This is a genomic window from Arthrobacter sp. C152 (genome assembly GCF_054890965.1).
On record NZ_JBTZSU010000011.1, the window covers coordinates 1 to 113587 of the forward strand.

At 68.2% G+C, this 113587-nt stretch carries 100 protein-coding genes, 4 tRNA genes and 1 riboswitch (1 of these 105 cut by a window edge); of the genes, 35 read left to right on the forward strand and 69 right to left on the reverse strand.

What is annotated here, in order from left to right; genetic code table 11:
* From ACYSM9_RS09960 to fabF, 6 genes are all read left to right on the forward strand, one after another.
* On the forward strand, window positions 1-213 hold a 213-nt coding region (locus ACYSM9_RS09960), incomplete at its 5' end, for a hypothetical protein (RefSeq protein ID WP_461856806.1).
* A gap of 171 nt (window positions 214-384) precedes the next feature.
* Window positions 385-1629, forward strand: a complete 1245-nt coding sequence (locus ACYSM9_RS09965; RefSeq protein WP_461856807.1) for a PucR family transcriptional regulator — start codon at window positions 385-387, stop codon at window positions 1627-1629.
* 88 nt (window positions 1630-1717) lie between these two features.
* Window positions 1718-2647, forward strand: a complete 930-nt coding sequence (locus ACYSM9_RS09970; RefSeq protein WP_461856808.1) for an ACP S-malonyltransferase — start codon at window positions 1718-1720, stop codon at window positions 2645-2647.
* The gene (locus tag ACYSM9_RS09975; protein WP_461856809.1) at window positions 2644-3705 is read left to right on the forward strand and encodes a beta-ketoacyl-ACP synthase III; all 1062 of its coding nucleotides are present in this window, start codon (window positions 2644-2646) and stop codon (window positions 3703-3705) included. Before ACYSM9_RS09970 ends, ACYSM9_RS09975 begins: the two co-directional genes overlap by 4 nt.
* A 77-nt stretch (window positions 3706-3782) precedes the next feature.
* On the forward strand, window positions 3783-4028 hold the full coding sequence (locus ACYSM9_RS09980; RefSeq protein ID WP_009359314.1) for an acyl carrier protein: 246 nt from the start codon (window positions 3783-3785) through the stop codon (window positions 4026-4028).
* A 175-nt stretch (window positions 4029-4203) separates the two neighbouring features.
* On the forward strand, window positions 4204-5439 hold the full coding sequence (gene fabF, locus ACYSM9_RS09985) for a beta-ketoacyl-ACP synthase II (protein WP_461856810.1): 1236 nt from the start codon (window positions 4204-4206) through the stop codon (window positions 5437-5439).
* A 119-nt stretch (window positions 5440-5558) separates the two neighbouring features.
* On the opposite strand, the gene ACYSM9_RS09990 is transcribed toward fabF, so the two are convergent.
* From ACYSM9_RS09990 to ACYSM9_RS10070, 17 genes are all read right to left on the reverse strand, one after another.
* Window positions 5559-6062, reverse strand: coding sequence for a DUF3145 domain-containing protein (locus tag ACYSM9_RS09990; protein ID WP_221386888.1), 504 nt, complete (start codon window positions 6060-6062; stop codon window positions 5559-5561).
* Window positions 6063-6312: 250 nt separating this feature from the next.
* The gene (locus ACYSM9_RS09995) at window positions 6313-7239 is read right to left on the reverse strand and encodes a tyrosine recombinase XerC (protein WP_461856811.1); all 927 of its coding nucleotides are present in this window, start codon (window positions 7237-7239) and stop codon (window positions 6313-6315) included.
* Window positions 7240-7285: 46 nt separating this feature from the next.
* Window positions 7286-8488, reverse strand: coding sequence for a DNA-processing protein DprA (gene dprA, locus ACYSM9_RS10000; protein ID WP_461856896.1), 1203 nt, complete (start codon window positions 8486-8488; stop codon window positions 7286-7288).
* Window positions 8489-8520: 32 nt separating this feature from the next.
* Window positions 8521-10065: a YifB family Mg chelatase-like AAA ATPase gene (locus tag ACYSM9_RS10005; protein ID WP_461856812.1), complete on the reverse strand. Its 1545-nt coding sequence runs from the start codon at window positions 10063-10065 to the stop codon at window positions 8521-8523.
* Window positions 10065-10421, reverse strand: a complete 357-nt coding sequence (locus ACYSM9_RS10010; RefSeq protein ID WP_221386885.1) for a YraN family protein — start codon at window positions 10419-10421, stop codon at window positions 10065-10067. The genes ACYSM9_RS10005 and ACYSM9_RS10010 overlap by 1 nt, the downstream gene beginning before the upstream one ends.
* Before the next feature lie 101 nt (window positions 10422-10522).
* Window positions 10523-10849, reverse strand: a complete 327-nt coding sequence (locus ACYSM9_RS10015) for a DUF2469 domain-containing protein (RefSeq protein WP_221386884.1) — start codon at window positions 10847-10849, stop codon at window positions 10523-10525.
* A gap of 49 nt (window positions 10850-10898) precedes the next feature.
* Window positions 10899-11711, reverse strand: a complete 813-nt coding sequence (locus ACYSM9_RS10020; protein WP_461856813.1) for a ribonuclease HII — start codon at window positions 11709-11711, stop codon at window positions 10899-10901.
* Between the two features lie 2 nt (window positions 11712-11713).
* Window positions 11714-12526: a signal peptidase I gene (lepB, locus tag ACYSM9_RS10025; protein ID WP_461856814.1), complete on the reverse strand. Its 813-nt coding sequence runs from the start codon at window positions 12524-12526 to the stop codon at window positions 11714-11716.
* Window positions 12527-13204: a signal peptidase I gene (lepB, locus tag ACYSM9_RS10030; protein WP_461856815.1), complete on the reverse strand. Its 678-nt coding sequence runs from the start codon at window positions 13202-13204 to the stop codon at window positions 12527-12529.
* Between the two features lie 81 nt (window positions 13205-13285).
* Window positions 13286-13645, reverse strand: coding sequence for a 50S ribosomal protein L19 (gene rplS / locus ACYSM9_RS10035; RefSeq protein WP_221386880.1), 360 nt, complete (start codon window positions 13643-13645; stop codon window positions 13286-13288).
* A gap of 263 nt (window positions 13646-13908) precedes the next feature.
* Window positions 13909-14721, reverse strand: coding sequence for a tRNA (guanosine(37)-N1)-methyltransferase TrmD (trmD, locus tag ACYSM9_RS10040; protein WP_461856816.1), 813 nt, complete (start codon window positions 14719-14721; stop codon window positions 13909-13911).
* 1 nt (window position 14722) lies between these two features.
* Window positions 14723-15268: a ribosome maturation factor RimM gene (gene rimM, locus ACYSM9_RS10045; protein ID WP_461856817.1), complete on the reverse strand. Its 546-nt coding sequence runs from the start codon at window positions 15266-15268 to the stop codon at window positions 14723-14725.
* 118 nt (window positions 15269-15386) lie between these two features.
* Window positions 15387-15629: an RNA-binding protein gene (locus ACYSM9_RS10050; RefSeq protein WP_013601399.1), complete on the reverse strand. Its 243-nt coding sequence runs from the start codon at window positions 15627-15629 to the stop codon at window positions 15387-15389.
* Window position 15630: 1 nt separating this feature from the next.
* Window positions 15631-16053, reverse strand: coding sequence for a 30S ribosomal protein S16 (gene rpsP, locus ACYSM9_RS10055; RefSeq protein ID WP_043453174.1), 423 nt, complete (start codon window positions 16051-16053; stop codon window positions 15631-15633).
* 181 nt (window positions 16054-16234) lie between these two features.
* Window positions 16235-16687, reverse strand: coding sequence for a hypothetical protein (locus ACYSM9_RS10060; RefSeq protein WP_461856818.1), 453 nt, complete (start codon window positions 16685-16687; stop codon window positions 16235-16237).
* A gap of 107 nt (window positions 16688-16794) precedes the next feature.
* Window positions 16795-17670, reverse strand: coding sequence for a VOC family protein (locus tag ACYSM9_RS10065; protein WP_461856819.1), 876 nt, complete (start codon window positions 17668-17670; stop codon window positions 16795-16797).
* A gap of 110 nt (window positions 17671-17780) precedes the next feature.
* Complete coding sequence (locus ACYSM9_RS10070; RefSeq protein WP_461856820.1) at window positions 17781-18863, reverse strand: amidohydrolase family protein; 1083 nt, start codon at window positions 18861-18863, stop codon at window positions 17781-17783.
* Window positions 18864-18943: 80 nt separating this feature from the next.
* A riboswitch (TPP riboswitch) is annotated at window positions 18944-19051 on the forward strand.
* On the opposite strand from ACYSM9_RS10070, the gene thiC reads away from it, so the two are divergent.
* Entirely contained in the window at window positions 19046-20863 is a 1818-nt protein-coding gene (gene thiC, locus ACYSM9_RS10075) for a phosphomethylpyrimidine synthase ThiC (protein WP_461856821.1), read from the forward strand. Its footprint overlaps the riboswitch before it by 6 nt.
* On the opposite strand, the gene ACYSM9_RS10080 is transcribed toward thiC, so the two are convergent.
* Complete coding sequence (locus tag ACYSM9_RS10080; protein ID WP_461856822.1) at window positions 20860-21594, reverse strand: alpha/beta hydrolase; 735 nt, start codon at window positions 21592-21594, stop codon at window positions 20860-20862. The genes thiC and ACYSM9_RS10080 overlap by 4 nt on opposite strands.
* A 98-nt stretch (window positions 21595-21692) precedes the next feature.
* Window positions 21693-23276 (reverse strand): signal recognition particle protein, encoded by a 1584-nt coding sequence (ffh, locus tag ACYSM9_RS10085; RefSeq protein ID WP_461856823.1) that lies wholly within the window; start codon window positions 23274-23276, stop codon window positions 21693-21695.
* A gap of 84 nt (window positions 23277-23360) precedes the next feature.
* Here ffh and ACYSM9_RS10090 point away from each other — a divergent pair, with 84 nt between their 5' ends.
* A complete protein-coding gene (locus tag ACYSM9_RS10090) occupies window positions 23361-24764 on the forward strand; it encodes a glucose-6-phosphate dehydrogenase (protein WP_461856824.1) in 1404 nt (467 codons plus the stop codon).
* 105 nt (window positions 24765-24869) lie between these two features.
* On the opposite strand, the gene ACYSM9_RS10095 is transcribed toward ACYSM9_RS10090, so the two are convergent.
* Window positions 24870-25208: a P-II family nitrogen regulator gene (locus tag ACYSM9_RS10095; protein ID WP_043453189.1), complete on the reverse strand. Its 339-nt coding sequence runs from the start codon at window positions 25206-25208 to the stop codon at window positions 24870-24872.
* Window positions 25205-26554, reverse strand: a complete 1350-nt coding sequence (locus ACYSM9_RS10100; RefSeq protein ID WP_461856825.1) for an ammonium transporter — start codon at window positions 26552-26554, stop codon at window positions 25205-25207. Before ACYSM9_RS10100 ends, ACYSM9_RS10095 begins: the two co-directional genes overlap by 4 nt.
* 226 nt (window positions 26555-26780) lie before the next feature.
* Here ACYSM9_RS10100 and ACYSM9_RS10105 point away from each other — a divergent pair, with 226 nt between their 5' ends.
* Window positions 26781-28022 (forward strand): MFS transporter, encoded by a 1242-nt coding sequence (locus ACYSM9_RS10105; RefSeq protein ID WP_461856826.1) that lies wholly within the window; start codon window positions 26781-26783, stop codon window positions 28020-28022.
* 27 nt (window positions 28023-28049) lie between these two features.
* On the opposite strand, the gene ftsY is transcribed toward ACYSM9_RS10105, so the two are convergent.
* The 7 genes from ftsY to coaD form a co-directional block, all read right to left on the reverse strand.
* Complete coding sequence (ftsY, locus tag ACYSM9_RS10110; RefSeq protein ID WP_461856827.1) at window positions 28050-29255, reverse strand: signal recognition particle-docking protein FtsY; 1206 nt, start codon at window positions 29253-29255, stop codon at window positions 28050-28052.
* A gap of 23 nt (window positions 29256-29278) precedes the next feature.
* On the reverse strand, window positions 29279-32866 hold the full coding sequence (gene smc, locus ACYSM9_RS10115) for a chromosome segregation protein SMC (protein WP_461856828.1): 3588 nt from the start codon (window positions 32864-32866) through the stop codon (window positions 29279-29281).
* 107 nt (window positions 32867-32973) lie between these two features.
* A complete protein-coding gene (mutM, locus tag ACYSM9_RS10120; protein WP_461856829.1) occupies window positions 32974-33939 on the reverse strand; it encodes a bifunctional DNA-formamidopyrimidine glycosylase/DNA-(apurinic or apyrimidinic site) lyase in 966 nt (321 codons plus the stop codon).
* Between the two features lie 6 nt (window positions 33940-33945).
* Window positions 33946-34674 carry a ribonuclease III gene (gene rnc, locus ACYSM9_RS10125; protein WP_461856830.1) on the reverse strand — a complete coding sequence of 243 codons (729 nt, stop codon included), beginning with the start codon at window positions 34672-34674 and terminating at the stop codon, window positions 33946-33948.
* Between the two features lie 20 nt (window positions 34675-34694).
* Window positions 34695-34898, reverse strand: coding sequence for a 50S ribosomal protein L32 (gene rpmF / locus ACYSM9_RS10130; RefSeq protein ID WP_009356569.1), 204 nt, complete (start codon window positions 34896-34898; stop codon window positions 34695-34697).
* A 36-nt stretch (window positions 34899-34934) separates the two neighbouring features.
* On the reverse strand, window positions 34935-35459 hold the full coding sequence (locus ACYSM9_RS10135) for a YceD family protein (RefSeq protein WP_461856897.1): 525 nt from the start codon (window positions 35457-35459) through the stop codon (window positions 34935-34937).
* Window positions 35460-35581: 122 nt separating this feature from the next.
* Entirely contained in the window at window positions 35582-36082 is a 501-nt protein-coding gene (gene coaD / locus ACYSM9_RS10140) for a pantetheine-phosphate adenylyltransferase (protein WP_461856831.1), read from the reverse strand.
* A 43-nt stretch (window positions 36083-36125) separates the two neighbouring features.
* Here coaD and ACYSM9_RS10145 point away from each other — a divergent pair, with 43 nt between their 5' ends.
* Together ACYSM9_RS10145 and ACYSM9_RS10150 are read left to right on the forward strand one after the other, a co-directional pair.
* Entirely contained in the window at window positions 36126-37355 is a 1230-nt protein-coding gene (locus tag ACYSM9_RS10145; protein ID WP_461856832.1) for an aminotransferase class I/II-fold pyridoxal phosphate-dependent enzyme, read from the forward strand.
* Window positions 37355-38137, forward strand: coding sequence for a spermidine synthase (locus tag ACYSM9_RS10150; protein WP_461856833.1), 783 nt, complete (start codon window positions 37355-37357; stop codon window positions 38135-38137). Before ACYSM9_RS10145 ends, ACYSM9_RS10150 begins: the two co-directional genes overlap by 1 nt.
* A 6-nt stretch (window positions 38138-38143) precedes the next feature.
* Here ACYSM9_RS10150 and rsmD read toward each other — a convergent pair whose 3' ends face one another.
* Genes rsmD through thiL form a run of 4 tightly spaced genes read right to left on the reverse strand, consistent with a single transcriptional unit; the run spans window position 38144 to window position 43167 of the window.
* Window positions 38144-38806, reverse strand: coding sequence for a 16S rRNA (guanine(966)-N(2))-methyltransferase RsmD (rsmD, locus tag ACYSM9_RS10155; RefSeq protein ID WP_461856834.1), 663 nt, complete (start codon window positions 38804-38806; stop codon window positions 38144-38146).
* A 42-nt stretch (window positions 38807-38848) separates the two neighbouring features.
* On the reverse strand, window positions 38849-41122 hold the full coding sequence (locus ACYSM9_RS10160; RefSeq protein WP_461856835.1) for an ATP-dependent DNA helicase RecG: 2274 nt from the start codon (window positions 41120-41122) through the stop codon (window positions 38849-38851).
* Entirely contained in the window at window positions 41112-42098 is a 987-nt protein-coding gene (locus tag ACYSM9_RS10165) for a DAK2 domain-containing protein (RefSeq protein ID WP_461856898.1), read from the reverse strand. Before ACYSM9_RS10165 ends, ACYSM9_RS10160 begins: the two co-directional genes overlap by 11 nt.
* Window positions 42099-42120: 22 nt before the next feature.
* A complete protein-coding gene (thiL, locus tag ACYSM9_RS10170; protein ID WP_461856836.1) occupies window positions 42121-43167 on the reverse strand; it encodes a thiamine-phosphate kinase in 1047 nt (348 codons plus the stop codon).
* 69 nt (window positions 43168-43236) lie between these two features.
* Between thiL and ACYSM9_RS10175 the strand changes: the two genes are divergently transcribed.
* Window positions 43237-43740 carry a DUF3515 domain-containing protein gene (locus ACYSM9_RS10175; protein ID WP_461856837.1) on the forward strand — a complete coding sequence of 168 codons (504 nt, stop codon included), beginning with the start codon at window positions 43237-43239 and terminating at the stop codon, window positions 43738-43740.
* Window positions 43741-43830: 90 nt separating this feature from the next.
* Here the strand turns inward: ACYSM9_RS10175 and ACYSM9_RS10180 are convergent, their stop codons facing one another.
* From ACYSM9_RS10180 to leuC, 6 genes are all read right to left on the reverse strand, one after another.
* Entirely contained in the window at window positions 43831-44976 is a 1146-nt protein-coding gene (locus tag ACYSM9_RS10180; protein ID WP_461856838.1) for a D-alanine--D-alanine ligase family protein, read from the reverse strand.
* Window positions 44977-44978: 2 nt separating this feature from the next.
* The gene (locus ACYSM9_RS10185; RefSeq protein WP_461856839.1) at window positions 44979-46031 is read right to left on the reverse strand and encodes an NAD(P)H-dependent glycerol-3-phosphate dehydrogenase; all 1053 of its coding nucleotides are present in this window, start codon (window positions 46029-46031) and stop codon (window positions 44979-44981) included.
* The gene (locus tag ACYSM9_RS10190; RefSeq protein WP_461856840.1) at window positions 46028-46798 is read right to left on the reverse strand and encodes a lysophospholipid acyltransferase family protein; all 771 of its coding nucleotides are present in this window, start codon (window positions 46796-46798) and stop codon (window positions 46028-46030) included. Before ACYSM9_RS10190 ends, ACYSM9_RS10185 begins: the two co-directional genes overlap by 4 nt.
* Before the next feature lie 9 nt (window positions 46799-46807).
* The gene (gene murA / locus ACYSM9_RS10195; RefSeq protein WP_461856841.1) at window positions 46808-48133 is read right to left on the reverse strand and encodes a UDP-N-acetylglucosamine 1-carboxyvinyltransferase; all 1326 of its coding nucleotides are present in this window, start codon (window positions 48131-48133) and stop codon (window positions 46808-46810) included.
* A 175-nt stretch (window positions 48134-48308) separates the two neighbouring features.
* Complete coding sequence (gene leuD / locus ACYSM9_RS10200) at window positions 48309-48911, reverse strand: 3-isopropylmalate dehydratase small subunit (protein WP_221386854.1); 603 nt, start codon at window positions 48909-48911, stop codon at window positions 48309-48311.
* Between the two features lie 9 nt (window positions 48912-48920).
* Window positions 48921-50375 carry a 3-isopropylmalate dehydratase large subunit gene (gene leuC / locus ACYSM9_RS10205; RefSeq protein ID WP_461856842.1) on the reverse strand — a complete coding sequence of 485 codons (1455 nt, stop codon included), beginning with the start codon at window positions 50373-50375 and terminating at the stop codon, window positions 48921-48923.
* Window positions 50376-50488: 113 nt separating this feature from the next.
* Between leuC and ACYSM9_RS10210 the strand changes: the two genes are divergently transcribed.
* Window positions 50489-51208, forward strand: a complete 720-nt coding sequence (locus ACYSM9_RS10210; protein ID WP_009356552.1) for an IclR family transcriptional regulator — start codon at window positions 50489-50491, stop codon at window positions 51206-51208.
* A gap of 27 nt (window positions 51209-51235) precedes the next feature.
* A complete protein-coding gene (locus tag ACYSM9_RS10215) occupies window positions 51236-51787 on the forward strand; it encodes a DUF1697 domain-containing protein (RefSeq protein ID WP_461856843.1) in 552 nt (183 codons plus the stop codon).
* Window positions 51788-51798: 11 nt separating this feature from the next.
* Here the strand turns inward: ACYSM9_RS10215 and ACYSM9_RS10220 are convergent, their stop codons facing one another.
* From ACYSM9_RS10220 to ACYSM9_RS10235, 4 genes are all read right to left on the reverse strand, one after another.
* The gene (locus ACYSM9_RS10220) at window positions 51799-53415 is read right to left on the reverse strand and encodes a GTPase (protein WP_461856844.1); all 1617 of its coding nucleotides are present in this window, start codon (window positions 53413-53415) and stop codon (window positions 51799-51801) included.
* Window positions 53412-55181, reverse strand: coding sequence for a dynamin family protein (locus tag ACYSM9_RS10225; protein ID WP_461856845.1), 1770 nt, complete (start codon window positions 55179-55181; stop codon window positions 53412-53414). The genes ACYSM9_RS10220 and ACYSM9_RS10225 overlap by 4 nt, the downstream gene beginning before the upstream one ends.
* Window positions 55182-55305: 124 nt before the next feature.
* A tRNA-Glu gene (locus ACYSM9_RS10230) sits at window positions 55306-55381 on the reverse strand.
* Window positions 55382-55507: 126 nt separating this feature from the next.
* Window positions 55508-55579: transfer RNA gene (locus tag ACYSM9_RS10235), tRNA-Gln, on the reverse strand.
* A 310-nt stretch (window positions 55580-55889) separates the two neighbouring features.
* Here ACYSM9_RS10235 and ACYSM9_RS10240 point away from each other — a divergent pair.
* Complete coding sequence (locus tag ACYSM9_RS10240) at window positions 55890-57380, forward strand: hypothetical protein (protein ID WP_461856846.1); 1491 nt, start codon at window positions 55890-55892, stop codon at window positions 57378-57380.
* Window positions 57381-57392: 12 nt separating this feature from the next.
* Here the strand turns inward: ACYSM9_RS10240 and ACYSM9_RS10245 are convergent, their stop codons facing one another.
* From ACYSM9_RS10245 to ilvD, 14 genes are all read right to left on the reverse strand, one after another.
* Window positions 57393-58130, reverse strand: coding sequence for an HAD family hydrolase (locus ACYSM9_RS10245; protein ID WP_461856847.1), 738 nt, complete (start codon window positions 58128-58130; stop codon window positions 57393-57395).
* The gene (gene gltX, locus ACYSM9_RS10250) at window positions 58130-59644 is read right to left on the reverse strand and encodes a glutamate--tRNA ligase (RefSeq protein WP_461856848.1); all 1515 of its coding nucleotides are present in this window, start codon (window positions 59642-59644) and stop codon (window positions 58130-58132) included. The genes ACYSM9_RS10245 and gltX overlap by 1 nt, the downstream gene beginning before the upstream one ends.
* A 55-nt stretch (window positions 59645-59699) precedes the next feature.
* The gene (locus ACYSM9_RS10255) at window positions 59700-60476 is read right to left on the reverse strand and encodes a fumarylacetoacetate hydrolase family protein (protein WP_461856849.1); all 777 of its coding nucleotides are present in this window, start codon (window positions 60474-60476) and stop codon (window positions 59700-59702) included.
* Window positions 60477-60492: 16 nt separating this feature from the next.
* Entirely contained in the window at window positions 60493-61308 is an 816-nt protein-coding gene (locus ACYSM9_RS10260; RefSeq protein WP_461856850.1) for an MBL fold metallo-hydrolase, read from the reverse strand.
* Between the two features lie 162 nt (window positions 61309-61470).
* A complete protein-coding gene (locus tag ACYSM9_RS10265) occupies window positions 61471-62583 on the reverse strand; it encodes a branched-chain amino acid aminotransferase (RefSeq protein WP_461856851.1) in 1113 nt (370 codons plus the stop codon).
* A gap of 113 nt (window positions 62584-62696) precedes the next feature.
* The gene (locus ACYSM9_RS10270) at window positions 62697-63749 is read right to left on the reverse strand and encodes a 3-isopropylmalate dehydrogenase (RefSeq protein ID WP_461856852.1); all 1053 of its coding nucleotides are present in this window, start codon (window positions 63747-63749) and stop codon (window positions 62697-62699) included.
* 89 nt (window positions 63750-63838) lie between these two features.
* Entirely contained in the window at window positions 63839-65395 is a 1557-nt protein-coding gene (gene metG, locus ACYSM9_RS10275; protein WP_461856853.1) for a methionine--tRNA ligase, read from the reverse strand.
* A gap of 33 nt (window positions 65396-65428) precedes the next feature.
* Window positions 65429-66184 (reverse strand): ABC transporter ATP-binding protein, encoded by a 756-nt coding sequence (locus ACYSM9_RS10280; RefSeq protein ID WP_159631700.1) that lies wholly within the window; start codon window positions 66182-66184, stop codon window positions 65429-65431.
* Window positions 66181-68979, reverse strand: coding sequence for an ABC transporter permease (locus tag ACYSM9_RS10285; RefSeq protein WP_461856854.1), 2799 nt, complete (start codon window positions 68977-68979; stop codon window positions 66181-66183). Before ACYSM9_RS10285 ends, ACYSM9_RS10280 begins: the two co-directional genes overlap by 4 nt.
* A 217-nt stretch (window positions 68980-69196) precedes the next feature.
* Window positions 69197-70786 carry a phosphoglycerate dehydrogenase gene (gene serA / locus ACYSM9_RS10290; RefSeq protein WP_461856855.1) on the reverse strand — a complete coding sequence of 530 codons (1590 nt, stop codon included), beginning with the start codon at window positions 70784-70786 and terminating at the stop codon, window positions 69197-69199.
* A gap of 125 nt (window positions 70787-70911) precedes the next feature.
* Window positions 70912-72054: a ketol-acid reductoisomerase gene (ilvC, locus tag ACYSM9_RS10295; protein WP_461856856.1), complete on the reverse strand. Its 1143-nt coding sequence runs from the start codon at window positions 72052-72054 to the stop codon at window positions 70912-70914.
* On the reverse strand, window positions 72029-72541 hold the full coding sequence (ilvN, locus tag ACYSM9_RS10300) for an acetolactate synthase small subunit (RefSeq protein ID WP_461856857.1): 513 nt from the start codon (window positions 72539-72541) through the stop codon (window positions 72029-72031). The genes ilvC and ilvN overlap by 26 nt, the downstream gene beginning before the upstream one ends.
* 2 nt (window positions 72542-72543) lie before the next feature.
* Window positions 72544-74451 (reverse strand): acetolactate synthase large subunit, encoded by a 1908-nt coding sequence (locus tag ACYSM9_RS10305; protein WP_461856858.1) that lies wholly within the window; start codon window positions 74449-74451, stop codon window positions 72544-72546.
* A 384-nt stretch (window positions 74452-74835) separates the two neighbouring features.
* A complete protein-coding gene (gene ilvD / locus ACYSM9_RS10310) occupies window positions 74836-76554 on the reverse strand; it encodes a dihydroxy-acid dehydratase (RefSeq protein WP_461856859.1) in 1719 nt (572 codons plus the stop codon).
* Window positions 76555-76809: 255 nt separating this feature from the next.
* Here ilvD and ACYSM9_RS10315 point away from each other — a divergent pair, with 255 nt between their 5' ends.
* The 5 genes from ACYSM9_RS10315 to ACYSM9_RS10335 all read left to right on the forward strand — a co-directional run bounded on the left by ACYSM9_RS10315 (window position 76810) and on the right by ACYSM9_RS10335 (window position 80804).
* Window positions 76810-77931 carry a sunset domain-containing protein gene (locus tag ACYSM9_RS10315; protein ID WP_461856860.1) on the forward strand — a complete coding sequence of 374 codons (1122 nt, stop codon included), beginning with the start codon at window positions 76810-76812 and terminating at the stop codon, window positions 77929-77931.
* Between the two features lie 46 nt (window positions 77932-77977).
* Window positions 77978-79024, forward strand: coding sequence for a PQQ-dependent sugar dehydrogenase (locus ACYSM9_RS10320; RefSeq protein ID WP_461856861.1), 1047 nt, complete (start codon window positions 77978-77980; stop codon window positions 79022-79024).
* A 114-nt stretch (window positions 79025-79138) separates the two neighbouring features.
* Window positions 79139-79214: transfer RNA gene (locus ACYSM9_RS10325), tRNA-Lys, on the forward strand.
* Between the two features lie 97 nt (window positions 79215-79311).
* A complete protein-coding gene (locus ACYSM9_RS10330) occupies window positions 79312-80097 on the forward strand; it encodes an SRPBCC family protein (protein WP_461856862.1) in 786 nt (261 codons plus the stop codon).
* A 17-nt stretch (window positions 80098-80114) separates the two neighbouring features.
* Window positions 80115-80804, forward strand: coding sequence for a DUF4166 domain-containing protein (locus tag ACYSM9_RS10335; RefSeq protein WP_461856863.1), 690 nt, complete (start codon window positions 80115-80117; stop codon window positions 80802-80804).
* A 101-nt stretch (window positions 80805-80905) separates the two neighbouring features.
* Here the strand turns inward: ACYSM9_RS10335 and ACYSM9_RS10340 are convergent, their stop codons facing one another.
* Window positions 80906-81364 carry a MarR family winged helix-turn-helix transcriptional regulator gene (locus ACYSM9_RS10340; RefSeq protein ID WP_461856899.1) on the reverse strand — a complete coding sequence of 153 codons (459 nt, stop codon included), beginning with the start codon at window positions 81362-81364 and terminating at the stop codon, window positions 80906-80908.
* Window positions 81365-81460: 96 nt separating this feature from the next.
* Here ACYSM9_RS10340 and bcp point away from each other — a divergent pair, with 96 nt between their 5' ends.
* The 8 genes from bcp (at window position 81461) to ACYSM9_RS10380 (ending at window position 91540) form a co-directional block, all read left to right on the forward strand.
* Window positions 81461-81934 carry a thioredoxin-dependent thiol peroxidase gene (bcp, locus tag ACYSM9_RS10345; RefSeq protein ID WP_461856864.1) on the forward strand — a complete coding sequence of 158 codons (474 nt, stop codon included), beginning with the start codon at window positions 81461-81463 and terminating at the stop codon, window positions 81932-81934.
* Window positions 81935-82030: 96 nt separating this feature from the next.
* Window positions 82031-82115, forward strand: a tRNA-Leu gene (locus ACYSM9_RS10350).
* Window positions 82116-82361: 246 nt separating this feature from the next.
* Window positions 82362-83054, forward strand: a complete 693-nt coding sequence (locus ACYSM9_RS10355; protein ID WP_461856865.1) for a fasciclin domain-containing protein — start codon at window positions 82362-82364, stop codon at window positions 83052-83054.
* Window positions 83055-83275: 221 nt separating this feature from the next.
* Window positions 83276-84895, forward strand: a complete 1620-nt coding sequence (locus ACYSM9_RS10360; RefSeq protein ID WP_461856900.1) for an ABC transporter substrate-binding protein — start codon at window positions 83276-83278, stop codon at window positions 84893-84895.
* A gap of 79 nt (window positions 84896-84974) precedes the next feature.
* On the forward strand, window positions 84975-86477 hold the full coding sequence (locus tag ACYSM9_RS10365) for a malate:quinone oxidoreductase (RefSeq protein ID WP_461856866.1): 1503 nt from the start codon (window positions 84975-84977) through the stop codon (window positions 86475-86477).
* A gap of 64 nt (window positions 86478-86541) precedes the next feature.
* Window positions 86542-89775, forward strand: coding sequence for an efflux RND transporter permease subunit (locus tag ACYSM9_RS10370; RefSeq protein WP_461856867.1), 3234 nt, complete (start codon window positions 86542-86544; stop codon window positions 89773-89775).
* A 194-nt stretch (window positions 89776-89969) separates the two neighbouring features.
* Complete coding sequence (locus ACYSM9_RS10375; protein ID WP_461856868.1) at window positions 89970-91079, forward strand: LLM class flavin-dependent oxidoreductase; 1110 nt, start codon at window positions 89970-89972, stop codon at window positions 91077-91079.
* Window positions 91079-91540 carry a MarR family winged helix-turn-helix transcriptional regulator gene (locus ACYSM9_RS10380; protein ID WP_461856901.1) on the forward strand — a complete coding sequence of 154 codons (462 nt, stop codon included), beginning with the start codon at window positions 91079-91081 and terminating at the stop codon, window positions 91538-91540. Before ACYSM9_RS10375 ends, ACYSM9_RS10380 begins: the two co-directional genes overlap by 1 nt.
* On the opposite strand, the gene ACYSM9_RS10385 is transcribed toward ACYSM9_RS10380, so the two are convergent.
* Together ACYSM9_RS10385 and ACYSM9_RS10390 are read right to left on the reverse strand one after the other, a co-directional pair.
* Complete coding sequence (locus tag ACYSM9_RS10385) at window positions 91537-92343, reverse strand: transglutaminase-like domain-containing protein (RefSeq protein ID WP_461856869.1); 807 nt, start codon at window positions 92341-92343, stop codon at window positions 91537-91539. The genes ACYSM9_RS10380 and ACYSM9_RS10385 overlap by 4 nt on opposite strands.
* 70 nt (window positions 92344-92413) lie before the next feature.
* A complete protein-coding gene (locus tag ACYSM9_RS10390; RefSeq protein ID WP_461856870.1) occupies window positions 92414-93220 on the reverse strand; it encodes a superantigen-like protein SSL4 in 807 nt (268 codons plus the stop codon).
* A gap of 161 nt (window positions 93221-93381) precedes the next feature.
* Here ACYSM9_RS10390 and ACYSM9_RS10395 point away from each other — a divergent pair, with 161 nt between their 5' ends.
* From ACYSM9_RS10395 to ACYSM9_RS10405, 3 genes are read left to right on the forward strand one after another with little or no spacing between them, the layout of a single operon-like run.
* Window positions 93382-94044: a DUF1684 domain-containing protein gene (locus ACYSM9_RS10395; RefSeq protein ID WP_461856871.1), complete on the forward strand. Its 663-nt coding sequence runs from the start codon at window positions 93382-93384 to the stop codon at window positions 94042-94044.
* Window positions 94045-94047: 3 nt separating this feature from the next.
* The gene (locus ACYSM9_RS10400) at window positions 94048-94902 is read left to right on the forward strand and encodes a fumarylacetoacetate hydrolase family protein (protein WP_461856872.1); all 855 of its coding nucleotides are present in this window, start codon (window positions 94048-94050) and stop codon (window positions 94900-94902) included.
* A gap of 35 nt (window positions 94903-94937) precedes the next feature.
* Window positions 94938-95420 carry a GtrA family protein gene (locus ACYSM9_RS10405; protein WP_461856873.1) on the forward strand — a complete coding sequence of 161 codons (483 nt, stop codon included), beginning with the start codon at window positions 94938-94940 and terminating at the stop codon, window positions 95418-95420.
* A 65-nt stretch (window positions 95421-95485) separates the two neighbouring features.
* Here ACYSM9_RS10405 and ACYSM9_RS10410 read toward each other — a convergent pair whose 3' ends face one another.
* From ACYSM9_RS10410 to ACYSM9_RS10430, 5 genes are read right to left on the reverse strand one after another with little or no spacing between them, the layout of a single operon-like run.
* Window positions 95486-96643, reverse strand: coding sequence for a cysteine desulfurase family protein (locus ACYSM9_RS10410; RefSeq protein WP_461856874.1), 1158 nt, complete (start codon window positions 96641-96643; stop codon window positions 95486-95488).
* A gap of 3 nt (window positions 96644-96646) precedes the next feature.
* Window positions 96647-97546 (reverse strand): carboxylating nicotinate-nucleotide diphosphorylase, encoded by a 900-nt coding sequence (gene nadC / locus ACYSM9_RS10415; protein WP_461856875.1) that lies wholly within the window; start codon window positions 97544-97546, stop codon window positions 96647-96649.
* The gene (locus ACYSM9_RS10420; protein ID WP_461856902.1) at window positions 97539-99335 is read right to left on the reverse strand and encodes an L-aspartate oxidase; all 1797 of its coding nucleotides are present in this window, start codon (window positions 99333-99335) and stop codon (window positions 97539-97541) included. The genes nadC and ACYSM9_RS10420 overlap by 8 nt, the downstream gene beginning before the upstream one ends.
* Window positions 99332-100636 carry a quinolinate synthase NadA gene (gene nadA, locus ACYSM9_RS10425; RefSeq protein ID WP_461856876.1) on the reverse strand — a complete coding sequence of 435 codons (1305 nt, stop codon included), beginning with the start codon at window positions 100634-100636 and terminating at the stop codon, window positions 99332-99334. Before nadA ends, ACYSM9_RS10420 begins: the two co-directional genes overlap by 4 nt.
* Window positions 100633-101343, reverse strand: a complete 711-nt coding sequence (locus tag ACYSM9_RS10430; RefSeq protein WP_461856903.1) for an NUDIX hydrolase — start codon at window positions 101341-101343, stop codon at window positions 100633-100635. The genes nadA and ACYSM9_RS10430 overlap by 4 nt, the downstream gene beginning before the upstream one ends.
* A gap of 245 nt (window positions 101344-101588) precedes the next feature.
* Here ACYSM9_RS10430 and ACYSM9_RS10435 point away from each other — a divergent pair, with 245 nt between their 5' ends.
* The 3 genes from ACYSM9_RS10435 (at window position 101589) to ACYSM9_RS10445 (ending at window position 104625) form a co-directional block, all read left to right on the forward strand.
* Window positions 101589-102986 carry an amino acid permease gene (locus ACYSM9_RS10435; protein ID WP_461856877.1) on the forward strand — a complete coding sequence of 466 codons (1398 nt, stop codon included), beginning with the start codon at window positions 101589-101591 and terminating at the stop codon, window positions 102984-102986.
* Window positions 102987-103090: 104 nt separating this feature from the next.
* The gene (locus ACYSM9_RS10440) at window positions 103091-103918 is read left to right on the forward strand and encodes an alpha/beta fold hydrolase (protein ID WP_461856878.1); all 828 of its coding nucleotides are present in this window, start codon (window positions 103091-103093) and stop codon (window positions 103916-103918) included.
* A gap of 59 nt (window positions 103919-103977) precedes the next feature.
* A complete protein-coding gene (locus ACYSM9_RS10445; protein WP_461856879.1) occupies window positions 103978-104625 on the forward strand; it encodes a phosphoribosyltransferase in 648 nt (215 codons plus the stop codon).
* A 94-nt stretch (window positions 104626-104719) separates the two neighbouring features.
* Here ACYSM9_RS10445 and ACYSM9_RS10450 read toward each other — a convergent pair whose 3' ends face one another.
* The gene (locus ACYSM9_RS10450; protein ID WP_461856880.1) at window positions 104720-106054 is read right to left on the reverse strand and encodes an MFS transporter; all 1335 of its coding nucleotides are present in this window, start codon (window positions 106052-106054) and stop codon (window positions 104720-104722) included.
* 254 nt (window positions 106055-106308) lie between these two features.
* On the opposite strand from ACYSM9_RS10450, the gene ACYSM9_RS10455 reads away from it, so the two are divergent.
* On the forward strand, window positions 106309-107049 hold the full coding sequence (locus ACYSM9_RS10455) for an IclR family transcriptional regulator (RefSeq protein WP_461856881.1): 741 nt from the start codon (window positions 106309-106311) through the stop codon (window positions 107047-107049).
* Window positions 107050-107131: 82 nt separating this feature from the next.
* On the opposite strand, the gene ACYSM9_RS10460 is transcribed toward ACYSM9_RS10455, so the two are convergent.
* From ACYSM9_RS10460 to ACYSM9_RS10475, 4 genes are all read right to left on the reverse strand, one after another.
* Window positions 107132-108454: an MFS transporter gene (locus tag ACYSM9_RS10460; protein ID WP_461856882.1), complete on the reverse strand. Its 1323-nt coding sequence runs from the start codon at window positions 108452-108454 to the stop codon at window positions 107132-107134.
* Between the two features lie 100 nt (window positions 108455-108554).
* Window positions 108555-111629 (reverse strand): AAA family ATPase, encoded by a 3075-nt coding sequence (locus ACYSM9_RS10465; protein WP_461856883.1) that lies wholly within the window; start codon window positions 111627-111629, stop codon window positions 108555-108557.
* Window positions 111626-112804: an exonuclease SbcCD subunit D gene (locus ACYSM9_RS10470; RefSeq protein ID WP_461856884.1), complete on the reverse strand. Its 1179-nt coding sequence runs from the start codon at window positions 112802-112804 to the stop codon at window positions 111626-111628. Before ACYSM9_RS10470 ends, ACYSM9_RS10465 begins: the two co-directional genes overlap by 4 nt.
* A 72-nt stretch (window positions 112805-112876) precedes the next feature.
* Window positions 112877-113587: the 3' portion of an MIP/aquaporin family protein gene (locus tag ACYSM9_RS10475; RefSeq protein WP_461856885.1), read on the reverse strand. Its footprint extends 258 nt past the window's final position; the window shows 711 of its 969 coding nt (coding positions 259-969); its start codon lies beyond the right edge, outside the window — the gene reads right to left on this strand; its stop codon occupies window positions 112877-112879.

Genomic DNA, 113587 nt, shown 5'->3' on the forward strand with positions numbered 1-113587 from the left:
ACCCTCGGCGCCGACGGCTTCGGCTTCTCCGACACCCGCGCAGCAGCCCGCCGCTTCTTCAAGAACGACACCCACTCCATCGTGGTCCGTGCCCTGGAAATGCTGGCGCGCCGCGGCGAGGTGGACGTCGACGCGCCCGTCAAGGCCATTGAGAAGTACAAGCTGCTGAACGTCAACGCCGGCACCACCGGCAACGCGGGCGGCGAGGCGTAGCCTCACCCGGTTCGCAGCAACGGCGGCGGCTCCCTCCGAAAGGCGGGGGCCGCCGTCGTCCTGTTTGCAGCGGGTCCGCGTTGACGGCTGCCGGTGCTGTGATCGGCGACAACGCTGATTGTAGCCTTCGCACAAATGGAGCTTGCGGGGCGCTGGCCGTATGCTCAAAGAATGCCAGCACCAGCAAGCCCGTCCGCGAAGCGGAAACCGTCCCCGCCGAAGGTCACGCCGGAGAAGTCCGAAACGCTCAAACAGCTGCGGGCCAACGTGGGACAGCTTTCCACCACCACCATGCGGAAGCTGGAACAGTCGCTGCCCTGGTACAGCCGGCTCAGTGCCGATGAGCGTTCGGCGCTGGGCATGGTGGCGCAGAACGGCATCGCCGCGTTCGTCACCTGGTACGAGCGGCCCAGCTCGCCGTCGTGGATCCTTACCGACGTTTTTGGAACGGCCCCCACCGAGCTGACCCGTTCGATCAGCCTGCAGAAGGCGCTGCAGCTGATCAGGATCGTGGTGGAGGTGGTGGAGGACCAGGTTCCGGTGATTGCACCGGAGGCCGACCAGCCGTCCCTGCGCGAGGCCGTCCTGCGCTACTCGCGGGAGGTGGCGTTTGCCGCGGCCGATGTCTATGCCCGCGCCGCCGAATCCCGCGGGTCCTGGGACACCCGGCTTGAGGCCCTGATCGTGGATGCCATCCTGCGCGGTGAGAACACCGACGCCCTGCGCTCCCGGATCGCGGCCCTGGGCTGGAAGGCGCAGGAGCGCTTCACCGTCATGGTGGGCAATTCCCCGTCCGAGCCCAGCGCCAGCTACGTCAGCGAACTGCGCCGGATGGCCGGACGGTACGCCGAGGACGCACTGGTGGGCATCCAGGGCGACCGCCTCATCCTCATTCTTGGCGGGGTGCACGACCGCGAAACCGCCTACGTGAAACTCAGCGACATGTTCGCGCCCGGGCCGGTGGTCTACGGCGCCGAGGCAGGTTCGCTGCTGGAAGCGAGCGGTTCGGCGCAGTCCGCGTTTGCGGGCCTGACAGCCGCCCGCGCATGGCCCGCCGCTCCCCGGCCTGTCGCGGCGGACGACCTGCTGCCGGAACGGGTGATTTCCGGCGATGACGCGGCGCGGCGCTCCCTGGTGAAGAACATCTACCGGCCCCTTCTGGCGGCGTCGAACGGGCTGGTGGAGACCCTGGGCACGTACCTGGAACTGGGGCATTCACTGGAGGCCACGGCCAGGGAACTCTTCGTCCATGCCAACACCGTGCGGTACCGGCTCAAGCGCGTCTGCGACGTCACGGGCTGGGATCCGCTGCTGCCGCGGGAAGCCTTCGTCCTGCAGGCCGCCCTCGTTGTGGGCCGTCTTTCCGCTCCGCCCAAGGCCGCCACGGAGCGCCAGGCATCCCGGAACCAAGGCTGACACGTTGTAGACTTCCTACAACCTGACCCCGTGAGCTTGGTGCGGAGAAACACCGCTGGATCACACAGTAATTTGGAAAGCTGGTTACGTGCTTGCAATAGTCTGCCCTGGACAGGGCTCGCAGACCCCGGGTTTTCTGGCCCCCTGGCTGGAACTGCCCTCGGTGGCAGGCCAGCTGGCCTCCCTCAGTGACATCGCAGGCATCGACCTGATCGCTCACGGGACCACCTCCGATGAGGAAACCATCAAGGACACTGCCGTCGCGCAGCCCCTGATCGTGGCCGCCGGCCTGGTCACCGCAGCGTCACTCTTCGACGTCGAGCTCAACTCCCTCCCGGTCATCCTGGCCGGGCACTCCGTGGGTGAAATCACCGCGGCCGCCCTCGCCGGTGTGCTGACGGAGCAGGAAGCCATGACGTTCGTCCGGGAGCGAGCCAACAGCATGGCTGCGGCCGCTGCAGTCACCCCCACGGGCATGAGCGCCGTTGTCGGCGGTGACCCGGCCGAGGTGCTGGCAGCCATCGAGGCCGCCGGAGCTTCCCCCGCCAACGTTAACGGCGCCGGCCAGACCGTCGCCGCCGGAACCTTCGAACAGTTGAAGGCACTGGCCGACAACCCGCCGGCCAAGGCCCGCGTGATCCCCCTCAAGGTGGCCGGCGCGTTCCACACCAGCCACATGTCCCCTGCGGTCAGCGCCCTGAAGGCGCTCGAACCGCAGCTGAACCCGGTTGCCCCCAAGGTGCCCCTGCTGTCGAATTACGACGGCGGCGAGGTCACCGACGGCGGTGCCGCCGTCGAAAGCCTCATTGCCCAGGTGTCCCGCCCGGTGCGCTGGGACCTCTGCATGGACGCCATGGTCAAGCGGGGCGTCACCGGCGTCATCGAACTGGCCCCCGCCGGCACCCTGGCCGGCCTGGCCAAGCGCGGGATGCCCGGCGTCAAGACCGTCGCGGTCAAGACCCCCGACGACCTGTCCGCAGCCCTGGCGCTCTTCGCGGAACTGGAAGGCGACGCATGAGCGCCCCCACCCTGAAGCAGGCTCCCCTGCAGGAGCACACCCGGATCCTCGGGCTCGGGGCCTACCGGCCGGACGTCATCGTCACCAACGAGGACGTCTGCCAGTGGATCGACTCCTCCGACGAGTGGATCCGCCAGCGCACCGGAATCGTCACCCGGCACCGCGCGCCCGCCGGCGTCAGCGTGATCGACATGGCCGAAGGCGCCGCCCGCGAGGCCATGGAGAAGGCCGGCATCGAGGCCTCCGAACTCGGCGCCGTCATCGTTTCCACCGTGACCCACCCTTACGCCACGCCCTCCGCGGCAGCCAGCCTGGCTGACCGGCTGGGCGCCACCCCCGCACCGGCCTTCGACATCTCGGCCGCGTGCGCCGGCTACTGCTATGGCATTGCCCAGGCCGATGCCCTGGTCCGCTCCGGCGCCGCAAAGTACGTCCTGGTGGTGGGCGCAGAGAAGCTTTCGGATGTCATCGACAACCGGGAACGGACCATCTCCTTCCTGCTCGGCGACGGCGCGGGCGCAGTTATCGTCGGGCCTTCCGACACGCCGGGCATCGCACCGTCCGTGTGGGGTTCGGATGGCAGTAAGTGGAACGCGATCGGCATGACGCGGTCCCTGCTGGATGTCCGGGACCTCGGCCTGGCGGCGCGGCAGTCCGACTCCACCGGTGACCTTGCCCTCCTCGAGGAGGCACAGGAGCTCTACCCCACGCTTCGCCAGGACGGCCAGACGGTCTTCCGCTGGGCGGTGTGGGAGATGGCCAAGGTGGCCCAGCAGGCACTTGATGCCGCTGGCATCACGGCCGAAGACCTGGTGGCGTTCATTCCCCACCAGGCCAACATGCGCATCATCGACGAGATGGTGAAGAAGCTGAAGCTGCCCGAGACGGTTACAGTGGCACGGGACATTGCCGACGCCGGCAACACGTCCGCTGCCTCGATCCCGCTCGCAACGCACCGGCTCCTGCAGGAGAATCCGGCGCTGAGCGGCGGGCTGGCCCTGCAGATCGGTTTCGGCGCCGGGCTGGTCTTCGGTGCGCAGGTAATAGTCCTTCCCTAAGTACGCCAAGGGTCCGCAACCGCGGCCCGGACCGTTTCCGGCAGCCCCTGCCGGCAATACAAGAAAAGGAGCCATCAATGGCTAGCAACGAAGAGATCCTGGCCGGCCTGGCTGAAATCGTCAACGAGGAAACCGGCCTGGCCCCCGAGGCCGTCGAGCTGGACAAGTCCTTCACCGAGGACCTGGACATCGACTCCATCTCCATGATGACCATCGTGGTCAACGCCGAGGAAAAGTTCGGCGTACGCATCCCGGACGAAGAGGTCAAGAACCTCAAGACCGTCGGCGACGCCGTCAGCTTCATCGCCGGAGCGCAGGCCTAGTCAAGGCTCCCGCCGTCTATGCGGCTTTGGCGGGCTGCCGGTCCGGACTGACCGGACCGGCAGCCCGCCGCATTTATCCGGCACAATCCCCCGACCGGGACTGGGCCGATCATCAACACGTGCGGGACCCTGCGGATGACGCAGGCGGAATCCCCACCGACGAAAGAGTGATCCCATGACACGCAAAGTAGTCATTACCGGTCTGGGCGCCACCACGCCCATCGGCGGCGATGTACCCACCATGTGGAACAACGCCCTCAAGGGGGTCTCCGGTGCCCGCACCCTCGAGGACGACTGGGTAGCCAAGTACGAACTTCCCGTCCACTTCGCCGCCCGTTGCAGCACCCCGGCCCTGGACGTGCTCAGCCGCGTCGAGGCCAAGCGCATGGACCCCTCCACCCAGTTCGGCGTCATCGCCGCACGGGAAGCCTGGGCGGATTCCGGCATCACCGAAATCGACCAGGACCGGCTCGCCGTCGCTTTCGCCACCGGCATCGGCGGCGTCTGGACGCTGCTGGACGCCTGGGACACCCTGAAGGAAAAGGGCCCCCGCCGGGTCCTGCCCATGACCGTCCCCATGCTCATGCCCAACGGCGTCGCCGCAGCCGTGAGCCTGGACCTGGGCGCCCGCGCCGGTGCCCACACGCCCGTATCGGCCTGCGCTTCCGGCACCGAAGCCATGCACCTCGGCCTGGAACTGATCCGTTCCGGCAAAGCCGACGTAGTCATGTGCGGCGGCGCCGAGGCAGCCATCCACCCCATGCCGCTGGCAGCCTTCGCCTCGATGCAGGCCCTGTCCCGCCGCAATGACGAGCCAGAGCGCGCGTCCCGCCCCTACGACACCGCACGTGACGGCTTCGTCATGGGCGAAGGTGCCGGTGCCCTGGTCCTGGAGGCCGAGGAACACGCCCTGGCCCGTGGTGCACGCATCTACGCCGAGCTCGCCGGCACGTCGGTCACCGCGGACGCCTACCACATCACGGCTCCGGATCCCGAAGGCCTCGGTGCAACCCGCGCCCTCAAGGCCGCCATGTTCGATGGCCGGATCCAGGCAGAGGACGTGGTGCACGTCAACGCGCACGCCACCTCCACGCCCGTTGGCGACAAGCCGGAGTACACGGCCCTGCGTGCTGCTTTGGGCACCCACGTGGACAACGTGGCCGTCTCTGCCACGAAGTCCCAGATGGGCCACCTGCTGGGCGCCTCCGGTGCGGTCGAAGCCGTCCTGACCGTGCTCGCCGTCCACGAGCGGAAGGCACCGGTCACTATCAACCTCGAGAACCAGGACCCCGAGATTCCGCTTGACGTGGTGACCACGGCCCGCGACCTGCCCGCCGGAAACATCGTGGCACTGAGCAACTCATTCGGCTTTGGTGGCCACAACGCCGTGGTGGCAATCCGCAGCGTCTAGGTTGTTTTGACCGGGCAAGCCCCCGGATGCAGGAGGAGGCCCCGCCGTCTTGGCGGGGCCTCCTCTTTGCTATGGAAGTGGTGTTGCTGCGTTCCCCGGGAAGGGACGTACGACGGCGGTCAGCCCACCTGGTGGAGCCAGCGGACAGGCGCGCCCTCAGCGGCGTGCCGGAAGGGTTCGAGCTCTTCGTCCCAGGCTTCGCCCAGGGCGAGGGAGAGCTCGTGGTAGACGGCCGCGGGGTCGCCGGCGCCGGACTCATAGGCGTAGCGGATGCGGTCCTCGGACACCATGATGTTGCCGTGGACGTCAGTCACGGCATGGAAAATTCCCAGCTCGGGTGTGTGCGACCACCGGCCGCCGTCCACGCCCTGGCTCGGCTCCTCCGTCACCTCGTAGCGGAGGTGCGCCCAGCCGCGGAGGCAGGACGCCAGCTTCGACCCGGTGCCGGGTGCGCCCGTCCAGGAAAGCTCGGCCCGGAACATTCCGGGCGCGGCAGGCTGCGGGGTCCACTCAAGGTCCGTCCGCTTGTCCACCACGGCGCCGACCGCCCACTCAACGTGGGGGCACAGCGCCGTAGGGGCTGAGTGGACGAACAACAGACCGCGGGTCATTGCAACAGACATTCCATCCTCCATAGCTCTAGGTACGTCTTCCCCAACGACCTGTGCCTGGATGAACTGCCGTGCCCTGTACTGCGGCGGTGGTTCCCTGCGCGGTATTCAGATGTGTCCAGAATGTATCAGATTAAACAGTGTCCGGACTTGCCGCGCCGCATCAAGCTCAGGAGCTTCAAGCGGCACTTGAAAGTTGCCGGACGTGACTCTTATTGTGCCGTACCCCGTGGAATTACGCCAGTGCGATTAGCCACAGTGCTCAGGCCCGCGGATGGGCCTGCTGGTAGCTCCTTCGCAGGCGGTCGACAGAGACATGCGTGTAGATCTGGGTGGTGGCCAGGCTGCTGTGGCCCAGTATTTCCTGCACCGCCCGCAGGTCCGCCCCGCCGTCGAGCAGATGGGTGGCCGCGGAGTGCCGCAGGGCGTGGGGGCCGGACGCCGAGGTGTCCCCGAGCTCCCCGAACAGGCTGTTGACCAGGGCGCGGACCTGCCGCTGGTCCACCCGCCCGCCGCGGGCGCCGAGGAACAGGGCGGAGCCACTGGTTTCCCTGGCCAGCAGCGGGCGGCCGCGCCGAAGCCAGTTGTCAACCGCCAGGGCTGCGGGAACACCGAACGGGACGGTGCGCTCCTTGTTGCCCTTGCCAAGGACGCGGAGGGTGCGGCGGTCCGGGTCGAGGTCGTCGACGTCCATCCCGGCAAGTTCACCGACCCGCACCCCGGTGGCGTACAGGAGCTCCACCATGGCCCGGTTGCGCACCGCAAGGGGTTCGCCCTCCGCAGCTGCCGCTTCGAGTTTGTCCAGCAAGCGGGTCAGCTGGGATGCCTGCAGGACCCCGGGGAGGGAGCCTTCCCGTTTCGGCGCCTTCAACCGCAGTGCCGGGTCCACTTCGATCAGTTCCTCCCGCAGGGCCCACGCGGTGAAGGTGCGGGCCGTCGCGGAGCGGCGTGCCAGGGTTGCCCGTGAGGCGCCGGCCTGGCTCTGGCTGCCCAGCCAGCGCCGCAGGGTGCCCAGGTCCAGGTCCCGGGGCCCGGCCGCACCTTCGGAGGCAGCATGGGCCAGGAAACTGTGCAGGTCACCGAGGTACGCCCGCCGGGTGTGCTTCGATACGGCCCGCTCCCCCGACAGGTATGCCGAAAAGGCATCGAGGGCCGCACTGAGTTCGCGCGGCAGTTCGTCACGTTCCATCCCTCCACTGTCTCAGCTGGCTCCGCTGATCCCGGGGTGGACACGGTCATCCCTTGCCCCGTTTCCAGCCGCCGCGCTCGGACACCGCGAGGCCCAGCAGTCCGAGCCGGCCAAGGCCTGCCCGCACTGATTCCTGGCTCAGGCCAGCCACCGAGGACAGTTTCTCCACGGAGGTGGTGGAACGGAGAGGCAGTGCGTCGAGGAGGATCAGGTCCTCCAGGGTGAGCCCGTCCTGGACGGCCGGTTGTGCTTGCCGGGGTTCGGGCAGCTCCGCGCCGCTGGGGCCGGCCAGCTCCGCGACTTCGGCCGCATCGGTGACGCAGACGGCTCCCCCCTCCCGAAGGAGCCGGTGGCAGCCGGCGGAGTTGGCGCTGTGCACGGACCCGGGGACGGCTCCCACGGCACGGCCCAGGGCCTCGGCGTGATGGGCGGTGTTCAGCGCACCGGACCGCCACCGCGCCTCGACCACAACGGTCACGGCCGACAGCGCCGCGATGAGGCGGTTTCGCTGCAGGAACCGGTACCGTGTGGGAGCCGATCCCGGGGGTACCTCTGCCAGGACCGCGCCCTGGTTGGCGACCGCGCGCAGCAGGTCCTCGTTGCCTGACGGGTAGAACCGGTCCACGCCGCCGGCCATGACGGCAATGGTCGGCATGGCGGAGGCGGCCCCGGCCAGCGCGGCACGGTGCGCGTGGGCGTCGATTCCGTAGGCGCCGCCGGAAACCACCGTGAAGCCCCGCTGCGCCAGGGAGTAGGCGAGGTCGCCTGTCACCGATGCCCCGTAGCTGGTGCTGTCCCGGGATCCGACCAGCGCGATGGACTTCGCGGCCGGAGGCAGAGGCTGCTCATGGCCCCGCCACCAGAGGCAGATGGGCTCCTGGATTCCCAGCTCCCCCAGTTGCGCCGGCCACAGTCCGTCGGAGGGAATGATCAGCCGGCCGCCCAGGCGTGCCATGGTGGCGAGGTCCCGTTCGGGTGCAACGTCCGGCAGCCGCGGCTGCCAGCGCTTGAGCGCCGCTGCCAGGCCGGCCCAGCTGCCGCCGGCGCCACTGTCCGCCAGCAGTGTGGTGATTTCCTGCTCCAGCCCGGGGCCGGCCTTCACCTGCCCGCTGGCGATCCGCAGGGCGTCTGTTGCTCCCGTAAGCTGCACGAGGGCCAGCCCGGCCGCGTCCTGCGGCTCCATCAGGCGGGACAGGGCCGCCCGCGCCAACCGTTCGGCTTCCAGAGGTGCCTGGGTGGACTGCGTCATGATGCCCCGTTCCGTCGTGGCGCCGGGCCGCGTCATGCCGCCACCGCCGCAGCCTGCCGCAGGCCCAGGGCCTGCCCAATATCATTCACATCAGGAGTCTGCCGATGCCCCAGGTCGGCCAGCGTCCATGCCAGGCGAAGGACCCGGTCATAGCCCCTGGCCGTCAGGACGCCCCGTTCGAGGGAAAGGTCGAGGATCCGGGTGGCGGCCGGCGCCAGCCTCAGCTCCCCGCGAAGGATCCGGCCAGGCACCTGGGAATTGGTTTCCAGGCCGAAACAGCGCAGCCGCTCGGACTGGCGTGCGCGTGCCCCCAGGACGCGGGCGGCAACCGCGGCCGTGTCCTCCTCCGCACCCGCCTGCCCAAACCCGGCCAACGAAACCCTCTCCACCTGCAGCTGGATATCCACCCGGTCCAGGAGGGGCCCGGACATCCTGGCAAGGTACCGGCGGCGCATGACAGGGGTACACGTGCAGTCCAACCCTCTGCCCGAGGCCTTGCCGCACGGGCACGGATTCGCTGCCAGGACCAGCTGGAACCGGGCAGGGTAGGCGGCGGTCCCGGCCGAGCGGTGTATCACCAGTTCACCGCTCTCCAGCGGCTGCCGCAGGGCATCCAGGACGCGGCGCTCGTATTCCGGCGCCTCGTCCAGGAACAGCACGCCGCGGTGGGCCCGGGAGGCCGCCCCAGGCCGGGGCAGCCCCGAACCCCCGCCGATGATGGCCGCGGCAGTCGCGGAGTGGTGCGGGCTCTCGAACGGCGGCCGGCGCAGGAGCTGGACCTGGGACGCCGGCAGGCCGCAGAGCGAATGGATGGCCGTGACCTCCATGGACTCGTGGTCCCCGAGGTCCGGCAGGAGTCCGGGCAGCCGTTCCGCCAGCATGGTCTTACCGGCGCCCGGAGGGCCGGTGAGCAGCAGATGGTGGGCACCCGCGGCCGCGACTTCCAACGCCCGCCGGGCATCGCCCTGGCCTGAAACGTCGGCCATATCAGGGCACGGGCCGCTGTCGGCGGGGCCGCCAACAGCCTCCTGGGCGTCGTCCGGTTCAAAATCCAGGTCCAGTTCCTGGGGGTCTGCCCCGAAATCGAGCACGAGCCTGGCCAGCGTGCGGTAGCCGCGGACCTTCGCGCCGGGAACCAGGGACGCCTCGGCAAGGTTGGCCTGCGCCACCACGATCTCCGGGTAGCCGGCCTGCACGGACGCCATCACGGCAGGAAGGATCCCCCGGACCGGGCGCAGCCGGCCGTCAAGGCCCAGTTCGGCGATGAAGACGGCCCGCCCGGTAGGCTTGATGTCCCCGGCGGCCCGGAGTACGGCCATGGTGACCGCGAGGTCGAAGCCCGAGCCCCGTTTCGGCAGCGACGCCGGAATGAGGTTGGCCGTGATCTTCCTGCGGCTCAGCGGAATCCCCGAATTCCTGGCGGCCGACCGGATCCGTTCCTTCGCTTCGTTCAAGGAGGCATCGGGAAGTCCCAGGATCACGAAGGCGGGAAGCGTCTGGCCGATGTCCGCTTCGACTTCCACCATGTAGCCGTTCAGGCCGACAAGAGCGACAGAGTACGTCCTCCCCAACGCCATCACCCCACCCCCTTGAGGTGTTCCAGCGTCGGCTCGCCGCCGCCGTCGTCCACCACCGCGATGACGTCCACGCGGCGCAGGGGCATCCGCAGCTCCCGGTCCCGGCACCATGCCGCACCGAGCCTGTGCAGCCGGGCGAGTTTTTCCGGGCCCACCGCTTCGAACGGATGGCCGTAGTCCAGCGACCGGCGGGTCTTCACCTCGGCAATGACCAGGGCGTCGCCGTCGAGGGCCACGATGTCTATCTCGCCCTCGCTGCAGCGCCAGTTGCGTTCCACGACCAGCATGCCAAGTGCTTCGAGATGGCCGGCTGCGAGGTCTTCGCCACGCCGGCCCAACAGATCCTTCGATTTCATCTCCACCTCCGCGTCCAGCCTGCGCGGGTGCGGCTGCGGAGGACAGGCGGTTTCTGTCCTATGTGGACAGGCCCGGGTGTGGAGGAAAGGTCGGGTTGGCGCTAGTTGCCCAGGTCCACGTCCTTGGGCAGCGCAAGTTCCTCGTTGCGCGGCAGTTCCTCGACGTTGACGTCTTTGTAGGTCAGGACCCGGACGCTTTTGACGAACCGCGCCGAGCGGTAGACATCCCAGACCCAGGCATCCTGGAGCGTCAGGTCAAAGTAGACTTCGCCGTCGGCGCTGCGCGCCTGGAGGTCCACGTGGTTGGCGAGGTAGAAGCGCCGCTCGGTCTCGACAACGTAGCTGAACAGGCCGACGACATCGCGGTATTCACGATAGAGCTGAAGCTCCATGTCGGTTTCATAGTTCTCAAGATCCTCAGCACTCATGCTTCCATCTTGCACCATCTCCGGCACGGCTGGCGCCGCGCAGGGGAAGTCAGGCTTCTCCGGTGCCGTCCGTGTCAGCGTCGTCGGGGCCCTGCAGTTCGCCGCCGAGCAGCCGCCAGCTCACGCGGTGGTAGGGCGTGGCGCCTGCCGCCCGCAGGACATCCCGGTGTGCCGCGGTAGCGTATCCCTTGTTGATGTCCCAGCCGTAGGCCGGGTACTCGTGGTGGAGTTCGCGCATCTGCCGGTCACGCTCCACCTTCGCGATGACACTGGCCGCCGCCACGCTCAGGCACTGCATGTCCGCCTTGATCCTCGTGTGGACCGGCGCATCGCAGTGCGCCTCCGGCACAGGCTGGTCGAACAGCGAGGGCTGTTCTGCCGGGGAAAGCCAGTTGTGGCTGCCGTCCAGCAGCACCATGTCGGGGAGGACGCCGGCGGCCAGCACGCTCTGCCAGGCCCGGGTTCCGGCGAGCCGCAGGGCTGCGATGATCCCGAGGGCGTCGATTTCCCCGGCCGTGGCGTGCCCCACCGCCGACGCCACGCTCCAGCGGCGCACCAGGGGCTCGAGCCGTTCGCGTTCGGCGGGACTGAGCAGCTTGCTGTCGCGGACACCTGCCAGCGGCTTCTGGCGTTCGAGGTCCACGACGGCGATGCCCACACTGACCGGCCCGGCGAGGGCGCCGCGGCCCACCTCGTCCACTCCTGCGAGGAAGCGGATGCCCTGCGCCTTGAAGGAGCGCTCGTGCCTCAGCGTGGGGGCCTTCCCGGCGGCAGCCGGTGTCTTCGGGGATCCGCTACGCGTCCGTGCGGCCGCTTTTTTCGGCGGTGCCTGAAGGGGTGCGGCAGGTACTGCGGATGACATGGTCAGCGGGGCGCCGGCACGTTGCGGAAAACGTCCGGGTAGTTGTCCAGGGTCTTGATCCTGTTCAGCGGCCATGCGATGACGGCGGCCTTGCCTTCGAGGTCCTTGAGGTCGATGAACCCGCCATCGGTCTCCATGTGCGCGCGGGAGTCAGCGGAGTGGTTGCGGTTATCGCCCATGACCCACACCTTGCCTTCGGGGACGGTGACGTCAAAGTTGCGGACCTGCGGGACTTCGGCGGGGTTGATGTAGGCCTCGTCGACGGCAGTGCCGTTGATAGTCAGTTTACCGCCGGCGTCGCAGCACACGACGTGGTCACCCGGCAGGCCGATGACGCGCTTCACCAGATGCTGCTCGGAGTTGTCCGGCAAGAGCCCCACGAACGTCAGCCCGTCCTGGACCCAGGTGAACGGACCCTCCGTCTTCGCGGGGGCGGCCGGCAGCCAGCTTTTGGTGTCGCGGAACACCACGACGTCGCCGCGGCTGAGCGCAAACGGCTCTGGAACCAGGAGGTTGACGAAGATCCGGTCGTCCACGTCGAGGGTGTTCACCATTGACTCGGACGGAATGAAGAAGGCCCGGAACAGGAAGGTCTTGATGAGGAAGGACAGCACCACCGCGATCACCACCACCGTGGCGATCTCCTTCAGCCATCCGAGGAGGGGGTTGCCGGCGGGCTTGCCTTCTGCCCTGGCCGCAGCCCTGCCTTTCGCGTGCGCCGGTGCCGCGCCGGGCGCCTCCGGGGCCGGAACGGCGGGGAGCTCCGATGCGCCGTCATGGCGGGGCTCGGGATTCGGCGCGTGGTTCTCGGGCATTTACCGTCCGTTCTCTGTCGTCGGCCCCGCTGCGGGCGGCCGGGATACTGGAGCAAATCTATCAAGGGGCCACAGGATCTGGACCGGCCGGCCGATCACCCGGCCCAGCGGGACCATGCCGCCGCCCGGGGCGCCGAGCAGGCTGCGGGAATCCGCGGAGACCGACCGGTGGTCCCCCATCAGCCAAAGCCTGCCGTCGGGCACTACGGCGGTGAACTTCTGCGTACTGGGGGCCTCGCCGGGGAAGATGTAGGGCTCATCGAGCGGTACACCGTTGACGGTGATCTTCCCGCCGGCGTCGCAGCAGGCCACGGTGTCGCCGGGAACCCCGATCACGCGTTTGACGTAGGTGGTGTCGCTGCCGGTGAGTCCCAGCCACTGGGTAAACGCGGCGGCGGCATCCACCACGGGGCCCTTGCCGCTGTTCAGCGGGGCGAACGTTCCGCGCCCGTCAAAGACCACGATGTCCCCCCGCCGGACGGGTTCGGCCTGGAAGTCGGTCCGGGAGACCAGGATCCGGTCCCCGTCTTCCAGGAGTGGCTCCATGGAGTCCGAGGGGATGAAGTAGACATCCAGCCACAGCGACCGGACCAGCCCGCTGGCCGCGACCGCAAGGACCAGCGCCAGGAACGCAAAACGCCAGCCCATTGTGCGGGGCTGGCGTTTTGTCTGGTCCATGGTCCGTAATCCTGGCGCTGGTGCGTGGCTCCGGCGCTGCCGGCACGGCCGCGTTCCAGAATGGTGCAGGTCCGAAAGGACTTACTTGGCGGCGGTGAAGTCGCGCTTTTCCTTGATCTTCGCGGCCTTGCCACGCAGTGCACGCATGTAGTACAGCTTGGCGCGGCGGACGTCACCCTTGGTGACAACCTCGATCTTTTCGATGATCGGGGAGTGCACCGGGAAGGTACGCTCCACGCCCACACCGAAGGAGACCTTGCGGACCGTGAAGGTTTCGCGGACGCCGTCGCCCTGGCGGCCCAGGACGAAGCCCTGGAAGACCTGGACACGGGTGTTCTTGCCTTCGATGATGTTCACGTGCACCTTGAGGGTGTCGCCCGCGCGGAACTCGGGAACATCGTTGCGCAGCGACGCTGCATCGACGGAGTCGAGAATATGCATGATTGCACTCCTGGTGAACGCCACAGGTCATTCACTTTGGGTCACGGCTGCAGGCCCGGCTGCTGGAGAGCGCACCGGTAATTGCCGCCGAAAATTAAGTGGTCCGGCCGCTTCAATGGTTGACGGGGCCGGTTGCCTTGCTGTTGGCCGCGCTACCCCCTGTGGCAGGTGCGGACCCAGCAGACACAAGGGTTAATTTTGCCACAGCGGCCGGGCAACAGCCAATCGGCAGGCCCGGCATCGCCCGGCCTGCACCGGGACTGTCAGTCCCGTTCTCCGCCTGCGGCATCCGGGCGGCGGGCCAGCCTGCCGTCCACCACGTCGTACCCCAGGTCCTGCAGGGCGGTGCGGTCGGCACGCGGGAGACTGCCGGCGTCGAACCCTTCCAGCAGGTCGGGGCGGCGCTCCGCCGTCCGGCGGTACTGTTCGTGGCGGCGCCACTGCGCGATCCTGCCGTGGTTGCCGCTGAGCAGCACTGCCGGCACCTCACGGTCCCGCCAGACGGAAGGTTTTGTGTAGACCGGGTATTCGAGGAGGCCGTCCGAGTGGGACTCCTCGACCAGGGACTCCGGGTTGCCCACCACGCCCGGCAGGAGGCGCCCGATGGCCTCCACCATCGCCAGGACCGCCACCTCGCCGCCGTTGAGCACGTAGTCGCCCAGGCTGACGGGACGAACGGTGAAATGCTCCTGCGCCCATTCGATGACGCGCTCGTCGATGCCTTCGTAGCGGCCGCAGGCGAACGCCAGGTGCTGCTCCTCCGCCAGTTCGTACGCGAGGGCCTGGGTGAACCGCTCCCCTGCCGGCGACGGCACAATCAGGACGGGCTTTTGCTGCGGATCCTGCCGGCCCTGCGCCACCGCGGACAGCGCCTGGGCCCAGGGCTCGGGCTTCATGACCATGCCGGCGCCGCCCCCGTAGGGCGTGTCGTCAACGGTGCGGTGCCGGTCGGTGGTGAAGCTGCGCAGGTCATGGACGTGCAGGTCCAGGATTCCGTCGTGGCGGGCCTTGCCAATCAGGGACAGTTCAAGGGGCGCCAGGTACTCGGGAAAGATGCTGACGACGTCGATCCGCACCTTAGTCCCTGCCTTCAGGGCCGTCGGTGCCGGCTTCCTCGGAGTTCAGTTCGAAGAGTCCGTCCGGCGGGGTGAGCAGGACGAAGCCTTCCTCGATGTTCACTTCGGGCACGATCTGCTCCACGAACGGGATGAGGATCTCGTCGCCGGCGGGGGTGGTGACCATGAGCAGGTCCTGGACGGGCATGGTGTTCAGCGCCGTCACCTTGCCGACCACCTGTGAGCCGACCCGGGCCTCCAGGCCTACCAGCTCGTGCTCGTACCAGCCCTCGTCGTCGTCCTCGTCGAGCTCCTCGGTTTCGATGAAGAGCTTGGCGCCGCGCAGTGTCTCGGCCCGGTTCCGGTCCGCCACCTCCTCGAAGCCCAGCAGCAGGATGTCCTTGTTCCAGCGCGCGCTCGAGACGGTCAGCGGCCCGGAGGAGGCCGGCTCAACGACGAACTGCGTGCCGGGCACGAACCGGTCCCCAGGGGCGTCGGTCAGGACCTGGACCGTGACTTCCCCGCGGATTCCGTGCGGCTTGCCGATCCGCGCCACCTGAAGCTGCATGTATTCCCCTGTTCCGGATTGTGGTGTCTTTTGGTGAAGGCACCGTGTTGGTGAAAGCAGTCCGGCCCCTCCACCTGCAGGTGGAGGGGCCGGAGGAAAAGCTGTTGTTGCCAGGCGCTCAGCGGCGGCGGTCGGTGTCGACGACGTCGACCCTGACCGGTTCGCCGCCGGCCAGCGCTGCCACCACGGTGCGCAGTGCGCGCGCCGTGCGGCCCTGGCGGCCGATCACCCGGCCAAGGTCATCCTGATGAACCCGTACCTCGAGGGTGTCCCCGCGGCGGTTGCTCTTCGAGCTGACCTTGACGTCGTCCGGGGAATCGACGATCCCGCGGACCAGGTGTTCCAGCGCTTCTGCCAGCAATTTACTCAGCCTCGGTGGTCTCAGCTTCGGCGTCGGCCGGAGCCTCGGCAGCGTCAGACTTGGAAGCCTTCTTGGTGATGGCTTCCGGGATGATGACGGAGCCCTTCTCGGGGGCAACAAAGGCTTCCTTCTCGACCTTGGTCTTGAGGGTGCCTTCCTGGCCCGGCAGGCCCTTGAACTTCTGCCAGTCACCGGTGATCTTCAGGATCGCGGCAACCTGCTCGGACGGCTGGGCGCCGACGGACAGCCAGTACTGTGCACGCTCGGAGTTGACCTCGATGAACGAGGGCTCCTCGGTGGGGTGGTACTTGCCGATTTCCTCGATGGCGCGGCCGTCACGCTTGGTGCGTGAGTCGGCGACGACGATGCGGTAGTACGGGGCGCGCATCTTGCCGAAGCGCTTAAGGCGAATCTTTACGGCCACTTTTGTGGTCACTCCTGTTTCAGAAAAGGGGTGAACCCGGCTTTCTGCACCCGTGGGGCGGGCCATACTTGGGGGTTCGAAGGACAGGATCCGGACACGGAGAGAGGGGCCGCGCGGATCGAGTACCTGACCATTGTGCCAGATCAGTGGCGTTAATTCGACTTGGCGGCCGTCACACGGTTCAGGCGGACCAGACGTACAGGCCCGTGCGTTCGGAATCGCCGATTCCGGCGGCCAGCTCCGCCAGCTGCTGGACGTAGTCCCGGGCCTGGACGGCGCCGAAGGGCATGTCCTCCTGGGCGGCCCACTGCTCGGCAACGTCGTCAAGGACGTTGCCTTCGCCCTCGGTCTCATACGTGAGCAGGTCGGCCAGGGCGCGGACCATGGCGGCCGGCACGGCAAGGAGCGAGTCGCTGGCCACATCCACCATCGTCAGCTCGTAGTCGGCCCCGCCGGCGTGCACCGCGGTTCCGGCGAGGTCGCCCAGCTGCTCCACTTCAAAATCGCTGATCCCCTGGATCCGCACGGCCTGCCCGGCAGGCGCTGCGGCGGCACCGCCGCGTCCTTCGTCGAGGACGCCGGCGCGTTTCAGTGCTGCGTCATGGGTGGCGACAAAGATCTCAGTGAAGCCCATGGGATGTGCCCTTCTTCCGTCGGCAAAGCTGCATTCCGGGCGCCGCTGGCCGCCCGGGTGTACGGCATCAGCCTAGTAGCTGCGGGCAGGGCCACGCACGCATGGCCCTACCGGATGGCCACGCGGAGCTTGTTGCGCCACGGATCCTCAAAGCGGAGTTCGGCGCCGGTGTGGTGGGCTGGCACTCCGGCGACCTTGAGCCGGTCAGCCAGCGCCCCGACGTCGTCACCGGCGGGAACTTCGATGAGCACCTCGCCCAGGCCAAGCGTGTCCTTGCGGGGACCGGCGCCGCGGCTGTTCCAGACGTTCATGGCCATGTGGTGGTGGTAGCGCCCGGCGGAGACGAACAACGCCTGGCCGTGCCAGCCGGCGGTTTTTTCGAAGCCGAGTGTTCCGACGTAGAAATCGCGCGCGGTCTGCACGTCGCCCACCTGCAGGTGCACGTGCCCGACGCCGGCGGCCGTGGCGCGCTGGCTTTCAAGTGATTCCTCGGTGAGGTGCTGTTCGAGGTACCGCTGCGGCGGCAGGGCCAGGCTGTCCATGACGACGTCGGTCCCGTTCCATGACCAGTTGCTGCGGGGCCGGTCCCAGTAGAGCTCGATGCCGTTGCCTTCGGGGTCGGTGAAGTAGAAGGCCTCGCTGACGAGGTGGTCGGCGCTGCCGGTGAAGGCCCGCGGCTCGTACTGCGCGGCGGTGGCAATGGTGGCCGCCAGGGACGCCTGGTCCTCGAAGAGCAGCGCGGTGTGGAAGAGGCCCGCCTCGCCCCTGCCGGGGAGGTTCAGGCCCGGGGCCGGCGCGAGGTGCACCAGCGGCTTCCGGAGCCGGCCCAGGTACAGTCCCCCGTCCTGTTCCGCCACGACGTCAAGGCCGAGGGCGCGCTGGTAGTAGTCGGTCATGACCTTCATGTCGCCCACCTTGAGCATGACGGTGCCCATGGCGAGGTCGGCGGGTAGGAGGTCCTGGGTGGTGGCTTCTGCAGTCATTGAATGCTCCCTGTGGTGCGGGCCCTCCGGATGAGGTGTCCACCCATTAAAATTACTTGAAGCTTCAATTTATTCCAAGTGCCGGGCAGGGAATCTCCGGCGGCTTCGGCTCACCGGATGAGCCGGCCGCCGAGCACGACGTGCGCAAGCGCCCTGACCGTCTCTGGCACTGCCCGCGGGTCCTCGGCGCACACCACGACGTCGGCCCGGGCACCTTCGGCGAGATTGTCCCCTCCCAGCCACGTACGGGCTGACCAGCAGGCCGCGTCCAGGGCGGCGGCCATGGGGAGGCCGGCGGCGTGCAGGGCCAGGATTTCGTCCGCAATCCGGCCGTGGCGGATGACGCTGCCGGCGTCCGTGCCGGCGAAGATCCGCACGCCGGCTTCATAGGCCTCCGCTACCCGTTCGGCCCGGCGTTCCCAGAGCGCCCGCATGTGGGCGGCGTAGCGGGGAAACTTCGGCTCCGCCTGCGCGGCGATGTGGGGGAATGTTGCAATGTTGACCAGGGTGGGCACGATCGGCACACCCTGCTCCGCGAAGCGCGGCAGGTGCCGGGGCAGGAGCCCGGTGGCATGCTCGATGCAGTCGATGCCGGCGTCGAGCATCTGGTCGAGGGTGTCTTCGGCGAAGCAGTGGGCCGTTACCCGGGCGCCTTCGTCATGGGCGGCCTGGACGGCATCGCGTACGACGGCGGCGGGAAAGGACGGCGCCAGGTCACCGATGCCCCTGTCGATCCAGTCCCCCACCAGTTTGACCCAGCCGTCGCCGTCGCGCGCCTGCTTGCGGACGGCCTCGACGAGGCCGTCCGGCTCGACTTCCTCCGCGAACCCCCGCAGGTAGCGCCGCGTCCGCGCAATATGCCGGCCGGCACGGATGAGGACGGGGAAGTCCCGGCCGCCCTGCATCCAGCGGGTGTCCGCGGGCGAGCCCGCGTCCCGGACCAGGAGTGTTCCGGCGTTGAGGTCTGCCCTGGCCTGCTCTTCAGCGGTGGCGGAGTCGACGGGCCCGCCGGGGCCGAGGCCAATATGGCAGTGGGCATCCGCGAACCCCGGCAGCACCCACCCGTCGAGGATCCGGCCAGGCGGTGATGCAGGGCGGCTGAACGTGAGCCGGCCATCGACCGACCAGAGCCCGTGCTCCACGCTCTCCGGGCCGGTCAGGATGGGGCCGCTGAACTCGATGACTTCTGGCATCGGTACTTCCTTTCGCTGCCCGCACAGGCTAGCACCGGGGAATGTTACGGGGCTCGCTGCGGGGCGTGTGGTAGCTTCGTTCCTGACCACACGGGTGCCCCTGCAGGGGCTGAGATCGGGCTGACGCAGCCTGCGACCGTTGAACCTGTCCGGGTAATGCCGGCGAAGGAAGTGAGTATTCCTTGAGTACACAAAACACCCAGTTGAACCCTGCCCGGATCCCGGCCGGGGAGTCCGCGGAAGCACCGCAGGTGACCCAGTCCCTGAAGTCGCATTCGCTGGCGTACATCGAAGACGCCGGGTCCGGGATCCGGGTCCCGGTGACCGAGATTGCGCTGCAGGATTCGCCGAACGGCCAGCCCAACCCTCCCTTCCGGACGTACCGGACTGCGGGCCCGGGCAGCGACCCGGTACGCGGCCTGCAGCCCTTCCGGGAGCAGTGGATCGCAGAGCGCGGGGACACCGAAGCGTACAGCGGCCGGGAGCGGAACCTGCTCGACGACGGCCGCTCGGCGCTGCGCCGCGGCGCCGCCTCGGCAGAGTGGAAGGGCGCGCAGCCGGTGCCCCGCCGCGCCGTCGAAGGCCGCACGGTGACCCAAATGCACTATGCCCGGCAGGGGATCATCACGCCGGAAATGCGGTTCGTGGCGCTTCGGGAGAACTGCGACGTCGAACTGGTCCGCAGCGAGCTGGCCGCCGGCCGGGCGATCATCCCCAGCAACATCAACCACCCCGAATCCGAGCCGATGATCATCGGCAAGGCCTTCCTGGTGAAGATCAACGCCAACATCGGCAACTCTGCGGTCACCAGCTCCATCGCCGAAGAGGTGGACAAGCTGCAGTGGGCCACCCAGTGGGGCGCCGACACGGTCATGGACCTGTCCACCGGCGACGACATCCACACCACCAGGGAGTGGATCATCCGCAACTCCCCCGTGCCGATCGGCACCGTTCCCATCTACCAGGCCCTGGAAAAAGTCAACGGCGAAGCGAACGCCCTGACCTGGGAGATCTTCCGCGACACCGTGATTGAACAGTGCGAGCAGGGCGTGGACTACATGACCATCCACGCCGGCGTGCTGCTGCGTTATGTGCCGCTGACCGCCAACCGGGTCACGGGCATCGTCTCGCGCGGCGGGTCCATCATGGCCGGCTGGTGCCTTGCACACCACCAGGAGAACTTCCTCTACACCCACTTCGACGAGCTCTGCGAAATCTTCGCCAAGTACGACGTCGCGTTCTCCCTGGGCGACGGCCTGCGCCCCGGTGCCACCGCGGACGCCAACGACGCCGCCCAGTTCGCCGAGCTGGACACCCTGGCAGAGCTCACCCAGCGCGCCTGGGAATACGACGTCCAGGTGATGGTGGAAGGCCCCGGCCACGTGCCGTTCCACCTGGTCCGCGAAAACGTGGAGCGCCAGCAGGAACTCTGCAAGGGCGCCCCGTTCTACACCCTGGGCCCCCTGGTGACCGACGTCGCCCCCGGCTATGACCACATCACCTCGGCCATCGGCGCCACGGAAATCGCCCGGTACGGCACCGCGATGCTCTGCTACGTCACCCCGAAGGAACACCTGGGCCTGCCCAACAAGGACGACGTGAAGACGGGCGTGATCACCTACAAGATCGCGGCCCACGCCGCGGACCTCGCCAAGGGGCACCCGGGCGCGCACGAACGGGACGACGCCCTGTCCAAGGCCCGCTTCGAGTTCCGCTGGCGGGACCAGTTCGCGCTGTCCCTGGACCCCGAGACGGCCGAGGCGTTCCACGACGAAACCCTTCCGGCCGAACCGGCCAAAACGGCCCACTTCTGCTCCATGTGCGGGCCGAAGTTCTGCTCGATGCGGATCAGCCAGGACATCCGGGACGAATACGGGTCGGCCGATTCGCAGGCGGCGCTGGCGGAAATGGCATCCGGAATGCGGGAGAAGAGCGAGGAGTTCCTCGCCGCCGGCGGCAAGGTCTACCTTCCTGAACTGAAGGTGCCCGCGGGCAGCTAGGACGCCCGGGCCGGTTCGCTCCGGCTGACCTCGCCAATGAACTGCCGGATGGCGTGGTCGCCGTCCTGCGAATCATGGGGCCGGTGCCCGCCCGCGGCAACGCGGTGCCGGGCGCCGGTCTCCCGCAGGTAGCCCGCAATCTCCTCGTACAGCGGCTCCCAGCCCCCGGTCAGGACAAGGGTGGGAACGCCCGGAACGATGTGCAGCGGCGCCTCCCATGAGGGTACCTGGAGCCGCAGCCTCCGGGCGGAGCGCTTTTCCTCTGCGGTGGCCGGCTGTTGCAGGTCCGTGGCGTAGACGCGGCGGACGAACTCGCGCTGGAAGTCCTCGTCGCCGAGCTGGTGCCGGACCTCCAGGAGGGGCCGCATCAGGCTGATGTGCGCCGCAGTGGCCGGCAGTTCGGCGGTCAGCGAGAGGCACGCCGGTTCCACCAGGGTCAGGGAATATACAAGGTCGGGGCGTTCGACGGCGGCCATCATGGCGGCGATGGCCCCCTGGGAATGTGCCACCACATGTCCCCCGGCAGCTCCCCGGCCGTCGTCGGCCAGTGACCGCAGCACGATGTCCATGTCCTCCGTGAAAGAGGACTCCGCGGGTTCGGCGACGGGGTCGTACCCGTGCCGGCGCAGGAACAGGGCATCGTAGGACAACGCCATGCCGTGCTGGCGCGGCCACGCTGCGGCACCGAAGCTTCCGGCGCCGTGCACGAACACTACCCTCTGCTTGAACATCTCCCAACCCTATTCCACGGCACCGACATCCCAAGTAGGTAGCGCCAAGTGTCGTTTTGAACGCTCAAAACGACACTTGGCGCTACTGAGTTGGGCCGCTACTTGCCGAGGAACTTGTCGAAGCCCTTGGGCAGGTTCAGCTGGGAGGGATCGAAGTCGCCACCCTGCTGGCCGAACGCTGCACCGGTGGGCAGCGCCTTGGACGCGTTGGCACGGCGCGCCTCGGCCTCCTTGCGCTCCTGCGCCGCCTTGGCCGGGTTGCCGGACTTGGCCTTCTTCTTCGGGGCGTTCTTGGCATTCTTCCGCGCCCCGCCGCCGGCGCCCGGAAGGCCGGGCATCCCGGGCATGCCCGGCATGCCGCCCTGGGCCATCTTCTTCATCATCTTCTGGGCCTGGGCGAAGCGCTCCAGCAGGCCATTGACCTCGGAGACGTGGACGCCGGAACCGCGGGCGATGCGTGCCCGGCGGGAGCCGTTGATGATCTTGGGCGCCACCCGCTCGTGCGGCGTCATCGAGCGGACGATCGCTTCGACACGGTCGATTTCGCGCTCGTCGAACTGCTCAAGCTGCTGGCGGATGTTTTGCGCGCCCGGCATCATCATGAGCATCTTCTTCATGGAGCCCATGTTGCGGATCTGCTGCATCTGGGCCAGGAAGTCCTCGAGGGTGAAGTCTTCCTGGTCGGCGAACTTCTTCGCCATCCTGGCCGCTTCATCCTTGTCCCAGGCTTTCTCGGCCTGTTCGATGAGGGTGAGGATGTCGCCCATGTCCAGGATGCGCGAGGCCATCCGGTCGGGGTGGAAGAGTTCGAAGTCGTCCAGGCCTTCGCCCGTGGAGGCGAACATGACGGGCTTGCCGGTGACCGAGGCGACGGACAGCGCCGCACCGCCGCGGGCGTCGCCGTCGAGCTTGGACAGCACGATGCCCGTGAAGTTGACGCCGTCGTCAAAGGCGAGCGCCGTGTTCACGGCGTCCTGGCCGATCATGGAGTCGATCACGAAGAGGACTTCGTTCGGGACGATGGCGCGGCGGATCTGACGGGCCTGCTCCATCATGTCCGCGTCGATGCCGAGGCGTCCGGCGGTGTCGACGATGACGACGTCGTGCAGCTTCTGGCGGGCTTCCTCGACACCGGCACGGGCGACGGCGACGGGGTCGCCGGCCGGCTGGTCCAGTTCCTGGGAGGTGGCGCCGGGGTGCGGGGCGAAGACCGGCACGTTGGCGCGCTGGCCTACCACCTGGAGCTGCGTGACGGCGTTTGGGCGCTGCAGGTCGCAGGCCACCAGCATGGGGCTGTGGCCCTGGGCCTTCAGCCACTTGGACAGCTTGCCGGCAAGGGTGGTCTTACCGGCACCCTGGAGGCCGGCGAGCATGATGATGGTGGGGCCGTTCTTCGCCAGCCTGATCCTGCGGGTTTCGCCGCCGAGGATCTCCACGAGTTCCTCGTTGACGATCTTGACGATCTGCTGGCTGGGGTTCAGCGCCGCCGCAACTTCGGCACCGAGGGCGCGTTCGCGGACCCGGCCGGTGAATTCACGGACGACCGGGACAGCGACGTCGGCATCCAGCAGGGCGCGGCGGATCTCCCGGACGGTGGCATCGACGTCGGCCTCCGTCAGGCGGCCCTTGCCGCGGAGATTCTTGAAGGTTGCTGTCAACCGGTCAGAGAGTGAATTGAACACGCGCCGTGAACTTCTTTCAGGAGATGATCGGGACTCGACTATCTAGGGTACCAAGTCGGGCCAGGTAGATGGCATGCTGGCCAGATGACGAGCCAGACAACTGTGAAGACGTTGCTCATCCTTGGTGCCTCCGGCGACCTGACCGGCCGGCTGCTGCTGCCCGGGCTGGCCCGCCTGGTGGCCGCGGGCCGGGCGGAGGGCCTGCGGCTGGTGGGGGCGGGCTCGGACCCGTGGACCCCCGAACAGTGGCGGGAGCGGGTGCAGGCTTCCTTTGGCCCCGCCGCCGGCGCTGCCGATGCAGATGGCAAGGAATCGCTCGCGGCGCTGCAGAAGGATACGGTCTACCACCAGCTGGACGTGACGGCCCGGGGCCAGCTGGCACGGCTGCTGGCGGACCTGCCGGGGCCGGTGGCCGTCTACTTTGCACTCCCGCCGCGGATCAGCCAGCAAGCCTGCGAAACGCTCAGCCCGGAGGAGGTGCCGGAGGGCACCCGACTGGTGATGGAGAAGCCGTTCGGTTCCAGCGAGGAGTCAGCCCGCTCCCTGAACCGGACCCTGGCCCGTCTGGTCCCGGAAGAGCACATCCACCGCGTTGACCACTTCCTGGGCAAGGCCACTGTCCTGAACATCCTCGGGCTGCGGTTCGCCAACAACTTCCTGGAGCCGGTGTGGAACCGGCAGCACGTGGAAAAGGTGGAGATCTTCTTCGACGAGAACCTGGCGCTGGAAGGCCGTGCCAGGTACTACGACGGCGCCGGGGCCCTGCGCGACATGATCCAGAGCCACCTCCTGGAGGTCATGGCCCTGATGGCCATCGAGCCTCCCGCCACCATCGGCGAGCGCGACCTGCGCGACGCCGTATCCACGGTCCTGCGCGCCAGCAGCGTCCGCGCGCCCTTCAGCGGTTCAACGCGCAGGGCGCGGTACACGGCCGGCACGGTGGCGGGCAAGGACGTCCCCGACTACGCCAGCGAGGAAGGCGTGGACGCGGGGAGGGAAACGGAGACGCTGGCCGAGATCCGGGTGGACATCGACAACTGGCGCTGGCGCGGCGTGCCGTTCATCCTGCGCTCCGGCAAGGCCCTGGGCGACAAGCGCAAGGAGGCAGTGGTGACGTTCCTGCCGGTACCCCACCTCCCGGACGGCTTCACGGGCGTGGACTCGCCCAACCAGCTGCGGATCGGTTTCGGCCCTGACACGCTGGCGTTCGACGTCGACGTCAACGGACCGGGGAACATCTTCAGCCTGGGCCGGGTCACCCTGGAGGCCGAATTGAGCGCCTCCGACCTCCTCCCCTACGGCGAGGTCCTCGAGGGCGTCCTGACGGGCGATCCGCTCCTGTCCGTGCGCAGCGACACGGCGGAGGACTGCTGGCGGATCGTGGAACCGGTGCTGAAGGCATGGGGGAACGGTGAGGTGCCGCTGGAGGAGTACGACGCCGGCTCGGCTGGCCCGGCGTCCTGGCCCACCAACCGGCGCAAGGACTAAGCAGCCCAGCCGGCGCCGCGAAGGCGGCGTCAGAGGCAGCCTTAACGCCGAAACAGGACGGGGCGGGAACCTTCCGGTTCCCGCCCCGTCCTGTTTTTCCTTGCCCTAGATCGCGGCTACTCCGCGTTCACCGGTGCGGACCCGCACTGCCTCGTGGACGTCGATGGTCCAGACCTTGCCGTCCCCGGCACGGCCGGTGTTGGAGCTGGCGATGATGACGTCCAGGATGTCATCCGCCTGTTCATCGGTGGCCAGGACTTCAACCCGGATCTTCGGCAGCAGGTCCACGTTGTATTCGGCTCCGCGGTAGACCTCGGTGTAGCCTCGCTGCCGTCCGTATCCGCTGGCTGCGCTGACCGTCAGGCCCTGTACGCCGTAGGCTTCCAGTCCTTCCCGGATGGCTTCGAGCTTTTCCGGCCTGACGATTGCGGTGATCAGTTTCATGCCCCCACGCTTTCCTTACCTGTTGCTGACTGGCTCTGCTGCGCACCCTGTGCCTGGGCGGATTCCGCCTGGGCCTTGCCGGTGATCATGTCGTGCAGCGGCTGGAAGCTTCCGCCGTGGCCGCTGAGGCCGAATTCGTAGGCGGTCTCGGCGTGCAGGCTGAGGTCCACACCCACCGTTTCCTGTTCCTGGGAGACCCGGAAGCCCATGGTCTTGTGGATGGCCAGCGCGATGATGGCCGTCAGGACTGCCGAGTAGGCGATCGCGATGCCGGCTGCTGCCAGCTGGGCCCAGAGCTGGGTCAGTCCGCCGCCGTAGAAGAGGCCGCCGCCAACACCGTCGGTGGGCAGGGCGATGAAGCCCAGGGCCACGGTGCCGATGATGCCGGAGACCAGGTGGACGCCGACGACGTCGAGCGAGTCGTCGAAGCCCCAGCGGAACTTCAGGCCGACTGCCAGGGCGGAGGCCACACCGGCAACGACGCCGAGGCCAAGTGCACCGACCGGGCTGACGTTGGCGCAGGCCGGGGTGATGGCAACGAGGCCGGCGACGACGCCGGACGCGGCGCCCAGGGAGGTGGGGTGGCCGTCGCGGATGCGCTCGGTCACCAGCCAGCCGAGCATGGCGGCAGCCGGGGCTGCGAGGGTGTTGATCCAGATGAGGCCGCCCTGTTCCGCCGTGGTGGCGGCGCCGCCGTTGAAGCCGAACCAGCCGAACCACAGGATGGCGGCGCCCAGCATGACGAACGGAATGTTGTGCGGGCGGTGGTTGGGGTCCTTGCCGAAGCCCTTGCGGTTGCCGATGATCAGGACCAGGATCAGCGCGGCCACACCGGCGTTGATGTGGACAACGGTGCCGCCGGCGAAGTCGATCGCGGGGCCGAGAGCCTTTCCGATGGCGCCTTCGGGGCCGAACAGGCCGCCGCCCCAGACCATGTAGGCCAGCGGGCAGTAGACCAGCGTGACCCACACGGGAACGAACACGGACCAGGCACCGAACTTGGCGCGGTCGGCGATGGCGCCGCTGATCAGGGCGACGGTGATGATGGCGAACGTGGCCGCGTAGCCGACCTTGATCAGCCCGTCGGGCGTGGTAATCCCCTCAAGCCCGAAGGTAGCGAACGGGTTGCCCACGATTTCCAGGAACCCTTCGCCCGAGCTCATGGAGGCGCCCCACAGGACCCACACAACGCCGACCATGCCGATGGAGATGAAGCTCATCATCATCATGTTCAGTGCTGCCTTGGCGCGGGTCATGCCGCCGTAGAAAAATGCCAGACCGGGTGTCATGAACAGCACGAGCGCTGCCGCCACCATGACCCAAACGTGACCTGCGGTAAGTTCCATGGTGCACGTCCTCTCTCATCGAATCTTGCGGATCGCTCCGCCTGCCAACGCCTTTTTGCGTCCTGTAATGAGTGTGTCGCCGGCGTGTTTCGCCCGCGGAGGATTTAGATTGCCGGTCTGTTACAACAACCTCTAGGAAGTAAATGGTGCATATCCGCTTTGTTACGGTTATGTTTCGGCGTTCGCGCAGCCACCCCTCTACCGGTTCAGCAAGGACTTGTGCACCATGACGGCATCACCCCGCGGAAGCGGCGCCACTTCAAGGATCCTGGCCCGCCTGCGGCCCCGGCGGGAGAAGCTTCCCCGCGACATCGTGGTGATGCTGGCCGCGGCGTTCCTGATTGCCCTTGGCTTCGGGCTTGTTGCGCCCGTATTGCCGCAATTCGCCACAACCTTCGGCGTGGGAAACACCGAGGCCGCAGTGATCGTGGCCATCTTCGCCTTCATGCGCCTGGTGTTCGCCCCAGCGGGCGGCGCCCTGATTGCGAAGCTCGGCGAACGGCCCGTGTATGTGTCCGGGTTGCTGATCGTGGCGGCGTCAACCGCCGCGTGTGCCTTTGCCGGCAGCTACTGGCAGCTGCTCCTGTTCCGCGGACTCGGCGGCGCGGGTTCGGTGATGTTCACGGTAGCCTCCATGGCCCTCGTGGTACGGCTCGCGCCCCCCGAAAGCCGGGGGCGGATTTCCGGCGCGTACGCCTCCGCGTTCCTGATCGGGAATGTCTGCGGGCCCATCGTGGGCGGGCTGCTGGCCGGCCTTGGCCTGAGGGTACCGTTCCTCGCCTACGCTGCGGCCCTGGTGGTGGCGGCCACGGTGGTGCAGACCCAGCTGAGCCATCAGCGGCGCGGGTCCGCGCCGGCCGAGCACCGGGCTCCCGATATGCCGTTCGGGGAGGCCTTGGCGACCGGGCCGTACCGGGCCGCCCTGGCGTCCAGCTTTGCCAACGGCTGGGCGACGTTCGGCGTCCGGATGGCGACGGTTCCACTGTTCGCGGCTGCCGCGGTCGGCGCCGGTCCGGAGGCTGCCGGGCTGGCCCTTGCCGTGTTCGCGGCCGGCAACGCCGCGGCGCTGACCTTTTCGGGGCGGCTGGCGGACTCGCTGGGACGCAAACCCATGATGCTGTGGGGGCTAGCGGTGGCCGGGCTGGCGACCGCGGGGATCGGCCTGACGTCCGATGTCGTGTGGTTCCTCACCGCGTCCGCGGTGGCTGGCATCGGCGCCGGACTCTTCGGCCCAGCCCAGCAGGCCGCCATCGCCGACGTGATCGGCAACGGCCGGTCAGGAGGCAAGGTGCTCGCCGTCTACCAGATGACGTCCGACGTCGGCGCGATCGTGGGGCCTGTGGTGGCAGGTGTGCTCGCGGACCGGCTTGGTTTCGGCTGGGCTTTCGGGGTCACGGGCGGGGTCATGCTGGTGGCCGCCACTGCCTGGCTGGCCACCCGGGAAACACTGCGGCCCGCCCTGTCCTAAGACAGGGCGGGCCGCAGTGAGGTGTTCCTAGTTCAGCAGGGCGTCAACGAACCCTTCGGTTTCGAAGGGGGCAAGGTCGTCGGCGCCTTCGCCCAGGCCGATGAGCTTCACGGGCACGCCCAGCGTCTTTTGGATGGCGACAACGATGCCGCCCTTCGCGGTGCCGTCCAGTTTGGTCAGGACGATGCCGGTGATGTTGACCACTTCGGAGAACACGCGTGCCTGGTTCAGGCCGTTCTGGCCGGTGGTGGCGTCCAGCACCAGCAGCACTTCGTCCACTTCGGCCAGCTTCTCCACAACGCGCTTGACCTTGCCGAGTTCGTCCATCAGGCCCACCTTGTTCTGGAGGCGGCCGGCGGTGTCAATCATGACGACGTCCACTTCCTGGTCAATGCCTGCCCTGACGGCCTCATAGGCGACGGAGGCGGGGTCGGCGCCGTCGAGGTCCGATTTCACGGTGGGAACGCCCACGCGCTGGCCCCACGTTGCCAGCTGCTCGGCGGCGGCCGCCCGGAACGTGTCGGCGGCGCCCAGGATGACGTCCTTGTCCTCGGCGACCAGCACGCGGGCCAGCTTGCCGACGGTGGTCGTCTTGCCGACGCCGTTGACGCCCACCACCATCATGACGGCGGGCTTGTCGCCGTGGCGCTGGACATTGAGGCTGCGGTCCATGGTGGGGTCCACGATCTTGATCAGTTCCTCGCGGAGCATGGCCTTGACGTGTTCCGGGGTCCTGGTGCCCAGCACCTTCACCCGTTCCCGCAGGGCGTCCACGAGCTGCATGGTGGGCTCGGTGCCCAGGTCCGCGAGGAGGAGGGTTTCCTCCACCTCGTCCCAGACGCTCTCGTCGATCTTGTCGCTGGAGAGCAGGGCCAGCAGTCCCTTGCCCATGATGTTGTTGGAGCGGACCAGCCGCTCGCGCAGCCGGGTGAGCCGCCCGGCGACGGGCAGCGGGGTTTCAACGGGGATGACTTCCAGCCCGGCCGCGTCGTCGGGAACCGTGGTGGTTTCCAGGCCTTCGACGTCGGCGCCCGCCGGGGCATGGCGTTCGATCGTTCCCTCGCGGTCCAGCACCGCCGTGCTGCCGCCGGAGCGGACCTCGGGATCGTTGGCATCGCGGGTGCCGGGGTACCGGGTGATGTTCCTCCGCGTCTTGAGCAGGACCGGAATCAGCCCGCCGATAACCACCAGGGCAGCAAGGATGGACAGGATTATGGGAAGGATGTCATTCACTCCCCTAGCTTCTCACAGGCCCCTTAGACTCCAGCACCGAGGCGCTGGCTGATCACGGTGGAAACGCCGTCGCCGCGCATGGTCACGCCGTAAAGCGCGTCCGCGACTTCCATGGTGCGCTTCTGGTGGGTGATGACGATGAGCTGGCTGGACTCCCGGAGTTCTTCGAAGATGGTGATCAGCCGGCCCAGGTTCGTGTCGTCCAGGGCGGCCTCCACTTCGTCCATCACGTAGAACGGTGACGGCCGCGCCTTGAAGATGGCCACCAGCAGCGCCACAGCGGTGAGCGAGCGTTCACCACCGGAGAGCAGCGACAACCGCTTGATCTTCTTGCCCGCGGGGCGGGCTTCGACTTCGATGCCGGTGGTGAGCATGTCGGCGGGGTCGGTGAGGACCAGCCGCCCTTCGCCGCCGGGGAAGAGGCGCTCGAAGACCCGCACGAACTGCGCCTGGGTGTCCTCGAAGGCTTCGGTGAAGACGCGCTGTACCCGCTCGTCCACCTCTTTGATGATGTCCAGCAGGTCGCGGCGGCTGGCTTTGAGGTCCTCGAGCTGGGTGCTGAGGAACTGGTGGCGTTCTTCAAGAGCGGCGAACTCCTCCAGGGCCAGGGGGTTGACCTTGCCCAGGCTGGCCAGGTCGCGTTCGGCCTTGCGCAGCCGTTTCTCCTGTTCTTCCCGGACGAAGGGTTTGCCGTCCCGGATCTCCTCGCCGGCGGCATCAACCGGGGCGCGCAGGGCCGCCCACTTGTCGCCGGACTCCTCCGCCGGCACGGGTACCGGAACGTGCGGCCCGAATTCGGCGACCAGCGCTTCGGGGGTGATGCCCAGTTCGTCGACGGAGCGGGTTTCCACCGCCTCGATCCTGGCCCGCTGCTGTGCCCTGGCGAGCTCGTCGCGGTGCACGTTGTCGGTGAGGTCAGCCAGTTCCCGGGCCAGGGCATCGTTGGCCTGGCGGATATCCTGCAGGGACCGGTCGCGCAGTTCCCGGTCTTCCTCCGCCTGGTCCCGTTCGTGGCGGGCCAGGTCCACCGAGACATCCACGTAGCGCAGGGCAGCGCCGACGGCGGTGGAAACGGCCGCGGCCCGCCGCGACTGGACACGGCGCCGGCGGGCCCGTTCAGCCGCTTCCTCGCGGGCCCGCCGTTCGGTGGCAGCCGCCCGTTCCAGGGACACCGCCCGGTTCCGGGTGGCCGCGAGCTGCTCTTCGGCGCTGCGCAGGGAGAGGCGCGCTTCCACCTCGGCTGCCCGGGCAGCAGACGCGGCGCGGGCCAGGGCGTCGCGCTGGCCGGTGGAAGGTTCCTGCTCCACTGGCACTTCCTGGGCGGCGGCAAGCCGTGCGGTGATGGCCGCCAGCGCTTCCTCTTCCGCCGCCACGTTCTCTTCCGCCCGGGCCAGGGATGCCGCCAGCCGGTCGCTTTCCCCGACGGCACTGCGCAGGACCGAGTTAAGGTGGCCGAGCCGTTCGGCCACGGCAGCCAGGCGTGCATCTGATTCATGCAGCTTGTCCAGCGCGGCGTCCGCTGCCTCCTGCGCCCCGGCGCGCCGTGCCTCCGCTGCCGCGAGGGCGAACCGGTTCCGTTCCAGGCCGGCGGTGACGGCCGACAGGTCGCGGCCGGCGTCGTCCACTGCTGCCTGGACCTCCAGGAGGGACGGTGCCGAGGCCGAGCCGCCCGTCACGGACACGGCGGTGAAAACGTCGCCTTCCCGGGTGACCGCCGTCAGGCCGGGCCTGGCGGCCACGAGCACGGCCGCGGCATCCATGCCGTCGACGACGGCGGTTCCGGACAGGAGGTGCCTGACCAGCGGCAGGTGGCCGGCGGGGCCGTCCAGCAGGTCCGCTGCCCACGCCGCCCCGTCTGGGAGCGGCCCGGCACCGGTGCCGCCTTGATGGTCCGCGGCGGCGGACGCGAGGAGCAGCGACGCCCGCCCGGCGTCGTCGTCCTTAAGCAGCTGCAGAACGTCAGCCGCCGCTGCCTGGTCCCGCACCAGGACGGCTCCTGACGCCTCACCCAGGGCGGCGGCCACGGCCGTCTCGTAGCCGCTGCGAACGGTCAATTCCGCGGCGAGGCTCCCCTGCACCCCGGCGAGCCCCGAATCCAGCACATGCCGGGCGCCGTCCTTGCGGTCCAGGCCGAGCTTCAGCGCCTCGAGGCGTGCTGCCAGCGCATCGCGTTTGCGGATCCCTTCGTTCACGGCGGCCTTGAGGTCGGCGATTTCCTGCAGCACGGCGTCCAGGACTTCGCTGGCGGCCTCGTAGTCGGCGTCGAGGGACTCCTCGCCCTCTTCCACGCCCGCTACCTGGTTTTCCAGCGCCGTGAACTCCGCCTGGGCGCGGGCGCGGCGCTCCGTCCCGGCGGCAAGGGATTCCCGGAGGCGGCCCAGTTCGGCCTGGGCGGACTCCACCCGCGACCTCGCCGCGGCGACCTGCCCTGCCAGCCGGGCCAGCCCTTCCCTGCGGTCGGCCAGTGCCCGGAGTTCTGCCGTCAGCCGCTGGTCCTCCGCCAGCGCGGCCCGCTCGGCCTCGGCCTTCGCGGCCGTGGCCGACTCCAGTTTGTCCTGCCGGCCCGCGATGTCCTGTTCCAGTTCGGCCAGTTCCTGGCGCACCCGGGCTGCCTGCCGGTCCAGTTGGTCGGGGTCCCTGCCGGACACGGGCGCTTCATCCTCGGATCCGAGCAAGCGGCTGCGTTCGCCGGCGAGCGATCCGAGTGAACGCAGCCTCTCCCGGGCCGTGGACAGCCGGTACCAGGTATCCCTGGCGGCATTGAGCCGCGGGGTGGCCTCCGCGGCCAGTTGTTCCAGGGCGGCCTGCTGCCTGCGTCCGGTTTCGAGTTCCTGTTCGACGGCGGTCCGGCGCGCCTTCAGTGCTTCCTCGTCCGCCACGTCCTTTTCGAGCGCCTGCTGCAGCTGGACAAGGTCGTCGGCGAGCAGGCGGGCGCGGGCGTCGCGGACATCGAACTGGACACGCTGGGCGCGGCGGGCCACCTCTGCCTGCTTGCCCAGCGGCGTGAGCTGACGCCGGATTTCGCCGGTGAGGTCGGTGAGGCGCTGGAGGTTAGCCTGCATGGCCTCGAGTTTGCGGACGGTGCGCTCCTTGCGCCTGCGGTGTTTGAGGATTCCGGCGGCTTCCTCGATGAAGCCGCGCCGGTCCTCGGGGGTGGCGTGCAGGACGCGGTCCAGCTGGCCCTGGCCGACGATGACGTGCATCTCACGGCCCAGCCCGGAGTCTGACAGCAGCTCCTGGATGTCCAGCAACCGGCAGGCGGCCCCATTGATGGCGTACTCCGAGCCTCCGGTGCGGAACAGGGTCCGGGAAATGGTGACTTCGCTGTATTCGATGGGCAGTGCGCCGTCGGTGTTGTCGATGGTCAGTGAAACGTGGGCCCGGCCCAGGGGCGGCCGGCCGGACGTTCCGGCGAAAATGACGTCCTCCATCTTCCCGCCGCGGAGGGTCTTGGCGCCCTGCTCCCCCATGACCCAGGCCAAGGCATCCACGACGTTCGATTTGCCGGACCCGTTCGGGCCCACGACGGCCGTTACGCCCGGTTCGAACTCGAAGGTGGTGGCGGACGCAAAGGACTTGAACCCCCGGACGGTGAGGCTTTTGAGGTGCAAGGCTTTTCGGATCTCCTGAGTGGCTGAAGCGGCTGCTCGGCTTCCCTCAATCTACTGCCTGGCCGCGGAATTTCGCGGGATATCGGGGCGGAAGGCTGCAGCGGGGGCTACCAGCGCCCGTTGCGGGGGCGCGGCTGGCAGACGGGGCAGGTGTGCGAGGAGCGGTTCATGAACTGCTCACGGCGGATGGTCGCGTGGATCCCGGCCGCGGCGCACCGCTTGCACGGTTCTCCTGCGCGCCCGTAGGCGTTGAGGGACCGGTCGAAGTACCCGGAGGCACCGTTGACGTTGACGTACAGGGAGTCGAAACTGGTGCCGCCGGCCGCCAGGGCGTCCAGCATCACCTCGCGGACGCCGTCGATGACGCGCTGGGCCTCTGCGCGGCGGAGCGTATCGGTGGGGCGCGCATAGTGGAGCCTGGACCGCCACAGGGCTTCGTCGGCGTAGATGTTTCCGATGCCGGAGACCAGGCCCTGGTCCAGCAGGGCGCGCTTCAGGCCGGTCTTCCGCTTTCGAAGGCGCCGGTAGAAGAGCTCAAAGGAGAATGCCGGGTCCAGCGGATCCCGCGCGATGTGCGCGGCCTCGCCGGCGATCAGCGGGAGGGGCGATTCGGCGAGGCCGCCGGGGCCGCCGTCGTCAGTGGGAACCAGTGAGGTGATGAACAGGCCGCCGAAGATCCGTTGGTCCACGAACCTCAACTGTTCCGGCATGCCCCCGCGGGCGCTGAGCCGGAACCTGACTTTGAGGTGCTTCTCGTCCGGCACCGCGGGGTCCTGCATCAGCAACTGGCCGCTCATGCCCAGGTGCGCCATCAGGGCCACATGCGGCTGCGGAACCTCCCCGGCCGGCCCGGTTCCCGGCCCGCCGTCCAGCAGCGGCAGCCACAGGAACTTCCCCCGCCGCACGACGTCGGCCACCACGGCACCTTCAAGGTTGCCGATAAAGTCGGCGGTCCCCAGCGCGTGACGGCGGATGGAGCGCGGGTCGAGGACCTCGACAGCCTCGATGGTCCTGCCCCGGACCCAGCTCACCAGGCCGCGGCGCACCACTTCCACTTCGGGCAGTTCGGGCATGGCGGACTACTTCGCGGCGATGGAGCCTGCGGCCGCGCCGGCGGCGTCCTGGCCGCCCGTCCCGGTGAGCGTGCGCCAGGCGTCTGCGGCGGCTTCCTGCTCAGCTTCCTTCTTCGAGTGTCCCGTGCCCTTGCCGTAGGCCGTTCCGCCGATGCTCAGCACGGCGGTGAAGGTGCGGGCGTGATCCGGGCCGGCGCCGTCGACGCCGTAGTGGATGGTGCCCAGCTGGCGGCTCGCCGCAAGCTCCTGGATGCTGGTCTTCCAGTCGGTGCCGGCCCCCAGGACGGCCGCGTCCTTGAGCAGCGGGCCGATCAGGCGCATGACCAGCTGGCGCGCCGTCTCAATGTCGTTGGAGACGTAGGTGGCTCCGATCAGGGCTTCCATGGTGTCGGCGAGGATCGACGCCTTGTTCTTGCCCTGGGTGAGCTTTTCGCCCTGGCCAAGGTAGATGTACTCGCCGATGCCCAGGCTGCGTCCGATGTTGGCCAGCGCCCTGGTGCTGACAACGGCGGAGCGGCGTTTGGCGAGGTCGCCCTCGGGCAGTTCCGGGTTGTCCCGGTACAGCGCGTCGGTGACCGAAAAGCCCAGGATGGAGTCGCCCAGGAACTCCAGGCGTTCGTTGGTGGGAATGCCGCCGTTCTCGTACGCGTACGAACGGTGGGTGAGCGCAAGACGAAGCGTCCCGGCGTCAATAGTGACACCGAGACGCTTCAGAAGCTCTTCAGTTGAAGACATCTTTCCAGCCTGTCGGCCGATTAGACGTCAGCGACCTTGCGGCCCTTGTACTCAAGGAACAGCGCGGTGCCAGCAGAGTCGGTGACGACCTTTGCCTGGTGCGGCAGGCTGTAGGTAACCTGGCCGTTTTCAACGGTCTTCACCAGGTGGGGGGCGGTCGCCTTCCACTGCGAGCGGCGGGCGCGGGTATTCGAGCGAGACATTTTCCGCTTGGGAACAGCCACGGCTAACTCATTTCTCTCTAGACAAACACGTACAAATCAATTTTGCCGGTCAGGCTTAGCCATATCAGCTAGGGCAGCCCAGCGAGGATCCAGGACCTCGTGGTGGTGCCCCGGCTCGTCTTCCAGGCGGACTCCGCATTGGGAGCAAAGACCCTGGCAGTCTTCCCGGCACACCGGCTGGAACGGCAGGTTGGTGACAACCGCGTCCCGCAACACCGGTTCAAGATCGATTACATCGTGCTCGACTCGACGTTGCTCTTCATCATCTTCTCCGTCCGAAAGCTCAGCGCCTTCGTAAAAGAAAAGTTCTTGCACATTGACCTCAAGGTCATACGCAAGGGGATCCAGGCATCGGCCGCACTCGCCGGTTACACCGACGACAACGGTTCCAGATACCAGAATTCCTTCGTGTACGGCCTCAAGCCTCAGGTCGAGCTCAACATCCGAGCCTTCCTGAACACCAATGAGCGCCACACCAAGATCACCCGGTGCGGGTACATGTTCCTTCAGTGTCCGCATGCTTCCCGGGCTGCGCCCGAGGTCCTTGACGTCGAACGCCAGGGGCGAACCAGCATCTCTTTTAATGAGAACTCCTGTTGAACATATGACCGACGTACCATCCTAGCCCGAAGAGCCACAGCGACTCAAACCGGCCGGAGGCTGCGCCGAAGTACCGGACAAGCTTACCGTTTGGGCTGCTGGTCGGCCGGAGGCTCGCCGGACAACATGCGCCGGTGCACGGACCTGGGCACGTAGTCGGTCACGTTCCCGCCCAGGGACGCCACTTCCTTGATCAGCGTGGACGACAGGTGCGTGTAGCTTGCCTCCGCCGGGAGGAAGACGGTCTCGACCCCGCTCAGCTGCCGGTTCATGGTGGCCATGGGGTGCTCATAGTCGAAGTCCGAGGATGACCGCAGCCCCTTGACGATGGCGGACACGCCGCGTTGGCGGCAGTACTCGGCCAGCAGCCCTTCGCCCACCGGTTCCACCACGATGCCCTTGAGCGAGGCGAGGGTTTCCCGCGCCATCTCGAGCCGCTCGTCCAGGGTGAACATGTACTTCTTGGCGTAGTTGGTGGAGATGGCCACGATGACCTCGTCAAAGAGCCCGGCGGCACGGGCAATCACTTCGAGATGGCCGTTGTGGATGGGGTCGAAGGATCCGGGGCAAACAGCGCGTCTCATGCACCGAACCTACCCCATGGCACGGCCGGGATACCATGACTGGATGCATCCTGCACGGGAACTTTCCATGCCCCTGGCACACGCTCCGTGGCAGCGCGCGGCGCTCGGGGCCAACCTCCTTTCACCCGGCGGCGGCCTGGGCGTCACCATCTTCGAAGAGATGACGACGCTGGCTTTGCAGACCGGCGCCATCAACCTTGGCCAGGGTTTCCCGGATGAGGACGGGCCTGCGGAAATCAGGGAGGCTGCCCGGGCAGCCATCGCCGCCGGAGCCAACCAGTATGCGCCCGGCAAGGGGATCCCCGAACTGCGGGAGGCCGTCTCGGCCCACCAGGAGCGGTTTTACGGGCTGGCCCTGGACCCTGCCTCGGAAGTCATCATCACCACCGGCGCCACGGAAGGCATTGCTGCCGCCCTCCTGGCGTACGCCCGGCCCGGCGACGAGGTCCTGACGTTCGAGCCTTTCTACGACTCCTACGGGGCCATCATTGGCTTGACCGGCGCCACGCACACCACCGTTCCACTGGCCGCCCCCGGGTTCATGCCCGACCTGGACGCCCTGGAGGCAGCGTTCACTGCGCAGACCAGGGTGGTGCTGCTGAACAATCCGCACAACCCCACCGGTGCCGTGTTCCCGCCGGCCGTGCTGCAGCGCGTGGTGGAGCTTGCCGCCAGGCACGGCAGCATCATCATCACCGATGAAGTGTACGAGCACCTCACGTTCGGCGTACCCCATACTCCTGTGGCTTCACTGCCCGGGGCAGCGGAACGAACCATCACGATTTCCTCGGCCGGAAAGACCTTCTCCCTGACCGGCTGGAAGGTCGGCTGGCTGAGCGGGCCCGCGGAACTGGTCGCTGCCGTCCGCACCGTGAAGCAGTTCCTCACCTACAGCTCGGGCACCCCGTTCCAGTCGGCCATCGCCAAGGGCCTGGCCCTGCCGGACGGGTTCTACCAGGGCATCGCCACCGCGCTGGAGCAGAAACGCGACATCCTCAGCCAGGGGCTGCGCGCCGCCGGCTTCGATGTCTTCACCCCGCAGGGCACCTACTTCGTCAACGTCGACACCGCACCGCTGGGCATCACCGACGCGCTGGACCTTGCCCGGCGGCTGCCGGCGCTGGTGGGCGTGGCCGCCATCCCGGTCCCTGTGTTCTGCCATGAAGAAGGCGCCCGACGCACCCGCAGCCTGCTCCGGTTCGCCTTCTGCAAGAAAAATGAGGTCCTGGAAGAGGCGGCGGAGCGGCTGGCCAGGCTGCGTGGAAAGCTCTGATGGCCGGCGCCGGAACAACCTCCCGGTTCCTGCGGACCACGGGCCAGCACGCCACCATCGAACCGGACGCGTTCACCGAGGGCGGCTACGTCCTGAGCATCGGCGGCGCTGAACAGTCCCACGTCAACCTTGAACGGCCCGCCGAGATCTTCTACGAGTATCTGCGCAGGATCGGGCACCTGGTGGACCTTGCCGCCCCGGACGGACAGCCGGTCAGGGCGCTGCACCTTGGAGCGGGAGCCCTGACCCTCGCCCGGTATATCCAGGCCACCCGCCCGGGCTCCGTGCAGTACGCGGTGGAACTGGAGCGCGAACTGCTGGACTTCGTCCTCCGGTACCTGCCCCTGCCCGAGGGCACCGACCTGACGACCATCATCGGCGACGCCCGCGAGGCGCTGGGCGCGCTTGACCCCGGACTGACGTTCGACGTCGTGATCCTGGACATCTTTTCCGGACCCGAGGCGCCCGCCCACATCGCCTCCACCGGGTTTTACCGGGAGGCGAAGGCCCGCCTGCGGCCGGACGGGATCCTGATCGTCAACGTGGGCGACGAGCCGGGGCTGACGCTGGTGCGGAGCCAGGTTGCTGCCCTGCGGGCCGTCATGGGCGACGTGGCAGCTTTCGCGGAGGCGGGAATGTTTGAGGGCAGGTACCCGGGCAACATCATCCTCGCCGGAACGCAGGGGAAGTGGCCCGGACAGTGGACGGCGGAGCTGGTTGCCCGCGGCCCGCATCCGGCCAAAGTCCTGGCGGGAGTGGACATGGACCAGCTGGCCGGCTGAGGCCCCTTAGGCCTCCCCGTCCGGCTCCCGGACGGTTTCCTGCGCAGCTTCCTGTTCGGCGTCCGCCAGGAGGGGCAGGTCGTCCTGGTCGATGGCGTCGGGGACGAACGGCTCGGCAAACCACAGCCGGGTTTCCCCGTATTTCTTCTCCGCAAACCGTGTCACGCTCCCGGGCCAGCCCGGCTCCGGCGAACGGGATGACCGCTCCACCACCACGACGGCCCCGGGGGCCAGGTGGCCGCCAAGCTTTTGCAGCACCGATGACAGTGCCGCCTCCTCCAGCGGATAGGGCGGGTCCAGGAACACGAGGTCCCAGGCCGCGGCCGCGGCGGCGCGCTCCAGGAACGGCTCGACCCTGGATCGGTGCACGGTGACCACCTTGCGGCCCAGCACACCGTTAATAAGGTCGGCGTTGCGCTGGCATACGGCGCTGGCCTTGGCATCGGATTCAACGAGGTCCACCGACGCCGCTCCCCTGCTGCCGCTCTCCACCCCCAGGGACCCCGAACCGGCATACAGGTCCAGCACCCGGGCACCGGCAATGGCGTCGAAAGCATCGAGGCGGGAAAACAGCGCTTCCTTGACCCTGTCGGTGGTTGGCCGGGTCAGGGAACCGGGGACGGCCGTCAGCGGCGTGCCGCCGGCGGCTCCCGCAATAATCCGCGTCATGCCGCCTGCCCATTTTTCCAGTCGCGCGAGGCGCGGTCCTTGCTAGCCGCGTTCAAGGAACGCCTCCTTCTCGGGGTTGAGGTATTTGTCGATGGCGTCGGCGAGTTCCGGGGAACCGGACAGGAGGGGGTCGTTCCCGACGATGCCTTGGGCGTCTTGCCTTGCACGGGCAATGACGTCTTCATGCTCCAGGACACGCAGCAGCTTCAACGTTGAGCGGCCGCCGGACTGGGAGGCGCCGAGGATGTCGCCTTCCCGCCGCAGCTTGAGGTCCTCCTGGGACAGGACGAAGCCGTCAGTGGTGGCCGCCACCGCCTCAAGCCGCCGCCGGCTGGGGTGGCCGGGCTCGAGGGAAGTGACCAGGAGGCAGGTCCCCGGCAGGCCGCCGCGGCCCACCCGGCCCCGGAGCTGGTGGAGCTGGGAGATGCCGAACCTGTCGGCATCAAGGATGACCATGAGGGTGGCGTTGTGCACGTCGACGCCCACTTCGATCACGGTGGTGGAGACGAGCAGTTTGATCCGGTTGGCCGTGAACCCGGCCATGGTGTCTGCCTTCACGTCCGGTTCCTGGCGCCCATGGAGCGGTGCCAGGGGGACGCCTGACAGGGACGGCTCAGCCAGCAGATGCTCGACGACGGCCGTCACCGAGGCGAGCTCGCGCGCGTTTTCGTCTGTGTCGAGGCCGGGTGGTCCGGCTTCCCCGGGGCTGAAGTCTCCGTCGTCGTCCGTTCCGATCTTGGGACAGACCACGTAGGCCTGGTGGCCGGCGTCGATCTCTTCCCGGGCGCGCGCCCAGATCCGCGCGGCCCAGGCGGGGTTCTCCGCCAGGCCCACCAGGTGCGTGGTGATCGGCGCCCTGCCCTGGGGCAGTTCATCGAGGGTGGACGTTTCGAGGTCGCCGAACACGGTCATCGCCACGGTCCGGGGAATGGGGGTGGCGGTCATGACCAGCAGGTGCGGGGGCTTGCGCGCCTTGGCCCGCAGGGCATCGCGCTGCTCCACTCCGAAGCGGTGCTGCTCGTCCACCACGATCAGTCCAAGGTCGTAGAAGGACACCGTGTCGCTGAGCAGGGCGTGGGTCCCGATGATGATTCCGGCAGTGCCGGAGGCGGCGTCCAGCATGGCCTGTTTCCGCGCGGCCGTGGGCATGGAACCGGTCAGGAGGGTTACCTGCACTGAGGCGCCTCCGCTGCCGGCGAGTCCGCCCAGCAGCCCGTCCGCGGACAGCGGACCGAGGGTGCGGCGGATGGAGTCGTAGTGCTGGGCGGCGAGCACCTCCGTGGGGGCCAGCAGTGCGGCCTGTCCCCCGGCATCCACCACCTGCAGCATGGCCCGCAGCGCCACGATGGTCTTGCCGGAGCCCACCTCGCCCTGCAGCAGCCGGTTCATGGGCGTGTCACGGGCCAGTTCGGCGGCGAGGGTTTTTCCGATGGCAGCCTGGCCGGCCGTGAGGGTGAACGGCAGGCTGCCGTCGAAGGCGGACAGGAGGCCGCCTTCGACGGGGCGCCTGGCCGTTGCTTCCTCGGCCGCGAGCTGGGCACGGCGCCGGGCCAGGGCTGACTGCAGCACCAAGGCTTCCTGGTACCGGAAGCGGTCCCGGGCCCGCTTCCAGTCGGCGGCTGTTTCCGGGGCGTGGATGAGCCGGTAGGCGTCGGCGAGGTGCAGGAAGCCCTCGCGTGCGGCCACTGCCGGTGGAACCGGGTCCGGCAGTGAGTCCAGGTCCACGGTTTCAAGCAGGGCGGCGATGACCTGCTGGATCTTCCAGCTGGGCAGCTTGGCGGTGGCCGGGTACACGGGAATGGGCATGGCGGCGAGCTTTTCGGGGTCCCCGCCGCCCTGGCTGAAGGGGTCGTCGTCCAGGATGAGGAAGTCGGGGTTCGTCAGGCCCAGCTGCCCTTTGAAGCTGCTGACTTTTCCGGAGAACAGGGCGCGCCGGCCCTGCAGCAGCTCGGATTTGGCCTTGTACCCGTTGAAGAAGCTGATCTTGAGGGTGCCGGGCACCTTGCCCCGGAAGTCACGGCCGCCCACCAGCCGAAGCCCCTGCTGTCCGTCGTCGTCGGACACGATGACGTCGGTGATGGTTCCGCGGCGCGCCTGCATGGTCCGGGTGCTGCTGGAGAGCACGCGGGCGATGAGGGTGACTTCCTCATCGAGCGGCAGGTCGCTGATGGGCGTCAGCTCGCCCCGGGTGAGGTAGCGGCGGGGAAAATAGCCCAGGAGGCCTTCGACGGTGGTGATGCCGAGGTGCTTTTCAATGACCGCCGCGGAGCGCTTCCCGATCCGCCGCTCCAGGGCGAGGTCCAGTTCAGCGTTCATGCCCGCTGGTGTTCACTGCGTCCGCCTCGGGATCCCGCGGCAACGCCAGTTCGCTGATGCTGATCTGCGACGGTTCGCCCAGGGACCTGATGATTTCCACTGCGGGGTCCGGATCGGGGACGTGGACGTGCACGCGCCACCGGTAGTTTCCCTCGGGGTCAGCGCCGCTGCCGACCTGGCTCATGATGACGGACTCGCCGATTTCGTCGAGCCGCTGCCGGAGCGTGGCTGCGTTCAGCGGCGACAGGCTGATGGTGCACATGACTTCAACGCCGTCGTCGTCCGGCATGGAGGCGTGGATGTGCGGGTCCGAGACGTCGTAGCCGTGCAGGCCGTCGAGGAGTTCGTCCTGCAGTTCCTCGCCCATGACCGCGGAGCGGAGGCAGTCAAGGATCAACAGCATCCCCACGCCCCCGGCGTCCACGACGTGGGCGGAGTGCAGGGCGTCGAGCTGGTCCTCTGTATGGATCACCGCCGCAAGGGCCCCCTCGATGGCGGCGTCCAGGGCCAGGCCCAGGGCATGGTTGCTGTCATCACCGTCCTGCCCGGCGTCCACGGCGGCCGCCGCCCGGGCCGCTGCCTCCATGACGGAAAGCATGGTTCCGGGCACGGGGTCGCTGAGGGCCGACCACGCGCGGATCTGCGCGCGGTTCAGGGCTGCTGCCAGCAGGGTGGAGGTCAGACGGGTGTGCCCGGCCAGCGGCTCGGCGGCGGCGCACAGGAAGACGGAAAAGAGCGTTCCGGAGTTGCCCCTGGCCTCTTCCATCGCCGCCTGCCCTGCCGTGGCAAGGATGGCTCCGACGTCGACGGGCGCGGGCTGGTCCTCGCCGAGCACCAGGGAGCGGGCGGCGGCGCGGACCGTGAGGTAGAGGTTGGTGCCGGTATCGCCGTCGGCCACCGGGAAGATGTTGATGGCATTCAGGCGGTCACTATGGTTGCCCAGGGCAGTTTCAGCCTTGCCCAGCCACCTCTTCATTGCCAGCGCGTTGGCAGCAACCTTAGTGTGCAAAGTGATCCCATCCCCCGGTGTCCGCGGCCCGGCCCGCTATCAGGACTCCCGGGCCTTCATTGGTTCCGAGTGCTTGTATCGAGCCTATCGCAGTGAATCCCGGTGGCAGCTGAACGCCGGCAGGGAATGTGGCCAGCAGTCCGTGGTCCTCCCCGCCGCCCAGCACCCACGCCGACGCGTCCGTGGCCAGCAGCGATGCTGCCGGCCGGAGGAGCTCCGCCAGCTGCTGCAGGCAGGCAGCGTCAAGGTGGACGGCGACGTTGCTGGCGGTGGCGAGGCGCTTGCCGTCACGCAGCAGGCCGTCCGACACATCCAGCATCGCCGTGGCACCGGCCGCACGGGCCGCCGGGCCGGCCTCCAGCGGCGGCCGCGGCCGGGACTGCACATCCAGGAACACCCGCTCGGCAGGGCTGAGGCTGTCCACGGGTACGTCGGACTCCAGCAGGGCCAGGCCCGCCGCGGCGTGCCCGACGGTTCCGGCCAAAGCCAGGACGTCGCCTGGTTTCGCCCCGGACCGCAGGACTGGCCGCCCGCCGTTGAGCGTGCCGGTGACGGCGACGGTCACGGAAATTTCCCGGCCACGCCCCAGGTCACCGCCGGCCACGGAGCAGGCAGCGGCGCCCAATCCGGTGATCCCCGCGGCCAGGCCGTCGGCCAACTCCTCCACCCAGGTGACCGGCGTGTCCACCGGAAGGGTGAGGCTCACCACCATGGAGGTGGCCCTGGCGCCCATCGCATTGATGTCGCTGAGGTTCTGCGCTGCCGCCTTCCAGCCGACGTCGAAGCCGGTGGTGCGGTAGCCATTGGGCCACAGGAGCCGGAAGTCCTGGTCCTGGACCTGGGTGTCGATGCTGATGACGGTCCGGCCGTCCGGGGCGGCCACGATGGCGGCGTCGTCCCCCGGCCCGAGCAATGTGGCCGCCGAAGCGGCCTCCCCCGTCCGAAGGCGCGGGAAGATCCGGGCCAGCAGGTCGGCTTCGGACAGGCCGGCGACAGTGGGCGGGCAGGTGATGCGGTCAGGGAGGTCTACAGGCACGCCACTACGCTACCGCGCCCCGCCGACATCGTGTCCCGGCGGGGCGCGGGGCGGCGATAGGCTGGAGGCATGCACCGTCCCCAGCCTTCCCTGTCCGCCCGCGCCGCCAGGATGGTACTGATGGGGGCATTCGTTGCCCTTCCACTGGCCGCGTGTTCCCCCGCCGTGGATGTCACCGCGGCGAAGGACGCGGCCAATCCGGCGTGCGCACCCATGATGGTGGCCCTGCCGGACGCAATCGGCGATTCCAAGCTGCGCAAGACCAACAGCCAGGCCACGGCCGCATGGGGCGACCCCTCGCTGGTGATCCTGCGGTGCGGCGTCAACGTGCCGGGGCCGACGACGGACCGCTGCGTCACCGTCAACGGGGTTGACTGGGTGATCAAGGAGGGCGACCCTGTGTGGACCCTGACCACCTACGGCCGGGAACCGGCCACCGAAATCCTGATGGATCCGGACAAGATCAGTTCCGCGGCGGTCCTGGCGGACCTGTCCGCAGCGGCCGCCAAGGTTCCGGCGGTGCGGAACTGCGTGGGCCAGGAGGAACTGCAGAACCTGCCGAAGAGCCAGTAGGGTTCGACAAGCTCGACCACCGGGCTGGGTGGGCCCACGCCGGCAGGGTTCCCTGACCGAAGCGAAGCGAGGCTAGGGTGCCGGTGGGGACTAGCGCAGTCCGGTTTTACGGTTCAGGGCCAGGTAGATGAGTTCGTCGATCAGGTCCGCATAGTCCAGCCCCGAGGCGGCCCACATCTGCGGGTACATGCTCTTGGGCGTGAAGCCGGGCATGGTGTTGATCTCGTTGATGATCAGCTCGCCCTCGGGGGTGTAGAAGAAATCCACCCGGCTGAGGCCTTCCGCGCCCACGGCGTCGAAGGCCTGGGCAGCGAGTTCGCGGACGCGGGAGATGGCTTCCGCCGGAATGTCCGCGGGGCAGCTGAGCGCGGCGGCGTCGTCCTCGACATACTTGGCGTTGAAGTCGTAAAACTCGTGCGTTCCGCCGGCCACCGAGATTTCGCCGGGCATCGAGGTCCGGGGCGCATCGGTGCCCCTGCCTTCCAGCACCGCGCACTCGATTTCGCGCCCCACGATGCCGGCTTCGATGACGAGCCGAAGGTCGTGGCGGCGGGCTTCCTCGATGGCCGCGTCCAGTTCGTCCAGCGAATCCACCTTGGAGATGCCCATCGACGAACCTGCGCGCGCCGGCTTGACGAAGACCGGGAAACCGAGCCGGTCCACCTGCTTGCGGACAAGTTCCGGATCTTTGAGCCACTGCCTGTCGGTGACCGATACGTAGGGACCGACCCGCAGCCCTGCAGCCTCGAAGACCACCTTCATGAAGTGCTTGTCCATGCCGACGGCGGAGGCCAGCACGCCGGCGCCCACATAGCGGGTGTCGGACAGCTCCAGGAGGCCCTGGATGGTGCCGTCCTCACCGAACGGTCCGTGCAGCAGCGGAAAGACGACGTCGACGGCGCCGAGTTCCTGCGGCACCTCGTTGGGGGCGGCAACAATCAGCTGGTGCTCGCCGCCGATCTCGGCCAGGGTGACGGTCCGGGCGGAAGGCACCACTTCGGGCAGGGATGACGCCGCAAGGGACCACTGGGCCGTATCGGCGGGGGCCAGGACCCACTGCCCGGTCTTGGCAATCCCGATGGGGATGACCTCGTACTTGTCCTTGTTGATGGCGCCCAGCACGCCTGCCGCCGTCACGCAGCTCACGGCGTGTTCGCTGGACCGGCCGCCGAAAAGCACCGCTACCCGCGGCTTTCGCGTGCTTGCCGTTTCCCCGGTGGGTTTGTCTTGGGACATGGTCAGTAATCGCCTTCAGGTTTCAATTCCCGGGACAGCAGAACCGGCCCCAGTTGGTCAACGGACAGCTTGCCCGCAAGCACCGCAACGACGGCGGCGGTGATGGGCATTTCGACGCCGAGCTTGCCGGCAAGTTCGTGCACGGCCTGGCCGGACTTGATGCCTTCGGCGGTCTGGGTCATCTTCTTGCCCACCTCGTCCAGCGTCAGGCCCTGGCCCAGGAGGCGGCCGGCGGTGTGGTTCCGGGACAGCGCGGACGAGCAGGTGGCCACGAGGTCGCCGAGTCCGGCCAGCCCTGCCATGGTCTTCGCGTCGCCGCCGAGCGCCAGGGCGAGGCGGGACGTTTCCGCCAGGCCCCGGGTGATGACGGAGGCCTTGGTGTTGTCCCCCATTTGCCGGCCTTCGCAGATACCGACGGCCAGGGCAATCACGTTCTTCACGATACCGCCGATTTCGACGCCGACGACGTCTGCGGTGGTGTAGGGCCGGAAATACGGCGCTGTGCAGGTCCTGGCGATCCAGCCTGCCGTGGCGGAGTCGGTGCAGGCCACTACCGATGCGGTGGGCTCTTCGCGGGCGATTTCCATGGCCAGGTTTGGCCCGGAAACGACGGCGATGCGCTCGGGCGGCAGGGCAAGCTCCTGGGCGATGACCTCGCTCATCCGGGCGTCCGTTCCGAGTTCCAGGCCCTTCATCAGCGACACGACCACCGCGCCGGGCGCGATCATGTCTTTCCATTCACGCAGTTGCGGCCGCAGGGACTGGGCCGGCACGGCGACCACCACGAGGTCGGCGCCGGCCAGCACGCTGCGCACATCGGTGGAAGCGGTGATGCTCTCCGGCAGGACAATGTCCTTGAGGTATTCGGGGTTGCGGTGGCTGGCGTTGATCCCGTCCACCACTTCGGTTCGCCTGCCCCAGATCCTGATGGAACGGGGGGTCCCGGCGGCGGTGGCGGCGTCCCCAAGGATCTTGGCGAACGTGGTGCCCCAGGAGCCCGCGCCGAGGACTGCAACGCTGCGGGCCGAGCCCGTCAGCTTTCCTTCAGTGGTCACCGGGCATCAGTTCCAGCCTCAGGCTGCTGTCCGCGCTCCACGAAGCGGCCGTGTTTGGCCTGCTGCTGCTTTGCCGGGTCCCAGCGCTCGGCCGGCGGCTGCTCGCCCCGGAGTCCGGCAAGGAGGGCGGTAATGGCGTCCATGATGACGTCGGTGGCTTCGGTCAGCGTGGCTTTGTCGAGGGGACGGCCGGTGAACGCGCTGAGGTCCACGGGGTCTCCCACGACCATCCGGGAACGCTTGCGCGGGAAGATGTGGAAGGTCTTGCCGTACCTGGGGAACACCTCGTGGGCACCCCAGTGGGCGATGGGGACCACGGGGATGCCGCCCTCAAGGGCGAGACGGGCCGCGCCGGTGTGGCCCTTCATGGGCCAGAGGCCGGGATCACGGGTGAGCGTGCCCTCGGGGTAGATAATGATCGCCCCGCCCTCTGCCACGATCTCCTGGGCGACCTGCAGCGAACGGTTCGCACCCGCCGTCGAACGCTCCACCGGCACCTGCTTGGTGGCGCGCAGGAGCCAGCCGAGGCCGGGGACCTTGAACAGGCCGGCCTTCGCCAGGAAGTGCGGGGCGCGCTTCTGGTTGTAGAGCATGTGCCCCACCACCAGCGGGTCAATCTCCGTGCAGTGGTTGGGCGCGGCGATGAAGCCGCCGGCGGGAAGCTTCTCGGTCCCTTCCCAGGTCTTGGCCATCATCAGGTTCAACAATGGGCGGGCGATGCCGGCGATGAATATGAATGTGGCCCTGCTCTTGGCCGATTCCTTCACGGTCCGGCTCTACTTCGCGGTGGTGATGTCGAAGTCGGCACCCAGTCCCGCGAGCTTCTCCGTGAAGCGCTCGTAGCCGCGGTTGATGATGTCGATGCCGGTGACGCGCGAGGTGCCGGTGGCCGCCAGGGCCGCGATCAGGTGGCTGAACCCGCCACGCAGGTCGGGCACGTCGATGTCGGTGCCCTTGAGCTGGGTGGGGCCGGAGATGACCGCGGAGTGCAGGAAGTTGCGCTGGCCGAACCGGCACGGGACGCTGCCCAGGCATTCGCGGTGCACCTGGATGCTCGCGCCCATCCGGATCAGGGCGTCGGTGAAGCCGAAGCGGTTCTCGTACACCGTCTCATGGACGATGGACACGCCCTCGGCCTGGGTCAGCGCCACGACGAGCGGCTGCTGCCAGTCCGTCATGAAGCCGGGGTGGACGTCGGTTTCCAGGACCAGCGGGTTGAGCTTTCCGCCGCGGTGGTAGAAACGGATGCCGTCCTCGCCGATGTCCATCCCGCCGCCCACCTTGCGGTAGGTGTTCAGGAAGGTCATCATGTCCCGCTGGGAGGCGCCCTCAACGAAGATGTCGCCGCGGGTCACCAGGGCAGCCGACGCCCAGGAGGCGGACTCGTTCCGGTCGGAGAGGGCGCGGTGGTTGTAGCCGCCAAGGTCGCGGACGCCTTCGATCCGGATGGTCCGGTCGGTCTGGACGCTGATGATGGCGCCCATCTTCTGCAGCACGGCGATGAGGTCGATCACCTCGGGCTCGGTGGCGGCACCGGACAGCTCGGTGATGCCTTCGGCGCGGGTGGCGCTGAGCAGGACCTGCTCGGTGGCGCCGACGGACGGGTACGGCAGGGAGATCTTGGCCCCGTGCAGGCCCTTCGGCGCCGAGATGTGGATGCCGCCGGGGCGCTTTTCCACCACGGCGCCGAACTGGCGCAGCACGTCAAGGTGGTAGTCGATGGGGCGGTCGCCGATCTTGCAGCCGCCAAGGTCGGGAATGAAGGCCTCGCCGATGGCATGGATCAGCGGTCCGCAGAGCAGGATGGGGATCCGCGAGTCGCCGGCGTGGGCGTCGATGGCGGTGCTGGGCGCGGTCTTGGCGGATTTCGGGTCCAGGGTGAGGTCGCCGTTGACCGGGTCTTTCTCCACGGTCACGCCATGCAGCTGCAGCAGGGAGGTGACGACCTCCACGTCCTTGATCTCCGGAACGTTCCGCAACACCGAGGGTTCGTTGCCCAGCAGTGCCGCCACCATGGCCTTGGGGACGAGGTTCTTGGCCCCCCGGACGCTGACGCGGCCTGTAAGCGGGACTCCGCCGCGGATTGTCAGAACACTACTCATATACCGGTTTCCTCACGATCACTAGCCCACAAATCCTTGCGAAGGCTCCAACCAAGCATAGGAGGTCGTGTTACCGAACCGAAATAAGGGCCCGCCAATGGCGGGGCGTGGCGGCCTTCAAACAGCTCCGGCCCCTTCCCCGCGTTTGCGGACAAGGGGCCGGATGAATGCCGTGCTAGGAAACCCGGGCGGGCAGCGTCTTCGGCTTGAAGCTGGGCCGGGTCGCCTCGTAGGCGGTGATGTCCGCCTCGTGCTGGAGCGTCAGCCCGATGTCGTCCAGGCCTTCCAGGAGCCGCCACCGGGTGTAGTCGTCGATCTCGAACGGTGCCACGATGTTGCCGCACACCACGGTCTTGGACTCGAGGTCCACCGTGACTTCGGTTCCCGGTGCGTTTTCGAGCTCTTTCCAGATGAGTTCGATGTCGTCCTGCGCCACCTGCGCGGCCAGGAGCCCCTGCTTGCCCGAGTTGCCGCGGAAGATGTCGGCGAAGCGGGAGGACAGCACGGCCTTGAACCCGTAGTCCTTCAGGGCCCAGACAGCGTGTTCACGGGAGGAGCCGGTGCCGAAGTCCGGGCCGGCCACCAGGACCGAGCCGGCGCTGTAGGGCTCCTGGTTCAGGATGAAGGAGGGGTCCTTGCGCCAGGCGGAGAACAGTGCGTCCTCGAAGCCGGTGCGGGTGATGCGCTTGAGGTAGACAGCGGGGATGATCTGGTCCGTGTCGACGTTGCTCTGGCGCAGCGGGACGCCGATTCCGGTGTGCTTGGTGAACTTTTCCATGGTCTTGTCCTAGGCTGCGTCGGTGCTGATGGCGGCGGGTTCGGGGGCCGGTGCAAGGTCGGACGGTGAGCTCAGCGTGCCGCGGACGGCGGTAGCGGCGGCCACCACGGGCGAGACGAGGTGCGTCCGGCCGCCCTTGCCCTGGCGTCCTTCGAAGTTGCGGTTGGAGGTGGAGGCGCACCGCTCCCCCGGTTCCAGCTGGTCAGGGTTCATGCCCAGGCACATGGAGCAGCCGGCGAAGCGCCATTCGGCACCGAAGTCCTTGAACACGCGGTCCAGGCCCTCGGCCTCGGCTTCGAGCCGGACCCGGGCGGACCCGGGGACCACCAGCATGCGCACCTGCGGGTCCTTTTCACGGCCGCGGATGATGTCCGCGGCAGCACGCAGGTCCTCGATGCGGGAGTTGGTGCAGGAACCCAGGAAGACGGTGTCCACGCGGATGTCCTTCATGGGGGTGCCGGCCTCTAGTCCCATGTACTGCAGGGCGCGTTCGGCGGCGGCCTTGGCGTTCTCGTCACCGAAGTCCTCCGGCGACGGCACGGAGTCGGAGAGCGAGACGCCCTGGCCGGGGTTGGTGCCCCAGGTGACAAACGGCTCCAGCGTGTCGGCGTCCAGGTCCACCTGAGCGTCGAAGGTGGCGTCGTCGTCGGACTTCAGGGTGTTCCAGTACTCGACGGCGGCATCCCAGTCAGCGCCTTCGGGCGCGTGCGGACGGCCCTTCATGTACTCGTAGGTGGTCTCGTCCGGCGCCACCATGCCGGCGCGGGCACCGGCTTCGATGGACATGTTGCAGATGGTCATGCGCGCGTCCATGGACAGGGCCCGGATCGCGGAGCCGCGGTATTCCAGGACGTAGCCCTGGCCGCCGCCGGTGCCGATCTTGGCGATGACCGCGAGGATGATGTCCTTGGCGGTGACGCCGGCGCGCAGCGTGCCCTCCACGTTGATGGCCATGGTCTTGAAGGGCTTGAGCGACAGCGTCTGGGTGGCCATGACGTGCTCCACCTCGGAGGTGCCGATACCCATCGCCAGCGCGCCGAAGGCGCCGTGCGTGGAAGTGTGAGAGTCGCCGCAGACCACGGTCATTCCGGGCTGGGTCAGGCCCAGCTGGGGGCCAACCACGTGGACGATGCCCTGCTCGGCGTCACCGAGGCTGTGCAGGCGGACGCCGAACTCCGCGCAGTTGTTCCGCAGGGTCTGGATCTGCGTACGGCTGGTCAGGTCGGCGATAGGCTTGTCGATGTCCAGCGTCGGAGTGTTGTGGTCCTCCGTGGCGATCGTCAGGTCCGGGCGGCGGAGCTTCCGGCCGGCCAGGCGCAGGCCCTCAAACGCCTGCGGAGACGTGACTTCGTGGACCAGGTGGAGGTCGATGAAGAGAAGGTCAGGCTGGGCGCTGGCACCATCGCCGTCGCCTTTGCGCACCACGTGCGCGTCCCAGACTTTCTCGGCCAATGTCTTTGCCATGGCCATCTCCCTTCACTGCTGTTTGGCTGATTAGTCCAACTGAATCAGGGCGGCTCCGCACTGCGCCAGCCGAAAGATTTGCATCTCAGATATTGAGACGGCAATATCATTACATGGACAATTCTAGTGGAGTCGGTGTCATTGATAAAGCGGCCCAGGTGCTTGATGCGCTCGAGGCCGGCCCCACCACGCTGGCGCAGCTCGTCGCAGCAACCGGCCTGGCCCGGCCCACGGTCCACCGGCTCGCCCTGGCCCTTGTCCACCACCGGCTGGTCAGCCGCGACATCCAGGGCCGGTTCGTGCTTGGCAGCCGGCTCGTCGAACTCGCCTCGGCCGCCGGCGAGGACCGCCTGATTGCCTCTGCCGGCCCCGTCCTGATGCAGCTGCGCGACGCCACGGGCGAAAGCGCCCAGATCTTCCGCCGCCAGGGTGACTGGCGGGTCTGCGTCGCCTCCGCCGAGCGTCCGATCGGCCTGCGCGACACCATCCCGGTAGGCACCCAGCTGTCTATGAAGGCCGGCTCCGCCGCCCAGGTCCTGCTCGCCTGGGAGGACCACGACCGGCTCCTGGAAGGCCTGCAGTCGGCACGCTTCACGCCCACCGTCCTGGCAGGCGTACGACGGCGGGGCTGGGGCCAGAGCCTTGGCGAACGCGAGCCGGGGGTCGCCTCCGTCTCGGCACCCGTGCGCGGACCGTCCGGCAGGGTGATTGCCGCCGTCTCCATTTCCGGCCCCATCGAACGGCTCACCCGCCAGCCCGGACGACTCCATGCAGAAGTGGTCTGCAACGCCGGGCGCATCCTGACCGAGGCGCTGCGCAAGAACAACGACTGAACTCCGGCCCGCGGCTAGGCTGTGGCCATGAATAGCTATGCAGTGTTCCTCCGCGGCATCAACGTCGGCGGCATCACCATCAGGATGGCGGACCTTCGGGATGCGCTGAAAGACGCTGGCTTCCCTGACGCCAGGACGCTGCTGGCCAGCGGCAATGTGGTCTTCAGCAGCGGCCGGGGTGCCGCCGCCGTCAAAAGGGAGTGCGAAAAGTGCCTGCGGGCGGCCTTTGGCTACGACGCCTTTGTGGTGGTCCTGGAGGCCGGCCGCCTGGCGAAGCTGGTGGCAGCCTGCCCCTATCCGGAGGACGACAAGTCGACGCACACCTACATCACGTTGTCCTCGGACAAGGCGGCGCTGGACGACCTTGAGACGGCGGGGGCTGCCGTGGACGGCACCACGCTCAAGCGGCTGGGCCCGGAGGCGCTCGCCTGGCTCGCGCCGGTTGGCAGAACGCTTGAAAATCCCATGAGCAAGCTGTCGGCAGGCGCAAAGCATAAGGCGGCCGCCACCACTACGCGCAACCTGCGCACCATGATCAAGGTCCGGGACGCCGCGGCTGCCCTGCTGCCCGGGACCTGAGGCGCCGGCCGCTACCCCGTCCGGGCCTTCTTCAGGGCTGCGTTGAACGCGGCCAGCCGGCTGATCTCCACCTCCGCCGGTTCCACCACCAGTTCCTGGGCCACGGCAGCGACGGCAGCGTTGAGCCGGCGGCGCGCCCTGGCCGCCGTCGCCCTGGCGGCGCCGGCGGCGATGGCACGGCCCGTGAAGGCCAGGAAGATCCCCAGCAACGCGCCGACGGCGATCATCAGGGTGGGCACTGGCCATCCCTCCACCCGCGGCACTTCCGGAACTGGCAATTGCAGGTAGCCGAGTCCCGCAAGGACACCGAGCCAGCCGAGGCCGCCCAGGGCAGTCAGCAGCGCCAGCCACTGCACCACGTTGAAGACGCCCCACCACCACGCTTTGCGGTTGGCGCCGAGGTCGGCTCCGGCGATCGCCTGGTCCAGCGCGTCCGGGAGGCGCTCCCGGCCCTCACGGGCAGCCGCCCGGATCGCTGCCCGCCAGGGGCCGGGCGCTCCGGCGCTGGCGGCGTCGGCGAACTCCCTGACGGCCGTGTCCGCCCGCGCCCGTTCCGGGGCTCCGGCCGGGGGCAGCGAGGTGCGGTTCAGCACGGCCGGGGTGTTGCTGCGCAGGTTGAGCCGCCGCAGCGGGTCCGGCCGGAACCTGGAGAGCCAGCGCGTCGCGGGCCAGCCGGTGCGGCGCACAGACTCAAGGCGGTACGACCGGGAGACCGCCTGCACCACGGCGGGGACATTCGCGGCTGCGGCCAGTTCCCCGGCGAGCCGCGCCGTGTCCGCTGGCCGTACGCCCGCGGCCCCGCCGTCCCCCGAAGCCTGGTGCAGCCGTTCTGCGGCCCGGGTGACATCCGCTTCCAGCCGCCGCGACTGGGCCTGGCGCTGCACGGCCACTTTCCGGATGGCGTCCCGGACAGCGTCCACCCCCGCACCCGTGACCGCGGACGAAGCAAGCACCCGCACCTGCCCCAGGCCCTCCCCCGCGAGGATCCCGTGCAGGGAATCGAGCACTGGCTGCACGTCGTGCTCCGGCAGCCGGTCCACCTGGTTCAAAACCACCAGCGTGACGGCACCGTGCGAGGCGTGCGGCGCCAGGAAGCCGTTGTGCACCGCGGCGTCGGCGTACTTCTGGGGGTCAAGGACCCACACCAGCACGTCCACCAGGCCCACCATCCGCTGCACAATCTCCCGGTTGGCCGCCCGGGTGGAGTCGAAGTCGGGCAGGTCCAGCAGGATCAGGCCGCTGGCCTCGTCGGCGAAACCCTTCACCGGTGCCGCGTGATGCCGGTTGGCCACCTCCAGCCAGTCGAGCAGCGGTTCGCTGCCCGGCGCTCCCCAAATCCCTGCCAATGGTTCCGACGTCGTTGGACGCCGGGCAGCCGCCGTCGCGATCTCCGCCCCGCTGACCGCGTTGAACAGCGAGGACTTGCCGCTGCCCGTGGCCCCGAAAAACCCGACGACGGTGTGGTCCGCGGACAGTGAGCGGCGTGAGCTGGCCCGTTCCAGGACCAGCAGCGCCTCCTGCAGGGGCGCGTCGGGCAGGACGCCCTCCCCCAGTTCGCGCGCGTCCTCGAGCGCCTGCAGGCGGCGGTCGAGCCGCGACGACTCCCTGGCTGCACTGTGGCGGCTCATGCCTTCCCCGCCAGCCGGGCCAGTGCCTGGGACTGGGCAGCCAGCGCCTGCGCCGCGGCGCTCTCCTCCGGCAGCCGCTGGAGGAATTTTTGCTGCTCCTCCTGGAGCAACCGCCGGCAGCGTCCGGCGAGATCCGCGCGGGCCTTTTCTGCCATGCGCCGGACGGCGTCTTCGCCGAATACGGCCTCCAGCAGCCGCTGGCCGACCACGGCAGTGCCGCCGGCGACGCCGATCTCCAGCCCGGTCAGCCCGGCCGTCATGGAGAAGACGACAATCATCAATGCGGCGCCAAGGCCATTGATGCCGAAGGAAAGCCAGCGGGCCTGGGTGCGGCGGCCCTGGCCCTCCGTGCGGATCAACTCCATGAGCCCCTCCTGCCAGGCACGGATTTCCGCCGCGGCGCGCTCCGCGAAGCCCGGGGACGTACCGGACAGGTCCTCGGTGCCAAGCAGCTGCCTGCCCGCGGGGTCGGAGCGCCACCGCTGGTCCGTGTCCTCGGCTGCGTTGGCCGCCTCGTCGAGGATCACTGCATGAAGGCCTGTCTCGATGGCGGCTTCGACCTTGACGGCCGGTGCGGGCTCGCCCCGGAAGAAGGCTCCCAGCCGGTCCCGGAAGCGGCCGACGTTCTGCTCCAGCGCGCGGAAGAATTCGCCGGTGCCCACGAAGTCCTGCCAGCGCGCCAGCACCTCGCCGCGCAGCAGGGCGCCGTCACGGGTGGCGTCGAGGATGCGGCCGGCCGCATCCCGGTAGGCTGCCATGGCGTCCGCCTCGAGCCGGGCCGCGGCCTGTTCCTGCTCAGCTGCGGCCCTCCCGAGCGCTTCGATGCGGGCCGACAGCGTCCGGACCGCCCCGTTCAGGGTGCGGCGGGCAACGCCGGCACGTCCGGCGGCATCGGCAGCCAGCTGGCCCAGCCACTCCCGCAGCCCGGCGACTTCCCCCGCAGGCAGTATCCCCTGCGGATCGAGCCGGGTTTCCTGGATGATGAACAGCCGGCTGGCCCCCAGTCCTTCCCGGTCGAGCAGGTCCCGGAGGTCCTGGCTGACCTCTGCCTCCGCGCCGGGCGGCACCCGGTCCAGCACGACCGCCACGGTGATGTCCCGGGACGCCGCGTCCAGGAGCAGTTTCCACGGGACGGCGTCGGCGTAGCGGTTGGCGGTGGTCACGAACACCCACAGGTCGGCAGCGGCCAGCAGCTGGCCCGCGAGCAGCCGGTTGTGGTCGGAAATGGAGTCGACGTCCGGCGCGTCGAGCAGGGCAATACCCGCCGGCACGGCGGGGTCGGCCAGCAGGACGAGGGAGGAGACGGAGTCCGGGTCCGTACCCCCGGCTGGACCGCCTGCCATGTCCGGGTCGGCGGCAAGTGTTCCGCGGATGCGGCTGAGCCCCGGCAGGACACGTTGTGTTTCGAACCAGCCTGCTTCGTCGGGGTGGTGCAGCAGGATGGGTTGCCGGGTGGTGGGCCGGATGGCCCCGGCGCGGGTGACGGGGTGGCCCACCAGGGAGTTCACCAGGGTTGATTTCCCGGCGCCCGTGGAACCTCCGACGACGGCAAGCAGCGGCGCGTCAAGGCTGCGGTAACGCGGCAGGATGTAGTCGTCGAGCTGGGCTGCGGCCGCGGCGGCGTCACGGCGGGCCTGCTCCGCACCCGGCAGGGCCAGCGGCAACGTGACCCCGGCCAGGACCGCGCGGATTTCCTCCAGCAGTGCCACCGCCTCTGCGGTGCGTACTTCCTGCCGGGCGCCAGCGTGCTCGTTCTGGGAGGTCACATCAACATCATGCCAGTCCAGCCCGGTGTGGCGGCTGTGGCGGCGCGTCGCGTGTGATCGCAGCCAGGGAACGAACCGCGCGACATAAAAAATGGTCCCGGGCGTTTGCCCGGGACCATTTCGTTGGTGACCCCAGCGGGATTCGAACCCGCGTTACCGCCGTGAGAGGGCGGCGTACTAGGCCGCTATACGATGGGGCCTTGCACTTTTTCAGCGTTTCCGCTGTTCAAGCTCAGTGAGTATTTCACACACCTTGCTCTGCTTCCAAATCGGCGAACCGGCTGGAAACGTTCCGTTTTGCAGACTTTATAAGCCACAATTCAGAGCTGGGATACCAGGACTCGAACCTAGAATGACGGTACCAGAAACCGTAGTGTTGCCAATTACACCATATCCCAATGGCACTTTCGGGCCGGATTTCAGGGGCTTTTCCCTGCTCCGTGCGCCTCAGCACGAGAAATTACTTTACCCGAGACTTTCGGCTCGCACAAATCGGCATCGCGGGAACATGACCTCCGCCCCGCAGGAGCAAAACGGCCAACCCTTGCCCAGCCCTGAACTATGTGGTTACCCTCGAGTAAGTTACCGCTCGGTAACAACATCCCGTCCGGTTCATCCGGGCACCTCCGGGGAAACGGGAACGCAAAGCCAACCACGGTTCACACCACCGGTCAGCGACGTCCGGCGGAGAGTTAGGAAGTGTCAGCGTTGACAACCCGCACCGCAACCACCGCACCAGCAAAGCGCGGACTTCGGTCCAAGTCCACGGCAATAGCCGTCCTGTCCCTGCTGCTGGTTCTGTTCCTTGCCTTTTACACGTACCTGACAGGCCAGATCGCCAACGGAGCCGCACGGCTGATGGACGGGGCAGAGCAGGCCTCTGCCGGCGCCGCCCAGCTCAGGGACGGTTCAGGCCAGCTTGCCACCGGCGCCGACGCTGCACATAAGGGCGCCGGGCAGGTAAAGGATGGCGCAGCCAAGGTCAAGGACGGCAGTGCCGCACTCAATACGGGCGCCGAGGCCCTGCAGTCGGGTGCCGGTCGAATCTACTCCGGCGTGCGGGACCAGCTGGCTCCCGGGGTGGACAAGCTCCATGCCGGTACCACCAAGCTGCAGAATGATGTGCTGAACAAACTCGTCCCCGGCGTCTACCAGGTGGACGACGGCGCCCGGAAGCTGCAGGCCGGCGCGGCCGCACTATCCGCCGCCCTGACTCCCACCCAGGCCGGAAACGCGCCGGACAACCTTGCCGACGGCGCCGGGCGGCTGGCAGCGGGAACCGGCCAGCTTGCGGCAGGCACCGGACAGCTGGCGGCTGGAGCCGGTCAACTGAAGGGATACCCCGGTGCCGGCGCCGACCCCACCAAGGGAGACGGGCTCGCGGCACTCAGCCAGGGGCTGGACCAGCTCGAAGCGGCCGCGAACGGACCGCAGGGCCTGGTGCCCCTGGCGGTGCTCAAGGACCAGATCGCCAAACTTGCTGACGGCGGCCGGCGCGCCTATGCGGGTGCGGTGCAGCTCGATGCAGGCGCAGCGAAAGTCAACGATGGCGCAGGGCAACTGAACAATGGCGCCGGGCAACTGAAGGCAGGCTTCGCCACGCTGGCGCAGAAGCTCAACGCCACGGATCCGCAGAACCCGGGCCTGGTACTCGGCACAACCCTGTTGGCTGACGGCACGGCCAGCATCAGGGTCGGGATGGACGGTGTCCCCGGCGACCCTGGCAGGCCCGGCCTGATCTACGCCGCCAACAACCTGCAGGACGGTACCACCAAGCTCAGCGCGGGAATCAGCGGCAACGGCGATCCCGCCAGCCCGGGCCTGCTGGCCGGCACCGAGGCGCTCTCGGACGGCACCGTCACGCTCAGCCAGGGAACGGGGCAGCTGCAGTCAGGCTCCGCGCAGCTGGCTGACGGCACCGGGAAGCTCGCTGAAGGCAACGGCAGGCTGGATGACGGTTCAGGCGAACTCGCCGCGGGCGCCGGCAAACTGGCGGACGGCAACTCGCAGATCGCTGCCGGAACGCAGGAGCTGCACGCGAAGGTGGCGGCGGTGTCGCCGTCGTCGTGGCTCGACAACCCTGTTATCGCGCTGGTGCTGGTGGCACTCCTGCTCGCCGCCGCCGTCGCAGCCTTCCTCGTCCTACGCAGGCGCGCCCTTCGGACCAAAGCGGACCTTGGGACCAAAGTACGTCCCTAACGCAATGGCCGCTCAGCCCAGCAGCTGGTCCAGGGACGCCACCATGCCGCCGTCGAATCCCTCAACAAGCTCCCCCACCCGGTTCAGCCACACGCCAAGCAGGCCCGCCGCCGTCGAGCCTTCCGCGTCCAGCAGGCGGTTGTCGCCCACGTAGAGTGTCTCCGCCGGGGTGGTACCCAGGAGGCGCACGCCTTCGAGGTAGATCGCGGGGTCCGGCTTGGCCACGCCCAGCGTATCGGTGCCCACCAGGTGTGTGACCCGTTCCAGGCCCGCGCCGTCGAGCTTGGCGCGCTGGTAGTCATGGACGTTGTTGCTGACGGCCCCGTAGGGGATCCCTGCGTGGTCCAGGACGTCCAGCAGGGGAAGCACATCCGGGAACGGCTTGACGTAGGAGGGCTGCTTTTCAATGTAGGCAGAGAGCCAGCGGTGCGATTCCTCGCCGTCGGCCAGTTCGACGCCGAAATGCCCCAGGGCGGCGCGGCCCCGGAGCAGGCGCTGTTCATTGAACGTCAGCTCACCGGCCAGGTACCGGTCGTAGTAGTGCGTGGTTTCGTGCGTGAAGATGCGCCCGAACCGCTCCCACCCGGCCTGGTCCAGGCCGGGCAGGAGATGCTCGCTGACCTCCCGCAGCGCGGTGGTCATCGAGTACTCGAGATCCACCAGCGTGTCGTCGATGTCGAAGAGGACGCCACGGACCGCCCCGAAAGGTGTTTCGAGGACGCCGGCGGGAGCCTTGCTGGGTGCCGACATCAGCCGCGGAAGGCCTGGAGCCTGCGCAGGGAGGAGTCCTTGCCCAGGATCACCATTGACTCGAACAGCGGCGGCGAGATGCGGCGCCCGGAGACAGCCGTGCGGACGGGACCGAAAGCCAGCCGCGGCTTGATGCCCAGGTCCTCCACGAGGGCCTGCTTCAGGGCGGCCTGGATGTTCTCCGCGGTCCAGTCCTCCACCGCGTCCAGGGCGGTGATGGCGGCGTCCAGCACCTCGGCCAGGTTGGCGGGCAGTCCCTTGCGGGCGTCATCGGCGATGTCGATGGCGTCGTCCGCCTTGAACAGGAAGGCCAGCATGTCCGGAGCCTCGCCCAGCAGGGTGATGCGCTCCTGGATCAGTGGCGCGGCTTCGGTGACGATCTCCTCTTCCCGGTCGGTCAGGATCTCCCCCACCAGGCCAGCCTCGCGCAGGTAGTGCGCCACCCGGTCGCGGAACACCTTGGGCTCAAGCATCCGGACATGGGTGCCGTTGATGGCCTCGGCCTTCTTGAGGTCGAAGCGCGCCGGGTTGGCGAGGACATCATGGATGTCGAAGTGCTCCACGAGCTGCTCCACGGTGAAAATGTCCTCGTCGGCGCTGAGCGACCAGCCCAGCAGGGACAGGTAGTTCAGCAGGCCCTCGGGAATGAAGCCCCGCTCGCGGTGCAGGAAGAGGCTGGACTCGGGGTCCCGCTTGGAGAGCTTCTTGTTGCCCTGTCCCATCACGTAGGGCAGGTGGCCGAACTCCGGCATGTACTCTGCCACGCCGATGGCGTGCAGCGCGCGGTACAGGGCGATCTGCCGCGGGGTGGAGCTGAGCAGGTCCTCGCCGCGGAGTACGTGCGTGATGCCCATGAGCGCGTCATCGACCGGGTTCACCAGGGTGTACAGCGGCGCGCCGTTGGCCCGCACTACCGCGAAGTCAGGCACGGAGCCGGCCTTGAAGGTGATGTCGCCGCGGACCAGGTCGGTGAAGGTGATGTCCTCGTCCGGCATGCGCAGGCGGAGGACTGCCTGGCGGCCCTCGGCCTTGTACTGGGCCAGCTGCTCTTCGGTCAGGTGGCGGTCGAAGCCGTCGTAGCCGAGCTTCGGGTCGCGGCCGGCCGCGCGGTGCCGCGCCTCGATTTCCTCCGGGGTGGAGAAGGACTCGTAGATGAATCCGCCGTCGTGAAGCCGCTTGATGACGTCCTGGTAGATGTCGCTGCGCTGGGACTGCCGGTAGGGCTCATGGGGGCCGCCCACCTCGACGCCCTCGTCCCAGTCGATGCCCAGCCACTTCAGCGCGTCCAGCAGCTGGTGGTAGCTTTCCTCGCTGTCCCGTGCCGAGTCGGTGTCCTCGATCCGGAAGACCAGGGTTCCCTTGGTGTGCCGGGCGTAGGCCCAGTTGAACAGGGCGGTCCGGATCAGGCCGACGTGCGGGGTGCCCGTAGGCGAGGGGCAGAACCGGACCCGGACGGGGGTCTCGGCGGTGACAGGCGGGATGGAGGCTGCAGGCGACGGGGAAGCGATAGTCATAGTGGCTTCAACTTTACCGCCTGGCCGGGCCCGGTTCTTTGCCCTGCGGGTTGGATCAGTGGCGCACGATGGGGTTGGAGAGCCGGCCGATGCCCTCGATTTCCACTTCGAAGCGGTCCCCTTCCTTGACCAGGCCGACGCCGGCCGGGGTGCCGGTCATGATGACGTCGCCGGGCAGCAGGGTGAACGCCTGCGAGACCACCGATACCAGTTCCCTGACGCCGCGGATCATCTGGCTGGTGCTGCCGTCCTGGCGCACTTCCCCGTTGAGCCTGCCGGTGATCTGGAGGTCTTCGGTGTCGAGGTCGGTTTCAATCCAGGGGCCAAGCGGGGCCGAGGTGTCAAAGCCCTTGGCGCGCGTCCACTGCAGGTCCGTCTTCTGGACGTCGCGGGCGGTGAGGTCGTTTCCGCAGGTGTATCCGAAGATGACGTCGTCGGCACGCTCTTCCGGCACGTCCTTGCAGATCCGGCCGATCACGACGCAAAGCTCCGCCTCGAAGGAGACCTCTTCGGAGAAGTCCGGCAGCACCACGGGATCGTTCGGACCTACGACGGCGGTGTTGGGCTTGAGGAACAGCAGCGGCGAGGTGGGCACCTCGTTGCCCAGTTCATGGGCGTGCTCCACGAAGTTCCGGCCAACGCCGATGACCTTGCTGCGCGGGATGATGGGCGCCAGTAACCGCACATCTTCGAGCTTGTGGCGGACGGACGTCCGCTCCACGCCGTTGAAGAACGGGTCACCGTGGATGACAGTGATCTCCTCACTGCCTGGCTCACCGTCCACGACGCCGTAGAGGGGATCGGAATCGACTACAAATCGGGCAATACGCATGGCTCCTACCCTACCGTCACGCGGGGGCCTGCCCGCGGGCAGCGCCGGCGCCGCGCAGGTACGAAAGCTGCGCGGCCACGGACATTTCCGCCGCGCGCCTGACGGAAGGGTCGACGTCGGCATAAACGTGGTCAGCCACCTCGCCGACGGATGCGTCCGGGCCCAACTGCCGGAGCGCCGCGCGGATCTGCGCCAGGCGTTCCTCCCGGTGCCGGCGGTAGTCCCGGACGATGCCCTCCAGGGAGGGAAGCACGGGGCCGTGGGCCGGCAGGACCGTGGCCGGCCCCAGGGCTTCCAACCGGTCAAGGGTTGCAAGGTAGTCGGCCAGGGTGCCGTCCGGGTAGTCCAGCATGGTGGTGCCCCGGCCCAGGATGGTGTCGCCCGTCAGCACCGAGCCGTGCGGCCCGTCGCCGGGCAGGTGGAAGCAGACGGAGTCGGAGGTGTGGCCCGGAGTGGGCAGCACCGCGACGTCCAGGCCGGCTGCGTGGATGGTCTCGCCCGAAAGCAGCGGCGTTCCCCCGCCGTGGCAGTGGGCCGGGTCCGCTGCCCGCACCGGCGCACCGGTGAGTTCGTGCAGGCGGACAGACCCTGCCGTGTGGTCCGCGTGGCGGTGGGTCACCAGGATGAGTTCGACGGCGCCCGCCCGGGCAAGCGCGTTGAGGTGGCTTTCATCGTGCGGGCCGGGATCGACGACCACCACGGCCGGGTGGGCCGGCGCCCGCAAAAGATAGGAGTTGGTGCCGTCCAGGCTCATGGGCCCCGGATTGGGAGCGAGGACGAACTGCGTCAGGGCGGAGCTGCGCTGCAGGACGGGACCGGAGGCTGGAGTCACTCCCCCATCCTTGCATGACTGTCGATCCCGGGCTCGTTCGCGTAGACCCCGCTTTCAAGGTCATGTTTAGCGGACAAGCTTAGGATGGGCGATCCCGGGCAGCAGAAACGGCGGGTGCCCGGCTCCCAGCCGGGCACCCGCCGTCGTACTTCTACAGGTGGCCTATGCCAGGCGGGTCAGCCAGCCGTGGGTGTCCGGTTCGGCACCAGTCTGGATACCGAGGAGCTTTTCGCGGATGGCCATGGTGACCTCGCCCGCCTTGGCGTCCTCGGAGCCGATGAACTCGGTGGCGTCCTTCAGGACACCGATCGGGGTGATCACCGCTGCGGTGCCGCAGGCGAACACCTCGGTGATCTCGCCGGAGGCAACGCCGTCGCGCCACTCGTCGAGGGTGATCTTGCGCTCAACGACCTCGCGGCCCATGTCCTTGGCCACCTGGATCACGGACATCCGGGTGACGCCTTCGAGGATGGTGCCGGTGAGCGCGGGGGTTGCCAGCGAGCCGTCCTTCATGACGAAGAACACGTTCATGCCGCCCAGTTCTTCGACGGCGTCATCGTTGAAGTGGTCCAGGAAGAGGACCTGCTTGCAGCCATTGGCCTCGGCCTCCTGCTGCGCGATCAGCGATGCTGCGTAGTTGCCGCCGCACTTGGCGTCGCCGGTGCCGCCGCGGCCGGCGCGGGCGTACTGCCGCGAGATCCAGATGGAAACCGGCTTCAGTTCGCCGCCGAAGTAGTTGCCGGCCGGCGAGGCGATGACACGGAAGGACACTTCGCGCGCGGCACGGACACCCAGGAAGGCCTCGGTGGCGATCATGAAGGGGCGCAGGTACAGGGCCTCCCCTTCGCCGGAAGGAACCCATTCCTTGTCCGCGGCCACGAGCTCGCGGATGGCGCCGAGGAAGTATTCGGCAGGCAGCTCAGGCAGTGCAAGCCGGCGGGCGGATTTGTTCAGGCGCGCCGCGTTGGCTTCGGGCCGGAACGTCCAGACGGAGCCGTCGGCGTGCCGGTAGGCCTTGAGCCCTTCGAAGATCTCCTGGCCGTAGTGGAAGACCGCGGCGGAGGGGTCCAGGACGATCGGGCCGTAGGCCTCGATCCGGGCATCGTGCCAGCCGCCGTTGCCGTCCGCGTCCACGCTGTAGTCGACGATGGCGGTGTGGTCGGTGAAGTAGTTGCCGAATCCCGGGTTTGCCAGGATGGCTGCACGCTCCTCGGCAGACTTCGGGTTCTCCGAGGGCTGCCGGGTGAATTCGACGCCATGGGCGGTCTGAGTCATGGTTCCTCCACGATCGGCCGCCCGGGGGTTCAGCGCTGAACAACCAGGCGGCATTTGGTGATTCGAGACAAGCTTACGCCCGAAGCCGGCGGCAACCGGCCGGGGCCTTACTGCTAGAGGCCGGCGGCGATGGCGTCGCCGATGGCACTGGTGCTGCGTGCGGTGCCGTCGCGCTTTTCGACGTCGGCAGCCACGGCTGCTTCGATCCTGCGGGCCGCCTGCGCGTAGCCCAGGTGGTCCAGCAGGAGCGCGGCGGAGAGGATGGCCGCCGATGGGTCCGCCTTGCCCTGCCCGGCGATGTCCGGGGCGGAGCCGTGGACGGGTTCGAACATGGACGGGGCCGTGCGGTCCATGTTGATGTTGCCGGACGCGGCCAGGCCGATGCCGCCGGTGACGGCCGCGGCGAGGTCGGTGAGGATGTCGCCGAAGAGGTTGTCCGTAACGATGACATCGAAGCGTGACGGGTCGGTGACCATGAAGATCGTGGCTGCGTCCACGTGCAGGTAGTCGTGGGTGACCTCGGGGAATTCCTGGGCTACGGCCTCGACGGTGCGCTTCCAGAGGTGCCCGGCGAAGACCAGCACGTTGTGCTTGTGGACCAGGGTGACGTGCTTGCGGTCCCGTGCGCTGGCTCGGCGGAAGGCGTCGCGGACCACGCGCTCCACGCCGTGGGCGGTGTTCAGGGAGACCTCGGTGGCAACCTCGTGCGGGGTTCCCGGGCGCAGCGTGCCGCCGTTGCCGACGTACGGTCCCTCAGTACCCTCGCGGACCACGATGAAGTCGATGGTGCCCGGGTTTGCCAGCGGGCTGCCCACGGTCCCGTACAGCCGGGACGGCCGCAGGTTCACGTAGTGGTCGAGGCTGAAGCGCAGCTTCAAAAGCAGTTCGCGCTCGATGATCCCGGACGGGATGCGGGTGTCGCCGGGTGCTGCGCCCACGGCGCCGAAGAGGATGGCGTCGCGCGTCTTCAGGTCTGCCAGGACGTGGTCCGGCAGGGTTTCGCCGGTGGCGAGCCAGTGCTCGGCGCCGAGGTCGTAATGGGTCTGCTTGAGGTCGACACCCTCCGCGGCCACAGCCTTTTCCAGGACTTTGACTGCCTCAGCGATGACTTCGGGGCCGATGCCGTCGCCGGGAATTACTGCAAGATCAATGGAGGATGCGCTCATGTTTTCAGGGTAGCCAAGACATCCATATGGTGGTCAAGCCGTCTCAGCTTTTGGACATGAGCGCATCCGCGGGCGCCCGGCGCGCGGTCCTACCCGGCCGGTTCCTCAAACTTGGGGAAGACCGGCGTGGGAGCGGGAAGCGCGGTACCGGCCGCGATCGGCGTGGCGATGGCGGCAAACTGCCGGGCGCCGCCTTCGGGCTGGCCCAGGGCGTCCAGGAGCTTCGCGGTGGCGTCGGGCATGACCGGCTGTGCCAGGATTGCCACGATGCGCAGCACTTCCAGCGTCACGTACAGCACCGTGTTCATGCGTTCGACGTCGGTTTTCCGCAGCACCCAGGGGGCCTGCTCGGCGAAGTACGCGTTGGTGTCCCCCAGCACGTGCCAGATGGCTTCCAGGGCGCGGCTGAATTCCTGCTTGTCGAAGGCGGCGCGGGCGGCGTCAAGCAGGCCGCCCGCCTGCGCCAGGATGGCCGTGTCAGCTTCGGTGAACGCGCCCGGCTCCGGCACTGCCGCGCCGCAGTTCTTGGCCACCATGGACAGGGACCGCTGGGCAAGGTTGCCAAAGTTGTTGGCCAGGTCGGAGTTCATCCGGCCCACGATCGCCTCGTGGTTGTAGCTGCCGTCCGCGCCAAACGGCACTTCGCGCAGGAAGAAGAACCGGACCTGGTCCAGCCCGTACTGCGCCACGAAGTCGGCCGGAGCCACCACGTTGCCCAGCGATTTGGACATCTTGACCCCGTTGTTGTGCAGGAACCCGTGGATCATGACGCGCTTGGGCAGGTCCAGTCCGGCACTCATCAGGAAGGCCGGCCAGTAGATGGCGTGGAAGCGGGAGATGTCCTTGCCGATGATGTGGACATCGGCGGGCCAGAACTTCCGGAACTTCTCCGACTCGACATCCGGGTAGCCCACGCCGGTGAGGTAGTTCGTCAGGGCGTCCACCCAGACGTACATGACGTGCTTGTCATTGCCCGGGACGGGAACACCCCAGTCGAACGTGGTGCGGCTGATGGACAGATCCTCCAGGCCGCGCTTGACGAAGCTGATGACCTCGTTGAACCGGTACTGCGGCGCGCCGAACTCCGGCTGGGCCTCGTAGAGTGCCAGCAGCTTGTCCTGGTAGGCGGAGAGCCGGAAGAAGTAGCTCTCCTCCGCCGTCCACGTCACCTCGGTGTCCGTCTCTTTCGAGTACCGCACGCCGTCGTCCTTGACCACGGTGTCATCTTCGCCGTAGAACGCTTCGTCCCTGACGGAGTACCAGCCCTCGTACTTGGAAAGGTAGATGTCGCCATTGGCTTCCATCTTCTTCCACAGCGCCTGCGAGGCCGCGTAGTGGTCCTCGTCGGTGGTCCGGATGAACCGGTCATAGCTGATCCCCAGGGCGGCGTGCGCAGCCTTGTAGATGTCAGCGTTCCGGTTCACCAGCTCCTTGGGCGTGATGCCTTCCTTCTCCGCAGTCTGGGCGATCTTCATCCCGTGCTCGTCCGTGCCGGTCAGGAACATCACGTCATAGCCGTCCAGCCGCTTGAAGCGGGCCATGGCGTCGGTGGCTATGTACTCGTAGGCGTGGCCGATGTGCGGCACGCCATTGGGGTAGGTGATGGCCGTGGTGATGTAGAACGGCGTTTTCTCTGGAGCAGTCACGGTCGGACGGTACCTTCGGTGCGGAGGGGCAGGCTAAATCAGTTCTGTCAGCGTATCGCTCAGGCGGACCAGTTCGTGGTCGTGCGAGGCGACCAGGACGGCGATCCCGTCCGACGTGGTGTCCTTCAGGATGCTGATGATGCGGTTGGCCGAGGCACGGTCGAGGCTGGCGGTGGGCTCATCGACCACCAGGACCCGGGTCCCGAGGATCAGCGCGCGGGCGATGGCCACGCGCTGCCGTTCACCGCCGGAGAGCTGTGCGGGACGGTGCCGCATGCGCCGGCCCAGGCCCACGAGGTCCAGCAGGTCCTTGGCCATGTCGCGGCGCTGCTCCACTTCGCCGTCCGGGACGGCGGGCAGCAGGACGTTTTCCAGGGCGCTCATGCCATCGATCAGGGCACCGCCCTGGTCCACGTAGCCGATCAGGGCACGACGGCGGTCGGCGATTTCGTCGTCGCCCATGCTTTCGAGGGAATCGCCTTCCCAGAAGACGCGCCCCGACGTCGGCAGGGTCAGTCCCGCGCCGACGGTCAGGATGCTCGTCTTGCCGGAGCCGCTTCGGCCGGCGACGCAGTGCATCTCGCCGGCGTGCAGGGTCAGGTCGAAGCCTTCCACCACGCTGACGGCCTCGGCACCGCCCTTGCCGCCACCGTACCGGATGGTGATGTCGCGCATTTCCAGCGGGGTGGCGTGGTCCGCTGACTTGACGATGGTATTGGCACGGGTCTGCAGGGGGACCTCGTTGGAGCCGCTCCTGCGGCTGCGCTGGACGTTCGTCGGGTTTGTCATTGGACCACTTTCGTTGCAATCGGTATCCAGCAAAGTACAGCCACGAGCCCGGCCACGGCAGCCCAGATGGCCGCGTAGGGAGCCAGCAGCAGGCCAATGCCCAGGGCGCCCAGCACGCCCAGCGGCAGGGCCACGGTTCCCACCAGCGCGTTCTCGAACAACCGGACCTGCCGCAGCATGTCCGGGTTCCAGCCCATCGCCTGGAGGATGCCCAGGTACTGGCGCTTGGCGTTGAGCTCGAAGCGCCCGGTGACCAGGGTGAGGACCAGTCCCACGGCGACGCCGGCCAGCGCCAGCAGGATGCTTGGCAGCGTGACGCTGGCTGCGGCCAGTCCGCTCAGCGCGCTGGCGCCCGCTGCACGCGGGATGTCGATCAGCAGGGCGATCAGGCCGCCCACGGCTGCGCCGAAAACACCCACCGCGATGGCAAGGGACAGCGAGTTGAACTTGTTGGTGCTCAGCTGCCGGTTGGCGAAGGTCAGCGGTGAATCGACCGGGATGAGCCGTTCGTCGTGCTGCGGCTCCTGGTCGATCTCGTCGCGGTGGCGCAGCTGCTGCGCGGCGAACAGCGCCGCACCGACGTACAGGACCAGGACGGCAACGCACACCAGGGCGGTTGCCAGGCTCCAGCTCACCAGGCTCAGCACGACGCCGACGGCGGCGAGCAGCACGGCCCCGACCCCGAATTCCTCAAGCACCCAGCTGCGGATCCGCCGCTGGGTCCAGCCCATGGCGCGCAGGGTTCCCGCTTCGCTCCTACGTTTGCGGATGTAGCTTACGGTGGACGCACCGGTCAGCAGGGCCGCTCCGCAGAGGGTCAGGAAGAGCAGGGTGATGTTGGTGCCGGACAGCGCTCCAGCCACCGCTTCGGCGGCGTTCTGCCGGACCCAGGACTGCTGGACGGTGCCCAGCGCCGATTCCTTGCCGGCCCCGTCCTTGGAGTACCCGGGCACGAAGATGCTCGTGTCCTCGCGGGCGGAACCTGCCACCACCGTGGCGTCCAGGCCCATGTCCCGGATTTCGGCGGCAAGCTTCTCCACCTCGGGCTGGGCGTCCTTCCAGCTGCCGGGCGCCTTGGCGCGGACGCGCACTGCATCGATCACGGCGGCGTTCTGCTTGTAGCCGCGCGCCGCCGCGAGTCCGTAGTAGTCGGTGATGGCGCCGGCGGACTGGCTGGCCAGCCCGGTGGCACTCAGCGAGGTCTTCAGCTCGGCTTCGGGAACGTCCTTGCCTGAGGCGTCCTTGACCAGGGTGAAGGGAGTGGGGTCGTAGCCGCCCAGGGGAAGCTTGTTGACGTCGCCGGACGCGGCCGCAACCGCGGCCGGGTCGAAGGTGCCGTACACCATGGGCAGCGGCGTCGCGGCCTGCTGCTGGCCCGTGGACAGGTTCTCCCGGTAGGAACGCTCGTCCACCGGCTCGCGCTGGGTCTGGTCAACGGGTGCGCCGTTGGCGGCCTTTTCCGGCAGCCGGTTAACGGTGACCCATTCGCCGGGCACCGCAGTCTTGTCCACGGCGCCGTTGGCCGCGGTGTCGCCGTCGGTGTACTTGGGCGCCCCGGCGAAGTCGGTGCTCCATTTGGCCGGCGTGTAGAGGCCCTGGTTGAAGTTGCCGTTGCTTCCCAACAGCGAGGAGTGGTCCGTGGAACCGGGCCAGGACAGCGCGAAAGGGTCCTTGGACACGAACGGCAGGTAATCCTTGCCCAGCGACTTCGAAACGGTACCGACGTCCTTGACTACCTTGCCGGCGTCGTCAATTTCCTCGATCTTGACGTTGTACGTCAGGTCCAGCGACGTGCCGGAGCGCACCACCAGCGGCACGGCCTGGGAGCCCGTGGTCAGCTGGCCGGTGCGCTTGGCCTGCTGGTACTGGGTCATCAGCGGGGCCCAGTATTTGAGCTTGACGCCCAGGAAGTCCGGGCCCTCCTTGAGCTGGTCCATGCTGATGCCCTTGGTGAAGAGGCCTTCCAGGTACCGGCCCACGGCGCCGGCGTCGCGTGCATCGGCAGGGGGCGCCTTCTCCAGCGGGGCGAGGAAGTCGCCGGCCGAACCCAGCAGGGCGCGCTCGGCCGCAGGGTCCACCGCCACGACGGACTCGGTGACTTCCGGGGCCAGCGGCAGGGCGACGGAGAGGTTGAACAGGCTGTGTTCGGAGCCGCCGGCCGGGGCGGGGAACTTGATGCCTGTTTCCCCTGCCGGGGCGGCGATCCGGATGCTGCTGCCGCCCTGGGTCTTCTCCTCCACGAGGCGGGCCTTGCCCAGGGTGCCCTCGGCGCTGGTCTTGAACAGGGTCTGCTCGGAGTGCCCGTCAGAGCTCACGGCGCTGGCGGTCAGCCGATACTTCTTGGCGGTATCGCTGAGGACGGATTCGGCGGCAGGCCACTTGTCCGGCGCCGTGGCCCCCGCGGCCTGGTCTGCCGTGGCGGTGCCGGCCAGCCCGGCGTTGTAGCCAAGGTAGTCCATGGCGTCCAGGCGCGGCGTCTCGAGGTTCTGCGTGACCCGCGAGACGAGGCTGATGGGGGCGGCGACGGAGGTGCCGGACAACTTTCTGATGGAGTCCAGCTGGTCGAAGCCGATGCCGCCGGCGCCGTTGGCGATCTCCGGCTGCAGGAGGGCCCCCGAGGGGGCCTTGGCCTGGACCAGGATGTCGTAGAGCCCCCTCGAGTTTTCATCAACCGTCCGGTTGAGTGCAGCCTGTGACTGGCTTTGGACGACGACCGACAAGCACATGGCTGCGATCAAGATGGCCGCGGTCAACAGCAGCACCCTGCTTCTGATGAACCTCTGGACGGCGTTCATGGAACTCCCTGAAACCTGGATTGCGTGCGCACACTTCCATCCGCCCGGGCAGACGTGGTCAATGACGGACGGATGTGCAAAAGGTATTGGCCGGTCTGCCGGCTACGGTCCTGAATCAGGACCAAGCCATTGTAAGCAGACCGGCCAATCTTATGTTGCTTCGCCCGGCGTGCCGGGCGGAGGAGCGGGCGCGGCGTCGCCGCCGCGGATGTCGGAACTAGTCCTCGAGGTCCACTTCCCGGACCATCTCAGCGCCGATTCCGGCCTTGATGGCATCCAGCACCTGCTGGGGCACGGAGCTGTCGATCGTCAGCAGAGCCAGGACCTGGCCGCCCTCATCGGACCGGGCAACCTGCATCCCGGCGATGTTGATGTTGTTCATGCCCAGGATGTGGCCGATGGTTCCGATGACGCCGGGGCGGTCGGTGTAGGCAACCACCACCAGGTGCTCGCTGATCGGGATTTCGACCTCGAAGCCGTTGATGCCTACGAGCTTCTCGATCTGCTTGGGGCCGGTCAGGGTTCCGGACACGGAGATCTGGCTGCCGTCGCTGAGGGCACCGCGCAGGGTCAGGACGTTGCGGTAGGACTCGGTTTCCGGGGTGGTGATCAGGCGGACGTTGATGCCGCGCTGTTCGGCGATGACCGGGGCGTTGACGTAGGAGACCTGCTCGGTGACGACGTCGGCGAAGATGCCCTTCAGTGCCGCGAGTTCGAGGACCTTGACGTCAAGGGAGGAGATTTCGCCGGCCACTTCGACGTCGAACTGGGTGAGCGAGGCGTGGGTCAGCGCGGTGAAGATGCGGCCCAGCTTCTCGATCAGCGGGATACCGGGGCGGACGTCGGGGGCGATGACGCCGCCTGCAACGTTCACGGCGTCGGGCACCAGTTCGCCGGCGAGGGCGAGTCGGACGGACTTGGCGACGGACACGCCTGCCTTTTCCTGGGCCTCATCGGTGGACGCGCCCAGGTGCGGGGTGACCACGACGTTGTCGAGCTTGAAGAACGGCAGGTCGGTGCTGGGCTCCTTGCTGAAGACGTCGACGCCGGCACCGGCGATTTCGCCGTCCTGCAGCGCGGTGAAGAGGGCTTCCTCGTCCACCAGGCCGCCGCGGGCGACGTTGACGACGTAGGCGGTGCTCTTCATCTTCTTGAAGGCGTCCGCGCCGAGCATGCCCACGGTTTCGGGCGTCTTCGGCATGTGGATGGTGATGAAGTCGGACTGGGCCAGCAGCTCGTCCAGGGTGACCAGCTGTACGCCGAGCTGGGCGGCGCGGGCCGAGGTGATGTAGGGGTCGTAGGCGAGGATCTTGGTGTCGAATCCCTTGAGGCGGGCTGCCACGAGGGCGCCGATCCGGCCAAGGCCGATGATGCCGATCTTCTTCTCGAACAGTTCGATGCCCGTGTACTTCGAACGCTTCCACTCGCCGTCCTTGAGGGCGGCGCTGGCCTGCGGGATGTGGCGGGCGAGGCTGAGGATGTGGCCGACGGTCAGTTCAGCGGCCGAGACGATGTTGGACGTAGGGGCGTTGACCACCATCACGCCCGCCTGGGTGGCGGCCTTGATGTCGACGTTGTCCAGCCCGACGCCGGCGCGCGCGATGACTTTCAGGTTCTTGGCCGCGGCAATGGCTTCGGCGTCCACCTGGGTGGAGGAGCGGACCAGGATGGCGTCTACGTCGCTGATCGCCGAGAGCAGCTGGGAACGGTCGGCGCCGTCGGTCTGCCGGATTTCAAAGTCCGGGCCGAGGGCCTCGACGGTGGCGGGGGAAAGTTCTTCGGCGAGCAGTACTACGGGTTTTGACACGGCTGATCCTCTGCGTTGCAGTCCTGGGGATGGAACAAGTCTAGGCCGACGGAAAGGCCGGGCTCACATTGTTAAGTGTGAACCCGGCCTCACTGCGGCATTCTCGGCGGTTGCGCCCGGCAGCCTTAGCGGGCTGCGGAGCCTTCGACGTAGTCAACGTCCTGCTGCTGCCAGGAGAACAGCGAACGCAGCTCGCGGCCGACGGCCTCGATCGGGTGCTGCTCGGCCTTGGCGCGCAGCGCCTTGAACTCGACGCCGCCGTTGTCCTGGTCCTCGATGAAGCGCTTGGCGAACGCACCGGACTGGACGTCTGCCAGGACGGCCTTCATGTTTTCCTTCACCTCGGGGGTGATGACGCGCGGGCCGGAGACGTAGTCACCGTACTCGGCGGTGTCCGAGACGCTCCAGCGCTGCTTGGCGATGCCGCCCTCCCACATGAGGTCAACGATGAGCTTGAGCTCGTGCAGCACCTCGAAGTAGGCGATCTGCGGCTGGTAGCCGGCCTCGGTCAGGGTTTCGAAGCCGTACTGGATCAGCTGGGACACACCACCGCAGAGGACAGCCTGCTCGCCGAAGAGGTCGGTTTCGGTCTCTTCGGTGAAGGTGGTCTTGATGACGCCGGCGCGGGTGCCGCCGATGGCCTTGGCGTAGGACTTGGCCAGTTCCCAGGCGGAGCCGGAGGCGTCCTGCTCGACGGCGATGATGTCCGGGATACCGCGGCCGGCTTCGAACTCGCGGCGGACGGTGTGGCCGGGAGCCTTCGGGGCGATCAGGATGACGTCAACGCCTTCCGGCGCCTGGATGTAGCCGAAGCGGATGTTGAAGCCGTGTGCGAAGGCCAGGGCCTTGCCCGGGGTCAGCTTGTCCTTGATGGAGTCGTTGAAGATCGCGCGCTGGTGCTGGTCCGGTGCCAGGATCATGATGACGTCGGCCCATTCGGCGGCATCGGCGACGTTCTTGACGGTGAAGCCGGCGTCCTCGGCCTTGGCCCGCGACTTGGAGCCTTCCTGCAGGGCGATGACGACCTCGACGCCGGAATCGCGCAGGTTGAGCGCGTGGGCGTGGCCCTGGGAACCGTAGCCAACAATGGCTACCTTGCGGCCCTGGATGATCGACAGGTCGGCGTCGTCGTCGTAGAACATTTCGGTCACTTGCGTAACTCCTCTTGAGTGGTTTCTTAGGTAGTGGTCTTGCGGTGCTGCGGTTGCGGGCGCGGAGTCCCGCCTAAGGCACGTGCGTGTCCTAGGCGGAGCGGAGCGCCCGGTCACTCATGGAGCGGGATCCCCGTCCAACGGCCAGGGTGCCGGACTGCACGATTTCGCGGATGCCGAACGGCTCCAGCACTGAGAGCAGGGCTGTGAGCTTTTCGGGGTGGCCGGTGGCCTCAATGACGACCGAATCGGTGGAAACGTCGACTACTGAAGCGCGGAACAGGTCTGCAGCCTGGGTCACCTGCAGACGTGTCGCGGCATCCGCACGTACTTTGACCAGGATGTGGTCGCGCTGTACGGAAGATTCGGAGGTGAGTTCAACAATCTTGATGACGTTGATCAGCTTGTTGAGCTGCTTGGTGACCTGCTCGATGAGGTCGCCGTCGGCGTCGACGACGACCGTCATGCGCGAGACGCCCGGCACCTCGGTGGGGCCGACGGCCAGGGAGTTGATGTTGAAGGCGCGGCGGGCGAAGAGGCTCGCGACGCGGGTCAGGACGCCGGGTTTGTCTTCAACCAGGACGGACAGTGTGTGGCGGCTCATGGTCAGTCCTCTTCTTCCCATTCCGGGGTCATGTTGCGGGCAACCTGGATCTGGTCGTTGCTCACGCCGGCGGGCACCATCGGCCACACCATGGAGTTGGGGCTCACCACGAAGTCAATGACCACGGGGCGGTCGTTGATCTCGAGGGCCTTCTGGATGGTAGCGTCGATGTCCTCTTCGCGCTCAACACGGAAGGACGCGCAGCCGTAGGCCTCCCCCAGCTTGACGAAGTCCGGGATGCGGACGGTGTCGTGGCCGGTGTTGAGGTCGGTGTTGGAGTAGCGGCCTTCGTAGAAGAGCGTCTGCCACTGCCGCACCATGCCCAGCGAGGAGTTGTTGATGACGGCGACCTTGATGGGGATGTTGTTGATGGCGCAGGTGGCCAGTTCCTGGTTGGTCATCTGGAAGCAGCCGTCGCCGTCGATGGCCCAGACCACGCGGTCCGGCTCCCCCACCTTGGCGCCCATGGCGGCCGGAACGGCGTAGCCCATGGTGCCGGCGCCGCCGGAGTTCAGCCAGGCGTGCGGGCGCTCGTACTTGATGAACTGCGCGGCCCACATCTGGTGCTGGCCCACGCCGGCCACGTAGACACCTTCGGGGCCGGTCAGGGCACCGATCCGCTGGATGACCTTCTGCGGGGCGATCAGTCCGTCATCCGGCTCGGTCCAGCCCAGCGGGTAGGTTTCCTTGAGGTTGTTCAGGAACGCCCACCAGGTGGTGAGGTCCGGGGTGCCGGACGCCTCGAACTGGGAACGGACGGCCTCGGTCAGCTCGGGGATAATTTCCTTGACCGAGCCAACGATGGGGACATCGGCGGTGCGGTTCTTGGAGATCTCCGCGGGGTCGATGTCGGCGTGGATGACCTTGGCGTGGGGCGCGAAGGTCTTCAGCACACCGGTCACGCGGTCGTCGAAGCGGGCTCCGAGCGTGATCAGCAGGTCCGACTGCTGCAGGGCGGTGACGGCGGAAACGCTGCCGTGCATGCCGGGCATCCCCACGTGCTGCGGGTGCGAGTCGGGGAAGGCGCCCTTGGCCATCAGGGTGGTGACCACCGGGGCCCCGGTGGCTTCGGCGAGGGTAAGCAACTCGGCCGAGGCGTGGGCCTTGACCACGCCGCCGCCGACGTAGAGGACGGGTTTGGTGGCCGCGGCAATCAGCTTGGCGGCTTCGCGCACCTGCTTGTTGTGGCCGCGGGTGACCGGGCGGTAGCCGGGCAGGTCGATCTTCGGCGGCCAGGAGAAGGTCATCTGGCCCACCTGGGCGTCCTTGGCGACGTCGACGAGCACGGGACCGGGGCGTCCGGTGGAAGCCAGGTGGAACGCTTCGGCCATGACATGCGGAATGTCGTTGGGGTCGGTTACCAGGAAGGAGTGCTTGGTGATGGGCATGGTGATGCCCACGATGTCGGCTTCCTGGAACGCGTCGGTGCCGATCACGCCGCTGGATACCTGGCCGGTGATGGCCACCAGGGGCACGGAGTCCATGTGGGCATCCATGATGGCGGTAACGAGGTTGGTGGCACCGGGGCCGGAGGTGGCGATGCAGACGCCCACCCGCCCGGTGACCATGGCGTAGCCTTGCGCGGCGTGGCCGGCTCCCTGTTCGTGACGGACCAGCACGTGATTCATGGTGGAGGCCATCAAGGGGTCGTAGGTGGGCAGGATCGCGCCACCGGGCAAACCGAAAATGTCGTCGACGCCGAGTTCTTCGAGCGAGCGGACGATCGCTTGCGAGCCGGTCATCACCGTCGGGGGTACGACGTTGTTCGGCCCAAGGACAGGAGAGACAGCAGCAAGGTCGGCGACGACGGCGGCATGGTCAGCCGTCCGGTCGGCACGTTCCGGAGCCTTGGCGGCTCCAGTGGACTTGGTGGCCATCAGCGAGGGGCTGATGGGCGATCCTTTGCTCATCGGACTCTTCCTTGTGGATCTTCTTTGGTTATGGAACTGGTGGAAATAAAAAAACCCCTCGGCCTGGCGGCTCTGTGAGGGGTTCGCGCGTGACGGTTCGTTACCAGGAGGGCTGTTATGCCACGCGCTTGGTAAGGACGACGACGGTGCCGGTAACGAAAGTCATGCGTTCAGTTTTCCCTCTTGGCAAGATGGGTGTCAACGCGAGACAACCCTATCTCACCATCTGGACGTCATTGTCCACCTTTCGATCCTCTGAAGGATCTTCCCCTGTCCGCTCTACTGTAGCCAAGCGCTGAGGGCGGCAGGGGCTTAATAAGGGGGATCCCGAGGGCCCCAAGTGCTGCGGCGGCCGCGCCGCAGCACTTGGGTAGGGATCACCCGTCAGCCGGTGTAGGCGCCGGTGCTGGCGCTGTGCACCAGCTTGGCATACTTGGCGAGGACGCCTTTCGTGTAGCGGGCCGGAAGCGGCTCCCAGCCCACTTTGCGGGCCTCGAGCTCGGCCTCGTCCACCAGCAGGTCGAAGGTGCGCGCGGCGATGTCAACCCGGATCCTGTCGCCGTCCTTGACGAAGGCGATGGGGCCGCCGTCGACCGCTTCCGGCGCGACGTGGCCAATGCACAGGCCGGTGGTTCCGCCGGAGAAGCGCCCGTCAGTGAGGAGCAGGACGTCCTTGCCCAGGCCGGCACCCTTGATGGCGCCGGTGATGGCCAGCATTTCGCGCATACCCGGGCCGCCCTTGGGGCCCTCGTAGCGGATGACGACGACGTCGCCCTTCTGGATGCGGCCGTTGTCCAGTGCATCCAGGGCGCCCTGTTCACGCTCGAACACGCGGGCGGTGCCTTCGAAGACGTCGGCGTCGAAGCCTGCGCTCTTGACGACGGCGCCTTCCGGGGCCAGGGAGCCGTGCAGGATGGTGATGCCGCCCGTCTTGTGGATCGGGTTGTCCAGCGCGCGCAGGATCTTGCCGTCCACGTCCGGGGGGTTGATGGCCGCGAGGTTTTCCGCTACGGTCCTGCCGGTGACGGTGAGGCAGTCGCCGTGCAGCAGGCCGGCGTCGAGCAGTGCCTTCATGATGACCGGGACGCCGCCGATCCTGTCGACGTCGGTCATCACGTAGCGGCCAAAGGGCTTGAGGTCGCCCAGGTGCGGAATCCTGTCGCCGATGCGGTTGAAGTCGTCCAGGGTCAGTTCCACCTCGGCCTCACGGGCGATGGCGAGCAGGTGCAGGACCGCGTTGGTGGAACCGCCGAAGGCCATGGTGACGGCGATGGCGTTCTCGAAGGCCTTCTTGGTCATGATGTCGCGGGCGGTGATGCCTTGGCGGAGCAGGTTGACCACGGCTTCGCCGGACTTGCGGGCGAATTCGTCCCGGCGGCGGTCTGCCGAGGGCGGGGCGGCGGAGCCGGGCAGGGACATGCCGAGGGCTTCGCCGATGCAGGCCATGGTGTTGGCCGTGTACATCCCGCCGCAGGCGCCTTCGCCGGGGCAGATGGCCTTTTCGATCCGGGTCAGGTCCTCCATGCTCATCTTGCCGGCGGCGCAGGCGCCCACGGCCTCGAAGGCGTCGATGAGGGTGACTTCCTTTTCCGAGCCGTCCTCGAGCTTGACCCAGCCGGGCATGATGGATCCGGCGTAAAGGAAGACGCTGGAGAGATCCAGGCGGGCGGCGGCCATGAGCATGCCTGGCAGGGACTTGTCGCAGCCGGCGAGCAGGACGGAGCCGTCGATGCGCTCGGCCTGCATGACGGTTTCCACGGAGTCGGCGATGACTTCGCGGGACACGAGGGAGAAGTGCATGCCTTCGTGGCCCATGGAGATGCCGTCGGAAACGGAGATGGTGCCGAACTGCATGGGGAATCCCCCGCCCGCGTGGACGCCTTCCTTGGCACCCTGGGCCAGCCGGTTCAGCGAAAGGTTGCAGGGGGTGATTTCGTTCCATGAGCTCGCAACGCCGACCTGCGGCTTGGCGAAGTCGTCGTCGCCCATGCCGACGGCGCGGAACATGCCGCGAGCAGGGGCTGCGTGGATGCCGTCGGTCACCGCCCGGCTGCGGGGCTTGATGTCGGGGGCGCTCACCGTTGGGGTCTGGGCATCACTCATAGGGGAAAGTCTAGGACGCGGCACCGCAGCACACGACCTCCCCGCCACGATTGCGGATAAAAGGGGGATACTGCCGCCAGATGACGGACCGCCGTCGCGTATTTTGGGAACGGCCGGTGCCGCGGCCGGCCCGCCCGGAGCCCTCACCTGCAGTTTTTCCCGCAGGCGGGCAGCGCCGGCGTCTCTGGACACCGGTGGTGACCCGACGTAGCGTCGGGAGCAGGACACCCCGCCATCCCGACCGAAGGGCCTGCCATGGACATTGTTTTCTGGATCATCCTCATAGTTGTCATCGCCGTCGTCGTCTGGTGGCTGCTGAACCGCAACAAGTCCGCCGGTGATGCTGGCATGGACGCCGGGCGGACCCGCGCCGACGGGGCGCTGGAAGGCGGAAGCGCAGCGGCATCTGCCGAAGCGGCCGGGACCTCCGGCATTCCCAGTGCTGCCGGATTCGGGAAACCCGCCGAACCGGCCGCTCCTGCCACGGCGGAAGAGCCCGTGGATGCTGTGGCAACGTCCGCTCCCGTCGGGGAAGCGGCGCCCGGACCGGGCGTCGCACAAACCACCGGGGCAGGCGGGACGGGCGATGACCAGCGGCGCGAGGATGAGGCCGAGTGGGAAACGCAGTGGTCCGAAGCTGCCTCTCCGGCGCCCCGTTCCGGTTCCTCCGCAGCCCCTGCCGGCGCCCCCTCGCAGGCTGCGGGGGCGGCCACGCCCGCACCGGCACCGGCACCGGCCGAAGCTGAAGGCCCAAGCGCCCCAGCTGAGGACCTAACAGCCGAAGCGGTGTCCTCCCCTGCCGCGCCGGTGCACCATGACGAGTACACCGGCCCGCACAACCCGACGCTGCCCGGAGCGGAAACGGCCGCCGTCGAGGAGGCGGATGACGCCGGAACCCCGCAACGCGCCGGGCAGGAAGGCGGCCTACCTGTGGAGCGGGACGCAGCAGCAACTGACACGTCTGCCCGGGAAACGCCAGCGGCCGGTACGTCAGCACCTGACACTCCTGCACCGTCCAGCCCTGCAGGGCTGTCCGGGGCTGCCGCGGCCGCCGAGACCCTCGACCGGGCCCAGTCCTCGGCTGTTGTCGAAAACGGAGCCGACCACCTCGCCGCCGCCCCGGGCGGGCAGGCGGCACCCCTGGCCGAACCCGCGGGGCACCTGGCAGCAGACGAGCCGTACGGCGCCGGTTCGGCAGCACCGGGCCCGGACGGGAGTGGGCCGGCGGACTACACCGTGAAGGGCGACGCCGGCGCCATGGTGTACTACGAAGAAGGACACCCGGACTATGAGCAGACCCGCGCTGAAGTGTGGTTTGAGTCGGCCGCACATGCGGAGGCCGCCGGGTTCCGGGCGCCGCGCCGCAAGCGGCTCTAGGCGGGGCACCGGCGCTTCTGCGGTCCGCTGCTGGGCGGCCGCCTGCATGTCGCTGCTGCTGGCGGCGTGCACCGGAAACCCAGCACCGCCGCCCACCGGAAGCGCAGGCACGGGTGCAGCCACCCAGCCCTCCTCCACGGTGCAGGTGGCCGGGCGTTTGGACCTGCAGCTCGATATCCCCTGGGCCGCCGTCTTCCTGCCTGACGGAACGGGCATCATCTCGGAGCGCGGGACCGCCCGGCTGAAGGCGGTCCGCGACGGAAAGGTCGCCGACCTCGGCCAGGTCCCCGGCGTCGTTCCTGGCGGCGAAGGCGGCCTGCTGGGGCTTGCGCTTTCCCCGCACTTTGCCGCCGACCGTTACCTGTACGCGTATCTGACCGCCAAGGACGACAACAGGGTGGTCCGGCTTACTGTCGCGGACAACGGTGATGGGTCCCTCCGCCTGGGCGAACCGCAAGCGCTGTTCGCCGGAATACCTAAAGCCGGCACCCACAACGGCGGCAGGATCCGCTTCGGGCCCGACGGATTCCTTTATGTGGTCACCGGTGACGCCCAGCGCCGGGAACAGGCCCAGGACCCGAACGCGCTGGGCGGCAAGATTCTCCGACTGGCGGCCGATGGCGCCCCCGCGCCCGGCAACCCGTTCGGCAACGCCGTGTACAGCCTGGGTCACCGCAACGTCCAGGGACTGGCATGGGACAGTTCGGGGAGAATGTGGGCGAGCGAGTTCGGGCCGGACGTCGACGACGAACTGAACCTGATCTTGCCGGGAGCCAATTACGGATGGCCGGCGGTGACCGGCGCACCGCACCGTGCGGGGTTCCAGGATGCAAAGGTGGTGTGGCCGGCCACCAGCGAGTCATCACCGAGCGGGCTCGAGATAGTTGGGAACACCGCCTACCTGGGAGCGTTGCGGGGGCAGCGCCTGTGGACGGTCCCCCTGGCCGGCACCGAGGCCGGAAATCCTGTGGCCTATTTCACAGGACAGTATGGGCGGATCCGGGACGTGATCCTGGCTCCGGACGGGGCTCTTTGGCTGCTCACCAACAATGAAAACCCTGATTTCGTGCTGGTTTTGCGGCTGGGGCAGTGACGGGACGGCCACCCTGGGCGCCGATTTCACTTGCGCGAAAAGTTCGTGTAGAGTTTCATGTCGTTGCGGAGATCAACGGGAAAGAAAAAGCCCGGAGATGAACGCAAAGAAGATGCACCTCTAGCTCAATTGGCAGAGCAATTGACTCTTAATCAATGGGTTCCGGGTTCAAGTCCCGGGGGGTGCACCACTGGGAAAACAGCCTCCGGTTTGTGAAAGCAGACCGGGGGCTGTTTTGTTTTATCTCCTGTCGCGCCCCCATCCCCTCTGCCGATTATGATTCCCGTATGGGGGAAGAACTTGCAGGGGCAATGCGCGGACGCCGCCAACCCGTATATGTGGAGATCGCCATCAGGGCCTCGATGGACCGGGTGTGGATGCTTAGCCAGGACCCGGAACTGCATCCACGCTGGGACCTCCGTTTTTCCCGCATTATCCCGCTTGCCGGCGGCGACGCCCAGGATCCTGTCCATTTCCGCTATGAGTTCCGGCTGCCGTTGCACACAATCCGCGGAACCGGGACGTCGTTGGGGCATCGGTACCGCAATGACGGCCAGGCGACGTCGGTCCTCAGGTTCGACACCTCCGACCGCCTGTCTCCCATCGGTGCAGGATCCGGATACTGGCGCTACATCCCCGCCGAAGAAGGCCTCCGGTTCGTCACCGGATACAACTACCGCCCGGGAATGGGACTGGTCGGCCAGGCCCTGGACGCCGCATTGATTCGGCCCGCGCTGGGGTGGGCCACCGCCCTCAGCTTCGACCGCCTGCGTCTCTGGGCGGAATCGGACGTCGACCCCCGGAACTCACGCAACAGGTGGATCCTCGACGCCACCAGCAGGGCCGCCGCTGCGCTGGCGGCCGGTGGCATCCTCGTCCATGCCCTGGCGGGCAACGGGTCGGGCCGTACCTTCTTGCTTGGGGCGGCCTTGCTGGCGTCCTCCTTCCTCCCGCCGCACTGGACGGTGCCCCGGGCGGCGCGCTGCCGCCGGCAGCCATCGAATGACTCTCCGGCACGTGCCCCGTCCGCGTTGGATGCACTCCCAGTCCCCCGTGCCAAACAGCCAGCCTGACAGTAGGAGACCGACATATGCCTTCGATCTTCGAATTGGCGCTGGGCAAGGATTTCCAGGATTTGCACCCGATGCTGCAGAAACGTTTCGGTGTGGACGTCGAAAACAACCTTGCCTGCGTCGGCCGGGGGATCTTCTCAGAGGTACGCCGCGGCGCCTGGTGGACCCTTCCGTTCCTTCATGTCGGGGCGTACCGCAACATCCTCTTTCCGGACCAAGGCCGGGACATTCCGTTCACAATCGAGAACTACCCCTATGTGGACGCGTACGGCAGGCCCACGGTCACCTTCATCAGGACGCTCGAACTGCCCCGCTTACGGAAACACCGGCGCTTCGACGCCACCATGATCTACAGCCCGCAGCGGAACTGCATCGTGGACTACCTTGGAACCCACCAGCACCTGGCGACGGATCTGAAGGTGGAGGCCCTCGCCGACGGTTCCCTGCACCTGCAATCGACAGTCCAGCGCTTCTACGAGGGCTTCGCGGGCTTCAGGGTACCCGCGGCGCTCACGGGCACCGCAGACCTGTACGAGAGCTTCGACGACGAACGCGGGGCTTTCACCATCCAGATGCAGGTACGGAACCCGGTGCTGGGGTTCCTGTTCGGGTACCGGGGCGAATTCACCTGCACCTTTCCTGACTTGGCAGCAGGCGCGCCCTTCCCCGGGAAGCTCAAACCGCTGAGGGAAGAAATCCGGGAATAGGGCCGGGAGGCGAAGCGCGTCATTATGTATTCCACGAGCGGACAAGAAAGCGGCCCGGTCTCTTCCAAGACCGGGCCGCTTGTCGGCTTGCTGCCGCGCGCCTATTTTGCCCCGTTATCCACCAGGGCGCTGGCGTTGCTGGGCGTCGTGGCGAACTGGCTGGCCAGTTCCCGGACCACGGCCTGGAGTTCCTGGCGCAGGACTTCGGGATCTATGGACGCCGAGGCCAGCACCGAGCGCTCCATTTCCACGGCCGCTGCCACGGCTTCCTTGCCCCGCTCCGTCAGCGATACCACGTGGCTCCTGCGGTCCGAGGTGCTCCGGACCCGGGCTATATGGCCGTGGGATTCGAGCCGGCTGAGGGTTTTGCCCATGGTCTGCGCCTGGACGCGGACATACTGGGCCAGCTGGGCCTGGGTCATGGGCCCTTGGGCGTCCAGGACCTCAATGGCGATAACGCCGGCGTGGGTAAGGCCTATGGCGCCAAGTTTTTCATTCCAGGAGTGTTCTACGAGGCGGGCAGCAGTGGACAAGAGCCGCCCCGTGGGCCAGTGATCCATATCAGGCATAGCAGCAAGTATAGCCAAGTGCCGATTAGCACTGTGCGCACGTGCTTACTAGGCTGTTGTGTCCCGCCTGCAACAAGGAGAAAAACAATGGCTGACAGACTCGTTATCGGCGACAAGGCACCGGCTTTCACGCTGCGGGACTCGACCGGCAAGGACGTCAGCCTCGCTCCCCGGCCCGGACACTCCACCATCGTCTACTTCTACCCTGCGGCGTCCACCCCGGGCTGCACCAAGGAAGCCTGCGACTTCCGCGACAGCCTTTCATCCCTGCAGGCAGCCGGATACGACGTCCTGGGGATCTCCCCCGACCCCGTGGAAAAACTCGCCAAGTTCGCCGCCAACGAAGCGCTGACCTTCCCGCTGCTCTCCGACGCAGACCACGCCGTGGCAGAGGCGTACGGCGCATGGGGCGAGAAGAAGAACTATGGCAAGACCTACGAGGGTCTGATCCGCTCGACCATCGTGGTGGACGCCGACGGCAATGTTTCCCTGGCCCAGTACAACGTCAGGGCCACCGGACACGTGGCCAAACTTCGCCGGGACCTGCAGCTGGACGCCTGACCCGCTTCCTGGCTGCCCGGGTCCTGCGGACGCAACGCTACAATGGACACTGGCATCCGCCGTCGAACGCTGTTGCGTTGACGCCAGGAAGCTTTGGCGCGAGTGGTGAAATTGGCAGACACGCAGGATTTAGGTTCCTGTGCCTTCGGGCGTGGGGGTTCAAGTCCCCCCTTGCGCACCAATATCGAGGATCCCCCGGCTCCGGCCGGGGGATCCTTGCGTTAAGCCCAACCCAATTGTGGCCGGCGCCGGGCACGCCTGTTTCGTGCCGCGCCGAAAAACTCCACGGATCCACCCATCCGTCCCCGGCCGCCCGCCGAATTGTTGGTGAGACACCGGCCAAGGGCAGGTGCCCGCACCAGGTAAGGAAGCGCGCCGGCCACATCCCGGGCGGCGGGCTAACGAACGATCCAAGGAGACTCTTCAAATGCAGACCATCAAGCGCACCACTTTCACCGTCGCAGGCGTTGCAGCGGCCGCTCTGCTCAGCCTCACCGCCTGCGGCGGGTCGGGCAGCACCTCAGGTTCCTCGGCTTCCTCGGCGCCGATGTCCTCCGCACCCAGCTCCACGATGGCGTCCCCGTCCGCCAGCGCATCCGCAAGCTCCTCGGCTTCGGCCATGGATCCGGCCGCCAACCTGGTGGGCCCGGGCTGCGCCGCCTACGCCCAGCAGGTTCCCACGGGCGCCGGCTCGGTGGAAGGCATGGCACTGGACCCGGTCGCCGTTGCCGCCTCCAACAACCCGATCCTGACCACGCTCACCGCCGCCGTCTCAGGAAAGCTGAACCCCAAGGTCAACCTGGTGGATACGCTCAACGGCGGCGAGTTCACCGTCTTCGCCCCCGTGGATGACGCCTTCAAGAAGATCGACCCGGCCACCATCGAGACCCTCAAGACGGACGACGCCCTGCTGAGCAAGATCCTGACCTACCACGTGGTGCCCGGCCAGATCACGCCGGACAAGATCGCCGGAACCCACGCCACCGTGCAGGGCGGTTCCGTCACCGTGACCGGCAGCGGAGACTCGCTCAAGGTGGACAACGCCAACGTGGTCTGCGGTGGCGTCAAGACCAAGAACGCAACTGTCTACCTGATCGACTCGGTACTGATGCCCAAGTAAGCCAACCACCGGCTATGCGGACGGGCCGGGGCCACTGGACAGCAGATCCAGCGGCCCCGGCCCGCTGTGTGCCCCGCCCTTCGCCATACGGGGAACGGCCGAACCCGTCCACTAGACTGGTCCCGGCCCGCATCCGGCGGAGCCGCCGGGGATCCAGGGGTGGTAAACGAGTGTCCAGCAGTACATCGCGGCGGACGGCCATCAAGGCCGGCGCCGTCCTCATGGCGCTGGGCGTGACCTCCTGCACAGGTTCGCCGTCACCGTCGCCGACCTCCGGATCACCCAGTTCCACGCCCGCAGCCGAGCCGGACGCCACCTTCAATTTCGGCACCGCCGCCCAGCCCCTGGGCCTGGACCCGGCGCTGTCCAACGACGTCGAATCGCAACGTATCACCCGGCAAATCCTTGAGGGGCTGGTGGGCGTCGACCAGACCACCGGCAAGCCGACTCCCCTGCTGGCCACCGAATGGAACGAATCCAACGAGGGCCGTACCTACACGTTCAAGCTCCGGACCGGCATCTCGTTCCAGGACGGCACCCCGTTCAATGCCGACGCCGTTTGCGCCAACTTCAACCGCTGGTTCGCCTTCCCCGCAGAGCTCCGCCGGCAGGCCCCCGGCAGTTCCTTCAAGAGCGTGTTCAAGGCCCATTCGGATGAGCCTGACCTGTCGATCTTCAAGAGCTGTACCGCGGTCTCCGCCGACACCGTGCAGATTGACCTGGCCCAGCGGTTCACCGCCTTCCTCCAGGCGCTGACCCTGCCGGCGTTCGCCATCGCCTCCCCCGCGGCCCTGGCGGCAGGCAAGGCCGACGTCCTGGACCAGAACCGGGGCGGCCAGCCGTTGTCCGCCTTCGCCACAAACCCCGTGGGGACCGGCCCCTTCACCCTGACCGCCTGGGGCACGGACAGCGTGACCCTGACCACCAACAAGGCGTACTGGGGTGACCGCGGACAGATCGCCACCATCAACTTCCTGGCCTACAACCACCCCCAGGTCCGGCTGCAGGCCCTGCTCGACGGCAAGATCGACGGCTACGACTCCGTGACCGTGGGGAATTTCGACCAGCTGGTCAAGCGCGGGAAGCAGATTGTCCAGCGCGACCCCTTCTCCGTCATGTACGTGGGCATGAACCAGGACGTGCCGGTGCTGCAGAACCAGAAGATCCGGCAGGCGGTGGAACTGGCCATCGACAAGGAAACCCTGATCCGGAAGTTCTTCATCGACAACACCGCCAAGGCCACGCAGTTCGTCCCGCCCAAGATCAGCGGCTTCAACAACGACGCGCCGGAGCTCGGCCACGACCCCGCCAAGGCGAAGGACTACCTCAAGGAGGCCGGATACGCCGGGGAAGAGCTGAAGTTCTACTACCCGCTCAACGTCACCAGGCCCTACCTGCCGACGCCCGAGAAGGTCTACGCCGAGCTCAGCCGGCAGCTCACGGCCGTCGGCTTCAACATCCGGCCTGTCCCGGTGGACTGGTCCGAGGGGTACCTCCAAAAGGTCCAGTCCCCCGGCGACCACGCGCTCCACATCCTGGGCTGGAACGGCTCCTACTCCGACGCCGACAACTTCGTCGGCCCGCTCTTCGGGGAGAAGAACGGCGAGTTCGGATACCAGGACCCGCAGGTCTTCTCCAAGATCAACCGGGCGCGCGGGCTGCCGGAAGGCAAGGAGCGCGATGAGCAATATCACACCATCAACACCCAGATCGCAGCGACGGTGCCGGCCGTGCCGATTGCCTTCCCCATCTCCGCGCTGGCCCTCTCCGACCGGGTCCTGGCCTACCCCGCGTCACCGGTCTTAAATGAAGTTTTTACGAAGGTGCAACTAAAGCCTTGACGGGCCGGTCCAATTTCAGTATGCGGGCAGGGCGGGGATATTCTGTGACAGCCAGAGCCGCTGCAATCGGAGACTGATCGTGACCTTCATTTCCAAGACCCCACATGCCGACGTCGTCCTGATTGGCGGCGGCATCATGAGCGCAACGCTGGGGGCATTCCTCAAGCAGCTGGAGCCGGACTGGAGCATTTCCCTGTTCGAACGGCTGGACCAGCCCGGGCTCGAAAGCTCCGACCCGTGGAACAACGCCGGAACGGGCCACGCCGCGCTCTGCGAACTCAACTACTCCCCTGCAGCCAAAGACGGCTCAGTCAACCCCGCCAAGGCACTGCTCATCAATGAACAGTTCCAGTTGTCCCGCCAGTTCTGGTCCCACCTGGTGGACCGCAACCTCATCGGTTCCCCCAAGGGCTTCATCAATACCGTCCCGCACATGAGCTTCGTGATCGGCGAGGATCACACCCGCTTCCTGAAGACCCGGTACGAGGCACTGAAGCCGCATACCCTTTTCCGGAGCATGGAATACTCCGAGGACCACGGCCAGATCGCCAAGTGGGCGCCGCTGATCGTCAAGGGCCGCGACCCCAAACAGCGCATCGCCGCCACCCGCGCCGCCGAAGGCACGGACGTCGACTTCGGCGCACTGACGCGCGAGCTGACAACGTACCTGGGGAACAACGGCGTCGAGATCAACTACGGCCACGACGTCACCGGCATCTCCAGGGCTTCCGACGGCGGCTGGGACCTTTCGTTGAAGTACCCCAAGTCCGGCGAACACGGCAAAATCCACGCCAAGTTCGTCTTCGTGGGAGCCGGCGGCGGCGCGCTGCACCTGCTCCAGGCCTCCGGCATTCCGGAGAGCAAGGGCTACGGCGGGTTCCCGGTCTCCGGGCAGTTCTTCCGCTGTACCGACGAAACCATCGCCGCCCAGCACAGCGCCAAGGTCTACGGCCAGGCGTCCGTCGGCGCTCCCCCCATGTCCGTCCCGCACCTGGACACCCGGTACGTCAACGGGAAGCGTTCGCTCCTATTCGGCCCGTACGCCGGCTTCTCCACCAACTTCCTGAAGAACGGTTCCTACCTGGACCTGCCGCTGTCCATCCGCCCGGGCAACATCATCCCGATGCTGGCCGTGGCCAAGGACAACATGGACCTGACCGCGTACCTGGTCAAGGAAGTGGTCAAGAAGCACGACCAGAAGGTCGAGGCACTGCGCGAGTACTACCCGGAGGCAAAGGGCGGCGACTGGGAACTGATCACCGCCGGCCAGCGTGTACAGATCATTAAGAAGGATCCGCAAAAGGGCGGCATCCTCCAGTTTGGAACCGAAGTCATCGCCGGCCGCGACGGCTCCATCGGCGCGCTGCTGGGCGCGTCCCCCGGAGCCTCGACTGCCGTCCCCATCATGATCGAACTGCTGCAAAAGACGTTCCCCAAGAACTTCAAGGGCTGGCAGTCCAAGCTCAAGGACATGATGCCCGGTTACGGCGTCAAGCTGGATGAGAACCCCGAGCTTGCCGCCGAGCTGGAACGGGCCACGGCCAAATCCCTCCAGCTGGAGAGCGTTTCCGCCAGCCGCTGACCCTGAGGGGCCAGCGGCTGGCACCCAGGGCCTGTACCAGTCACTTAACCCCAGGAGACCATCAATGTTCCGGCTGGCACACCTGTCACTGGCAAACCGGGCCCTGATCGCGCTGATCACCGTCTTCGCGTCGGTCTTTGGCGTCATCACCATGTCCTCGCTGAAGCAGGAGCTCATCCCTTCGATCGAGTTCCCGCAGGTCACGGTGCTGACCGCCATGCCGGGCGCGTCCCCGGAGGTGGTGGACAAGCAGGTCAGCGGGCCGCTGGAGAAGGCACTCAACGGCGTGGAGGGGCTGGAATCCACCTCCTCCACGTCACGCACCGGCGTTTCGCAGATCACGATGGTCTTTACCTACGGCTCCAACCTGGACCGGGCAAGGAACCAGATCGACCGGGCGATCTCCAATGCCAAAAGGACGCTTCCCAGCGACGTCCAGCCGCAGGCCATCGCCGGAAGCATCAGTGACTTCCCCATCGTGTTCCTCGCCGTGTCATCGGACAAGCCGCTCAGCGACCTCAACGCCGACCTGCAGCGGCTCAGCGTCCCCCGGCTGCAGAAGATCGACGGCGTCCGCAGCGCCGACGTGACCGGCGGCGCCTCCCAGCACATCGAGATCCTCCCCCGCGCCGACGCCCTGGCAGCCTCCGGCGCGGGCGTGTCCGCCATCCGCGACGCCCTGTCCAACAACGGCGCCCTGGTTCCGGCCGGAACACTCCAGGACCAGGGCAAGACCCTCTCGCTGCAGATCGGCAGCCCGGTCGATTCCCTCGACGCCATCAAGGCACTCCCGCTGTCCGGAGCGAAGAATGCCGCGACCATCGGTTCCGTTGCCGACGTCACCCTCAAGGACGACGAACGCACCTCCATTACCCGCACCAACGGCGCGGAAACCCTGGCGGTCTCGGTCACCAAGAAGCCTGAAGGTGACACGGTGGGCATCTCGCACGCTGTTCGGGACAGCCTGGCTGAACTGGAGGCCGAACTGGGCTCCAACGCCAAATTCACGCCGGTGTTCGATCAGGCCCCCTTCATCGAGAAGTCCATCAAGGACCTCACCACAGAGGGCCTGCTCGGCCTGGGCTTCGCCGTCGCGGTCATCCTGCTCTTCCTGATGTCGGCCCGCTCCACCCTGGTCACGGCCGTATCCATCCCGCTGTCCCTGCTGATCACGTTCATCGGCCTGTCCGCCACCCACTACTCGCTGAACATCCTGACCCTCGGCGCGCTCACCATCGCCATCGGCCGCGTAGTGGACGACTCCATCGTCGTGATCGAGAACATCAAACGCCACCTCAGCTACGGCGAGGAGAAGTCCGCCGCGATCCTGACGGCCATCCGTGAGGTGGCGGGCGCCATCACCGCCTCCACCCTGACCACCGTGGCCGTCTTCCTGCCGATCGCGTTCGTGGGCGAACTTGCCGGGGAACTGTTCCGGCCCTTCGCCCTGACCGTCACCATGGCGCTGCTGGCATCCCTGCTGGTGTCCCTGACCATCGTCCCCGTGCTGGCCTACTGGTTCCTCAAGAACCCCGGCGCCGTCCCGGGCGGCCTCCCCGCCGGGTCGCCGGAAGCCCGGCGCATCGCCGCCGAGGCCAAGGCAAAGGCCCACGACGCCGAACAGCGCAGCCGGCTGCAGCGTGGCTACCTCCCCATCCTCCGGACCACGCAAAAACACCCGGTCATTACCCTGCTGGCAGCGGTCCTGGTACTCGGCGCCACCGGCGCCATGACACCGCTGCTGGCCACGAACCTCCTGGGGAACTCCGGCCAGAACAGCATGACAGTCCGCCAGGTACTGCCCGCCGGCACCAGCCTTGCGGACACCAGCGCGGCAGCAATCCGCCTTGAGGAAGTCCTCCGCGGCATCGACGGCATCAAGGACGTCCAGGTGACCTCCGGGAACGCCCAGGCAGGGTTTGCGGCGCTCACGTCCACGGGATCCTCCAACTCCACCTTCACGGTGGTGACGGACGATAAAGCCAACCAGGAACGCCTGCAGGACACCGTACGCTCCGAGCTTGCGAAGGTCCCCGACTCGGGAAAGATCTCCGTGGGCACACAGCAGGGCGGCTTCGGCACGTCCTCCACGGTGGACATCACCCTGAAGGCGGCCACCAGCGCGGACCTGCAGGCGGCAAGCGATGCCATGGTCTCCGCCATGACCGGCGTCCCCGGCACCAGCGAGGTTGCTACGAACCTGGCCGCCACCAACCCCGTGGTGCAGGTCAAGGTGGACAGGGCCAAGGCCGTGGCCGCCGGCCTGAACGAGGAACAGGTGGCGGGGGTCCTCGCCTCCACGATCAGCCCCATCCCCGCCGGCACGGTGCGGATCGATACCAACGACTTCCCGGTCCGGATCGGCCAGGGCACCAGGTTCACCAGCATCGACGCCGTGCGCAACATCCCGCTGCCAGCGGGCGGCCGGGCGGTGACGCTCGGCAGCATCGCCTCCGTGGAGCAGGTGGACGTTCCCGTTTCCATCACCGCCAGCAACGGCCAGCGCACCGCGAAGGTGTCCGTCACGCCGTCGGGCGCCAACCTGGGTGCGGTCAGCAACGAAGTCCAAAAACGCCTGGCCGATGTCCAGCTGCCGCCGGGGGTCACCGCGGAACTGGGCGGCGCCACCACCCAGCAGGCGGAATCCTTCCGGCAGCTTGGCCTGGCCCTGCTTGCGGCCATCGCCATCGTGTACGTGATCATGGTGGCCACCTTCAAATCCCTGGTCCAGCCCCTGATCCTGCTGGTCTCGGTCCCGTTCGCGGCCACCGGCGCCGTGGCCCTGCTGCTGCTCACCGGCGTGCCGCTGGGGCTGCCGTCCCTCATCGGCATGCTGATGCTGGTGGGCATCGTGGTCACCAACGCCATTGTGCTGATCGACCTCATCAACCAGTACCGGAAGCCGCGCGACGGCCGTCCCGGCATGAACGTGGCGGACGCCATCACGCACGGGGCCCGGCAGCGCCTGCGGCCCATCCTCATGACGGCCCTCGCCACGGTCTTCGCACTGACGCCGATGGCGATGGGACTCACGGGCGGCGGCGGGTTCATTTCCCAGCCGCTGGCGGTGGTGGTGATCGGCGGCCTGGTGTCCTCCACCGCGCTCACCCTGGTCCTGGTTCCGGTGCTGTACCGGCTGGTGGAGGGCCGGCGCGAAAAGAAAGCCCTGCTCCGGGACCTGCACACACGGCCGGAGTTCGGCCCGGCCGCGGACGTCGACGCCGAGTTCCGCGACTGGACCACCGGCCAGGTTCCGAAAGTCACCGGCCGCCGCGCCGCCCCCGGCGGAGCCGACTAAGCCAACCTGTCCCGTCATGCCCGTGCCGCTGCTGCTGTGCGGGCATGACTGCGTTAATGGCTGTCCCACCCGTGGACCGGAGGCGGGAATAATCCGTGCGCAGCAGCGTTGCAGACACTGATAGATGCAAATGCATCTAAATTGGTTTACACTTAAACCAAGCCAGCAAGTCCAGGAACGGAAAGAGGCACACCATGCAGATCGGTGTTTTCAGCGTCAGCGACATCACCACGGACCCCACCACGGGCCGCACCCCCACCGAGCACGAACGCATCAAGGCCTCGGTGGCCATCGCCAAAAAGGTCGAGGAAATCGGCATGGACGTCTACGCCCTGGGCGAGCACCACAACCGGCCGTTCTTCTCGTCCTCCCCCACCACCACCCTCGCCTACATCGCCGCCCAGACTGAACGCATCATCCTGTCCACGGCCACCACGCTGATCACCACGAACGACCCCGTCAAGATCGCCGAGGACTTCGCCATGCTCCAGCACCTGGCGGACGGGCGCGTGGACCTGGTCCTGGGCCGCGGCAACACCGCCCCGGTGTACCCGTGGTTCGGCAAGAACATCCAGGACGGCGTGGAACTGGCCATCGAGAACTACAGCCTGCTGCGCAAGCTCTGGGACGAGGACACCGTGAACTGGTCCGGCAAGTTCCGGACGCCGCTGCAGAACTTCACCTCGACGCCGCGCCCGCTCGACGGCGTCGCCCCCTTCGTGTGGCACGGTTCCATCCGCACGCCGCAGATCGCGGAAGTGGCCGCGTACTTCGGTGACGGCTTCTTCGCCAACAACATCTTCTGGCCCAAGGAGCACTACCAACAGCTCATCGGCCTCTACCGTGAGCGCTACGAGCACTACGGCCACGGCGCGGCAGACCAGGCAATCGTCGGGCTGGGCGGCCAGTTCTTCATGCGGAAGAACTCCCAGGATGCCGTGAAGGAGTTCCGCCCCTACTTCGACAACGCCCCCGTCTACGGCCATGGCCCGTCGCTGGAGGACTTCACGTCCCAGACGCCGTTGACCGTGGGCAGCCCGCAGGAGGTCATCGAGAAGACCCTGACCTTCCGTGAGTACTTCGGCGACTACCAGCGGCAGCTGTTCCTGATCGACCACGCCGGACTTCCGCTGAAGACCGTCCTGGAACAGCTTGACCTCTTCGGCGAGGAAGTCCTGCCGGTCCTGCGCAAGGAGTACGCCGCCCTCAAGCCGGCGCACGTCCCGGAGCCTCCCACCCACGCCGGCCGCGTGGCTGCCCTGCTGGCAGCGCAGGGCGCCGAAAACGCCACCTCGGAGGCATGATGGGCGCCGGAGGAAAGGAATCGCCCGTCCGGCTGGCGGCCGAGACGTGGGAGTCGCTGTTCCGGGCGCAGGTTGCGGTGATGCGCAAGCTGCAGTCGGGTCCGGCTTTCCGGAAACTGGCGGTCAACGAGTACGACGTGCTGTTCACGCTCTCCCGCTGCCCGTCCGGGTGGCTCCGGCTCAACGAGCTCAACGACAACGTCCTGTTGAGCCAGTCCAGCCTGAGCCGGCTGGTGGAACGGCTGGAAAAGCGGGGCCTGGTCGCCCGGATGCCGGCGCCGGAGGACGGCCGCGGCGTGCTGCTCAAACTGACGGATGAGGGACGCGAGCTCCAGAAGGAGATCGGCCGGGAGCACGTGCGGGACATTTCCGCCCTGGTGACCCCGGCACTGACCCCGGCCGAGCAAAAGGAACTGGCGCGGCTGACCGACAAGCTGCGGAATTCGCTGGGGAAACGCTAGCCCAGCTGCACCAGCTGCGAAGGATCCTCCACCGGAAGGTCGCCATCCACCACGGCCGTTACGCGCAGCTGGTTCAGGGTGAGGCTGCCTCCCACGGTGGAAAGGAAGGCGGTGTCCGACGAGTCCCGCCCGGCGGTGATCCGCAGCATCGACTCCCGCGGGGCAAGCCCCGTGGGGTCGATGACGTGCCACGCGCCCTCCACGTACGCCTCCGCCACGGCATGGAAGTCCATCGGGCTCAGGCCCGGGGCGTACACGGCCGCGAGGCGTGCGGGGATGTCCTTGGAGCGCAACAGCGCGATGGCCAGGTGGGCAAAGTCGCGGCACACGCCACGCCGGCTCAGGAGGGTTTCCACCGCGCCGTCCGTGCCCCTGGAGGAGCCGCTGAGGTACCGCAGTTCACCGTTCACCCAGTTGCGGACCGCCTGCAGCAGGCCGGCACCCTGCACTCCCTCGAATTCCGCGTAGGCCGTGGGCAGCAGCCGGTCCGATTCCGCGTAGCGGCTGGGCCGGACGTAGCGGATCCGCTCCGCCAGGCCTGCTGCTTCCGGCTCGCCGCGGCCGGTGACGGTGGCGGAATACTCCACGGTGACTTCGGCAGGTTCGGCGAACTCCATGTAGTGGAAACGTCCGCCGTGGTGGTCCGCGATTTCGGTCAGCGGCACCTCACTGCCGCCGGCCACCACGGACAGAGCCTCCTCGAAGGACGAATACCCGCTGTTCCTCGCTGCGGCGATGGCCATGGCCACCTTGGTGTTGGCTGCGGTCCTGAAGACCAGGCGTGCGGAAACAGAACGTTCCATGTCTCTCCGGGGGTGTGGGGGCGGACGGAAAGTCGCGTGCCCCGGCACCTCGTGGGAGCGGGCAGCGGGACTAGTTTTTGACCTTCAGCGACATTAGCATCCGCTGCACGTTGGCGAAGTCGGAGCTTTCGTTGACGTACTGGGCGGCCTGGGCGAGCGTGTCGAACGCCAGCGCCGGGGCCACCTTCTCGTCGGGGGCGAAGGCCTTGAGCGACACAACGTCGCCGAAGGAGTAGTCCCCCTGGCCCGCCGGGCCGCGGACCACGTTGCGCAGCTCGCACGCCTGCCCGTCCGCGCCGCCCACCACGTTGGTGATGCCGTAGGACCCGAAGAAGCGGTAGCCCTGGATCACCCGGTAGACCATCCGCGGCGGTATGGTTCCCTCCCCGCCGGCCGCAGGCAGCTCCATCGGCACGCTGCTGATCACCGTGTACGGACGCCGGGCAGTGTCGGGGCAGTCGGCGGACGACGGCGGCAGTCCCGTCCGCAGCGCTGCCATGAAGGTTCCGTCGGGCTTCTTCACTTCCACCTTCAGTGCACCGGCAAGGGCGCCGTCCTCCGGCGGCACCGACTGTGCGATCCAGTCCTGCGGCAAATCGAAGCTGACGGTCTTGCCCGGGTCCGAGAAGGTCTTCCACGAGGATGCGGTGGCGGCGGGCTGCGGGGCAGTGGGCGACGCGCTGGGCGGGGCGGTGCCGGAAGGGGAGGCGGCGGTTGGACCTGCAGGCGTGGGCGATCCGGTGCCTGGCGATTCCTGCCCCGGCTGCGCCGTCCAGGCCGGTGCCTGCGGCTGGGTGCCGGCGCACCCCGCGAGGAGCAGCCCCGTGAACAGCAGGGACATGCCGGAAAGAGCGGTTGATGCTGCCTTGCCTACCATGCACGCCAGCCTAGCCGTGCCGGCGGCCAACCGGCGGCCACCGCGCTGGCATGTCACGACCCTTCCCCGGCAGCCTCTCCCCCCGGCCCGCAGCCCCGGCACCAGCCGGGCGTGTCGCCGTCGTGCGCTTCCAGCGGCGGCGTGGCACTAGGGTGGAAGGTATGGCGGAAGAGCAGCCCGGCGCAGCAGAAGACAACCCCGCGGACATCTCCGCCCTCGATATCGCTGACTGGCGCCTGCGGACGTTCGCCATGTACGCCAATGTGCGCAAGCTGGCAGCCGACGACCCGGCGGAGGCGCACTCGTACTGGCGGCACCATCGGGACCTCATGTTCGCCACCCACCCCGCATCCGCGCTGACCGCGGCCGGGAGGGCAACCTTCGACGGGCTGAAGACCGCGTTCTACGATCCCATCTACCGGTTCCACGTGCCCCTGACGAAAGAGGGCGCCGGACGCACAATGAGCGTGGAGACGGGAACCGACGGCGTGGTCAACTTCGTCCGGCTGGGCACGTTCGACCTGCCGGAGATGGGGCAGCTGGCCGTGTGGAAAATCCACGGCTACGGCGGCGGCATCTTCGTTCCATTCCGCGACGCCACCGCCGGCCAGCCCGGCGGCAGCTACGGCGCGGGGCGCTACCTGCTGGACACCATCAAGGGCGCCTTCCACGGTGTCAACGGGACCGGCCCAGGCGCCACGTTCGTCCTCGACTTCAACTTCGCCTACAACCCCTCGTGCGCCTATAACGAGGCGTGGGCCTGCCCCCTCGCCGGCCCCGCCAACAGGCTGGCCGTGGACATCCCCGTCGGCGAGCTGTACTGAGCCATGGCTGTTCTTCCGGGGCGCGTTGCCCGCGTCCGTCCGCTGTCCGCTGCCCGGCCCCGCGAACAGTTCTTCGTCGCGGGCGGCGCCGCCGGCGACGCCTGGACCGTCATCGACTCCCCTTTTCCGGGGTCTGCGGCCAACGCTTCCAGTCCGTGGCGTGACGGCTGGCGGCCGGGAACGACGGTGCTGCAGGATGGCTTCGTGTTCCTCGCCCCGAGCGTCCCGGCCAATGTCGTGGGCATGGCGCACAACACCGGCCGCGCGGGCCGTGACCTGCCGCCGCAGGCATTCCACAAGGCGGCGACCAGCGTGATCGGCCCCGGCGAGCAGATCCTGCTGGCCCCCGGCATGGGGCAGGTGGAGCCCGAGGCCGAACTGGCCGTGGTGATCGGCAGGACCGCCAGGGCGCTGACGGCTGCTACCGCACGGGAGGCGGTGCTCGGCTTCACCATCGCGAATGACGTCACCTGCCGGGACCTGCAAAAGACCGACGACCTGTGGTTCAGCGCCAAGAGCCAGGACACGTTCACGCCGGCGGGCCCCTGGATTGCTACCGGGCTGGATGAGTCCGACGTGCAGATCGGCGTGGTGCTCAACGGCACTGCCCTGGAGGCCGCCAGCACCGCAGACCTGGGCTGGAAGGTTGATGAAATCCTGGTCTACGTCACCTCCGTGCTGACGCTGCACCCCGGCGACCTGGTGCTGACCGGCTGCCCTGCCGCAACCGCGCCGCTGTCCCCCGGCGACTCCGTGGTGTGCAGGGTCGAGGGGATCGGTGAGCTGGCCAATCCGGTTGGGGTGTCGCAGTGGCCCGGGGTGCCGGGGAGGATCCGTGCCGGTGGGATGACGGAGTGAGGGACGGGCCTGCCCCAGTTGCCCTGGAGCCTGTTGTGGAGCCTGTTGTGGAGCCTGCCCTGGAGCCGTCCGCGCGCCGGTTCACCGCCACCCGGCGCTACCGCGGGATCCTGCGGTTCCCGGTGGTCCGGCAGCTGATCAGGTTCTCCGGCGTCGGGGTGGTCTGCACGGCGGCGTCCCTGGCCCTGTACGCGGTCCTGCGGCCGTGGTTGGGGGCCCAGCTGGCCAACGCGGCGGCACTGGTGGTGACTTCCCTGCTGAACACGGCGTTGAACCGCCGGCTGACGTTCAAGATTGCGGGCCGGCAGCGCCAGGCCCGGGACCACCTCCACGGCCTGGTGGTGATCGCCGTGGCGCTGGTGATCACGGGCGGAAGCCTGGGCGTGCTGCATTGGGTCAATCCGGAGGCCACGGTGGGTGACGAGCTGACGGCGACCACGCTCTCAGGGTTCGTGGCCACCGCGGTCCGCTTCAGCCTGCTCCGGCACTGGATCTTCCGCCGCGCACGGCACCGCTAGCACTGCCGCCGGAGGCCCGCCCCGGCGAAGGCCCGGCGGGCGGCGAAGGCGCGGGCGGGAAACGCTCAGCGGGCGCCCAACGCCTTCACGCCGGCGACGGCGGCCCGGACGGCCAGGGCCGCTGCGTCCAGGTCGTCGCGGGTCACGGAGGAGTCGAAGCTGAACCGCACCGCGGTCTGGGCAACCCCGGCGGGGATGCCCAGGGCGGTGAGCACGGGCGAGGGCGCGTCCGAGCCGGCGGCGCAGGCCGAGCCGCTGGAGCACACAATCCCCTGCCGTTCCAGTTCCAGCAGGACGGCTTCGCCGCTGGTGCCCGGGAAGCAGAACGAGGCAACGGACGGCAAGCGCTCAGTGGGGTGGCCGGTGAGGATGGCGTCGGGCACGCCGGAGAGCACGGCGGCGATGAACCCGTCCCGCAGGGCGGCCACCCTCTGCCGCTGCTCGGCCTGCCGGCCGTGGGCCAGGGCCAAAGCCGTGGCCACGCCCACCGCCCCGGCCACGTTTTCGGTGCCCGACCGGCGGCCGCGCTCCTGGCCGCCGCCATGGACCAGCGGTTCCAGCCGAGTGCGGCTCCGGACGAACAGGAGCCCGCAGCCCTTGGGGGCGCCCAGTTTGTGGCCCGAGATGCTCAGGGCGTCCACACCCAGCGCGCGCACATCCAGCGGAAGCCAGCCGGCTGCCTGGACGGCATCGGTGTGGAACGGGATGCCGCGCGCGTGCGCCGCTTCCGCCAGCGCGGCGACCGGCTGCACGGTGCCCACCTCGTTGTTGGCGTACATGACGCTGACCAGGGCCGTCTCCGGCCGCAGCACCGCCGCGAGGGCGTCCGGCGTGACCAGCCCGGCGGCGTCCACGGGCACCAGGTCCACCGCGAAACCGTGGAAGCGTTCCAGGTAGCGGGCGGATTCCTCCACCGCGGGGTGTTCGATGGCGCTGATCACCACCCGGTCAAGCTCCGGCCGGGCGGCCTGCCGGGCAAGGGCGATCCCCTTGACGGCGAGGTTGTCCGCCTCCGTCCCGCCGGAGGTGAACACGATTTCCCCGGGCCGGCAGCCGAGGACAGCGGCCGCCGAAGCCCGGGCGGCTGCGAGCGCGGTGGCCGCCGCGTTGCCCAGCCCGTGGTGGCTGGACGGGTTGCCGAATTCGCCCGTGAGGAAGGGCCACATGGCGTCCAGTACCTCGCGGCGGACGGGGGTGGTGGCGGCGGCATCAAGGAAGATCACGGGTCAGCCCGCCGTCAGCTCGACATCCAGGCCGAGGTCCAGCGCGGCGACCGAGTGGGTGAGCGCACCGACGGAAATCACGTCCACGCCCGTGGCGGCGATGTCGCGGACAGTGCCGAGGTTGACGTTCCCGCTGGCCTCCACCCGGGCGCGTCCTGCCACCAGGGCTACTCCGGCCCGCAGTTCCTCCACCGTGAAGTTGTCCAGCATGATCGTGTCCACCCCGGCGGCGAGGACTGGTTCGATCTGGTCCATGCTGTCCACCTCCACTTCGAAGTGCGTGGTGTGGCCCAGCTGTGCCTTGGCGGCCCGCAGGAGCTCCGTCAGCAGGGCGGGGTCGCCGCCGGTCATCACCGCAAGGTGGTTGTCCTTGGCCAGGACGGCATCGGAGAGGCTGTACCGGTGGTTCATGCCCCCGCCGCAGCGGACGGCGAAACGCTCGAGGACCCGCAGGCCGGGGGTGGTCTTGCGGGTGTCGGTGATGCGCGCCGGTGTTCCCTCGGTCAGCCGGACGAACTCCGCGGTCTTCGTCGCGATCGCCGACATCCGCTGGACGAGGTTCAGGGCCACGCGTTCTGCCATCAGCACGGAGCGGGCGGCGCCGCTGACCCGCGCAAGGTGGGTGCCGGCGTCGAACCTTTTACCGTCCGCCACCAGCAGCTCGACGTCCGTGGCCGGGTCCACCAGCTGCATGGCATCACGGAACACGGTGGCCCCGCTGAGCACGCCCGGCACCCGGGCGTTCAGGACGGCGGTGGCCCGGGCCCCGGCCGGGATGAGCAGCTGCGAGGTGATGTCGCCGGAGGGCGCGTCCTCGGCGAACGCCCGTTCCAGGATCTCCCGGACGGGAGCCGCCGGCAGGGTGAGGTCCAGTGCCGGGCGGATAACGGCGGTTTCAGTCATGGAGGAGGCTCGCTTTCGGGCGCAGGGAGTACGTGTCGTCGGGTTCGGCAGGGGCGGCGGTTTCGTCGCTGCGGTAATGCGCGCCCAGGGAGTCCCGGCGTGCCAATGCTGCCGAGACCAGCAGCCGGGCGGCCAGGAGCAGGTTGCTGTCTTCATGGGCGGTCGGATCGGCGGACACGGGCACGTCGACAGGACGGACGACGGCGGCCCACCGGTCAAGCGTCCGGCCGGCCTGAGCCAACAAGTCACCAGAGCGCAGCACCCCGGCATGCGAAGTCATCAAGGAGCGAAGAGCCTGGCGGGAAAAGGGTTCCCCGGCCCCTACTCCCCCGCCGAAGCTGGCCGGAGGGCCCTCATTGCAGGCACCCAAGCCATCCGCCAAGCCCACTGATGCCGCACCCAAGGCGGATCGGCCAACGGCGCCTGCCGGTACCCCGGAAGCGTGCGTCAAGGGGAGGCCGCCCGCGGCCGAGACAGCACGCGGAGGGGTGCCGGCAGGCGCCACCCAGCCAGGACGGTCAGAGAGGAAAGCTTCAACAGCGCGGCGGCCGAAGACGAGGCCCTCAAGGAGGGAGTTGCTGGCCAGCCGGTTAGCCCCTTGGACCCCCGTGCACGCAGCCTCGCCGGCGGCATAGAGTCCGGGAACGGTGGTGCGGCCGGAGTGGTCGGTGGCGACCCCGCCCATCCAGTAGTGGGCGGCGGGTGCCACCGGGACCAGTTCACGGGTCCAGTCGATGCCGGCCTCGAGGGTCTTGCGGGTGAGGGTGGGGAACCGCCGGCGCAGGAAACCGCTGCCCTTGGCCTGTTCGATGACGCGGGCGTCCAGGTAGACGTGGCCGGTGGGGTCGCCCAGCTTGGCCAGGTGCAGGGCGATGCTGCGGGAGACGACGTCGCGGGGCGCGAGTTCGGCGTCGGGGTGGTAGGCCTTCATGAAGCGGCGGCCGCCGGCATCCACCAGGATGGCCCCCTCGCCGCGGACGGCTTCGGAAATCAGCAGCGGTCCGCCGAGGCGCGCCTGCTCCCCGGTCTCTGCAAGGCACGTGGGGTGGAACTGGAAGAACTCCAGGTCCGCGACTGCGGCTCCCGCCCGGACCGCGAGCGCCAGCCCGTCGGCGGTGGCCACGGCAGGGTTGGTGGTCTGGGCGAACAGCTGGCCGGCTCCCCCGGTGGCGAGCAGGACGGCGTCGGCATGGATGCTGCCGGGCCGGCCGGCACGGAGGTAGTCCACTCCGGTGACGGTTCCGGCGCTCATGCGCAGGGCCGTGGCGTGCGCTTCGGAGATGATCCCGAGCCGTCCGGCATCCCGCCGCGCGAGGACCGCCTGGATCAGGGCGGAGGCGACGCGGGCGCCGGTGGCGTCGCCGCCGGCGTGCAGGATCCGGGGGGCACTATGGGCCGCTTCAAGGCCCAGTGCCGGTCCGCCGTCGTGGTTTGTGCTGCCGTGGCCCGCGTCAAAGCTGACCCCGTAGCGCTGCAACCCGGCGATGTCGCCGGCCGCGGCGGTGCACATCAGCTCGACGGCAACCGCGTTGCAGTGCCCTGCGCCGGCCCGGAGCGTGTCCGCGACGTGCACGGCAACGGTATCGCCGGGGGCGGGTGTGCCAAGGACCGCCGAGATGCCGCCCTGCGCGTACCAGGTGTTGCTGTGTTCCAGCGCGCCCTTGGTCAGCAGCACCACGTCGGCACCGGCGTCCGTGGCCTGCAGCGCCGCGTACAGGCCGGCGATGCCGCTTCCGACGACGGCAAGCCGCCGTGGCGGCAGGGCGGCCCAAGCCTGCCGGGTCACTATGGCCTCGCTGCCAGCATGCGCTCAAGCGCCGTCCGGGCGTTAGCCTGCACGTCGTCGTCCACGGTGATGCGGTTGACCACGCGCCCGGCCCCCAGTTCCTCCAGCACCCAGGCAAGGTAGCCGGGGTGGATGCGGTACATCGTGGAGCAGGGGCAGATCACCGGGTCCAGGCAGAAGATGGTGTGCTGCGGGTACTCGGCGGCGAGCCGGTTCACCATGTTGATTTCGGTGCCGATGGCGAACGTCGTGGGCTCGGTGGCGGCGGCGATCGCCTTCTTGATGAAGTCGGTGGATCCGGCGGAATCGGCGGCATCCACCACCTCCATGGGGCACTCGGGGTGGACGATGACCTGCACTCCGGGGAAGTCGGCGCGGGCCTTCTCGATCTGCGCCACGCTGAAGCGCTTGTGCACGGAGCAGAAGCCATGCCAGAGGATGACGCGGGAGTCGAGCAGGACCTGTTCGTCGTTGCCGCCGAGGTCCTTGCGCGGGTTCCACATGGGCATCTGCTCCAGGGGCACCCCGAGCGCCTTGGCGGTGTTCCGGCCCAGGTGCTGGTCGGGGAAGAACAGCACGCGCTGCGCGCGCTGGAAGGCCCATTCCAGGACGGTCCTGGCGTTGGAGGAGGTGCAGACGATGCCGCCGTGTTCGCCGCAGAACGCCTTCAGCGCGGCCGAGGAGTTCATGTAGGTGACGGGGATGACCGGGACCCGGCCGTCGGTGTCGGGTTCGGTGCCGAAAATCTCCTCCAGTTGCTCCCAGCACTCTTCCACGGAATCTGCGTCCGCCATGTCGGCCATGGAGCAGCCGGCCGCAAGGTTGGGCAGGATGACTGCCTGTTCCGGGGTGGAGAGGATGTCGGCCGTCTCCGCCATGAAGTGGACGCCGCAGAACACAATCGCCTCCGCGTCGGGCCTGGTGAGCGCCGCGTTTGCCAGCTGGAACGAGTCGCCCACGAAGTCGGCGTGCTGGATGACCTCGTCCCGCTGGTAGAAGTGGCCCAGGATCACCGCCCGGTCGCCCAGGGTGGCCTTCGCCGCGCGGATACGCTGGGCGAGTTCAGCGTCGCTGGCGGACTTGTATTCCTCCGGCAGCTGGCCCTGGCGGGGGGTGGCTGCCGGGGCGGTGTCGGCGCTGGACGCGCCCGGGCCGTAGGCGGGGATGCCGGCGAGCGCTTCGGCCAGGTCGTAGTCCCACGGGCCCTTGGCGAGCGCGGGGCTGCAGGTGCTGCGGTCTGCGGCAGCGCCCTGTTCGGCCTGTTCGCGCGTGATCAGCTGGATCGCTGTGTTGACGCTGCTCATGGTGTGCTCCTGTTGTCGGGGTCGAGGCCGGGCCGGCCGGTGTAGCGGTAGAGGCGTGGCGGGCGGTGTTTTCCGCCCTGGAGGAATTCGCCGGTTTCTTCGATTTCCGGGGTGGCTTTGAGTTGCCGGCGGAAGTTGGCGGGGTCCAGTTCGCGGTCCAGGACGGCTTCGTAGACTTCGCGGACCTGGGCCAGGGTGAAGTACTCCCCCAGCAGGTGGTAGGCCACCGACCCGTAGGCCAGCTTGTTGCGCAGCCGCCACAGCGCGTAGTCGACGATGGCGTTGTGGTCGAAGGCCAGCTCGCCGAGGCGGTCGGCGCGGAACCACCGGACGTTTTCCGATTCGTCGGCGAGGGCGGCTTCCGTGGGCTGGACCAAGGCCCAGTACACGATCGACACCACCCGCTGTGTCGGTGAGCGGTGCAGGCCGCCGAAGGCGTAGAGCTGCTCGAGGTAGCTGGGGGCCAGTCCGGTGGTCTCGCGAAGGTTGCGGGCGGCAGCATCCTGGAGCGACTCGCTGTGGCTCAGGGGGCCGCCGGGCAGCGCCCACAGGCCCTTGAAAGGCTCCCTGATCCGCCGGACCAGTGGCAGCCACAGCGTGGGCCGCCCTGACGTGGCACTCGGCCGGAGGGCGAAGATCACGGTGGAGATCGCCAGCGACGGCGGCGCGGCCTGCCGCTCGGAAACATTTGCCGAGCTGTAGTACATCCGTTCCACCGCCTTCCGCCATTCCGACCGCCTCTCCAAGGGCAGCTTGCTTAGTTATGGTCATCCTGACCAAAACTAATAATACGTCCAGCCGGGGGCGAAGTGAAAATATTTCCCGGGCGCAAACCGAGGCTTCGCCGCCGGTCCCCCGCCGGCTGGTCCGCGGGGCGCCGCTGGAGGCGGTAAATTCAAGTGGTCCCACAAGGAACGCGCCCCGAACCAAGCCCCAAGAAGGTTGACCGCCCATGACGATGAAGTCTGCCCCTGCCACATCCTCCGGAACCCGCAACGCCAGTCCGGCCATGCACACCATGAAGCCGCGCCAGCTCACCATGATGGGGCTTGGCAGCGCCATCGGGGCGGGTCTTTTCCTGGGCTCCGGTGCGGGAGTCCAGGCCGCCGGCCCCGCGGTGCTGGTTTCCTACCTGGTGGCCGGAACGCTGATCATCCTGGTGATGTGGGCCCTGGGCGAAATGGCGGCGGCCAACCCGAACAGCGGCGCGTTTTCCGTTTACGCCGGCCGCGCCCTGGGCCGTACTGCCGGCGCCACCATCGGGTGGCTGTGGTGGCTTCAGCTGGTGGTGGTGATCGCCGCCGAGGCGCTGGGTGCCGCCGGTTTGCTGTTCTCGGTCTGGCCGGTGGTTCCGGTCTGGGCGCTGGCCCTGTTGTTCATGGTGGTGTTCACCGGCATCAACCTCACCGGGGTCCGCAACTTTGGCGAGTTCGAGTTCTGGTTCGCCATCCTCAAGGTGGCCGTCATTGTGCTGTTCCTTGCCATGGGCACCGCGCTGCTCCTTGGCCTGCTGCCCGCCGTCGCGTCCCCCGGCCTGGCGAACCTCACCGGCAACTTTGCGCCGCACGGGCTGGGCGGGGTTGCCGCGGCGCTGTTCGTGGTGATCTTCGCGTTCGGCGGCACGGAGATCGTTTCGGTGGCCGCGGCCGAGACCGAAAACCCCGAACGCAGCGTGGGCAAGGCCATCCGGACCGTGGTGTGGCGCATCCTGGTTTTCTACGTGGGCTCCGTCTTCGTCATCGCCGCCGTCCTGCCGGCAACGTCGCCGGGCCTTGCCTCGCCCTTCGCGGGCGTCCTCGACGCAGCCCGGATCCCCGGTGCCTCGGCAGCGATCACGCTGGTCGCCGTCGTCGCCCTTCTCTCGGCGCTGAACGCCAACCTCTACGGGGCTTCGCGCATGGTGCACTCCCTGGCGCAGCGGGGCGAGGCGCCGCGGGTCCTGACCCGGCTCAACGGCTCGGGCGTTCCCCTCCTTGCGGTGGTCGTGTCGGTGGCCTTCGGGTTCATCGCCACGGTGCTGGAGCTGTTGTTCCCGGAACGGATCCTGCCTGCGCTGTTCCAGCTGGTGGGCTCGACGTGCCTGGTGGTCTGGGGCAGCGCGCTGGTGTCCCAACTGGTCCTCCGCAAACGCGCTGACCGGGACGGGGTACGGCTGCCCCTGCGGATGAGGGGCTTTCCCGGCCTGACGTACCTGGGGCTTGCACTGCTCGGCCTTATTTTCGTTGTGGGCTTCAGCGCCGAGGGCAGCCGGGTGCAGCTTCTGGGCACTTTCGGGCTGGTTGCCGGGATCGCGCTGGCCTGCGCGGCGGGCGCCCGGGTTACCGCCGGACGGCGGCCTTCCGGCGGGTAGAGTGGTGGTGACTTGCGGGGGCAGGCTGTTGGCGGTCCCCGGCATGACAGACGCACGGAAGCGCCGGGTCCGCCTTGGCGCCGAACCTGATGAGGACTGAGAGCATGAGCGGCAGGCACACCGGACAGCAGCACCCGCACACCGTGGAAGGCACCGACCCGCAGATGTACGTCGCGGTCCATGAGCCGGCCAACGATGCCGGGCTCCGGCCGGTGCTGCTGCTGCACGGGTTCTCCTCGTCTGCGAAGCTCAACTGGGAAGACACCGGCTGGGTTTCGGCGCTGCTCGACGCCGGCCGCCGGGTGGTCACCGTGGATCTTCCGGGCCACGGCCGCAGCGGCGCACCCGAGGACATGGACTCCTATTCCCCCAGCAGGATCCGGGCGGACCTGCTCCAGGTGGCGTTCGACGCCGGGGCGCGGCCGCTGCACGACGGCGATCCTTCCAGCGGGCTGGATCTGGTGGGCTACTCGCTGGGTTCACGGCTGGCGTGGGAATTCGCCGCAACGCAGCCCGAGCTGGTCCACCGCCTGGTCCTGGGCGGGCCAAACACCTCGGACCCGCTGGCCGAGTTCGATCTCGTGGCCGCGCAGGACTACCTGGCGGACGGCACGCCCATTCAGGACGAATCCACGGCCCAGCTGCTCAAGATGGCGCTGCTGCTGCCCAGCAACAACATCTTCGCGCTGCTTTCCCTGGTGGAGGCCATCAAGGCCGAACCCTACGACCCCGCGGAAGCGGTCCCGCACGTGCCGGTGCTGCTGGTGGCCGGGGACAAGGACGAGCGGCTCGCCAGCCTGCCCAAGCTCGCAGAATTGGCCCGGGGCGCCGGATCCATGGCAGAACAGCTTGTCCTTCCGGGCCGCAACCACACCAATGCCATCACCAGCAGGGCGTTCAAGCAGGCCGCCATTTCCTTCCTGGCTGTCTGACCTGGCCGGGAGCGTGCGGTGTTCCGGCGGCAGCCTGGAGGGAGGGCCGGGAGGGAATCATGGCCACGCGTTTTGAGGACAGAACAGAGGCCGGGGAGCGCCTGGCAGCCGTGCTGGCGCAGTTCCGGGACCGGCCGGACGCCATAGTCCTGGGCCTGGCCCGCGGCGGGATCCCCGTGGCCGCCGCCGTCGCCAAGGCACTCGGCCTGCCCCTGGGTGCCATGCTGGTGGGGAAGCTGGGGATTCCCGGCCACGAGGAAACCGCCTACGGTGCCCTCGCCTGGACACGGGGCCGCGTGGTCAGGGTGGTGAACAAGCCACTGCTGGACCGCGTCCTGGAACACGGTGTGCGGCAGGAATGGCTCGCGGAAGTGGAAACCCGCGAACGTGCCGAACTGCTGCGCAGGGCCGGTCGCTATCCGGAAACCCGGCACGATGTTGCCGGCCGGACCGTGCTGCTGGTGGATGACGGCCTGGCCACGGGTGCCACCATGCGGGCCGCCGTCGAAGCCGCACGTTCGGGCGGCGCGGCCGCCGTCGTCGCTGCCGCCCCCGTGGCGTCCATCGACGCCGAAGCCTCGCTCGAGCGGGTGTGCGATGCCGTGTTCTGCCTCCACATGCCGGGCAAGTTCCGCGCCGTGGGCAGCTTCTACCGGCACTTCGGGCAGCTGACCGACGACGACGCAGTCGCCTTCCTCAATCCCTGACGGCGGCCGCAGCCCTGGGGTGGCCCGGACATGCTGCAGGCCCGGACCGCGGTCCGGGCCGGCAGCGAATGGCCCCCGTCAAGGGGCGGCGCGGTTAGTGGTGGGTGCTGACGCCGAGGGGGCGGCCCTTGGTTTCCTTGGCCAGGACCACGCCGATGGCGGAGATGACGCAGAGCGCCATGATGTAGATGCCGATGGAACCGGTCCACTTGGTGGACTGCAGCAGCGACTCCGCAATCGTTGCCGCGAAGGCGCCGCCCAGGATGGCACCGAACGCGTAGCCGATCGAGATGCCGGAGTACCTGACGTTGGCCGGGAACATCTCGGCGTACATGGCGGACATGGGTCCGTAGGACAGGCCGAGTCCGATGGTCAGGACGAACAGGGCAACGCCGTACAGCACGATGTCCTTCGTATCGATCAGGGCGAACATGGGAATCATCCACGCGAACACGATGGCGTAGCCCAGCAGGAAGGTCCGGACTCGGCCAATGCGGTCAGACAGCCAGCCACCCACCAGGGTGAACACCAGCCACCCGAAGGACGCCAGTGTGGTGGCCAGCAGGATTTGCGGGGTGGGCATCTTCAGCGTCTTGGTGGCATACGAGATGAAGAACGCAATCAGCAGGTAGCCCGCCGCGTTGTTGCCGATGAAGATCAGAGTGGAGTAAAGGACGGGCTTCTTGTAGTTGCGGACCAACTCGCCCAGGGGTGCCTTGCTTTCCTTCTTCCGCAGCGCCATTTCCTGGAAGACCGGGCTCTCCGCCACGGCGCGCCGGATCAGGAAGCCCACCACGATCAGGACAATGGACAGCAGGAACGGCACCCGCCAGCCCCAGGCGGCGAAGTCCTCCTTGGACATGCCGCTGTTGAGGAAGAACAACAGTCCCGTGGCGAGGATCATGCCGACCGGCACGCCGATCTGCGGGTAGGCGCCGAAGAGCCCGCGCCGGTTCAGCGGCGCATGTTCGACGGCCATCAGCGCGGCCCCGCCCCACTCGCCGCCGGCGGAGAAGCCCTGGATGATGCGCAGCAGGATGAGCAGGACCGGCGCCCAGGCGCCGATCTGGGCGTAGGTGGGCAGAACGCCGATCAGGGCCGTGGCAGCGCCCATCATCACCAGGGTGAAGACCAGCATGGCCTTGCGCCCCAGCCGGTCACCGAGGTGCCCCGCAATGACGGCTCCGAGGGGGCGGAAGAGGAAGCTGATGCCGATGAGGGCGAAGGACAGGATCTGCGCCAGTCCCGGGTTGGACTCGTTCAGCGGTGCCAGGAACAGCGGTGACAGCAGCGTCGCGGTCAGCTGGGCGAAGATGAAGAAGTCGTACCACTCGATGGTGGTGCCGACGAGGGTACCGGCGAGGACCTTGCGTTCCTCCCTGCGGCTGCTGGGGCCGGAGAGCGTATCCACCTTGGAAGGTGTGGTCATTGAAACTCCATTGTTCATTGGGCGGCGATGCGCCCGGACGCCTTCATGATTACCGACAGAACGGTCAGTTAGTTAGTAGGGTACTACGGAAATGTGATGCTGGACACGCATTCGCGGGAACTGGCCTGCAGGTGGACGGAGAGAGGTGCGAGTTCTATATTTGAATAGCCAGTTCGCATTGAGGACACTACCCTTCTGCAGTGCACAAAACAAGGGTCACGGGACAGTGGCCGCAGCCACCTAGGATGGAATCCATGACCCCTCCAGCCGCAGCCCGGGCGGGAGCCGAGCAGCAGCAGGCTTCCGCTTCGCCGTCCCAGACGCTCTCGCGCGGAATCCGCGCCCTCGAGATCCTGGCAGCGGCGCCGGGGCCGCTCACCATCGCCGAACTTGCGGACGCCATGGGCGTCCACCGCTCCGTCGCCTACCGGATCCTGCGGACCTTGGAGGACCATTCGCTCCTGGTGCGGGACGACGCGGGCAAGGTGCAGCCCGGACCCGGCCTGGCTGTCCTGGCCCGCGGGGTGTCCCGCAACCTCCAGAGCGCTGCCCTGCCTGAGCTCACGCACCTTGCCAACCTGCTGGACATGACGGCGTTCGTGGCGGTCTGGGACCACCACGACTGCATCACGCTGGTAACCGTCGAGCCCAGGCACTCCGGCGCAACCGTGGCCCAGCACCCCGGAACCCGGCATCCCATCAACGCCGGCGCTCCCGGGATCGCCATCCAGTCGGCCCTGTCCGAGGCCGAGTGGAACCGGCTGGACACGGGCATCGCGTACCGCCCCGAGGCGGCCGAGGCCCGAAGGACGGGGTACTCGGCCAGCCATGACGAAGTCATCGCCGGAGTGTCCTCCCTGGCGGCACCCGTGCGTGTTCCGGGCGGACGGCCGGCGGCCCTCGCCGTCGTCTACATCCGTTCCGCCCACGAACCGGAGGTCGTGGGTGCGGCGCTGGCCGAAAGCGCAGCGCGGATCGAGCGCCAGTTGGCGTAGCGCCGGCCCGCGAACCGCGGGCCAGGTGCGGGGCCGGGACTAAGGTGCCAGGGCGCGTGCGTTGGCTTCGGGGATGCGGGCGTCAGGTGCGGCGAAGGACGACGGCGGCTCCCCCGCCCAGCACTGCAAGGGCCCCTGCGGCGCAGGCCGGGACCAGGAACGCGGCGCCGTAGCCCTGGGCCTGGGCCAGCTGGCCGCCGATGGCTGAACCCACCGCGGTTCCGGCAACAATGCCGCTGGCCAGGCCGGTCATGACCGTGCCGAGCCGGCCCGCGGGGGCCAGGGTGCCGCCCACCGCGAAGACCGTGACCATGACCGGCCCCACCGGAATGCCCAGGAGCAGCAGGACCGCCGCCATGCCGGCAAGCGACGAGGGCAACAGCAGCAGGACCGCCAGGGCCGCCATTACCGCCGCACAGAGTATCCAGCGCAGGGGGAGGCCTGCGCGCCGGGGCCAGTAGGCCACCGACAGGGCTGCCACCGCGGAGCTCAGGCCCATCACGGCGTACAGCAGCCCGGCAATTTCGGCGCCCGCAAGGCCTGCCGAGAAGGCGCTCAACGCGGCCTGCGTGGAGCCGAAGAACGTGCCCATGCACACCATCGCGGCGACGGGCACGGCCACAGTCCAGGGCATCCTGCCTGCGGTTCCGGTGCGGCGCCCCTGGCCGGCCGCCGGCCGCCGAGCCGCCGGCTTGGCACGGTGTGTGGGGTGCACGGCACGGTGTGTGGGGTGCACGGCAAAGGCGGGAACCAGCGTCATGGTCATCGCTGCCGCAAGGGCCAGGGGCAGCCAGGGCGCAACCCCGCTGGCAAGGACGCCCACCAGTGCCGGGCCGAGCACGAAGGTCACCTCGTCCGCGGTGCTCTCATAGGACAGCGCGGTGTCCAGGTCACGGGCTGCGCCGGCGCAAGCTCCGGGGGCTGCGCTGGCGGTCAGGGCCATCCAGCGGACGCGGGCCAGCGGGCCGACCTGCGGGCAGCTGGCGCCGGCGGCGAAGGCTGCCGCCAGTACCGCCAGCGGGAAGTTGTCGCCCCGTCCCACAGCGGCTGCGGCGAGGATCAGGAGCACCACCGCCACGGTGTTCAGGACTGCGGCCAGCAGCAGCACCGGGCGCTGGCCCCGGCGGTCGGCCAGGAATCCCAGGACGGGCGCACCCACTGCCGACCCGATGCCCACGGCGCCTGCCGCTGCCCCGCCGGTGGCGAAGGAGCTGCTGGCGGCCGTAACGAGGGTCAGGGTGCCCATGGTCAGCATGGCCAGCGGCAGCCGGGCAAAGAGTCCCAGCGGCAGGAAACCGCGGCCGGCCAGAAGGGGAAGCCGTGCAAAGCGCCTATCCCGTGCCGCGACCCGCGGGCGTGGGGTGCCGGCTTCCCTGGCAGCTGATGGGGATGTTTGAGGTGTCAATTCCGGGCTCGTTCAGTCAGTGCGCATCGTCCCTCCTCCCGATGCGCGCAACCCGGTAACGGTCCCAAGTATATCGGCCGCCGGAGACGAGCCGGGCCCGTCAGAGGACGGCGTCCGCGCTTTCCGAGATCCTGAGCGTGGACCCGTCGCGGCCCTTGAGCACCTGCAGCTGCGTGCTGATCCGCTGCTTCATCTCGGCAACATGGCTGACCAGGCCCACCACCCTGCCGCCGTCGCGGAGGCCTTCAAGGGCGTCCATGACCTGTTCCAGGGATTGCTCGTCGAGGCTGCCGAACCCCTCGTCCACGAACAGGGTTTCGATCTCCACGCCTCCGGATTCCTGCTGCACCACGTCAGCGAGGCCCAGGGCGAGGGACAGCGATGCCATGAAGGATTCGCCGCCGGAGAGGGTGGAGGTGTCCCGGTGGTGGCCCGTCCATTGGTCCACCACCTCCAGGCCCAGTCCCGATTTGGCCCCGCGGGCTGCCTTGGCGTCGGTGTGCTGCAGGAGGTACCGGCCGTCGCTCATGGCCACAAGGCGCTCGGAGGCGGCAATCGCCACCTGCTCCAGCCGGGCCGCCAGGACATAGCTGTTCAGGCTCATCCGGTAGGTGTTCTCGCCTCTGCCGGCGGCGGCGTCCGCCAGCGAGGCGAGCATCCGGGCACGCTCCGCCGGTTCCCTGGCGGAACCTGCGAGTACATCGTACTCGCCGGCGATGGAGGCCAGGGAGGCCACGCAGCGACGCGCGAGTCCGGCGGCGAGATCGGCGGCGCGGGCCTCCTGCTGGGCGGCGTCCGCCTCGCGGCGCAGGGCTGAGAGCCGATCGCCGTCCACCACGAAGCCGCCGGCTGCTTCCTCCTGGGCCAGCAGGACGTCCCGCGACGCGAACAGTTCGGCAACGCGCGCGGCCTCGTCCTGGGCCGCACGTATGCCGGACTCCAGCGCAGCCACCTCCTGTGCGGCCAGAAGCTGGCTGCGGACTTCACCGGCGGTGGCGAACCCGGCTCCGGGAAGTGCCTGTTCCAGCTGTTCCTGCGCGTCAGCAGCCTGGCTCCGCGCTGCCCCGAGGCGTTCCTGGGCCAGGACCGCCTGGTCCAGGGCGGCGACGGCGGCTTCAAGTGACCGCAGCCGCCGGGCCAGGCTGGGGTGGCTCCCCCGGAGGACCGCGAGCGCCCGGTCCAGCGACTCGTCCTGTTCGGCAAGGTCGGCGAGCAGGCCCGACGCCTGGGCAAGCCCTGCCTCGGCCCCGGACAGCTCTTCCTTGTTTGCGGTGATGTCCGCGTCGAGTGTCTCCAGCCGCCGGCGTGCGCCAAGGAGTTCCTCGGCAGCCTGCTCGGCATCGGCTGCGGCCGACAACGCATGCCCCGCTGCGGCACGTGCTTCCTCTTCCGGGGTTTCCCCGCCCTGCCCGGCGAGGACGGCCACCAGTTGCCCGGCCTCCCCCAGCTCGGCAGCGACCGCAGCGTGGGCTGCCTCTGCCTGCTCATACTCAGCGTGCGCGGCTTCCTCGTCCTGGGCCAGGCCCGGTCCCCCGCCTCCCGCAGCGGCGGGCTGGGGGTGCTCTTCGCTGCCACACACCGGGCACGGGCCGCCCGGGGCCAGTTGTGCGGCCAGTTCGGAGGCTGCGTTGGCCAGGCGCTCTTCCCGCAGGTCCAGCCAGCGGCGCTTCGCTTCCAGCAGGGTTTCCCGCGAGTCGTCGTGGCGCAGCTTGATCCGGTCCCTGGCCTGGCAGGCCGTGCGGTAACGGCGGACGACGTCCAGCAGTTCCTGCGCGGCACCGGCTTCCTTGCGGCGCAAGGCAGCCTCGCCGGCACGCGCCTCCAGCTGGTGCATGCCCGACGCCAGAAGTCCGCGTTCGGACAGAAGCTGCCCGGCGCGGGCCTCCAGCGTCCCAACGGCGGCATGGAGCGCGGCCTGCCGGTCCAGCAGGCTGCCGCGCCGTTTCCGCAGGGACAGCAGCCTCTCCTCGTCAGGGAGCCGGGCCTCGACGACGGCCAGCAGCGATCGAAGGCGGCCCAATTCCTCTGCCGCAGCGGCCGCATGATGATCCGCGGCGGAGGCAGCCGGAGCATCATCCGCCGCCGGCAGCTGGAGCTGTGCCAGTTCCCCGTCCTCGTCCGCGGCCAGGCGGAGCAGGGTCAGGGCGGACTCGGCGGCGCGCTCGGAGCTGCGGACCTTTGCGGCCGCTGCGTCCACGGCCTGCACCTGGCCCACCAGGACCTCGGCCCGCCGGTGCCGGCCGAGCCGCACAACGAGCTCCTCCAGGTGTGGTTCTGCGTCCGCCACCGCTGCCTTGCGCGCGGCCGCCGCGGCCAGCTTGGCGTGCCGCTCATGCCGCGCGGCTTCCGCGTCGGCGGCCTCCCGGCGTTCCCGGCTACCGGCCTCCGCCGTCTCCGCCAGGGCGCCACGTTCCCGCAGCCGCGCGGCAACGGCTCCCTGGAGCCACGCCAGCCTTCCCGGGATGTCCTCCACCGGCGGGGCTCCGGCGTCATCGAGCTCCAGCTGCGCGGCTTCTGCCTCGGCGCGGGAGCCGAGCAGCCCGAGCTGCGCGGCCAGGGCAGCGACATCCTCGCGCGCGGCGGCCGCCTGCCGGGACAGCTCCTGTTCCAGGGCCTCAAAGCGATGCGTGCCGAAGAGCTTTTGCAGCAGGTCCAGCCGGTCGGCGGCCTTGGAGCGGAGGAAGGCCGCGAAGTCACCCTGCGGCAGCATCACAACCCGGGTGAACTGGTCCCGGTCCATCCCCAGCAGGGCCATGATCTCGGCCCCCGCCTCGTCATTGCGGGCTGACTTCTCCACCCAGGCCCCGCCTACGCGCTCGCGCAGCAGCGTCTTGGCCTGCTGGAGGGTGAAGCCATTCTTGCCTCGGGCGCTCGGCTTTTCCCAGGCCGGCGAACGGGTCACTTCGAAACGGCGGCCCTGGGCGGAGAACTCGCACGTCACGGCAGGTTCCTGGGCAGGTTCGGCGTGGTCGCTGCGCAGCCGTTTGCCGTCCTGGCGAGCCCCGGGAACGGATCCGTACAGGGCAAAGCAGATGGCATCCAGCACGCTGGTCTTGCCGGCACCGGTGGGACCGTTAAGCAGGAACAGGCCGTGGGCGCTGAGCCGGTCGAAGTCCACGTCCTCCGTGCCCGCGAACGGACCGAACCCGGAGATTTTCAGGTGGTGGATCCTCACCGCGAGACCTCCAGGAGCCGGACGTTTTCCAGTGCGGCGGCGAGCGCGGCCTTCTCGGCGTCATCGGGAACCCGCCCCCGCACGTGTTCCAGGAACCCGCAGCAAACAGCGAGGTCGTCCGGCGCCTCCGCAAGCCGGCTGCTGTACGACGCCTGTTTGCTGGCCCCGGATCCCTGCGGATCGAAGGCGAGGACCAGGGTGTCGGGGAAGCGGGAGCGCAGCTGCTCCATGGCGCGGGGAGGGCGCTGGGCGTCCGTCAGGGTGACCTGGCACCAGGCGGTCTCCGCCCAGGCATGTTCCGGTGCTTCCAGGAGTTCGGACAGCCGCCCGCGCAGGACGGCCAGGGCGCGCGGAGCTTCCCACTGGACTTCCTCCACGGCGGTCACCCCATCGGCGCCGATGTCCACGAGCCAGGCGCCTTTCCGGTGCGCCGCTTCGGAAAAGGAGTACGCCAGCGGCGATCCGGAATACCTGACCCGGTCGGAGAGGGTTTGCCGGCCATGCAGGTGGCCCAGCGCGGCATAGCTGAACCCGTCAAAGAGGTCCAGCGGCACGGCGCCCACGCCCCCGATGCTGAGGTCGCGTTCGCTGTCCGAGCTGATTCCCCCGCTGGCGAACGTATGGGCCAGGACCACGGAATGGACGCTTGCAGAGCCGGAGCGGCGGCCGATGTCTTCCCGGATCAGGGCTGTTGCCGCGCGCGTGACCTCGAAGTGGCTGGCTGTCTCCACACCCAAATGCTCCGCAGTGAGCCGGGGTGCAAGCCAGGGAATGCCATAGATGGCCACGACAGCCTCCCGGCCGGCGGCATCCGGCCCAAGGGGCAGCAGCAGCGGCTGGTCGAGCTCCTCCACCCGCGTCCGGAGGTGCACTCCCCCGCGTTCGAGCAGGCGGGAGGCGAAACCCAGGCGGATGGCGGAGTCGTGGTTGCCGCTGGTGAGGACCACCTTTGCCCCTGCCGAGGTCAGGCGCACGAGGGCGTCGTCGAGCAGGTGGACCACGTCCACCCCGGGCAGCGCACGGTCGTAGACGTCTCCGGCGATCAGGACGACGTCCACATGGTGCCGGCCCACGGCCGCGACCAGCTGGTCAACGAAACCGCGTTGGGCCTCCAGCATTCCGACGCCATGGAAGGAACGGCCAAGGTGCCAGTCCGATGTGTGAAGTAACCGCATGTTCCTAAGCTATCGGCAGCCACTGACAGTACCCGTATCGGCCCACCGGCACCGTGCCGGCCCCGTGGACCGTCAGGACCGTTTGCCCTCGAAAAACTCCTGCGCCTCGCTCATGCCGGCGGCCTTGTCCCGGACTGTGCCCGCACGCGGGGCGGGCACGGCTGCGTCCGGTTCCAGCCCGTCGTCGTCCACGTCATCCCCAACCCTTGCGTCACCGTCGCCGGCCTTGTCGTCGTCCATATTTGCATCCCGGGTGTCAGGCCGGGCTTCCTCCGCCGGAGCTGCCGCGGCCGCGGTTCCGGCGCCGCGGAACACCAACCCGGCGATGGCGGCGCCGACCAGGGGTGCGGCCAGGAAGACCCACAGCTGCCCTGCCGCCCAGCCGGAGCTGAAGACCGCGGAAGCCACGGCGCGGGCAGGATTGAACGGCAGGTTGCCCACGGACTGGCCCAGCTGCAGGAGCGCCGCGAAGGAGAGGCCGACGGCGAACGGTGCCACGGTGCCACCGCCGTTGTCACGTCCGGCGGCGCCCAGGAAGACGGCCACGATGATTGCTGCGCCCAGGACCTCAAGGAGCAGCACCGCGGCCATCGGCGCCTGGATGATGGAGTGCTCGCCGAATCCCGCTGCCACCGTATCGAAGGCGGTCCGGCTGTCCTGGATGCCCGGCAGTGTGCTCAGGATCCCGAACAGGGCCAGGGCTCCCAGCAGGGCACCGGCCACCTGTGCCAGGACGTAGGCAGCCGCGGCGCCCGGGCGGATCCTCCCCGCCAGGAGGTGTCC

What these genes read in the sequence shown, in the direction of transcription:
- ACYSM9_RS09965 (WP_461856807.1), top strand. Translation starts at nt 385, where the DNA reads ATGCCAGCACCAGCAAGCCCGTCCGCGAAGCGGAAACCGTCCCCGCCG.
- ACYSM9_RS09975 (WP_461856809.1), top strand. Translation starts at nt 2,644, where the DNA reads ATGAGCGCCCCCACCCTGAAGCAGGCTCCCCTGCAGGAGCACACCCGG.
- ACYSM9_RS09980 (WP_009359314.1), top strand. Translation starts at nt 3,783, where the DNA reads ATGGCTAGCAACGAAGAGATCCTGGCCGGCCTGGCTGAAATCGTCAAC.
- fabF (WP_461856810.1), top strand. Translation starts at nt 4,204, where the DNA reads ATGACACGCAAAGTAGTCATTACCGGTCTGGGCGCCACCACGCCCATC.
- ACYSM9_RS09990 (WP_221386888.1), bottom strand. Translation starts at nt 6,062, where the DNA reads ATGTCTGTTGCAATGACCCGCGGTCTGTTGTTCGTCCACTCAGCCCCT.
- ACYSM9_RS09995 (WP_461856811.1), bottom strand. Translation starts at nt 7,239, where the DNA reads ATGGAACGTGACGAACTGCCGCGCGAACTCAGTGCGGCCCTCGATGCC.
- dprA (WP_461856896.1), bottom strand. Translation starts at nt 8,488, where the DNA reads ATGACGCAGTCCACCCAGGCACCTCTGGAAGCCGAACGGTTGGCGCGG.
- ACYSM9_RS10005 (WP_461856812.1), bottom strand. Translation starts at nt 10,065, where the DNA reads ATGGCGTTGGGGAGGACGTACTCTGTCGCTCTTGTCGGCCTGAACGGC.
- ACYSM9_RS10010 (WP_221386885.1), bottom strand. Translation starts at nt 10,421, where the DNA reads ATGAAATCGAAGGATCTGTTGGGCCGGCGTGGCGAAGACCTCGCAGCC.
- ACYSM9_RS10015 (WP_221386884.1), bottom strand. Translation starts at nt 10,849, where the DNA reads ATGAGTGCTGAGGATCTTGAGAACTATGAAACCGACATGGAGCTTCAG.
- ACYSM9_RS10020 (WP_461856813.1), bottom strand. Translation starts at nt 11,711, where the DNA reads ATGTCATCCGCAGTACCTGCCGCACCCCTTCAGGCACCGCCGAAAAAA.
- lepB (WP_461856814.1), bottom strand. Translation starts at nt 12,526, where the DNA reads ATGCCCGAGAACCACGCGCCGAATCCCGAGCCCCGCCATGACGGCGCA.
- lepB (WP_461856815.1), bottom strand. Translation starts at nt 13,204, where the DNA reads ATGGACCAGACAAAACGCCAGCCCCGCACAATGGGCTGGCGTTTTGCG.
- rplS (WP_221386880.1), bottom strand. Translation starts at nt 13,645, where the DNA reads ATGCATATTCTCGACTCCGTCGATGCAGCGTCGCTGCGCAACGATGTT.
- rimM (WP_461856817.1), bottom strand. Translation starts at nt 15,268, where the DNA reads ATGCAGCTTCAGGTGGCGCGGATCGGCAAGCCGCACGGAATCCGCGGG.
- ACYSM9_RS10060 (WP_461856818.1), bottom strand. Translation starts at nt 16,687, where the DNA reads ATGGGCTTCACTGAGATCTTTGTCGCCACCCATGACGCAGCACTGAAA.
- ACYSM9_RS10065 (WP_461856819.1), bottom strand. Translation starts at nt 17,670, where the DNA reads ATGACTGCAGAAGCCACCACCCAGGACCTCCTACCCGCCGACCTCGCC.
- ACYSM9_RS10070 (WP_461856820.1), bottom strand. Translation starts at nt 18,863, where the DNA reads ATGCCAGAAGTCATCGAGTTCAGCGGCCCCATCCTGACCGGCCCGGAG.
- ACYSM9_RS10080 (WP_461856822.1), bottom strand. Translation starts at nt 21,594, where the DNA reads ATGTTCAAGCAGAGGGTAGTGTTCGTGCACGGCGCCGGAAGCTTCGGT.
- ACYSM9_RS10090 (WP_461856824.1), top strand. Translation starts at nt 23,361, where the DNA reads ATGACGAGCCAGACAACTGTGAAGACGTTGCTCATCCTTGGTGCCTCC.
- ACYSM9_RS10095 (WP_043453189.1), bottom strand. Translation starts at nt 25,208, where the DNA reads ATGAAACTGATCACCGCAATCGTCAGGCCGGAAAAGCTCGAAGCCATC.
- ACYSM9_RS10100 (WP_461856825.1), bottom strand. Translation starts at nt 26,554, where the DNA reads ATGGAACTTACCGCAGGTCACGTTTGGGTCATGGTGGCGGCAGCGCTC.
- ACYSM9_RS10105 (WP_461856826.1), top strand. Translation starts at nt 26,781, where the DNA reads ATGACGGCATCACCCCGCGGAAGCGGCGCCACTTCAAGGATCCTGGCC.
- mutM (WP_461856829.1), bottom strand. Translation starts at nt 33,939, where the DNA reads ATGCCCGAACTGCCCGAAGTGGAAGTGGTGCGCCGCGGCCTGGTGAGC.
- rnc (WP_461856830.1), bottom strand. Translation starts at nt 34,674, where the DNA reads ATGTCTTCAACTGAAGAGCTTCTGAAGCGTCTCGGTGTCACTATTGAC.
- coaD (WP_461856831.1), bottom strand. Translation starts at nt 36,082, where the DNA reads ATGAGACGCGCTGTTTGCCCCGGATCCTTCGACCCCATCCACAACGGC.
- ACYSM9_RS10145 (WP_461856832.1), top strand. Translation starts at nt 36,126, where the DNA reads ATGCATCCTGCACGGGAACTTTCCATGCCCCTGGCACACGCTCCGTGG.
- ACYSM9_RS10150 (WP_461856833.1), top strand. Translation starts at nt 37,355, where the DNA reads ATGGCCGGCGCCGGAACAACCTCCCGGTTCCTGCGGACCACGGGCCAG.
- rsmD (WP_461856834.1), bottom strand. Translation starts at nt 38,806, where the DNA reads ATGACGCGGATTATTGCGGGAGCCGCCGGCGGCACGCCGCTGACGGCC.
- ACYSM9_RS10160 (WP_461856835.1), bottom strand. Translation starts at nt 41,122, where the DNA reads ATGAACGCTGAACTGGACCTCGCCCTGGAGCGGCGGATCGGGAAGCGC.
- ACYSM9_RS10165 (WP_461856898.1), bottom strand. Translation starts at nt 42,098, where the DNA reads ATGAAGAGGTGGCTGGGCAAGGCTGAAACTGCCCTGGGCAACCATAGT.
- ACYSM9_RS10175 (WP_461856837.1), top strand. Translation starts at nt 43,237, where the DNA reads ATGCACCGTCCCCAGCCTTCCCTGTCCGCCCGCGCCGCCAGGATGGTA.
- ACYSM9_RS10180 (WP_461856838.1), bottom strand. Translation starts at nt 44,976, where the DNA reads ATGTCCCAAGACAAACCCACCGGGGAAACGGCAAGCACGCGAAAGCCG.
- murA (WP_461856841.1), bottom strand. Translation starts at nt 48,133, where the DNA reads ATGAGTAGTGTTCTGACAATCCGCGGCGGAGTCCCGCTTACAGGCCGC.
- leuD (WP_221386854.1), bottom strand. Translation starts at nt 48,911, where the DNA reads ATGGAAAAGTTCACCAAGCACACCGGAATCGGCGTCCCGCTGCGCCAG.
- leuC (WP_461856842.1), bottom strand. Translation starts at nt 50,375, where the DNA reads ATGGCAAAGACATTGGCCGAGAAAGTCTGGGACGCGCACGTGGTGCGC.
- ACYSM9_RS10210 (WP_009356552.1), top strand. Translation starts at nt 50,489, where the DNA reads ATGGACAATTCTAGTGGAGTCGGTGTCATTGATAAAGCGGCCCAGGTG.
- ACYSM9_RS10215 (WP_461856843.1), top strand. Translation starts at nt 51,236, where the DNA reads ATGAATAGCTATGCAGTGTTCCTCCGCGGCATCAACGTCGGCGGCATC.
- ACYSM9_RS10220 (WP_461856844.1), bottom strand. Translation starts at nt 53,415, where the DNA reads ATGAGCCGCCACAGTGCAGCCAGGGAGTCGTCGCGGCTCGACCGCCGC.
- ACYSM9_RS10245 (WP_461856847.1), bottom strand. Translation starts at nt 58,130, where the DNA reads ATGTCGGCACCCAGCAAGGCTCCCGCCGGCGTCCTCGAAACACCTTTC.
- gltX (WP_461856848.1), bottom strand. Translation starts at nt 59,644, where the DNA reads ATGACTATCGCTTCCCCGTCGCCTGCAGCCTCCATCCCGCCTGTCACC.
- ACYSM9_RS10255 (WP_461856849.1), bottom strand. Translation starts at nt 60,476, where the DNA reads ATGCGTATTGCCCGATTTGTAGTCGATTCCGATCCCCTCTACGGCGTC.
- ACYSM9_RS10265 (WP_461856851.1), bottom strand. Translation starts at nt 62,583, where the DNA reads ATGACTCAGACCGCCCATGGCGTCGAATTCACCCGGCAGCCCTCGGAG.
- ACYSM9_RS10270 (WP_461856852.1), bottom strand. Translation starts at nt 63,749, where the DNA reads ATGAGCGCATCCTCCATTGATCTTGCAGTAATTCCCGGCGACGGCATC.
- ACYSM9_RS10280 (WP_159631700.1), bottom strand. Translation starts at nt 66,184, where the DNA reads ATGACAAACCCGACGAACGTCCAGCGCAGCCGCAGGAGCGGCTCCAAC.
- ACYSM9_RS10285 (WP_461856854.1), bottom strand. Translation starts at nt 68,979, where the DNA reads ATGAACGCCGTCCAGAGGTTCATCAGAAGCAGGGTGCTGCTGTTGACC.
- ilvN (WP_461856857.1), bottom strand. Translation starts at nt 72,541, where the DNA reads ATGAGCCGCCACACACTGTCCGTCCTGGTTGAAGACAAACCCGGCGTC.
- ACYSM9_RS10305 (WP_461856858.1), bottom strand. Translation starts at nt 74,451, where the DNA reads ATGAGCAAAGGATCGCCCATCAGCCCCTCGCTGATGGCCACCAAGTCC.
- ilvD (WP_461856859.1), bottom strand. Translation starts at nt 76,554, where the DNA reads ATGAGTGATGCCCAGACCCCAACGGTGAGCGCCCCCGACATCAAGCCC.
- ACYSM9_RS10315 (WP_461856860.1), top strand. Translation starts at nt 76,810, where the DNA reads ATGGACATTGTTTTCTGGATCATCCTCATAGTTGTCATCGCCGTCGTC.
- ACYSM9_RS10320 (WP_461856861.1), top strand. Translation starts at nt 77,978, where the DNA reads ATGTCGCTGCTGCTGGCGGCGTGCACCGGAAACCCAGCACCGCCGCCC.
- ACYSM9_RS10330 (WP_461856862.1), top strand. Translation starts at nt 79,312, where the DNA reads ATGGGGGAAGAACTTGCAGGGGCAATGCGCGGACGCCGCCAACCCGTA.
- ACYSM9_RS10335 (WP_461856863.1), top strand. Translation starts at nt 80,115, where the DNA reads ATGCCTTCGATCTTCGAATTGGCGCTGGGCAAGGATTTCCAGGATTTG.
- ACYSM9_RS10340 (WP_461856899.1), bottom strand. Translation starts at nt 81,364, where the DNA reads ATGGATCACTGGCCCACGGGGCGGCTCTTGTCCACTGCTGCCCGCCTC.
- bcp (WP_461856864.1), top strand. Translation starts at nt 81,461, where the DNA reads ATGGCTGACAGACTCGTTATCGGCGACAAGGCACCGGCTTTCACGCTG.
- ACYSM9_RS10355 (WP_461856865.1), top strand. Translation starts at nt 82,362, where the DNA reads ATGCAGACCATCAAGCGCACCACTTTCACCGTCGCAGGCGTTGCAGCG.
- ACYSM9_RS10360 (WP_461856900.1), top strand. Translation starts at nt 83,276, where the DNA reads ATGGCGCTGGGCGTGACCTCCTGCACAGGTTCGCCGTCACCGTCGCCG.
- ACYSM9_RS10370 (WP_461856867.1), top strand. Translation starts at nt 86,542, where the DNA reads ATGTTCCGGCTGGCACACCTGTCACTGGCAAACCGGGCCCTGATCGCG.
- ACYSM9_RS10375 (WP_461856868.1), top strand. Translation starts at nt 89,970, where the DNA reads ATGCAGATCGGTGTTTTCAGCGTCAGCGACATCACCACGGACCCCACC.
- ACYSM9_RS10380 (WP_461856901.1), top strand. Translation starts at nt 91,079, where the DNA reads ATGGGCGCCGGAGGAAAGGAATCGCCCGTCCGGCTGGCGGCCGAGACG.
- ACYSM9_RS10385 (WP_461856869.1), bottom strand. Translation starts at nt 92,343, where the DNA reads ATGGAACGTTCTGTTTCCGCACGCCTGGTCTTCAGGACCGCAGCCAAC.
- ACYSM9_RS10390 (WP_461856870.1), bottom strand. Translation starts at nt 93,220, where the DNA reads ATGGTAGGCAAGGCAGCATCAACCGCTCTTTCCGGCATGTCCCTGCTG.
- ACYSM9_RS10395 (WP_461856871.1), top strand. Translation starts at nt 93,382, where the DNA reads ATGGCGGAAGAGCAGCCCGGCGCAGCAGAAGACAACCCCGCGGACATC.
- ACYSM9_RS10400 (WP_461856872.1), top strand. Translation starts at nt 94,048, where the DNA reads ATGGCTGTTCTTCCGGGGCGCGTTGCCCGCGTCCGTCCGCTGTCCGCT.
- nadC (WP_461856875.1), bottom strand. Translation starts at nt 97,546, where the DNA reads ATGACTGAAACCGCCGTTATCCGCCCGGCACTGGACCTCACCCTGCCG.
- nadA (WP_461856876.1), bottom strand. Translation starts at nt 100,636, where the DNA reads ATGAGCAGCGTCAACACAGCGATCCAGCTGATCACGCGCGAACAGGCC.
- ACYSM9_RS10430 (WP_461856903.1), bottom strand. Translation starts at nt 101,343, where the DNA reads ATGTACTACAGCTCGGCAAATGTTTCCGAGCGGCAGGCCGCGCCGCCG.
- ACYSM9_RS10435 (WP_461856877.1), top strand. Translation starts at nt 101,589, where the DNA reads ATGACGATGAAGTCTGCCCCTGCCACATCCTCCGGAACCCGCAACGCC.
- ACYSM9_RS10440 (WP_461856878.1), top strand. Translation starts at nt 103,091, where the DNA reads ATGAGCGGCAGGCACACCGGACAGCAGCACCCGCACACCGTGGAAGGC.
- ACYSM9_RS10445 (WP_461856879.1), top strand. Translation starts at nt 103,978, where the DNA reads ATGGCCACGCGTTTTGAGGACAGAACAGAGGCCGGGGAGCGCCTGGCA.
- ACYSM9_RS10450 (WP_461856880.1), bottom strand. Translation starts at nt 106,054, where the DNA reads ATGACCACACCTTCCAAGGTGGATACGCTCTCCGGCCCCAGCAGCCGC.
- ACYSM9_RS10455 (WP_461856881.1), top strand. Translation starts at nt 106,309, where the DNA reads ATGACCCCTCCAGCCGCAGCCCGGGCGGGAGCCGAGCAGCAGCAGGCT.
- ACYSM9_RS10470 (WP_461856884.1), bottom strand. Translation starts at nt 112,804, where the DNA reads ATGCGGTTACTTCACACATCGGACTGGCACCTTGGCCGTTCCTTCCAT.